The sequence below is a fragment of the Pseudonocardia sp. 2-7 genome, assembly GCF_056341085.1.
Genome location: NZ_CP094507.1, coordinates 4,150,179 through 4,264,100, shown reverse-complemented (window position 1 = coordinate 4,264,100; position 113,922 = coordinate 4,150,179). Strand labels below are relative to the sequence as shown.

Genomic DNA, 113,922 nt, shown 5'->3' with positions numbered 1-113,922 from the left:
CACCGGCGGCGACGCCACCCCGGGGGTCGACGCGGGATCGCAGCGCTCCGACGTCATCATGCTCGGCACCCTGGCTCCGGACGGGGAGCACGGCAGCGTCGTGTCCATCCCGCGCGACTCCTGGGTCGAGATCCCGGGCCGCGGCACGAACAAGATCAACGCCGCGTACGCGTTCGGTGGTGCACCGCTGCTCATCGAGACCGTCGAGAACCTGACCGGGGTGCGGGTCGACCACTTCGGCGTCATCGACTTCGCCGGGTTCACCTCGCTGGTCGACTCGGTCGGCGGGATCGACGTGACGGTCGCGCGGGCGACGAGCAACGCCGGGGTCGACTTCACCGCGGGGGAGAACCACCTCGACGGGGGCGAGGCCCTGGCCTACGTCCGGCAGCGCTACGGCCTGCCGAACGGCGACATCGACCGTGCGGCGCGCCAGCAGAACGCGATCAGGGCGCTGCTGGAGAAGGTCCAGGAGAAGGCGAGCACGGACCCGGCCGCGCTCTACGCTTTCGCCACCAGCGTCGGCGATGCGGTGAGCGTCGACGACTCGTTGTCGAACACGGGGCTGGTGCAGCTGGCGCTGGAGAACCGGAACCTGCGCGGGTCGGGGGTGGCCTTCGTGACGGCGCCGGTCGCCGGTCTGGGTCGGGAGGGCGCGCAGTCGGTCGTCTATCTCGACGACGGGCGTGCCGCGGATCTGTGGGATGCGGTGCGCAACGGATCGGTGGCGCAGTACGCGGACCTCAATCCGACCGAGGCACTCGGCGGGACCCCGTCCTAGCGCGCACGGCCCGGACGAGGCCCACCGGCCCTTCACCGCGCCACCGGCGCACCGCCTCGCCGAGCACTCGGTGCAGGGTCCCCCCGGCGATACGCCGTCGCAGTGCGGCACGGGCGCGGGCCGCGGTCACCAGGGCCAGGACCGGCACGGACCGGCGTGCGATGAGCAGCGCCCGTTCCTGGTGGATGGGTACCGCCCGCCAGCGCCGCTTGTACGGCTCGTCCCCGCGGAGCAGGTCCAGCGACGCGAGGTCCCGCTCGGCCACCACGTCGATCCCGCGCCGGATGGTGAGCGCCGCGACGTCGACGTCGGCGCGCAGGGCCGGATCGGCCCCGACGAGGTAGGTGTGCACGGATCGGCCGCCGAGCAGGAGAAGCTCGGCCGCTACCGGACGCCCGTCGCGGTGGTACAGGTCGATCTGGGCGGCGCCGGCTCGGGCGAGTCCGGGTACGGCGTCGGTGAGCAGCCCGCGGAAGCGGTGCGCGTGGTGCTCCGGGTTGATCGCACGCCCGGCCCACTGGCGGTGGTGGAGCTCGAGGAGGGTGTCCACGGCGCCGGGAAGGTCCTCGGCCGGTGCGGCAACGCAGGTGATGCCGGACCGTTCCGCGGTACGCAGCCGGCGGCGCAGGTACTTCGGGGCGGGACCGGCGGCGAGCATGTCGTCGACGGTCCGGTGGGGGATCTCCGGGCACACCGAGGCGGGGGTGCGGACCGTCCGTCCCGGCCACACCGCGGCGAGCACGGACGCGACGCTTCCCTCCCGGATCTCGGGTAGGTCCATCACGTGCCAGTCGCGCACGGCGAGCAGTGCGTCGGCGAGGTACGGCACGGCCGGCCCGCGGTGGGCGTCGTCGGCGAGGAACTCCGTGACGTCGGACAGACCGCGGCCCACGGGAGCGAGCCGCCGTACACCGCCCCGCCGTTCGGTGAAGACCGCGGCGCCCGCGACGAGCAGACCGTCGCGCCGCACCGTGACCAGGCAGGGTTCGCCGGCCGGGCCGTAGTGCTGCCACCACGCCCTCAGCCAGGCACTGCGCTGGAACGGGGTGGCGGTGGCGCAGCGGTCGACGAGGTCGTCCCACTCGGCGGCGACGGAGTCGAGCCCGTCGAGCCCGGTGAGATGGCCGATGACCCACCGGGGAGCGGCGCCGCGTGCGGCCGTGGGTCGCGACGGGCCGGTCACGGCACCGCCAGGACGGGGGCGTTGCCGGCCGGGTGGTGGCGCGGACGCCGGGACCGGATGCCCAGGTGCACCCGGTTCCCGTACGCGCTGGGTGTGTCGGTCACGGTCGTCCGTCCGTCGGCGCAGGGTTACGCCGACGACCTCGTCGAGTGGGTGGAAACTGTTACTTCGTCCGTTTCGGGACCGGTCAGGCCCAGACCTTCCAGGGCGCCTCGCCGCGCGCCCACAGGCTGTTGAGGTACTCGAAGTCCTTGAAGGTGTCCATCGCCGACCAGAAGTCCTCGTGGCGGTGCACGTTGAGCTGCCCGTCGCGGGCCAGGCGCTGCAGCGGCTCGTGCTCGAGCCACACGCCGTCGTCGCCGGGCTCGCCGAGGTAAGTGCCGAGGAACTCGCGGCGGAAGGCGAAGTACCCGCCGGAGACGAAGCCGGTCACCTGGGTGGGCTTCTCGTTGAACTCCACGACCCGCTCGCCCTCGACGTTCATCTCGCCGAACTTCGACGTCGGGTGCACCCCGGTGACGGTGCCGATCTTCCCGGACTGCTCGTGCTCCTTGGCCAGGGCGGTGATGTCGACGGTGCCGACGCCGTCGCCGTAGGTGAGGAAGAAGTTCTCGGTGTCGACGTACTGGGCGATCTTCCGGACGCGCGAGCCGGTGGCGGCCTCCAGGCCCGTCTCGGCGAAGGTGATCTCCCAGTCCTCGTCGACGCCGTTGTGGAAGTCGATCCGGTGCCGGTCGGACATGGACAGGGTGAAGTCCGCCGAGCGGGCCCGGTAGTCGAGGAAGTACTCCTTGATCGCCCAGCTCTTGTACCCCAGGCACAGGATGAAGCGCCGGAAGCCGTGCTCCCGGTAGGTCTTCATGATGTGCCAGACGATCGGCCGGTCACCGATCTCGACCATCGCCTTGGGCAGGCTCTCCGATGCCTCGCGGATGCGGGTGCCCTTGCCTCCGCAGAGGATGACGACGGGGGTCTGGGGGTCCATGGGGGGCCTTCCGTTCCTTCGTGGGGAGCGTGGTGGGGCGACGGCGTCGTAGTGGTGCAACCGAACACCACTACCGCACTGTTATCGCCCGCGGGCTGTTCGTCGTCTCACATCGGACGGAACCGGACAGCGGGGATCGGACCGGTCACGACCCGTCCGCAGGTCATCCGGGAACCGCTGTGGACCGGACTGTCGGCCCGTCGTTTCCGTTTCGGAAACGACGGGCCGACCGCCGGACGTCAGGAGCGGGCGTCGACGAGGTCGAAGACCCGGATCCGGCCCGCCGGGCGGGCCGCACACGTCAGCGGCCGGTCCACCTCCACGAACCGTTCCCGCACCTGCACCACGCAGTCCGGGTGGTGGAACGCGACCCGCCAGGACGTGTGCCCGGGGGGTCTCCCGTCGGAGTCGACGTCCGCGACGCCCAGGTCGTCCACCCCGGTCGCGCCGGTGACGGCACGCGCGTGGTGCTGGGCGGCCTGCACGGCGGGCGGCAGCGCGGAGCGCCCCCGCAGCAGACCGGGGACGACGAGCCCGCGGCCGTACTCCCGCACGACGGCGGGCCCGTCGGCCGGGGTCACGCCGCCGTAGGTCAGGCCGTGGGGGAGCAGCACCAGGGCGGGGGCGAACCGGCAGCCGCCGATGTGGCTGCACTCCCAGGTGCCCTCGGGGTCGTCGGCGACGAGCGCGGCGGCGAGCGGCCGACCGCGGACGGCGCAGCAGGCGTCGTGCCGGCCGTGCGCGCAGACCAGCACCAGCGGGTCGGGGTGCGGTTCGCCGTCGGCGTGGACGGCGGCGGCCAGCTCGGCGGGGGAGGACCAGATGCCGGTGCGGACGTCCTCGTGCCCGGGCCGGGCGTCGACGCGGAACCAGCGCCGCCCCGGTCCGACGGCGTCGCGGTCCCGGCGCCCGGGCCGGCGCACGAGCACGACCCGCGCGCCCACCTCCCCGGCCCAGGCCCCGAGCGCCGCCGGGACGGCGGGGTCGAGCCCGGCCAGGGCCTGACGCGGCCACGGCCCGGGGTGCTCGACGAGGAACCAGTGCCGCGCGGGCGGCGCCGTGCCCTCCGCCGGGTCACCGGCCGTCTCGGCGAGCTCGGCGCAGCGCTGGTACTCCCGGGCCGCGGTCACGCCGAGGCCGGGACGAGCACGCCCTCGCGCAGCAGCCGCCGGACGAGGACGATCTGGTCGTCGGCGTCCAGCCCGGGCAGGTCCCCGACGGTGTGCGTTCCGCCGCCGAGCAGGGCCGCCAGAGCGGGTGCGACGACGGCGGGCAGCGTCAGCGTCTTCTCCGCCAGTTCCAGCACGACCCGATCATCACCCGGGACGAGGCGGTGGTGCACCCCGAGACGCCGGCGCACGGTGTCCCCGGGCGCGAGATCGCGGGCGAACGCGGCGGCGGCGACCGGCCGGACCGGCTCCGGGCGCCCGCCGGACCACACCCGGCCCCGGACCCGGCGCGACACGTCCGCGGCGGGGACGCCGGCGACCGCGTCGGTCAGGGCGGCGCGCACGGCCTCGAGGTGCGGGGCGAGCTGCCCCGGGTCGGCCAGGTCGACGCCCAGCGGGAGGCTCGCGCGCAGCCGCTCGTCCGAGGCGACCAGCGCCAGCAGCGACTCCACCAGCGCGTACCGGGTCACCACGTGCACCCCGATCGTCAGGTGCGCCGAGACGTCCCCGAGCGCGGTCGCGGAGTGCAGCCAGCCGCGGGGGAGGTAGAGCACGTCACCGGGTTCGAGGACCCGGTCGATCACGGGCTCGTCGTCGCGGGCGCGGGCGGCGACGGCGTCGCCGTGGTCGCTCCAGGGCTGGCTGCGCAGCGGGTCGGTGTGGACCGGTGCGTGGACGCGCCAGTGCTTCTGCCCGGCCAGCTGCAGCACGAACACGTCGTGCACGTCGTAGTGGGCGGAGAAGCCCTGCGACTGGGGCGGGGTGATGTAGGCGTTCGCCTGCACGGGGTGGCCGAGGTCCTCGGCGAGCGCGGTGCAGAAGTCGATGACGCCGGGCCAGACGCGGTGCAGCGCCTGCAGGACGACGGTGCTGCCGTCGCCGAACAGCGCGGCGACCCTGTCGTCGCGGACCTGGTCGCCGATCTCGGCGCCCACCCCGCCCGGGCCGGTGAAGTCACCCGAGCCGACGACGGACCCGTTGCGGGCCAGCCGCAGGAACGGGGTGCGCAGCCCGCGGCGGGACAGCAGCTCGTCGACGCCGTCGAGGTCGAGCAGGTCGCGGAACGCGCCGGTGTCCGCGCCGGCGCGCAGCAGCGCGCTGGTGCCCCAGTGCCGGGCGCCGAACGTGTCGGTGTCCGAGCCGACCAGCCGCGCGAGGGCGCCGTTCCCGGACGCCGCACGCGCGCCGGCCGGCGCCGGGGTGCCCGCGGGGGGCGATCCGGCACCGGCCGTCGGCTCGCTCAGCTCAGTTCGCACCGCTGTCGGCGCCACCGTCGGCGCCGCCGTCGTGCTGGCCGGGGGTGCCCTGGCCGGCGCCGGAGTCCGCGGGGCCCTCGGCGCCGGAGTCCGCGCCGCCGTCGGCGCCGCCGTCGTGCTGGCCGGGGGTGCCCTGGCCGGCGCCGGAGTCGGCCGGGCCCTCGGCGCCGGAGTCCGCGCCGCCGTCGGCGCCGCCGTCGTGCTGGCCGGGGGTGCCCTGGCCGGCGCCGGAGTCCGCGGGGCCCTCGGGGCCGGAGCCGCTCGAGGTGGTGATGTCGTCGTCGTTCAGAGCCATGGTGGTCTCCTGGGTCGGTCGGGACGGTCGGGGAGCGGCTACCCCACCGGGAGCCAGGCCATGCACGTGCTCGCCCCGGAGAACGACGACGGCGGGGGCGGTCACCGGTGTGGTGTCCGCCCCCGCCGTCGCGGAGGACCTGGGGTCGGGTGGTCAGTAGGCGCCCCCGCCGCGGGTGACCGCACCGGCGGTGCGGGCGAGGATCGACAGGTCGAGCATCGGGGACCAGCGCTGCACGTACTCGGCGTCGAGGCGGATGGACTCGTCCCAGCTCAGGTCGCTGCGGCCGGACACCTGCCACAGGCCGGTCAGGCCGGGCTTGACGGCGAGGCGGCGTGCGGCCAGCGGGCAGTAGGCGTCGACCTCGCGGCGCAGGGCGGGGCGGGGGCCGACGAGGTGCATGGTCCCGGCTACGACGTTGAACAGCTGGGGCAGCTCGTCGAGGGAGTAGCGGCGGAGGACGCAGCCGACGCGGGTGACGCGCGGGTCGTCGCACATCTTGAACAGCGGGCCGGCGCCCTCGTTGCGGGCGGCGAGCGCGGCGAGGCGGGCCTCGGCGTCGACGACCATGGACCGGAACTTGAGCATCCCGAAGTCGCTGCCGTCGCGTCCGACGCGGGTCTGGCGGAAGAACACCGGGCCGCCGTCGAGCTTCACGGCGATCGCGACGGCGAGCATGACCGGGGCGAGCAGCAGGATCAGCAGCAGGGCGACGACGGCGTTGAGCACCGTGTAGGCGCGGCCGGCGGTGCGGCGCGGTGCGGCGGCCGGAACCGCGGTGACGACGGCGAGCTCGACGGTCCGGGTGGCCTCGTCGACGGCGGCGGCCGCGGCCTCGGTGGCCCGGGTGGCCTCGCCGACCGGGTCGGCCGTGGTGCGGGCCTGCCGGATGGTGGTGCGGTGCGCCGGTGCGGTCATCGCGTCGATCCCCCTGTGCGATCCGGGCCCTTCGGCCCTGTTCTCGATCAGGTTGTCGAGATCGAATACCCCCTCATTAACGATCTCGGAGGCAGATCGACAATCTTGACTACGCGCCGTGACCGCCGGTCAGCAGCGGGCGTCGACGAGGTCGAACACCCGGATCCGCCCGGCCCGTCTCGCGGCGCAGGTCAGCGGCCGGTCGACCGGAACGGCCCGCTCCCGCACCACACGCTCCGGCGCGGGTGAAGGTGACCTGCCGGCGGGAGCACCGTTGGCGGTCACCTCGCCGACGCGGAGGTTGACCAGACCGATCGCGCCGGTGGCGAGCGGCGCGCGGTGCTGGGTGACCTGGACCGCGGGCGGCGGCGAGGAACGGCCGCGCAGCTTCCCGTGGACGACGAGCCCCGCGCGTGGTGGCGGACGATCGTGCACGCCTCGCACGGGTCGAGGCCGCCGTAGGTGAGTCAGTGGGGGAGCACCACGGAGGGGGCGGAGCGGTAGCCGCCGATGTGGCTGCACCCCCAGGTGTCGTCGGGGTCGTCGGCGACGCGCGCGGCGGTTAGCGAGTGGCGGCGCGGCAGGCGTCTTGGCGCCCTTGGGGGCAGACGAGGGTGACGCCGGCGTCGTGGCGCTCGCCCTCGGCCGGGACGGCGGCGACGGCATCGGTCAGCGTGGCGCGCACGGCGTCGAGGTGCGGGGCGAGCTGCGCGGGTCGGCGAGGTCGAGGCCGAACGGCAGGCCGGTGCGCAGGCGCTCATCAGAAGCGATGAGGTTCAGGATCGATCCCGCCAGGGCGTAACGGGTGACGACGTGTACGCCGATTGTCAGATGTGCCAATACGTCCCCGAGTGCCGTCGCCGAGTGGAGCCACCCGCGCGGCAGGTGCATCACGTCGCCCGGCTCGAGGCCGCGGTCGATGACCGACTCGTCGTCCCGGGCGCGCGCCGCGACGGCGTCGCCGTGCTGCGCCCACGGCTGGGACCGCAGCGGGTCAACGTGGACGGGCTCGTGAACGCGCCAGTGCTTGCGCCCGGCGAGCTGCAGGACGACGACGTCGTGCACGTCGTCGTGCGCGGAAAAGTCCCGCGACTGCGGGGGAGTGATGTAGGCGCTGGCCAGCACGGGGTGGCCGAGGTCCTCGGCGAGCGCGATGTAGAAGTCGACGACCGCGGGCCACGTGCGGTGCAGGGCCTGCAGAACGACCGAGTTCCCGTCGGCGAACAGCGCGGCGACGCGGTCGTCGCGCACCTGGTCGGCGATCTCCGTCCGGACACCAGCGGGGCCGGTGAAGTCTGTGGAGTCGATCACTGACCCGTTACGCGCGAGCCTCAGCAGCGGAGTCCGCAGTCCCCTGCAGGACAACAGCTCGTCGACCCCGTCGAGACCGAGCAGATCGGCGAACCTTTTGCAATCGGCTGTTGCATGGAACAGTGGCGCAGTGCCCCAGCGCTCCCCAGCAAAGGCATCCGCGTCCGAGCCGACGAGTCGCGCCAGTGCCCACGTGCGCGCCCATGCAGGTGAGGCCCCGACGCCGACTGGCGCCGGAGCCCTCGTACCTGTGGCCCCGGCGACGGTCGTCGGCTCAGCGAACTCACTTCGCACCGCTATCGGCGCCACCGTCCTGCTGTCCCGGGGTGCCGCCGCCGGCCCCCGAGTCCGCCGGCCCCTCGGCCGAGCCGTCGGCCCCGCCGTCGGATTGGCCGGGGGTGCCCTGCCCCGCTCCGGAGTCGGCCGGGCCCTCGGCGCGCGAGTCGGCGCCCCCGTCGTGCTGGCCCGGGGTGCCCTGGCCTGCGCTGGAGTCAGCGGGGCCTTCGGGGCCGGTGGAGCCCGAGGTGGTGATGTCTTCGTCGTTCAGGGCCATCGACGCTCCTCTCTCGATCACATTCCGAGCAACACCCGACTGCCCGGACGCCGCGCTCGGCATCCTCGGCGTCCGGACGACCGCCATCGCGGTGCGTCCGCGGCAAAGCAAGTCGTGCCGCGCGCACCTCGCTCAGGTTTGCCAACGACCGCATGGCGTCGTCGTTGCCGCTCTCGATCTGAGTTCACCAGTCCCTATTTCGACTCAGTCAACGTCTTGTGTGCTGATCGTTCAGTACGGATCAATCGCCGCAACGAGACGGGAGAATCAGGATGTCTGTGACGGACCAGCGAGCATCGCCACCTTCCCCACGGGCTCCTAGACAGGTGCTTCGCGGGATTCTCACCCGATGGCCGGTCGTAGTGATCGCGGTAGTGCTCACCGTCGCTGCAGCCGTCAGCATATGGTTCGTCAGACCGGCTCAGTACACCGCGACCATCCAACTATATGTGTCAGCTCAAGCCGTGGAGAATGCCCAGGCCGCGTACCAGGGCGCGCAGTTATCCGAACAGCGGGTCTCATCGTACGTGGAGTTGGTCAATAGTCCCAGGGTCCTGAACGAGGTGGCGCAGAGCGCTGGTGTACGGACCGATCTGGAGACGCTGTCCAACCAGATTTCTGCATCGACTGCGTCGAACTCGGTCATTATCGACGTAGAAGCTACCGCGACTTCACCGCAGGCGGCCGCTACCATTGCTGACGCAGTGGGAGAAGTGTTTCCCCGCGTGGTGGAGAGCTTGGAGCGTCCCACCAGTCCGACTGGCGTCGCGCCCGTTCTCGTACGAATGGTTCAGCCAGCGGAGCTGCCTCTTGAACCGTCAAGCCTCGGGCTGACCGCAGTGTCGCTGCTGGCACTTGTGCTAGGTCTCATTCTCGGATGCGGTGGCGCCGCTCTGCTCAACTCGCTGGACACCACGATAGCGCAGGGAAGCGAGCTGGCCGAAGTTGCGTCTGCGCCACTCCTCGGAACGCTAACTCGTTCCGGATCTGCAACGAGTGCACCGCTGGTGGTTCACCACGATCCACAATCGATCAACTCCGAAGAGTATCGGCAGCTTCGGACAGCTCTTGGTTTTGTCGACGTGGACAAGCACCACAAACTGCTGGCGTTCACAAGTCCTAACGCCGGCGAGGGTAAGACGACGCTCGTAGCCAATCTCGCCGTTGCCCTCGCCTCGTCCGGTCGGCGTGTGCTGGCTATCGAGGCGGATCTACGGCGCCCGAAACTGGCCGATCTCCTGGGGCTGACAGGCGAGGTTGGCCTGACCACGGTGCTGTCCGGACGAGCACGGCTCGGAGCGGCGATTCAGCAGTGGGGTGGCGGGGGGTTCGATCTTCTAGCCAGCGGTCCTCTGCCACCGAACCCGAGCGAGTTGCTCGGATCTCGGAACATGGCGTCGATTCTGGACGATGTGACCCAGCGGTATGACTACGTACTCATCGACCTGCCACCGACGCTCCCCGTCGCCGACGCGGCGGCGCTAGCAGCCAGGTGCGATGGAACTATTGTCGTGGGTCGCTATAGAAGCACCACATCGATTCAAGTGTCCGAAGCAATTCGGATCCTGCGAGCAGGTGCCTCACCCATTCTGGGCGTCGTGATGACGATGGCGCCCAGTCGCGGGTCCAAGAAGTATGCATCCTACAGTTCCTATGAACCCTCGCAGACTGCCGGTGGTCGCCCCTTGGACGAACAGAGTGCCGCGTCCCGGCCGTTGCGTGCCAGCGACATTTCAGCGGCTGAGCCGACGCGACGGATTGATGTACCGGGCGGCCGATCCCGCGATGGAGTTTGACGACAGCTTCGCCTGTAATCGTCGAAATGCGAGTTGAGACCTCAGAGGTAGGATCTTCAAGTGACTGTACTTCTAGTTGCGAGTGGTGGCGGCCATCTCAAGCAACTCCACACATTGAAACCTCGATTACCATTTAACCAAGATTTTGTGTGGGCTACACCCCGAAACTCGTTGAGTAGTTCCTTGCTTGAGCAAGAAGAAGCGATCTGGCTGCGGTACAACGGACCACGTTCAGTTCTTGGGGTCTTACGCAACTCGGTCCGTCTGCTGCGTCACGTGAAGCGACTGCGAAATCTTCAAGCTGTAGTGACCACAGGCGCGAATCATGGTCTGGCTGCCTATCCGTTGGCCCTCCTGTTACGGGTACCGTTCTACTTCATCGAGACAGCAGCCCGAGTCGATGCGCCGTCGCTTACTGGGAAGATTGCGCAGCGCCTGCCGCGAGCCCGGTGCTTCATGCAGTACCCGCATCGAGAGGATGAGAATTGGTCGTATGCGGGATCAGTCTTCGAATCCTTTCGTCCAAGTCCGAAGGTTGAGCCGGATGCATCGGCGAATGCTGTCGTTTCCGTAGGCGCGATGGAGGACGTAGGATTCAGGCGGATGATCGAGCAATGCCATGAGTCCATTCCCGACCACTATGAGGTGACCTGGCAGGTGGGTCCAACCGAGGTCGCGGACCTGGACATCGAAGCAGTCGAGTTCATGTCTGCGGATTCTCAGGCCAATGCAATCGACAGAGCATCTGTCGTTCTCTCCCACGCCGGAGTCGGATCGATCGTCACGATCCTGCAGGCGGGTAAGGTCCCAGTTCTTTTTCCCCGCTACGAAGAGCTCGGTGAACATGTCGACAATCATCAGCACCAGATTGCGAGACATCTCGAAGGTCTGGGTCTGGCTGTAGTGGTGTGGCGCGACCAGCGGTTGACCCAGGAAATCATCGATGACGCTGCCAGTCGCAGGGTCGAGCTGGACTCGCTGCGTGCGCCAAAACTGCTTCTCAGATAGTTCGCAGCCCCGTAAGTCAGTTGTATCGAGGTATCTGTATCGAGGTGATGTGCGATGACCAGGGCCGATGCGATTCCCGATAGTCCTGGTGCTGCTGTCAAGCGCAGCGCGAACGTGGCGATGTGGACGTTCGTCAGTCGCGCGACTGGACTGGTCAAGGTCGGCGTCATAGCGGCGGTTCTCGGTCCCACGTTCTTCGGGAACATCTACCAGTCCACCAACATGCTGCCGAACATCACGTTCGAGCTCTTAATAGGGCCCTTGTTCGCGTCGCTACTCGTGCCGGCCATCGTTTCGTACGCCGACAACGGCGACAAGAACGCGGTCCTGCGTATCGTGGGTGGATTTCTCGGCATCGTACTCCTGGTGTTCTCGGTACTCTGCGTTGTGGTCGCTCTGTTGGCGCCGCATATCATCACGTTGTTGACGGTAGGGGTGCAGGACGGATCGGTGGTGGCATCGCAGCGTCACGTCGGGGTGGTCTTCATCGCCCTGTTCATTCCGCAGCTGGTCTTCTACGCACTGATCGGGTGCTCTGTCGCGATCCAGCAAGCTCACGGTTCGTTCTCGCTGGCTGCCGCAGCCCCCAGTATTGAAAACATCGGTATCGCAGCAGTACTACTGAGCTACGCCCTCGTCTTCGGAGTGTCGACCGATGTGGGCAATGTGCGTCTCGGGGAGATTCTTTGGCTGGGTGTGGGAACAACCAGCGCTGTCCTGCTGCACGCAGCCGTTCAATGGTTCGGGGCTCTACGTGTCGGTGTCCGGCTGATTCCGAACTGGGGGGTGCGCGACCCCGAGGTTCGACAGATCTTGAAGCTTGCGGTCCCGACCGGTGGCCTCGCTGCGGCGAACTCCGTACGGACATTTGCGATTCTGGCGTTCGCTTCCAGTGTTCCCGGTGGCGTCGTCGCATTCCAACTGGCGTACAACTTCTACACGCTGCTCGACGCTCTCGTGGGCCGGCCTATCGCTCAGACATTCCTGCCACTTCTTTCGCGCCTCCACGCCGGAGGTGACAGAAAGCAATTTCGCACACAGGTTCTCGGGGCCGTAAGGTTATGCACCTTTGTGGGACTTCCAGTTGCAACCGCCTATTTTGCGATGGCAGACCCCATCGCGCGTGTGGTGAGCTTCGGCGAGATGGCAGATCAGCGCGGATTCTCGTTGACAGCGGAGGGGCTCTCTGGGCTGGCTGCTGGAAGCCTGGCGACAGCTGTACTGGTAATCCTTCTCCATGCGTCGTACGCGCGTCGGATCGCTTATGTTCCAACGGTTGCAATGGCGTCCAGAGCGCTGTTGTTCTTGGCGGTGATGTGGTGGTGGAGCCACGTCGAAGGTCCACCGTCATTGTTCGTGCTGGGTCTGGCTATTTCGATTACGGATGTGTTCGCCAGCTTGGTGATCTACGTTGCGCTTGCAGCGGGGCGAGGCAAGCTCTCGTTCCGACCCGTCTGGGACGGCCTCTACTTCATTTTTACCGCGGTGGCCTGCTTCGCGGTGGGGCGGTTCTTCTCCCAGTTCAATCCCTTTGGCTCATCGTGGTGGACTGGTGTCACTCAGGTAGTCGTCGGCGGAACCCTGTCTTTAATCGTGTACGGTCTCTTGCATCGTGCTGTGCCGTCCGTAGCATTCAGTTCCATTATCGGAGAGTTCCGCTCGAAGAAGAATTCATGATTACTGTACCCGACTATTCTGAGATGCACGATTCGGGAGTGGGGTGAGTTCTCAGTGAGGAGTAATTCAGTAGGACGCGGGTTGGTTCTACTGGTGGGCGCATTGGCCATAATGCTCGGCGCGATTGTGGCTGTGTCTCCCGTCGCTGCAGTTGGTCTTATTCTATTCGCCGCGATTCAGGTCAGCATTGTGACTCACCGCGCATCCGCCGCGTACATCTATGCTGCAATTTTTCCGCTGACCGTCGGGATCGATCGTGGTGCCGCACTAGCAGTTCTGCGTCCGAACGAGGCCCTCCTTCTCGTGCTCTGGATCGCGCTCATCATCTCATTCCTAGCGAAGGGTGAACTGCCTCGCCCCATGGGCGGGATCCAGAAGGCGGACGTTGCGTTCTTTGCGCTCGCGGTGATGGGTTCCTTCTACAGTCTGGGCGGGATGTACTTCAGGGGAGTCGCGATCTCTTCGGACGACGTCGTGTATTCGGTCGTACTCTGGAAGCTGTTCGCTGTCTACCTCCTGGGTCGAGTGGCTCTGAGGGAGCGCACAGAGTTCGTTTGCACTGCGAAGATTATTGTCGGGGTGGCGCTCATCGTCAGCCTGGTCGGCTTTGCGCAGGTGTCCGGTGTCGGCAGCGTGGTGTCGATTCTGTCGAGTGTGTGGTCGGACGCAGACCCGTTGTCTGATGGAGCATCGGAACTTCGCGCGTCGTCCACCATCGGCGCGCCCATTCCTTTCGCAGACTTCATGGCAGTGAGCTCGATTCTGGCGTTTACCTTCTCGTCCTTCTACGGATCGAGGTTGGGAAAGCTGTTCGCTCGCGGTGCAGCCGTGCTTTTCGCCGTCGGCTGCCTAGCTTCGGGGCAGGTGTCGGGAGTGTTGGCTTTGGCACTGATGATTCTTGCTTTGGGGGCTTTCACGGGTCAGTTCTTGCGATACCTGGCTATCTTGATGGGCGTTGGGCTGGTTGCGTCTTTTGCCTTAGGTTCGGTGATCAGCGCCCGGATCGACCAGATCGACACACGAACTGGTCTGCCGGCAGCGTGGACCGGAACGAACGGGCGGTTGGCCAACCTTGAGAACTTTGTCCTGCCGCGTATCGCCGAAGGTAGCAATCTGCTGTTCGGAGTGAGGACGTCGTCGAGGATCGCGGCCACTGAGACTTGGCGTGAATGGATCTACATCGAAAGTGGATACGCATTGCTCGTCTGGGTCGGTGGAGTACCGATGTTGCTGGTCTTTGCCGCGCTTCTATGGGAGCTGGCGCGTTGCTCGAACGTCCTGCTGCATCGGGAGGGATTGAGCAGGGCATTCGGCCAAGCTTGTGCGACAGTCGTAACCCTGTTGGGCATCCTCATGATCTTCGATCCACATTTGACTTATCGTGGTTCGTCAGATCTTATCGGGATCGTCTTGGCGATGAGTGTGTCATGTGCTGCGTCAATGGCTGGCTTGAAGGATCAGTCGGAAGAGGAGACAAGTTCGGTGAACTTCGGATTGAGCTTGGCTGATGCCGGTCACGCCTCTGGGACTCGGTAGTGCGGCTGAACAGGCGCAAGGCTATTCTTCTCGGCATGGCGGGAGCACTCGGAATCGGTGTTTCCGGAGGTGCGTTCTGGGCGTCGCCGGCGAGCGTCGACCACCGGACGTTCGGTATCAACGTGGCGGGCGCCGAGTTCGGGTCGGACGAGAATGTTCCGGGCATGTTGAACGAAGATTACCGCTATCCGTCGGACGACTACATTGCGGCATTGTCGGAGCGCGGATACAGGTTGTTTCGGATCCCGTTCCGATGGGAGCGGGTTCAGCAAGGTCTTGGTGGACCGCTCAACAGAGAGAATGTAGACGAAGTTGCGCGCGTTCTTTCGGCTTGCGAGTCAAATGGCACGAAAGTTATTCTGGACTTGCATAACTACGGTCGCTACGTGCAGGATGGGGGTGAAAAGCTAAGGCTGGGTGACGGAGTTTCGGTCGACAATTTCATGCAGTTTTGGCGGACTTTCTCGGCCGAGTTCGACGTCTTTGATTCGGTATTGGGGTGGGGCTTGATGAACGAGCCACACGGCTTGTCCGAGGAGAACGCGAACTCGGACTCCAGTCATAGTCATGATGAAGGCGCTAGAATCTGGCGCAACTATTCGCAGGCCGCGGTAGATTCCATACGTGCAGCAGGCTCTCGGCGGGCAATCTTCGTCTCCGGATACCACTGGGCTAACTTGTCCGGATGGAATCGGTTCAATCCGAAGCCATGGATCAGTGATGCTATGGATGGTGTGATTTACGAAGCACACTACTACTTCACTCCGACGAACTCGGGAAAGTTCGAATCGGTGCAACTGGCGGATCTGGATTCCGTCGATCGAGGGTACGTTGACCTGGCCGACCGTGTGCGGCGTGAGATCGAAGATTTTCGAGTATGGCTGAGCGATAACAAGTGCTTAGGCTACATTGGGGAATGTGGTTGGCCGGCGGACGGGGTCGATGCTGAGCTGTGGGCGAGTATAGGAGAACTGGCGTTGGACCGCTTTGCGGCTTCAGGAATAGGCGCCGCGTATTGGGCTACCGGTTCGTTATGGAGCGAAAGGTATCGCTTGCAGCCATATTCCAAGACGATTCCATTGGATGCGGGTCCGCAGGCTCGCGTGGTCGAGAAGCACCTCTAGTGCGTTCGCCTACTATGATCTGAGGTCGATTCTGCTGCAACGAGATGGCTTCCTGAAGGCGCACTTGTCGCTCCGGTGGACCCGCGGTGAGCATGGATCCAGTCCTGCCGGCGTGCCCAGCGTCGAGGATGGATACGATCAGAACCTCGACAATGGGGCGCATGGTGATCGGGCTCGACAGAACATCTGCGCCAGTCGCTCGAGATCCGTGGTCGTTGACTGCCGCTGCGAAGTGGATGTCGTCGACGGACTACTGGCTGCTGCTCGTGTTCGCTGCGGGGAACGCCGGGCGCGGATGCTTTAGTTCTGCCATCAGATCCGTCGGTTAGGGTGTCAGTTCCTGCGTGCGCTGGGGGCAGGCACTCCGGTGATGCGAGAGCCGCGTAGGGCAGGGCCGCTGCGAGAGCGGTAATCGGCCCGATGCGGCCGGCAATGAGCCTTTGCCAACCTGATCATCCGTTGGCGATCATGAGGGTCTGAACTGCGGCGACGAGCTCGGCGGCCCGGGTCGGGCAGGATCTGATCTTGCGCAGAACCTTCCAGTTCTTCAGCTCGGCGTTGACCCGCTCACCCGGCCCGCGTCGGCGGGCGTGTGCGGCGTTGACCTCCCTCTGGTTGCGCGACAGGCGCCGGTAGCGCCCGGTGTCCGGGTCGATGCGCCGACGCCGCTGCGGCACGGCCACCATCGGACCGGCGCCTTGGTAGGCGGTGTCGGCGACCGCGGGGATCTCATGCGCGGTCAGCGCCTCGATGATCCCGTGGTCGCGGGCGGCTCCCATGTCGTGCCGCGCGCCAGGCAGCGGCGGGGAGATCCACACCAGCCTGCCGACCGGGTCGGCGATGACCTGCACGTTCAGCCCGTGGGCCTTGTGCTTGCCGCTGTAGTAGGGGCGGTCTCGGCCGGACGCCATGCCGACCCGGTCGATCCGCAGCAGGCTGCCGTCGACGATCACGAACGCCTTGCGTGAGGCGACCTCGATCGCCTGCTCCAGCGTCGGGGCCATCGCCGCGAGCAGGGCGAGCGCTTCGCGCACGTAGCGGTAGACCGTTGACGTGCCGATCTCGAACCCGCAGGCCAGGTCGGCATAGGTCTCGCCCTTGCGCAGATAGGCCACCACCAGCAGGGCCTGGCGGCCGGCGGAGAGCTTGCGCCAGCGTGTAGCCCGCTGGTTGCGGTGCGCGCGCAGCGCGTCGGCGAGCAGGCCGAGCGCGCGGCTGGACACGGTCATCCCGGACGGGTAAGACAACACTCTGAAGCTCCTGGTCAGGCGGATTGATCTAGGCAATCGCCCGTCTACCAGGAGCTTCACCCTTTCGAGGTCACGCCACGCCGCACGCCAGCTGACCTGCTCGTCCATCAGGTTGGCAAAGGCTCAATGAGATGAACGATCCGGACGTCGAGCTCGTTGCGGGCCCGCACCGCCGAGCCGATGCGACGACTATCGAGCGTCCGTGCTCCTCACCAGGGAGCCGCCCTGCTTCTCGAGCTCGAGCTCGGCGTCCACCATGATCTTGGCGAGTTTGGGCGGGAGAACCTTGGGCTTCCATCTAAGGATCCTCTCGGCCTTACTCGCGTCACCGATGAGCGCGTCGACCTCGGTGGGGCGAAGGTAGGACTTGTCGAACTTGACGTAGTCCTGCCAGTCGAGGTTGACGTGGTCGAAGCAGAACTGTGCGAAGTCACGCACGGTGTAGGCCGTACCGGTGGCGAGCACGTAGTCGGTGGGCTCATCGGCCTGCAGCATCCGCCACATACCTTCCACGTACTCCGGTGCGTAGCCCCAGTCGCGTACCGCGTCGAGGTTACCGAGATAGACATCCTTATCGATACCAAGCGCGATACGGGCGGCAGCGCGGGCGATCTTGCGGGTCACGAAGGTCTCGCCGCGGCGGGGGGACTCGTGGTTGAACAGAATCCCGTTCACCGAGAAGAGGTTATGGCCCTCGCGGTAGTTCCGGGCGATCCAGTATCCGTAGAGCTTAGCCGCGCCGTATGGGGAGCGCGGGTAGAACAGCGTGTCCTCGTTCTGCGGCGGGGGGGTCGCACCGAACATCTCGGAGGACGAGGCCTGGTAGAAGCGGCAGTCCACCCCTACCATGCGGATGGCCTCGAGGAGCCGGGTCGTACCCACGCCGGTCGTGTTGCCGGTGTACTCGGGCTCGTCGAACGAGACGCGCACGTGGGATTGAGCGCCCAGGTGGTAGACCTCGTCGGGGTGGATCTTGTCGAGTAGCGTCACCAGGCGAGAAGAATCCGTGAGGTCGCCGTAGTGCAGGAACAAACGGGCCTCGGGGTCGTGCGGATCCTGGTATAGGTGGTCGATGCGGCCGGTGTTGAACGTCGACGCGCGGCGGATGAGGCCGTGGACCTCGTAACCCTTGGACAGCAGTAGTTCGGCGAGGTAGGAGCCGTCCTGCCCGGTGATGCCGGTGATGAGAGCACGCTTGGCACGGGTGTCTGGTGCGGTCGACGCCTCTGTCATCAGTCTTCCCCCAGGGAGCGGTGGTGGGTGGCCTTCCGCTGCGTCGTCGCAGGAGTGGCCGATCGGTGCCGGAACGATAGCGTCTCGCTAAGTTGCTGCCGAGTCCGCGCGGGGCGCGGAAGCGGTCCGGTTCGCTAGCGGTGTCGTGCCGCGCTGTCGGGGTGTTACCCGTCGCCCGGATGCCGCGCCAGCTACCGTGGGCCCGGTACGCGTCGAGCCCGGCCGTCGCATCGACGACGTCGCGAAAGGCTCGGAGCCGGCCGGGAAAGTCTTCCGGCCGCCAGGCGTCGAGACCTGCCGCCGGGCCGGCCGGTGGCTGGTACAGCGCGTAGCGGATGGCGCTGAGCGCGCCGGAGTTGACGAACGACCTGTCGCGCGTGAACTGGGCCCGCCACTCGCCGAGGATCTCCGAACCCGGGAGCAGACCGGTCGGGAGCGTCGGTCAGTCGGCGCCCGGCGGAGGCGAGTACAGGGCCTCCTTGATCTCCTGTTGATCCTGCGTGAGTCCCGCCGCGCCGAGGTCGGGTCGGCACCGGACCGGTCGTTGATCAGGCCGTCGCAGAGACATCGCGGAGCCGGATCGAGGCCACAGGTCGCTTCGCAGCCGAGGGGAACCTCGCCGTCCACCGGGCCGGCGTGGGGAGTGCCAGCGCGAACCGGATGGACGGCTCGATCTTGCCCGTGACCGCGCAGTGGGCGGGCGTCACGCCTGTAGCAGGCTCCATCCTTGCCGAGTCGACCGTGGCTCGGATCCCCTCAGGCAGATCCGCAGGCATCTCCGTGGCCGTGCAGCGCGCCGCGAAGCCGCCGTCGACGTTCGTCCCGACCGCAGTGCACCCGGTGACGGCCAGCAGGCACAGACCGAGAAGCAGAGCGGTCGCCCGCCGTGAACCTGTCGATCGGGAAGCCGTCACGAACGCTGCCGTGCGGCGAGACCCTCTACCCAGTCGACGTACTCGGCGAGCGCCGTCGCCGAGGAACACATTTCCTGCGCATAGCCGGGACCGCGGCCGCCTGCCTCACGCCCCGCGTCCCCGGCCATCCGCGTGATGCCCTCCAGCAACTGGACGGGTGCATCGGGCTCGACGACGACGCCGGCCCCGGAGGCGCGCACCTCCCTGGCCGCCGGGCTGTCGGTGTAGGTGGCGGCGACGACGGGGCGACCGGTCGCGAAATAGCTGGTGAGCTTGCTCGGCACGCACATCTCGCGGACCGTTCCCCGCTCGTTGAGCACCAGGACGTCAGCGGCAGCGAGGGCGGTGACGAAGTCCCCCTCGGGCAAGGGATCGACGAAGCGGATGCGGTTGCACCCGGCAGCAGACTCCTGCAGATGTGAACGCTGATTGCCGTCGCCCAGGAGCACGAACTCGACGGGAAGGTCGTCACTCTCGGCGTGCCGGGCGGCAGCGATCACGTTCTCCAGCCCCTGCTTTGCCCCCATGTTCCCGGCATGCAGCGCGACGGTGCGGCCCGTGGGCCAGTCGAGGCGATCGCGTAGCGCGTCGGTATCGCCCGCGGCGCCTGGCCGGATATGGGTCCAGTTGCGGATGATCGTCGTGCGATCGGCGGGGATCCCGTAGCGCTCGAGAGCCGGACGGAACGCCTCGTGGACGGCGACGATACCGTCGGCATGCGACAGGAGCGCCCTCTCCAGTCGGGCGACCGCAGCGCCGGCGCGCCCGCCCAGGACGCCCGCCTCGGCCACCGCGGATCCGTAGAGGTCCTGCACGATTACTCCGAGGGCGGGGCGGCGTCGGTGCGCGACGCGGTGGCGGACGGCCGCTGCCACCGTTAGGAGCGCAGGGCTGACCGCCAGCACGACGTCAGGAGTGCGGTGGGAGACAGCGGCAGCGGCGGCGGCGAACCGGGCCTCCATCAGGATCCGCCCGACGCCCGTCGGATCGACCGGAACGGGATGGCGGACTCGGGTAACCCGCACCGCGCCGTCCCACTCCTCATGCCGTCGGGAGTGCCCGTATCCGTCGTGGACGGTCCATTGCGGATAGTGGGGGAGCCCGGTCACCACGTGGACGGAGTGACCGGCGGCAGCAAGAGCGCGCGCGGTGTCCCGCGTGTAGGGAGCGATTCCGGTGTGCTCCGGCGCGTAGTTGAGTCCGAGCACGAGGATGTCGAGGCTCATGTGGCAACTCCCTGGACGGTCCGGTCAGGCAGGACGGGCCCCGTGAGGCTCGTTGCTCCGGTTCTCAATGTTCGATTGCTATGGCCGTCGTTGCGCATCCGCGCGCTGTTATCCCACCATCGTGGTCGCAGCGGTGCCGGGCGGTCGGCGTCCATCGATGACACTGGAGGCTGGCAGCCCCGATCGCCACAGCCGAGATCGGTCAGCCCTCGAGACGGGCCTCGGTGCGGTGGTCGACGAACCAGCGGTAGGTGGCCGCGATGCCGTCGCGCAGGTCGATGGTGGGCTTCCAGCCGAGGTCGGTGATGCGGCTGGTGTCGAGGAGCTTGCGGGGGGTGCCGTCGGGCTTGGTGGTGTCCTGCACGATCTCGCCGGTGAAGCCGACGACGTCGGCGACGATGCCAGCGAGTTCGCGGATGGTGATGTCGGTGCCGACGCCGACGTTGATGGTCTGCGGGTCGTCGTAGTGGTCGAGCAGGTGGATGATCGCGCGGCCGAGGTCGTCGGCGTGGAGGAACTCGCGGCGCGGGGTGCCGGTGCCCCACAGCACGACCTCGCGGGCGTCGGTCTGCACTGCCTCGTGGAAGCGGCGGATCAGCGCGGGCAGGACGTGGCTGTGGTCGGGGTGAAAGTTGTCGCCGGGACCGTAGAGGTTGGTAGGCATGGCGGAGATCCAGGGCAGGCCGTCCTGGCGGCGGACGGACTGGACGGCCATGATGCCGGCGATCTTGGCGACGGCGTAGGCGTCGTTGGTGGGTTCGAGGGCGCCGGTGAGCAGGGAGTCCTCGCGGATGGGCTGCTCGGCGAACTTGGGGTAGATGCAGGAGGAGCCCAGGAACAGCAGGCGCCCGACGCCGGCGGCGCGGGCGGCGTCGGTGACGTTGGTCTGGATCTGGAGGTTCTCCGACAGGAAGTCGGCGGGGTAGGTGTTGTTGGCGACGATGCCGCCGACCTTGGCCGCGGCGAGGACGAGGGCGTCGGGGCGCTGTTCGAGCAGGTGGTCGAACACGGCGGTGCGGTCGCGCAGGTCGACCTCGCTGCTGGTGGCGCCGACGACGTCGGTGAACCCGGCGCTCTCGGCGGCGCGCACGACCGCGGAGCCGGCCAAGCCGCGCCTGCCTGCGACGTAGAGACGTGCGGTGCGTTCCAGCATGGTGTGGGTCCTCCGGGAGAGGTGCGTGCCCGGGCTCACCGGGATCCGTTGATGGGGTCGATCGTGCCGTCCGTCGCGTTTCGCGGCGTGGGGGATCTCATGAGACACCAGTGACGGCCGGCTGCAATCCGAGGCTCGAGGGTGCCGCCGTGCGTGATCGGGCTCGCACCGTCGATCCCGAAGCGGCAATGTTCCCCGGACTCGTGTAACACAACTGCGCGGGGATTATCGACATGCCGTCGTCTCGAGGCTGCGATCGACATGGGTGCCGACCGGCTGTAACGCTCCGTGGTCTTTCGCCGCTGTACCGCGCGAGATCGACATCAGCGCGGAGGCCGATGTGACCCCACCTCACCCCGATGAGACGCCTGACTCGAGTGACGAACCCGGCCTCGACCAACCCGAGGGAGCTCCGGAACCAGCGGCCGTCGAGGGCCCTGACGCCGAGCCGGAGCGGAAGGAGGTTACTCCGCCCTCGGCGACGCCAATGGAGCGGCCGTGGAACTCGGTGCGGTGGTGGACTCAGAGCAGGGTCGGCATGGCGAGCCTGGTCATTGCAGCCCTCAGCCTCGTCGTCGCGTTGCTGGCGTTCGTGAACGACCGGGGGCTCTTGCCAGGTGCGGGCGATGCCGGCGCGCCACCCACGACGGCTACGGCGGCGCCGCCGGCTGCGCGATTGTTCGACGACTTCTCGGGGGCGGACATCGACCCGGCGAAGTGGACCGTCGAGGACCCCTCCGGCTACTTCGCCGTTGTCGACGGGACGTTGCAGGCGCAGGTCCGCCGGGCCTCGTCGGAGCAGACAGCCGGGACCCTCACAGCCTATGCGGGGGAAGACATCCGTGAGGTCGACTTCGACGTGCGTCTGGTCGACGGCACCGGACCGAGCGAGGGCGGTCTCTACGTCATCCTCGTCGGTCAGAACGGTGAGCAGCGCCGCGTCGTCTTCGGACCCGGCAACACCCTGACCGCACCGCAGGGGTTCGCGGTGGAGAGCTGTGCGGATCCGAGCTGCGACGATGTCGAGTACGTAGCGGACGGGACACTGAGCCTTTGCCAACCTGATCACGCGCTGGCGATCATGAGGGTCTGAACTGCGGCGATGAGCCTGTCGGCGGTGTTCGGGCTGGACCGGATCTTGCGCAGGACTCGCCAGTTCTTCAGCTCGGCGTTGACCCGCTCGCCCGGTCCGCGACGGTGGGCGTGGGCGGTGTTCACGTCCTTCTGGTGTCGCGACAGCTTCCGGAATCGGCCGGTGTCGGGGTCCTTACGTCGACGCCGCTGCGGCACGGCGACCGTAGGACCGGCGCCTTGGTAGGCGGTGTCGGCCGCGGCGGGGATCTCATGCTCGGCCAGGGCGTCGATGATCCCGTGCTCGCGGGCTGCGCCCATGTCGTGCCGCGCGCCCGGCATCGGCGGGGAGATCCACACCAGGCGGCCGACCGGGTCCGCGATGACCTGCACGTTCAGTCCGTGGGCTTTGTGCTTTCCAGAGTAGAACGCCCGGTCGTAGCCCGATGCCATCCCGACCCGGTCGATGCGCAACAGGGTGCCGTCGAGGATCACGAACGCCTTCCGTTTCGCGACCTCGATGGCTTGTTCCAGGGTGGGGGCCTTCGCGGCGAGCAGCTCGATCCCCTCCTGGATGTAGCGGTAGACCGTGGAGGTGCCGACCCCGAACCCGCAGGCCAACTCGGCGTAGGTGTCGTTCTTGCGCAGGTGCGCGACCACCAGCAGCGCCTGGCGGCCGGCGGCGAGCTTGCGCCACCGGGTTCCACGGGCGGCGCGGTGTCCGCGCAGGAGATCGGCGAGCAGGTTGAGCGCGCGGCTGGACACGGTCATCCCAGACGGGTAGGACAACACCTTGAAGCTCCTGGTGGGACGTGTTGATCTAGTCAATCGCCCGTCTACCAGGAGCTTCACCCATTCGAGGCCACGACACGCCGCAGTCCGCTGACCAGCACGTCCACCGAGGTTGGCAAAGGCTCACTAACTGTGGGCCGCAGCTACGCGGTCGCGCTGTCGGTGGAGTCCGACGCGGTCGTGATCGATGTGCCTGACTCACGGTCCCCGGTGCGGATCGATGCCATGACGCCGATCCGCGAGGTCCGGTTCTACGCCACTACCAACGTCGGCGCGTCGCTCAGAGTCCAGGTCGACAACGTGCGGTTCGGCGAATAGCCGTGGACGAGGGCGGTACCGACTGTCCGTGCGCCAGCGGTGTGGCGATGGCTCTGGCCCCTCCCGACACCGATCCCCGGCCGGTTCTGGTGGCGCTGGGCGGCGCGGCGGGGCGACCACGTCGAGCAGCACGCAGGAGTCCGCCCAGAACAGCAGTGGGGCGGGCACCGACCACACGGCCGGGCCGGTGGTCGGGCCCCCGGCCGTAGTGACCATCGGGAGCGCCGGCACCGGCGGGGTGCGCACCGCCGACGAGGGCCGCCAGCCCGCCGAGGGGATCGTCCACAGTGCCCGCCGCCGCCACCCGGTCGATCGCCCCGGCGAGGACGGTCAGCCGCTCGCCGACCAGCGTGCGGATCGCTGTGGGTTGTTTTCGATCCCTCCGTTCGGCCGCCACGGTTCCAGGTCGACGGTCTCGACGACGTCGCCGCCCGACTCCAGGTGGACGACGACGTCGTCGTGGCCGGGTCCTCGGCGCGGGCCCGCAGGTCCGCGGGCAGTTCCCCGCCCGGCGCCGGCGCGAGTGCGGCGGCGTTGGGCTGGACGGACATCGTGATCGCGTGGGCCGGGTCGGCCACACTGGTCGGTGCGGGGCCGCACGCGGTAACGATTGCCCCGGTGAGCGCCACGAGGGCGCCGGTCAGGAGTCTCATCTCCCCCTCCTTCGCAGGACCGCCGGTCGACGGCCCCTGCTCGATGTCTAGGGAGACGACGGAACTCCGTCGCACACCACGACGGGAGGCGCCGCGGTCGGGCACAGGATCAGCCGAGTCGATCCGGGCCAGGAGTCGTTCGTCGCTGCGCGATGGGTGTCGGCGACAGTGGGGCACCTGCGATGATCATCAGAAGTGTCGCGTCCTGTGTTCCTCCCGGCTTTCCAGCACCGAAGTGTGATGGCGGGAGGACTGTCCGTCCTGGCCATCCGGTGGCTATTCCAGAGATGCGGGTTCGCTCCCGGCTTCGTCGGTGATGCGGGGAAACGCGGAGATCTCGCTGACTGAGACTTAGGTCGGCCCGTCAGGATCTGACGCGCCGCACCGCTTTACGCCACGGTTCATCGGGTGCACCACTTCATCAATAGTGATGAAGTGCTGTCCACGATGATTGTTGGATCGGGTTTGGACGCCCCCGGTCTACCAGTCGAACGTCGTGCGGATCCCTCTCGCCAGGGCGACCGGTGGCTCGCGATCGTCCAGTTCAGGAGGTGTCCACGGCTCTGGTGGACAGTCGTCGATTGATGATGGTGCAGATGAGCTGTGATCTGCATACTCCGATCTTGCCGTTTGCCCGCCTTGGGCGACGGGGAGCGTTCTGCTGGAAGGAATGGCGTGGGGTACTTGGTGCTGATCTATTTCGTAGGAATGCTCGTTGCGATGTCTGTCTTCCGTGTCCGAGCCGGCCTAGGGTTCTGGCACGGACTCGCACTGTTCGGTCCGGGCGGGGTTGGCCTCGAGTGGCTGGCTATCAACACCGGGAAGGCGATGGTGTGGCCGGTTACGGCCGCCGTGTGGTTGGCCACGGATCGGCCGGAACCCGCGATCGTCTTCAACGATAAGGCTGTCGCCCGACGCGCGGCCGAACAGCAGAACTGACCACGTCACTCATCGAACCGGATCGGAGATCCAGCTATGGCACAGTGCCCGACCTGCCGCGGAAACCGTCGATGCCCTGAGTGCGACGGCCGCGGCTTGACCGGAGGCATCCTTCCTGTGAACTGCAAGACCTGCCGGGGCAAGAAGGACTGCTTCGCATGCAACGGTACGGGGCGGCGTTGACATGGCCACCTGGGAAGAGCTTCGGCGGTACATCGCGTCGAACTACCAGGTCGACACCGATAAGCAGACCTTCCTCGCCCTGGACTTCACGATCGCCAACGGCAGGTCCCAGCGCGTGCTCGTAAGCCACATCGTCTCGACGTCCGGGCAGGAATGGGTCCACATCGAGTCGCCCATCGGCGAACTGCGCAACACGAACCTGACGTCTCTGTTCGACAGAGTTGAGCACCAGGTGTGCGGGTCCCTGTCGAAGGTCGGTGAGTTGGTGACCCTCCGCCATTCCAACTTGCTCGCGGATCTCAGCGTCGAAGAGTTCGAGGTTCCGCTGCATCTCATCTGCACCTCGGCGGATGCACTGGAAGGCGCTGTGAGCCTGCAGGACAAGTACTGACCCCTGGGTGTGCCGGCATCCACGCCGGCACACCCAGGTGCAACACGGTCGCACTGCTGGGAGAGGTGCAGTAGATCGTGGAGTCGGGTGCGACATGACATGGTCAGCGGCCGGTACCGGACCCGCAGCGTCTTCGTCGAGTGTGGCGGGAGCGGTCCTAGTTCGCGTCTGCGCTCCGGACGAGTGCGCTGCCTGCCTTCTCCAGCCCCGGCTCCGCGTCCACCATGATGCGCGCCAGCACCTGCGGCTTCCACCCCAGGATCTTCTCCGCCTTCGACGCGTCCCCGATGAGCCCGTCGACCTCGGTCGGGCGTAGGTAGGACTCGTCGAACCGCGCGTAGTCCTACCAGTTGAGGTTCACGTGGTCGAAGCAGAACCGGGCGAAGTCGCGGACGTTTTAGGTCGTGCCGGTGGCCAGCATGTAGGCGGTGGGCTCGTCGGCTTGCAGCATCCGCCACATGCCCTCGACGCACTCCGGGCGTAGCCCCAGTCGCGGACGGCGTCGAGGCTGCCGAGGTAGACGTCCTTTCGATGCCGAGGGAGATCCGTGCCGGGGCGCGAGCGATCCTGCGGGTCACGAAGGTCTCGCCGCGGCGGGGACTCGTGGTTGAACAGGGATTCCGTTGACGGCGTAGAGGCCGTGGCCCCCGAGGCAGTTGCGGGCGATTTAGTAGCCGTAGAGCTTCGCGGCGCCGTAGGGGGAGCGCGGGTAGAACAGGGTGTCCTCGTTCTACGGCGGGGAATCGCGCCAAGCATCTCCAAGCTGCTGGCGTGGTAGGGCGGCAGTCGACGCCGACCACGCAGATGACATCGAGGAGCCGCGTCGTCCCGACGCCGGTGGTGTTGCCGATGTACTCCGGCTCGTCGAAGGACATGCGCACGTGGGACCGGACGCCCAGGTAGTAGACCTCGTCGGGGTGGATTTTCTCGATCAGCGTCACCGGCCGGGAGGCGTCGGTGAGGTCGCCGTAGTGCACGAACAGCCGCGCGTTCGGGTCGTGCGGGTCCTGGTAGAGGTGGCCATCAGCCGGTGTTGAACGTCGACGCACGCCGGATCAGCTCGTCGACCTGACAGCCCTCGGGACGAACATCGCGCAGATCACCGACCTGGTCATGACGCTGTTCGGCCCCTGACCGCGGGGCCGCCGTCTCGTCAACTCCGATGAACCGCCGAACGGCCGATAACGGGCTGGTCCGTCCGGAGCGATCCAGCGGAGGACAGGGCCGCGTCGACGGCCCGCCGGACCCGAGGAGACCGCACGATGACGTCGCACCGCCGCCCACGCGTTCCCTCTCCCGCGCCCTGCTGGCCGGGTTAGTGCCGGCGACGACGGCCGCCGCGCTCTGCGTCGCGTCCGTCGCCTCCGCCGAGCCGGTGGTCGCGATAGCGGCCCCGGCTCCGACGGGTCCCGGCGCGGTCGCGCGGGAGTTCCCGGCGCCGCCCGTGCCGGTGGTGGTGCCGGACGCGCCGCTCGCGTCGTTCGTGGCGGACGAGCCGGAGCCGGTGCTCTACACCTGCGACCCGACCGCGGACCCGGAGTTCGAGGACCCGGCCCACCCGCACTACATCACCAACAAGAACTGCCCCGACCTGATCGCAGCCAAGGAGCAGGCGCAGCGGGAGTACCTGGAGCAGCTGCAGACAGAGGAGCACGAGGTGAGTGGGGACGGACTGGAGTCCGCCTGCTCGGACCCCACCAGCAGCTACTACGGGACCGCGGCCTGCGGGGCCGACCTGGACGGCGACGGGATCATGGACGGATTCACCGGCTGACCGCTCGCCGCTGCCCGGTGTCCGCCCAGCTCAACGGGTATTGTTCGAACGTATGGTCGAGTAGAGTCGACTGTGTGGATGACGTCTGGCAGGCCGGTGACGAGGAGCTCCTCCTCGCGGTCGCCGACGTCCAGGAGCGGATCAACCGCGAGTCCGCCTCACTCGTCGCGCTGGTCGCCGAGATCGCCACCCGCGGACTGGCCGGGGACAGGGGATTCCGCGACACCGCGGACCTGCTGCGCACCGTGCAGAACGTCTCGCGCGCCACCGCCCGCGCCCGGGTCGACGCGGCACGGGCGCTGTCCCCGCTGTACCTGATCACGGGGGAGCGGGTGGACGCGGAGCTGCCCGAGCTGGCCGCGGCGTTCGCCGAGGGCGCGGTCGGCGCCGAGCATGTGCGGGTGGTCCAGCGCGTGCTGACGATGCTGCCGCCGCACCTGCACGAGCACCGACCGGTGCTGGAGGCCGACCTCGTCCACCACGCCCGCACCCTGGATCCCGACGCCGTCGAGAAGCTCGGCCGGCGCGCGATCGCGCTGCTGGACCCCGACGGGCCGCGCCCGCGGGAGCCGAAGTCGTCGCGCAACCGGTTCGTGCTGCGCCCACAGGGCGCCGGGTACGAGGCCCGGGGCTGGCTCGACACCGAGTCCGCGGCGATGCTGCGCACCGCGCTGTCCCCGCTGACCGCGCCGGTCCCGCCGGACGGGCCCGGCGGGGCCCGTGACGAGCGCTCGTCCGCCGAACGCACCGGCGACGGTCTGGTGGAGCTCGCGCGGCGGATGCTCGCCGTCGGGGACCTCGGTGTGGAGAACGGTCAGCCGGTCACCCTGACCGTCACCGTCCCGCTCGACACGCTCACCAGCGGCACCGGGTCCGGGCTGCTCGGTTTCGGGGCCGGTGGGTTGTCCGCCGCCGTCGCCGCCGGGGACGCACTGCGCCTGGCCTGCGACGCGCGGGTCGTCCCGGTCGTGCTCGGCACGGCCGGGGAGCCGCTGTTCGTCGGGCGGGAGGCCCGGCTCGCGACCCGCGGGCAGCGCCGCGCCCTCGCCCAGCGCGACCGCGGGTGCGCGCATCCCGGCTGCGAGGCGCCGCCGCAGTGGTGCGTCGCCCACCACGTCCGGCACTGGGCCGACGGGGGCACCACCGATCTGGACAACCTGGTTCTGCTCTGCGGGCACCACCACCGGTTGGTCCACCACGGGGACTGGAGCATCACGATGGACGGTGGGTTCCCGGTCTTCCACCCACCGCCCTGGGTGCCGGGCGGCCCGCGATGCAACCCGTTGCACCGGCCCGACCTGATCGGGAGGTCGATCGACGGCGATGGCCCGCCGCGGGACCACCCCGCCGGCGCGCCGCCGTTGTCGACGGTGGCGAGAACAGCCGCCGTGTCGTGAGGTCCACGCCACATGTCGTCATCAATCGTGCTGATCTCCGCGGTCCGCGGCCGATCGGCGGAAATGGACGGCCCGTCGCACACGACTGAACGGAGGACGGACCGTCGGGGGAGGGCCCACCATGACCACGCTGGCCGAGCGTGCTGCCGCGCCGCACACTGGGGCGATGGCACGCCCGCCGCAGACCATCACGCAGCCGGGACCGGACGACCGGTTCCGGGTGCTGATCGTGTGCACGGGCAACATCTGCCGCTCGCCCGCTGCGGAGCTTCTGCTGCGTCACCTGCTGGTGGGGCGCCTCGGCGGCCGGGAGGCGGCCCGGGTCGAGGTGTCGAGCGCCGGGGTCGCCGCTGTCGTCGGGGCCGGGATGAACCCGCAGTCGCGGGCCCAGCTCGCGCCCTGGGGGCTCGACGGTGACCGCGCCGAGGGCTTCCGGGCCCGCCCGCTCGACGATGCCGCGGTCGACGGGGTCGACCTCGTCCTCGGCGCCAACGTCCGCCACCGCTCCGCGGTGCTCGAGCGTCACCCGCACCTGCTGGACCGCACGTTCGCGCTGCGCGAGTTCGCCCGGCTCGCCGCGGCCGCCGACACCACCCTCCTCCCGCCGGACCTGGTCAAACGCGGCCGGGCGCTGGTCGATCTCGCCCGCGCCACCCGCGGCACCATCCCCCCGGCCGACGACACCGTGCCCGACCCGATGGGCGGACCGGACGCCGCGCACCGCGATGCCGTGCACCGCGTCTTCGCCGCCGTGCGCGGGATCGTCGACGAGCTCGCACCCCGCACGGCGGTTCGGCGCTAGGCTGATCATCGTCTCCCCGCCACGAAGTCCCCGCCGCCGGAAGCCGATGACCGCCCTGCTGCTCGCCGCTGCGCTCGCGCTGCTGCTGTCCTGCTCCGCCGGACCGGCCGACGACGGCCCCGCGCGCCCCTTCCCCTTCGGTGCCTTCACCGGATCCGACGCCGAGGGCGTCGCGCGGCTCGCGGAGTTCGAACAGTGGCTCGGCCGCCCCGTCGACGTGGGGCACACCTACCTGCCGGGCGAGGGGTGGGACGACCTCGACGGCCCCGCCTACATCCTCGACCCGTGGGCGCAGTGGCAGCGGGAGAATCCCGGCCGGCTCTTCGTGCTCAACGTGCCGATGGCCGCCCCCAACGAGGCCGACCTGCCCGACGACGAGGTCGCGGACATCCTGCGCCGCGGCGCGGCAGGCGAGTTCGACCACCACTTCCGTACGCTCGGTGAGCGTCTCGTGGAGCGGGGACTGCAGCGCGCGATCATCGTGCCCGGCTGGGAGATGAACGGCGAGACCTACTCCCATCGCTGCCGGCCGGACCCGCAGGCGTGGAAGGCGTACTTCCGCAACGTCGTCAGCACCCTCCGGGCGGTGCCCGGCCAGCAGTTCCGCTTCGACTTCACCGTCAACCGCGGCCGTGACGACATCGACTGGACCGACTGCTATCCCGGCGACGACGTCGTCGACATCATCGGGATGGACTCCTACGACCAGGGCCCGGGCCGCAGGTTCGACGACTTCGTCTCCCAGCCCCTGGGGCTGGCGGAGCACGCCGCGTTCGCGGCCGCCCGCGGCAAGCCCGTCTCCTTCCCGGAGTGGGGCCTGTTCCGCCACGGCGACGACCCGCAGTACTTCCGGCGCATGCACGACTGGATGGCGAGGCAGGAGACCGTCTACAGCACGATGACCGACTACTGCCCGCACGGCGTGTTCTGGTGTGGCGAGAACCCGCGGTCCGCGCCGGTGGTCAGGGAGCTCTACGGGCGTTGACACGGGCGGTCCGCCCGGTCAGCTCGGCGAGCCCGGCCCAGGTGCGGGTGATGTCGAACCCGCGCGCCCACTCCGCCGCGGCCAGGCCCTCACGGCCTGCGAGCCCGGGGTCGAGGAGCCGGTCGGCCACCGCCTCCGCCAGCTCACCGGGGGCGTTCGCAGCGACGAGGGCACCCACCGCGTGCGGCACGAGCTCGGTCAGGCCGGGCACGTCGGAGGCCACGAGCGAGCGGCCCGCCGCCAGGGCCTCGATGGCGGACAGCGACAGCCCCTCCCAGCGGGAGGGCAGCACGACGACGTCCGCCGCGGCGTAGAAGCGGGAGATCTCCGCCGTCGGGCCGAACCGCTCGACGCCGGGCGTCCCGTTCGCTGCGGCGCCGATCTGCGCGTCGTCGCCGCCACCGACCAGCACCAGCCGGGCGTCCGGCACCCGCTCCCGCACCGCACCCCACGCGGCGAGCAGGACGTCCTGCCCCTTCTGGCGGGTCAGCCGCCCGGGACAGACCGCGATCGGCGCGGCGTGGGGCAGACCCAGGGCTCTACGGGCGTCGCGCCGCCCGGCCGGGCCGGCCGGGCGGAATCGGCCCAGGTCCACGCCGTTGCGCACGACCGTGATCGGGCCGGGCACACCGGCCGCGCGGCCCTGCGCCGCCTCGCCCTCGCCGCAGGCCACCACGCAGGCGCTCCAGCGCGTCGCCGACCGCTCCCAGAGCAGAGCGGCCCTGGCCTGGAGGCCGTCCGCGGCCAGCCAGGACCATCCGTGCGGCTGGTAGAGCGTCGGAACGGCGCCGCGCACCGCCAGCCGCCCGGCGAGCCCGGCCTTCGCCGAGTGCAGGTGCAGCACGTCCGGCGCGATCTCCGCGACCAGCCGCCCCAGCGAGTGCACCTCGCGAGGCACCGAGAGGCCGGGGGACCGGCCCGCCTCCCAGACGGCGTGCGGCACCCCGGCGGCGGCCACGTCATGGCCGAGCAGACCGTCCGACGGGCAGGCGACGCGAACGTCCCATCCCCGTCCGAGCTGGTCCACTGCAGCGCCCAGGACGTAGCTGTGCACCCCGGCCACGGTGGGCTGGGCGACGTGCAGGACCCTCACGTCGTCGGGGCCCCGGATCCGGGGGGCCGTCGGTCCAGCAGGGTCCGTGCCGCGGAGCCGGCACCGTCGGCGCGCAGCGCCCGGACGGTCGCACCCAGGCGTGCGTGCAGCTCCGGGGCGCGGTCGCGGACGCGGTCGCGCAGCGCGGCCCGAGCACGTACCGCCACGACGTGGGCGGTGCCGGCCGGGGAGCGGCGCCGGGACAGCAGCACCCGCCGGTGCGGGACGTCCACGGTCTGCCACCGCCGCTTGTAGGACTCGGCGCCCCGCAGCATGTCGAGGGCCACCCGCTCGCGCTGCTCCACCACGTCGAGGCTACGGGACAGGGTCATCGCCGCCCCGTCGCCTCCGTCCCGCAGGGTGGGCGAGATGCCCAGGAGGTACGCGTACACCGCGCGCGGGCCGACGAGCAGCAGCATGGCGGCCACGTCGACACCGTCGACGCGGTACAGGTCCAGGTGCGCGGCGCCCGCCGGCACCAGGACGTCGAGGGCCTCGGTCAGCATGGCGGCGTAGCGGGGGGTGAGGTGTTCGGGGTTGCCGCCGCGCCCCTCCCACTGCCGGGCGTGCAGGTCGAGGAGCGTCGCGACCCCGGCCGCGGTGGTGACGGTGGTGCCCGGACCGGCCGGGACGTACTCCACACCGGTGGCCCGGACCTTGCGGATGCGGGTACGCAGGCGCTTGCGCGATCGTCCCTCGGTACCGGCGAGCAGTGCCTCCACCGAGCCGAACGGCACCTCCAGGCACACCGAGGACGCCACCGACACCGCCCCGCGCCAGTGCCCGGCCACCGCCGCGGCGACCCCGTCCCCGCGCACCTCGGGCAGCTCCACCACCTGCCAGCCCGGTTCGAGCAGCACCGACCGGGCGAGGTGGCGCACGGCCTCGGGCCGCACCGACTCGTCCACCAGGAACTCGGTGATGTCCGAGAGCCCGCCACCGACCGGGCCGAGGACTCGGACGCCGGCGACCCGGCGCACCGTCAGGGCGGCGCCGGCGACCAGGCGTCCGTCGCGGCGCACCGTCACCACGTGCAGGGAGGCGCCGTGGCCGTAGTGGTCCCACCACGCCTGCAGCCACCCCGAACGCTGGAACGGGGTCGCGGTCGCGCAGCGGTCCGCGAGGTCGTCCCACTCGGCGGCGAGCGCCCGGAACTCCCCGGCGTCCCGCACCGAGGCGACGGCCCAGCCGCCCCCGATCCCGACGGCCGCAGTCACCGCCGGACCGCCGTCGACGACGGGTTCGCGCCGTTGCGCCGGGCCGGCAGCTGCGGCGCCGCCGGTGCCGGGGCGGGCTGTGGCGGCGCGTCCGGAACGGGGCCGGTCCACCGGGGCGCCCGGCTCGCGGCAGCGAACAGGCCCAGACCGGCGAGCAGCGCACCCGCGGCACCGCCGACCAGTGCGAGCAGCGCCGGCGAGGCGGAGACCGGCTCCACCGGTTCCACGGCCGGCGCGAACACGGCCAGCGTCACGCTGGTCTCGACGCTGCGCTCGTTGCCGTAGGCGACGAGGCTGCCGGCGAGGGCGTTCGCGATCGCCGTCGCCTCCCTGGGGTCACCGGAGAGCCCGGCGATCTCCACCAGGGGGGCGTCGGGGGAGGTCTGTACCTCGGCCCGGCGCAGGAGCTGCTCGACCGGGGTGCGCAGCTCCGCCGCGGCGGTCGCGGCGACGGCGGGCTCCCCGGCGATCCGTCCGAACGCCTGGGCGAAGCTGGTCGCGCGCTGCTGGCCGTCGGCGTCCTGCGCGGTCACCGCCACGTAGGCGGCCGTGCGGAACGTCGGACCGCTCACCAGCCCGTACACCGCCCCGCCGCCCGCCCCGGCCAGGACCGCGAGCGCCACGACGACCGCGCGCAGCGCCGCACGCCGCCGGTACCAGGGTGGCCCCGTGGCGGGGGAGGGCGGCGTCGCCGCGAACCGGCTGGTCTCCGCGGTCGGATCGTCCACCGGGCCCGACCCGTTCCCGGAGACGCCCGTGCCGGGATGTGATCCGCCGGACGTGCTGGGCTCGCTCATGACAGGGCCTTTCGTGGTGTCGGTTCGCGGTCGGTGAGCCGTAGGTAGAGGGCGTGGAGCTCCGCGGCGACCCGGGACACGTCGAACCGGTCCAGGCCCGCGGCCGGACGACGGTCCGGCGGCCGGTCGAGCAGCGTCGCGACCGCGGTGGCGACGGCGTCGCCGTCGGGAGCGACGCGAACGTGGCGAGGGTCGGCGAGCTCGTCGAGGACGGGCCCGGAGGCGTAGGCGACGGGCAGCCCGGACGCCGCGGCCTCGAGCAGCGCCAGACCGAAGGTCTCCTCCGGGGAGGGCGACGCGAGCACGTCCATCGCGCTCAGGTGGGCGGCGACGTCGTCGACCTCACCGGTGAAGACGACCCGGTCCGCCACACCCGCCTCACGGGCGCGCCGCTCCAGCGCCGCCCGCTCGCCGCCCCGTCCGACGACCAGGGCGGTGACACCGGGCAGCCGTGGGAGCGCGTCGAGCAACACATCGACCCGCTTCGGCGCTTCCAGCCGCCCGACCACACCGACGACCGGACGGTCGGCGGGCAGGGCGTACCGGCGACGCACGCGTTCGCGGTCGGAGCTGTCGAAGCGGTGGCCCTCCACGTCGGTCCCGTTGCGCAGCACGGTGATCCGCTGATCCGGAATCCCCCACTCGCGGAGCCGCCCGGCGACGTCGGCGGACACGGCGACCGTCGCGCGCCCCAGCCTCTCGGTGGCCACGTAGAGCCCGCGCACCCCCGGCCGGTCCACCGGGCGGCCCTCGATGAGCTCGCCGTTCAGGGAGTGTTCGGTCGCCACGATCGTGCGCACACCGGCGAGCCGGGCGGCGAGCCGGCCGTACACGCAGGCGCGGTAGAGATGGGTGTGGACCACGTCGAAACGGCCCCGCCGGATGAGCCGGGCCAGCACCAGCACGGCGGCCACGTCGGTGTTTCCCGACATCGGGACGAGGTGGACCGGGACACCGTCCGCGCGCAGTCCGTCGGCGACGACCCCCGGGTTGCAGAGTGCGACGACCTCGGTCTCGACCTGTCGGTGGCGCAGCAGGAGCCGCAGCTGCTGTTCCGCACCACCCGCGTCGAGACCGGTGATGACGTGCAGAACCCTCATACGAACGTCGCCTCCCCGTCCGGGACCCGCATCTGGCTGCGGACGTCCTTCGCGCGCAGCCGCACCCCGCCGTCGCGCTCCCCGACGAAGGTGCGCGGCAGCGCGTGGCGGCCGGCCCGCTCGTGCGGCGCGATCCCGACGGCGTGGGCGTAGCCGGCGGACCGCACGGCCTCGATCTCGCGGCGCTCGACGTGTCCGTACGGGTAGGCGAAACCGGTGACCGGCCGCCCGACGAGGTCGCTCAGCTCGGCGCGGCTGCGCTCGATCTCGTCGCGCAGGTCGCCGACGCCGGTGGTCGGGAGCGAGACGTGGGAGACCCCGTGGGAGGCGATCTCCATTCCCTCCGCCGCCGCGGCGCGGACCTCGTCGGCAGTCATCAGCTGCTTCACCGGTCCCGGTACGTCCCACTGGTTGGTCCCGCCGAGGCGTCCGCTGAGCACGTAGACGGTGGCGGTGAAGCCGTGACGGCGCAGGACCGGTACGGCCCGGTGCAGGAAGTCCCGGTAGCCGTCGTCGAAGGTGAGACCGACCAGGTCGCGGGCGGGCCCGTGCCGGCGGGCCTCCAGGAGCTCGGACACCGCCACCCCACGCAGCCGGCGGGCTGCGAGCCAGGCCATCTGCCGAGCGAACCGGTCGGGGGTCACGGTCACCTGGTACGGGTCCTCGGCGTAGTGGTCCACCGAGTGGTACATCCAGATCCAGGGCCAGCGGGTGGCGGTCACGACGCGCTCCCCGTTCCGAGCACGGCACGCACCGACGGCAGCCCGCCGGTCGCCATCGCCACGGCGGCGAAGACGACCATCATGGCCGTTCCCCCCACCGGCACCGCCACGATGCCGGGCAGGCCCCGGACCAGCGACGCGATCCCGACACCGATCGCTGCCGTCACCGCGGCGGCGGGCAGCAGCCGGAGCAGGATGACACCGATCGCCCGCGGGTCGATCGCCTGCGCCCTCGAGCGGCGGGCGAGCAGGAGTCCCACCGCGGTCACCGAGATCCCGGCCGCGTTGCCCGCTGCGATGCCGGGAGCACCCCAGACGCTCGCGCCGATGCCGGCCACGACCGCGGTCACCACGAGCCCGACCCCCATCGTGGCGGCCGGCAGGAACGTCGACCGTCCGGTGAACAGCGCCCGGCAGACCAGTTCGACCAGAGCCTGACCGAGCAGACCGAAGACGTAGATCCGCAGGATCGCGGCGGTGTCCGCGGTGTCGGCCGCGGTGAACGCGCCCCGCTCGAACAGCAGCTGCACCACCTGCGGGGCGAAGACGAACAGGAAGGTGGTCGACAGCAGCACCACGGCGCCGACGATGCGGACGTCGGCCTCCAGCCGGCGCCGCGCGTCGCCGGCGTCACCGGCGACCAGACTGCGGGCGAGCAGCGGGAAGGTGACCACGGCGATGATGAGGGCGAGTGTCGAGGGCAGCTGGCCGATCTTCTGTGCGTAGTTGAGGTGGGAGATGGTCCCCTCCGCGAGGGTCGACCCGACGAACCGCTCGACGTAGACCTGGGCCTGGCGGGTCAGCGTGTAGACGGCGATCGGTAGGAAGGCCCCGACGCTGATCAGCGAGGACTTCACCAGGACGGCCCGCGGGACCGGGATGCGCCGCAGGTAGGACGGCAGCTGCACCGCGACCATCAGCACGGCTCCCGCCGTCACCCCGATGGCCGCGGACAGCACGCCGAGCCGCTCGTGGAACAGCACGATCGAGCCGACGATCCCCACGTTGAACGCCAGCGAGATGGCCGCGGGCGGCCCGAACACGAGGTGGGCCCGCAGGGCACCCGCGGCGAAGCCGGCCAGACCGATGAACACGAGGCTGGCGGCGACGACGCGCATCGCCTGCACCCCGAGCTCCGGCTGGGCCAGGCCGGGGGCCAGTGCGCCGACCAGCCACGGTGCCGTCACCGCGACGATCCCGGCGACGACGACGAGCCCGAGTGCGAGGCGGGGGAGGGCGTAGGAGACCACGCCCGCGACCGCCGCCCGCGGATCCGATGTCGGGGCCCCGGGCTCGGCGCCCGCCAGTGCGCGGGTGAAGGCCGGTACCAGGAGCAGCGCCATCGCACCGTCGATGAGCAGCGGCACGGCGGACTCGGCGATCGTCCACGCGACGAGGAACGCGTCGGTGGTGCCGTCCGCGCCGAAGTACGACGCCAGCATCAGGTCGCGCACGACGCCGCCCAGCGACCCGAGCGCGATGAGCACCGCCGACACGGCGGTCGCCGTGAGGACCATGCGCGACTCCCCGGAGCCGCGCCCGCTCCGGGTCCCCGGGCGACCGGTGACGCCGGGCGCGCCGGATCCCGGGCGGTTGCGCAGGCCGTAGGAGGCGGCGAGCCCGACGACCACGCCGACCAGGACGCTGGTGGGCCCGCCGGTGTCGGCGTACAGGAACTCGATCGCCTGCCACAGCACCATGCCGAGCACGGCGAGCCCCACCGCCCGCTCGGTGGGCGTCGTGCTGCGCCGGACCCGCTGCAGGGTGCCCAGTGCCACCGTCGCGAGCAGGCCGACCAGGGCGGTCGCGCCCAGCAGCCCCTGCTCGGAGAGCACGAGCAGGTACTGGTTGTGCGGGGACAGCAGCTCCTGCTTGACGTAGCCGGCCCCCGGCTGGTCGGTGTCGCTGCTCGAGTTCAGCCCCAGCGGCGCGTGCCCGTCACGCAGCTCGGGGAAACTGCGCAGCCCGGCCCCGGTGACGGGGTGCTCCGACCAGATGGAGGTCGCGGTGTCCCAGAGGTGGTAGCGGTCGCCGACCGAGGAGTCGGGGGAGCCGACGGAGGACACGGCGCTGCCCAGCCGGGTGCCGATCTCGCCGCCGCCCAGCCCGAACCCGCCGACGAGCACGACGGCCAGGGCCGTCACGACACCGGCCGCCCGGAGCAGCCCGGCCGGTCCGAGGTGGGCGAGCAGCAGCACCAGCACCACGGCGCTGGCGAGCCAGCTGCCGCGGCTCAGGGAGAAGGCGAGCGGGACCAGGAGCGCGACGGCCAGGCCGGTCAGAACGATCCGGTGACGACGATCGGTCAGTGCGACGGCGCCCGCGACGCACACGGCGAGGGCGAAGCTCACCACGGCCGACATGGCCATGATCTCCTGGGCGCCGAAGGTGCCGACGGCACGCACGGTCTCGCCGCCGATGGAGGCGCCGGTCCCGCTCAGGTACTGGACGACACCCACGGCGCCCTGTACGAGTCCGGACACGACGAAGGCGCCCGCGACGACGGCGATCCGCTGCGGGGTCCGGACGACCGCGGCCACGGCGGCCGGCACGAGCACGAACACCTGTAGGTAGCGAACCAGCCCCGACAGCGCCGCACCGGTGTCGGTGGCCACGAGAGCCGACACGGTGGCGGCCGCGGCCAGTGCGCCGAGCACGACGGCGGCGGGCCGGGGCAGGTCGAACCGGCCGGCGACCAGGCCGGCGACGACGACCGTCACCAGGGCCAGCGACGCGAGGTCCGCGGCGGTGACCGAGGACCCACCGGCCTCGACGTGCGGCCATGGCAGGTTGACGAGGAGCACGATCGCCGCGACCGACCAGGTCGACCATCCGACCCCGGGACGCGCCCGGCCCGGGGACGACGGCATCGTCGCCGTCGGCGGTGGCTCGGCCACCGGTGTCGTGGCGGCTCCTCCACGCATCAGCGGGACAGTCCTCTCTGGCCGGTTGCGGACCGGTGTCAGGCGACCGGCTGGGGTCCGGCCGCCAGCAGGCGCGCGCCGCCCCCGGCCTGCGGGTCCACGACGTGGGTCGCCGTGCGGACCGCGGTCCGTCGGTTGCGCAGGCCGCTGAGCCGGTACGCCGTGGCGAGCCCGGCCTTGGCGACGAGCCCCGGACCGGCGGTCGCCCGGGATCGCGGCCGCCATCCGAGGTCGGAGCGGAGGACACCGTTGCCGAAGTTGACCAGGTAGGCCCGCCGGCTCGGAGCGGTCCAGTGCTCGGTGGTCAGCGAGACGTTGACGACGTCGTCGTTGACGATGCGGTGCGGCGCGTTGAGCGGCCAGTGCAGCATGTCGCCCGCCTCGAGGTCGTGGACGCGGGCGTAGTCGTCGAACCACGGTTCGTAGGAGATGCCCTCCTCCGAGACGCGACGCACGACGTCCTCGATCTCGGGCTCGCGCAGGAAGGGGGCGGTGGGCGGGTAGATCCAGATGCGCTTGCGGCCGCGCAGCTGCCAGAGGGTCTGGCAGGGCACGTCGGTGTGGTAGTGGACCTGGGCGCCGGGGGAGGAGACGAGGACACCGATCCGGTGCTTGGACGTCCGCAGCCCCGGGACGCCCTCCTCGATCTCGGCGTAGATCCCGGCCACCAGCTCGGCGAACCGCGGGTCGACCTCCTGCAGGCCCATCATGTTGATCCACAGGCGGCCGCCGCGGACCGCCTCGAGCACCTCGGCCCCGGTCCGTCCGCCGCGGGTGCACGCCGACCAGGTGTTGGCGGCGACCGCGTCCGCCGTATTGATCTGCAGATGGCTCGTGGGGAGGTGCTCGACGAGGTCCGCGAGTGACTCGTCGGAGAAGAGGTCGAGTTCGGACAGTCCGTGGCGCAGTCGCAGCGGCTGTGTCCCCCACAGCTCGGCGGCCCGTCCGTCGAAGTCCTCGAAGATCATCGCTGCTCCCGCTTCCGCGCCGGCCGTCGATCGCACTACGTCACAACGGTCGCCCACGATCGGACCGGCGTTACGCCGTTCAGCGGGATGCTTGGTCACACAACTCACCGTGAGCGAGATAATCAGGAGAGTTGTGAGCCGTCCGAGCGAAACGCAAAGGGTGTGGCCGACGACTTCCTCGACGCCAGATCACTCAGAGAAGTCGAGGTCGATCGCTCGTGAGCATCACCGAGAGGCCTGTCGACCCTAGCGTCGCGGCGCCGGAGGCGAACCCCGTGGAGCGCGAGATGCTCCGTCCGGCCCAGGTCGGTCGGCCGTCCGCAGTCGGCCGTATCCGTGCGTGGATGGTCGTCGGTCCCCTCGACGCCGTCTCGCTCCTGTCGCCGATCGTGTGGCACGGCGCGCAGGTCAAGGCGACGGTCGCGATGGCGGCCATCGCCTTGTATCTGCTGGTCGGAGGACGCCGTTACCGCGCCCGGCTGCACCTGAGCGTCCTCGACGAGCTGCCGGCGGTGCTCGGGAAGCTGCTGATCGCCACGGCGATCGTCGCGACCCTGATCGCCCCGCGCTACGACTCCGCCGACGTGGTGTCCACGTTCCTCCTGAACTCGGCCGTGGTGATCGGCCTCGTCGTCCTCGGCCGGATCACCGTGACGACGGTCATCCGGTGGTCGCGGGCGGTGGGCCGGACGCGGCACCGCACCGTGGTGGTCGGCGCGGGCAGTGTGGCGGCGGACCTGTGCCGTGTGCTCGGCGCCGAGCCCCGCTACGGCCTGGACGTCGTCGGGTTCGTCGACGACGGTGGGCGCGGTCCCGCCGGCTCGTGGGTGCCGCGCCTCGGTGACGTGGACGATCTGGAGCAGGTCGTCCGAGAACAGCGGATCAGCGTGGTGCTCGTCGCGGACGGCGACATCTCCGAGAGCCATCTGGTGGAGGCGGTGCGCCGGCCCGCATGCGTGTCGTGCGACCTGCTGGTGGTGCCGCGGCTGCACCACTTCCAGACCCGGACGGTGTTGCCCGACCACATCGGGTCGATCCCGATCATGCGGGTGCTGGCCCCGCCGGTCAACGGGCCCGGCCGGTGGATCAAGCGCGCCTTCGACATCGCGGTCGCCGCCGTCACGCTGGTGGTGCTGTCGCCGGTCCTGGCCCTGTGCGCGCTCGCGGTCCGGCTGGAGGGCGGTCCGGGTGTGATCTTCCGGCAGCCGCGGGTCGGCCGTAACGGACGCACCTTCGACTGCCTGAAGTTCCGCTCCATGCGCCCGGTCGACGACCGCGAGTCCGCGACGCAGTGGTCGATCGCGGCGGACGACCGGGTGGGGCCCGTCGGCAGGCTGCTGCGCCGCACCTCCCTCGACGAGCTCCCACAGCTGTGGAACATCCTGCGCGGTGACATGAGCCTGGTCGGGCCGCGACCCGAGCGACCGCACTTCGTGTCCCGGTTCTCGGGTGAGTACGACCGGTACGCCTACCGGCACCGTGTCGAGGTCGGGCTCACGGGGCTGGCCCAGGTGAACGGGTTGCGCGGGGACACCTCGATCTCCGACCGCGCCCGCTACGACAACTACTACATCGAGAACTGGTCGCTCTGGCTCGACTTCAAGATCATGGTGCGGACGTTCGCCGAGGTGCTCTTCGCCCGGGGTCGCTGACCCCCTGTCGGGTGGTCGTTCCTGTGCCACACAGCAGGATGCGGCGGGCCGGAGCACGGTGTCGCGCATGACGTCGCGCCGTATCACGCTCGCCGCCGGACTCCTCCTTCTGCTCTGCGCCGGCTGCGGCGGTGGCGGCAGCACGCCCGCCGCGCTGTCCACGGCGCCGGCCGCCGCGCCCGCCACCACGTCCGCGCAGGCCGCGGGCCCGGAGTCGAGCCGGCCCGATGCCGCGCGCGTCGACCGCTGCACCTCGGGGTCGCTCCGGGCGAGCCTCGGCACCACCCTCGGCGACAACCAGAAGGACACCACCATCGTGTGGCGCAACACCTCCGACGCGCCCTGCACGATGACCGGGTTCGGCGGCGTCGACCTGCGCGGCCCCGACGACCCGCAGTTCGGGCCGTCCTACTCGCTGCCCCGGGCGGGGGAGGAGTCCACCGCGGTCGTCGTCAAGCCGGGCGGGACCGCGCACACCGTGATCACCTGGCTGCCCGGGGACAGCTGGACGCCGACCGACATCGTCGTGACCGCGCCGGACGAGACGACGTCGACGACGCTGAAGTGGGACCAGGGCCCGGTCTCCCGTCAGGACGGCGCGACCCGCCCCGGCACCTACGTCCACCCGGTGGCGCCCGGCTCCGTCTGAGCCCGTCTCGGTCACCCCGTGCCGCGGGTGGCACACACCCCGTCACGGCCGGAGTCGTGTGCGCCACCCGCGCGGGGGTACCCGATAACGGTCGATCAGCTCTGGCCGATGATGCCGGGCGTGGAGATTCACCAGACCCCGCTCCCCGGATCGGCTCTCATCGACCTGAAGCGACTCGAGGACGACCGCGGCTTCTTCGCCCGTGCCTTCTGCGAGCAGGAGTTCCGCGACGCCGGGCTGGACCCGACGATCACCCAGTGCAACCTCTCGTACAACCACGAGGCGGGCACCCTGCGCGGCTTCCACTACCAGCTGGAGCCCAACGCCGAGGTCAAGGTCATCCGCTGCGTCCGCGGCGCGATCTTCGACGTGATCGTCGACCTGCGCCCGGACTCCGACACCTACCTGCAGTGGTTCGGTGCCGAGCTGTCCCAGGACAACTACCGGGCGATGTACGTGCCGCGGAACTTCGCGCACGCCTACCTCACCCTCACCCCCGACGCGACGACGATCTACCAGGTCTCGACGCCCTACACCCCGGGCGCCGAGCGCGGCCTGCGCTGGAACGACCCGGCCCTGGACGTCGAGTGGCCGCACGCGGTCGACCACGTCTCGGACAAGGACGCGAACTGGCCGCTGCTGGCCGACAACGCCGACTTCCCGTCGGTCACCGGAGCCCGCTGATGCTGATCCTCGACACCGCCCTCGCGAAGCGCGCCGCCGAGAACCGCCCGATCCGGGTCGGCCTGGTCGGCGCCGGGTTCATGGGCCGCGGCCTGGTCAACCAGATCATGAACTCCACCCCCGGGATGGACGTCGTCGCGATCGCCAACCGCACCGTCGCCACCGCCGTGCGCGCCTACACCGAGGCCGGGCTGGAGCCGGTCGAGGTGTCGACGACCGCGCAGGTCGAGGCGATGGTCGCGAAGGGCGTCCCGGCCGTGCTCGGCGACGCGTTCGCGCTGCTCGCCGCGGAGAACATCGACGTGCTCGTCGACGTCACCGGCGCCGTCGAGTTCGGCGCCCGGGTCACCGTCGCCGCGATCGAGCGCGGGCTGCCCGTCGTCACGATGAACGCCGAGCTCGACGGCACCGTCGGCCCGCTGCTCGCGCACCGCGCCCGCGCCGCCGGGGTCGTCCTGACCGGTGCCGACGGCGACCAGCCCGGCGTCCAGGCCAACCTGCTGCGCTTCGTGCGCGGCATCGGGGTCACCCCGCTCGTCGCCGGCAACATCAAGGGCCTGCAGGACGAGTACCGCACCCCCACCACGCAGCAGGCGTTCGCCGAGAAGTGGGGGCAGGACCCCTACATGGTCACCAGCTTCGCCGACGGCACCAAGGTGTCGTTCGAGCAGGCGATCGTGGCCAACGCGTTCGGCTTCACCGTCGGGAAGCGCGGTATGTACGGGCGCGACCACGCCGGGCACGTCGACGAGCTGACCCAGACCTACGACGTCGACGAGCTGCGCGAGCTGGGCGGCGTCGTCGACTACGTGGTCGGCGCCAAGCCGGGCCCGGGCATCTACGTGCTCGGCACCCACGACGACCCGAAGCAGCGCCACTACCTGAACCTGTACAAGCTCGGCGAGGGCCCGCTGTACAGCTTCTACACCCCGTACCACCTGTGCCACTTCGAGGTCCCGAACACCATCGTGCGGGCCGTCGACTTCGCCGACGCCGCGCTGAGCCCGCCCGCCGGGCAGCGGGTCGACGTCGTCGCCACCGCCAAGCAGGACCTGAAGGCAGGACACACGGTCGACGGGCTGGGCGGCTACGACACCTACGGCGTCGCGGAGTCCTCGCCGGTCACGCGCGCGGAGCGGCTGCTGCCGATGGGCGTGGCCGAGGGGTGCACGCTGGTGCGCGACGTCGCGAAGGACGCCGTGCTCACCTACGACGACGTCACCCTGCCCCCGGGCCGGCTCGTCGACGCGCTCCGCGAGGAGCAGGAGAAGCTGTTCGCCTGAGCGGCCCGCAGGCCGCGGCGCCGGGTCAGTAGGCGCCGCGGCTGCGGAGCACCGCGCCGACGGTCTTCCACAGGATCAGCAGGTCCAGTGCGGGGGTCCAGTTCTCGACGTAGCGCAGGTCGAGACGGACCGACTCCTCCCACGTCAGCGAGCTGCGTCCGCTGACCTGCCACAGGCCGGTCATGCCGGGCTTGACGAGCAGGCGGCGGCGCGCGTCGTCGGCGTAGGTGGCGACCTCACGGGGCAGCGGCGGGCGCGGCCCGACCAGGCTCATCGATCCGCCGAGCACGTTGAGGAGCTGCGGCAGCTCGTCGAGCGAGTACTTCCGCAGGAACGCCCCGACCCGGGTGACGCGCGGGTCGCGACGCATCTTGAACAGCGGGCCGTCGCCGTGGTCGTTGGCCAGCGACGCCAGCCGCGCCTCGGCATCGACGCACATCGACCGGAACTTCAGCATCCCGAAGGTGCGCCCGTGCGTGCCGACGCGCTCCTGGCGGAAGAACACCGGGCCGCCGTCGCCGAGCTTCACCGCGGCCGCCAGGACCAGGAACAACGGCCCCACCAGAAGCATCAGCAGCGCGGCGACCGCGCGGTCCGCGACGTACTTCACGATCTTCGACGCGCCGGAGAACCGCGGCTCGGACAGCCGCAGCAGCGGCATCCCGTCGACCGGCGTGATGTGCATGCGCGGCCCGGCGATCTCCATGAGGCCCGGGTCGACGGCGAGCTCGGTCTCGGAGCCCTCGAGGTCCCAGGCGAGGCGGTGCAGCCGCGTCGGGCCCCAGCCGGGCGAGCGGCAGATCGCGACGACCCGGTGCCCGCCGTCGCGGGCCAGACCGGTCACCGCGTCGAGGTCGCCCAGCACGGGGACGCCGTCGACGACGTAGCCGCCGCCGGTGCCGGTGCCGGTCGGGGTGCACACCCCGGTGACCCGCCAGCCGAAGTACGGGTCGCGACGGGTGCGGCGGATCAGGTCCGCCACGCACGCCTCCTCGCCGACCGCCAGCACCGGGGCCAGACCCCGGCCCCGGCCGCGCTGCACGTGCAGCATCTTGCGCAGCGCGAACCGCACCCCCAGCAGGGCGACTCCGGTGCCCGGGACGAGCAGGAAGACCCACTCCCGCGACGAGTCGACCATCAGCGCCAGACCGCCCAGGGCCAGCACGACGTCGGTGAGGACCACGGCCCGCCCGAGACGGACGAACTCCGCGGACCCGGTCCCCAGCACCCGGCCGTCCCAGGCCCGCGAGACCGGCAGGGCCACCGCCAGCAGGCCGGCGGCGATCAGACCCGAGCCGATGCGCGCCCGGTCGGCCGCCTCGAGGCCGGTCAGCCCGACCAGCACCGCGACCGCGGTCAGGAGCGCGACCGTCGCGAGGTCACCGAGGACCACGAGTGCGGTGAACCGGCGCTGCCACCGCGGGGTGCCGGGCAACGGGTCACGCCCGCCCCCGGCCGGTGTGGCGACCCGCGGACTCGGGACGGACCGCTCGGACAGGCGGGAGACGTCGTGGTGGGTGCTCACAGGACTACGTGCTCCTCGGGGCGGGAAGAAAAGGGCCACGGACCGCTGGGGTCGGCGTCGTCGCCCGCTCGGTGCCCGGAGTGCACCGTTCGCTGCTCCTGCTTTCGACAGGCGGACGCCTACCGTTAGCGACCGCTCCCTCACCCGCGCGCAAGTTGCGCCGTTCGTCGTAATCCATGCGAGGGGTTGTCATCAGGAGTGACGATCGCGGCGTCTCATCAGAATTGAGTAACGCCGACGCCGCCGGATGCGACAGGTGATCGAACGATCATCCTGCGTGAGGAGGCAACGGGTGCCGTTGCGCCGCTTCGACCGGACGTCCTGGCCCGAGCACGGCCCGCACCGGGACCTGCTCGACCTGCTCGACGACGTCCACGTGCACCACGGCTGCCCGTCGGAGCGTGTGCTCGCGCGCAGGCTGCGGACCTCGACGACGCGGGTCCGCGACGTCGTCCGGGGGCGGGCCCTGCCCGGCGACGCCATCGGGATCCGGGACCTGACCGCCGCGCTCACCGCGCAGGACCGGATCGACCCGGTGACGGCGGACCGGGCCGAGACGCTCACGGTCGCGGCCCGTCGGGAGCGCGACGGTGCCGGGCCCTGGCCCGCCGGGCGCCGGACGGGCCGGCCGCTCTGGTCGCCTCCGGGCGTCGCTCCGGCGGCCGGTCCCGCGACGACGGGCACCCGCCGGACCGCGGTCGCCGCGCTCCTGCTCGTGCTCACCGCGGCGGTCGCGACGGCCGTCGTGCTGTCGGGGCACCTGCCCTTCTGACTCCGAGGGCCCCACCCGTCATCAGAACTGGGGACCTCGCCGGAGTTCGCGATGGATCATCAGAATCGATGACCCGACACATCGCGTAGCGGAGAACTAGGCCGTTCGGCCCAGCGAGACACGGCCGAAAAGATCACCGGCGACGGGGTTTCCCCTGCTCGCCGCACCTCTCGATCACGACGCGGTCACGGCGGGTCCACATCGGGCGGTGCGGGCGGCCCAGCCCGGCCGCCACGCGTCGTAACGGGGTGTCGGGAAGCGTCGATGGACGCTCCACACGGGAACGATCACGCCCTCAGGGCCGGCCGGGACACGCGCCGAGCCCTCCCTCCGGCGTGCCCATCGCACGTTCCCGACCGAGATCTGGGAGGTACGCCGGTGACCGCGAGCGTCGCGTCCGGCACCCCGCAGAACCGGGCGCCCGCCGTGGGGGCCCGGTCGCTGCACGACTTCAGCCGCATCTCCGGCGAGGTCACCGAGCCGCCGCCGGCAGGCGAGACGTACCGGGTGCGGTACCGCAACCTGCACGACGGCCAGGGCCGTCGCTGGGCGGGCACCCTGGCCATCATCGGCGCGAACGTCGCCTTCGAGGTGCTGTTCGTGGTCTGGCTGCTCCAGCCCTCCCACCATCCCGACGTCGACGAGCGCTGGTGGATCCAGGCCGCGAACGTCTTCGTCATCGGCTCCATCGCGCTGGTCGAGACGATGCGGCTGGTCAACGTGTTCTCGCTGTCGCTGGCCTCGGTGCTCGCCCGCGACCCGGTCCCGGTCCGGCCGGACCCGGCGCTGCGCGTCGCGTTCCTGACCACGATCGTCCCCGGCTCGGAGCCGATCGAGATGGTCCGCGCGACGCTGGAGGCCGCGCGGCGGATCCGGCACGAGGGCACCTTCGACGTCTGGCTGCTCGACGAGGGCGACGACCGCGAGGTCCGGCGGATGTGCGCCGAGATCGGTGTCCGGCACTTCTCCCGCAAGGGCGTCGCCGCCTACAACGAGCCGTCGGGTTTCTTCACGGCGCGCACCAAGCACGGCAACTACAACGCGTGGGTGCACGCGGAGGGCCACCGCTACGACGTGTTCCTGTCCGTCGACCCCGACCACGTGCCGCTCGCGAACTACGCCGAGCGGATGCTCGGCTACTTCCGCGACCCCGACGTCGCGTTCGTCGTCGGGCCGCAGTGCTACGCCAACTGCGACAACTTCGTCACCACCGCCGCGGAGTCCCAGCAGTTCCCGTTCCACTCGCTGATCCAGCGGGCCGCGAACGCCTACGGCATCCCGATGCTCGTCGGCACCAACAACGCCGTCCGGATCGACGCGCTGCTCGCCGTCGGCGGGCTGCACGACTCGATCACCGAGGACATGGCGACCGGGCTGGCGCTGCACGCGCGGCGCAACCCGTGGACCGGGCAGCGGTGGCGCTCGGTGTACACACCGGACGTCGTCGCGGTGGGGGAGGGGCCGTCGTCGTGGACGGACTTCTTCTCCCAGCAGCTGCGCTGGTCGCGCGGCACCTTCGTGATCCTGCAGGGCATCTTCCTGAAGCGGCTGCGCCGGCTGTCCCCGCCGCGGGCGCTGCACTACCTGCTGATCACCGCGTTCTACCCGTCGATGGCGATCGGCTGGATCCTCGGCGCCGTCAACGCCTCGCTCTACCTGGCGTTCGGGGTGTCGGGCATCGTCGTCCCGCCCGCGCTGTGGCTCGCGCTCTACGTCGACGCGACCGCGTTCCAGCTGTGGGTCTACATCCGCAACCGCCGCTACAACGTCAGCCCCTACGAGCACGAGAACTCGACCGGGCTGACGGGGATGGCGATGTCGGTGCTCTCCGCGCCGATCTATGCGTCCTCGCTGGTCGCGACGGTGCTCCGGCGCCCGGCGACGTTCGTCGTCACCCCGAAGGCGGAGGCGGCGAGCCCGGACCGCGTCGTCACCTTCGCCCGGCACCTGCGCTGGTCGGGGTTCCTGGCGGCGGCGATCGCGGCGTCGTTCGCGTTCGGCTACGCCAACCTCGACGTCCTCATGTGGCCGGCGCTCGCGCTGGTCGTCTCCCTGGTCCCGATGGCGATCTGGCTGGGTGGCCTGCTGCGCACCCGTGGCCGGATCGCGTCCGCGGCCGAGCTCGTCGAGCTCGTGCCCGTGATCCCCGAACCCCGTGACGAGAAGATCGGAGCCGTGGCGTGAGGCGCCTGCTCTCCCGGGCGGCGCGCGCCGTCCTCGGCCGCCGCAGGCTGATCGCGATGATCGGCGTGCCCACCGTGCTGCTGGCGGTGAACGCCCCGCCCGCGTTCGCCTGGATCGCCGAGGTGCGCCACGAGGCGTGGCTGCACAGCGCCGAGTACACCGCCGCGAACGGCCGCTGGGACGTCGTCGAGCTGCCCGCGGACGTCCGGATCAACGCCATCCACGCCGCGATGCTGCCGACCGGCAAGGTCCTGCTCGTCGCCGGCTCGGGCAACGACCAGAAGCAGTTCGACGCCGGCACCTTCCGCACCCTGGTCTACGACCCGGCCACCGGCGACGCGACGGAGATCGACACCCCGTCGGACCTGTTCTGCGGCGGCCACACCTTCCTGCCCGACGGGAAGCTCCTCGTCGCCGGCGGCACCCAGCGCTACGAGGTCCTCGACGGCTTCGTCACCCGCGCCGCCGGCGCGATGCGGATCCGCAACGAGAACCCCGACCGCGAGCTGCACCTGGACTCCGGCACCGTGTTCCGCGACCCCGACGGACGCGAGTACACCCTCACCAGCCCGGCCCACGTCATGGCCGCGACCAAGACCGGCGAGGGCGACGGGACCGTCGTCACCGCCAGCGAGACCATCGGCTTCGTCGAGTCCACCGAGGAGGGCGCCGCCGGGGTCACCGACCGGCCCGCCCAGTACACGATCCCGTCGCTGGCCCCCGGGGACGCCGCGAACGTGTACGGCATGGGCGACAGGATGACCCTGGACAAGCAGGACTTCCAGGGCATCGCCGACTCCTACGAGTTCGATCCGTTCGCCGAGAAGTACGTGCGCGTCGGGGACATGACCCAGAAGCGCTGGTACCCCACGCTCACCGGGCTGCCCGACGGCCAGGTGCTCGCGATCTCCGGTCTCGACGGCACCGGGCAGATCCTGCCCGGCCAGAACGAGGTCTACGACCCGGCGACGAAGCGCTGGACCGACCGGCCCGACCTGTTCCGCTACTTCCCGACCTACCCGGCGATCTTCCAGACCCGGCAGGAGGGACGGCTGTTCTACTCCGGCTCCAACGCCGGCTACGGCCCGGCCGACGCCGGACGCGTCCCCGGGTTCTGGAACCTGGCGGACAACTCGTTCGCCCCCGTCCCGGGGCTGCGCGAGCCGGAGCTGATGGAGACCTCCGGGTCGTCCTGGGCCGGGCCGGTGCAGGACCAGCGGATGGTCGTCGTCGGGGGCGGCGGGGTCGGCGAGTCCCCGGTGTCCTCGGCGCGGATCGACACCATCGACCTGCGCGCGCCGGCGCCCGCGTTCACCCCCGGCCCGGACCTGCGCACCCGCACCCGCTACCCGAGCGTCGTGCAGCTGCCCACCGACGACCTGCTGATCACCGGCGGCTCCGCGGACTACCGCGGCAAGGGCGCGAGCGACATCCTGCAGGCCAACCTGTACCACCCGGGCACGAACACGCTCTCGGCCGTCGCCGACCCCGCGGTGGGCCGCGACTACCACGCCGAGGCGCTGCTGCTGCCCAACGGCCAGGTGCTCACCGCGGGCGGGAACTCGCTGTTCAAGAACGTGGACAACACCAAGCCCGCCCCGTTCGAGCAGCGGCTGGAGATCTACACCCCGCCGTACCTGTTCCACGGGCCGCAGCCGGTGATCGCGAAGGCCCCGGGCGAGGCCACGCTCGGCAGCACCATGACCGTGACCAGCCCGGACGCGGACCGGGTCGCGCAGGCCCGGCTGATCCGGCCCAGCGCGGTCACCCACGCGACCGACGTGGACCAGCGCTCGGTGCGCCTCGACATCGCCCGCAACCCGGACGGCTCGCTCGGCCTGGCCGTGCCCGCCGAGCCGACCCTGGTGCCGCCCGGCTGGTACATGCTCTTCCTCGTCGACGACGCCGGGGTGCCGTCCGTGGCGTCATGGGTGCACCTCAGGTGACACACTCCAGCATCGTGCGCTCGCTGCTGGCAGTCTCCTCCGGTGCCCTGGCCGCCGCCCTGACGCTCGTCTCGTGCGGTGCGGGCGCGCCCACCGCGCCCGCACCGGGCGACCCGGCGTCCGCCCCGCCGAGCGCGACAGGGCTGTTCGTGGACCCGCGCAGCGCCGCGGCCGACCAGGTCGTCCGGTGGCGCGACGAGGGCCGCGACGCCGACGCCGACCAGATCGAGAAGATCGCCTCGCAGCCGTTCCCGCACTGGGTGAGCGGCGACGTCGCCGCGGCCCAGGCCGACACGAAGGACTACGTCGACCGGGCCACCGCGGCCGGTGCGCGCCCGCTGCTGGTCGCCTACAACATCCCGCACCGCGACTGCGGCAGCTTCTCCGGCGGTGGCGCCCCGGACGGCGGCTACTACCGGAACTGGGTCACCGAGATCGTCCGCGGGCTGGGCGGCACGACGGCCACGGTCGTCCTGGAGCCCGACGCGGTGCCGCACGAGCTGTCCGGCTGCGTCGACGGCGACCTGCGCGACGAGCGCTACCAGCTGCTGTCCGAGGCGGTCGCGGCGTTCAAGACCGCGGGTGCCCGGGTCTACGTCGACGCGGGCAACCCCGGCTTCATCAGCGACGTCGACGCCCTCGCCGGCGCGCTGGAGCGCTCCGGGGTCCGGGCCGCCGACGGGTTCGCCCTCAACGTCGCGAACTTCTACCCCACCCCCGAGGTCGTCGCGTTCGGGCGGCAGCTCTCCGACCGCCTCGGCGGGGCGCACTTCGTCGTCGACACCAGCCGCAACGGCCAGGGGGTCGCCGACGAGGCGTCGCTGGGCGGGGTGCCCGCGTTCTGCAACCCGCCCGGTCGCGGGCTCGGGGCGGACCCGACCACCGAGACCGGCGACGACCGCGTCGACGCACTGCTGTGGGTCAAGCGCCCCGGCGAGTCCGACGGGGCCTGCCGTCCGGGGGAGCCGGCCGCCGGGCAGTGGTACCCCGAGTACGCCCTCGGGCTCGCGCAGCGCCAGGCCGGCTGACCCGCCCGGCGCGGCCGCTCAGTGCCGGCCGCGCCGGACCAGCTCCCGCGCCGTGCGCACGACGATCTGCGCGTCGAGCCAGAGCGACCAGTTCGCGATGTAGTAGTTGTCGTGCCGGACCCGGTCGGCGATGGAGGTGTCGCCGCGCAGCCCGGAGATCTGGGCGAGCCCGGTGAGCCCGACCGGGACGCGGTGGCGGGCGGTGTAGCGCTCGTGCTCGGCGGAGAAACGTTCGACGAACGACGGCCGCTCCGGGCGCGGCCCGACCAGGCTCATGTCCCCGCGCAGGATGTTCCAGAGCTGGGGCAGCTCGTCGAGCGAGGTGCGGCGGATGAGCCTGCCGACCGGGCCGACCCGGGAGTCGCCCGCGATGGACCACCGGGTCTGCTGCTCGCGCTCGTCGGCCGGGCGCATGCTGCGGAACTTCAGGACGGTGAAGGGCCGGTTGTCCAGGCCGATGCGTTCCTGACGGAAGATGACCGGCCGCCCGCTCTCGACGAGCACGGCGAGGGCGACCGCGACCAGCAGCGGTGAGGCCAGCGCCAGGGCCAGCGCGGACACCACGACGTCGCCCAGGCGCTTGAGCCGCCAGGACAGCCGGTTCCTCGGGTCCGCGGGCAGCCGCAGCAGCGGGATGCTGCGCAGCCGTTCGACGCCGGAGTGGTCGTGCACCAGCTCCGAGAGCCACGGCAGCAGCAGGACGCCGAGCCCGTCGCGGCGGGCCTCGATCGCCGCGTCGAGGACGGCGGCGTCGTCGACGCCGTGGCAGGCGAACACGACGACGCGCACCCGGTGCCGGGCGGCGGCGTCCCGGATCCGCGCGGACAGCGCCGCCCGCTCGCGCGCCACCAGGAGGTCGAGGTCCTCGGAGAGGACGTGGCCGAGTGGGCGCAGGCCGTACTCGGGGTGGGCGCGCATGGTCTCGTCGAGCTCCACCGCCCGCGATCCGGTGCCGACGATCAGCGTGGGCTCGCCGACGGCCCACCGGACCCGCAGCAGCCGGGCGGCGAACAGCACCGCGGCGCGCAGGGGCAGGGCGACGAGGGTGGCCAGCAACACGACCTCGACCGGCCCGGCGACGTCGATGCGGGTGTCCAGGTTCTGCTGCAGGGCCATCGCCCCGGCCAGCACGAGCCCCATCGTCACGACGAGGGCGGCCAGCTCGCGGGGCAGGTCGTCGAACCAGGACAGACGCAGCCGGGAGCGGTGCAGACGCGCCGCCGAGCGCACCGCGAGCAGCAGCGCGGAGGCGGCGACGACGCCGTCGTGCCCGGTCGGCGCGACCACGACCGCGGCGGTCCCGACGGCGACGACGTCGGTCAGCACCAGCACCGTCCGGACGAGGCTGACCCGGGCGGCCAGCCTGCGCACCGGCGCGGGGGCGGAGGAGGTGTCGGCCCGGGCGGGTGGTCCGACCGGGCCGGGGCCCCGGGGCGTGACCGGCCGCCGGAGCAGGGGCCGGTGATGGGTACGGGGTGTGGCGCGTGCGGGGCGACGGGCCTGCGTCGGTCCGGCGCTCACGGTCGGCCGGCCGCGCGGAAGGTGTACTGCGATAAGAAGATCCACATGATGCGCCGCCCGTTCGTGCGACGGAGCGTTGCGGTGGATGGTGCGAGCGATGTCACGATGAGTAACCACCAATCGCGAGGTGCGGGCCGGAACGGCGCACGGCATTAACCCATTCAGAGGTATTGCCTGAGAACTGGCCGCACACGTGGCGAGGTCGTCGTGCACGCTACGTGCGTTACAGCAGCGAACGTGGGATTCGCATCACTCGTTTGCCCTGGTTGTCTTCTCAAGAAGACGAGCGCTGCGTGACGACAAGTGCCACAACGGAACCCGGGTCGATGCCGTCGATCGACCACGGAGAGTCAGGACCCGGACACGCCGTCGGTGGTGACCACGAGGCCCGCCGTCGCTGTCACCGCGGCGAGGACGGCGGCGCCGTACCGGGCTACGACCTGAACTGATCCGCGACGGCCATGACGTACTCGCCGTAGCCCGAGCCCGCCTGCTGCGCCCCGAGGGCGTGGCAGGCGGCGGCGTCGATGAAGCCCATCCGCAGGGCGACCTCCTCGACGCAGGCGATACGGATGCCCTGGCGGTTCTCCAGGACGCGGACGTACTGGCCGGCCTCCATCAGGGACTCGTGGGTGCCGGTGTCGAGCCAGGCGAAGCCGCGTCCGAGGTCCTGCAGGCGGGCGCGGCCCTGTTCGAGGTAGGCGCGGTTGACGTCGGTGATCTCGAGCTCGCCGCGGGCCGAGGGGGTGATGCGCGCGGCGATGTCGACGACGCGGTCGTCGTAGAAGTAGAGGCCGGTGATGGCGCGGTCCGAGCGGGGGTGCTCGGGCTTCTCCTCGATCGAGAGCAGGGTGCCGTCGGGGGCGGCCTCGCCCACGCCGTAGCGCCGCGGGTCGCGCACCGGGTAGCCGAACAGCACGCAGCCCGCGTCGCCGGAGGCGACCTCGGCGGCGCGGCGGCGCAGCAGGTCGCCGAACCCGGCGCCGTGGAAGATGTTGTCGCCCAGCACGAGCGCCGACGGCCCGCCGCGGACGTGGTCGGCGCCGATGACGAACGCCTCGGCCAGGCCGTTGGGGTGCTCCTGGGCGGCGTAGGTGATCTGCAGGCCGAGCCGGCCGCCGTTGCCGAGCAGGCGCTGGAACCCGGGCAGGTCGTGCGGGGTGGAGATGAGCAGGATCTCCCGGATCCCGGCCAGCATCAGCGTGGTCAGCGGGTGGTAGATCATCGGCTTGTCGTAGACCGGCAGCAGCTGCTTGGACACCGCCGCGGTCAGCGGGAACAGCCGGCTGCCGGTGCCACCGGCCAGGATGACGCCCTTCACCGGACGGTCCCGAGGTGGGCGCCGAGCCCGTCGCGCCACGGCGGCATCGTCACCCCGGCGCGGGTCGCGCGGGACAGGTCGAGCACCGAGTTCGCCGGCCGGCGCGCCAGGTGCGGCCTGTCCGCGCCGTACTCGGCGGTCGACACCGGGCGGACGTCGCCGGGGTCGCGGCCGCAGCGGGCGAACACCTCCCGGGCCAGTCCGTGCCAGCTGACCGGCTCGCCGTCGCCGGTCACGTGGAAGGTGCCGTGCCGCCCGGACCCGGCCAGCACGAGCAGCGCCGCGGCCAGGTCGGGGGCGAACGTCGGCCGCCCCACCTGGTCGTCGACGACGGCGGGACAGACCCCGTCGCGGGCCAGCCGCGCCATGGTGGCGACGAAGTTGCCGCCGTCGCCGACGACCCAGCTGGTCCGCACGATCACGTGCCGCTCCGGCAGCGCCGCCCGCACCGCCAGCTCCCCGGCTGCCTTCGACGCGCCGTACACCCCGAGCGGGGACGGCGGGGCGTCCTCGGGCACCGGGCCGGGCGCGGTGCCGTCGAAGACGTACTCGGTGGAGACGTGGACCAGCAGGCAACCGTGCTCGCGGGCCGCCGCGGCCAGGTGCGCGGGGCCCGCCGCGTTCGCCCGCCACGCCGCGCCCGGTTCGGTCTCCGCACGGTCGACGGCGGTGTAGGCAACCGCGTTGACCAGCACGTCGACGCCGGTGAAGTCGTACGCGGCGACGGCGGCGGCGTCGCCGATGTCCAGCGCCGCACGGTCGAGTGCCACCGCGCCGGGCAGTGCGGCGACCAGCGCCCGCCCGAGCTGCCCGTTCGCCCCCAGCACGCACGCGCGCACGCGCCCACCTCCCGATCGTCGGGGCCGACTCTGACACGCTGGCGGGGCCGGACAGTGAGCGGGGAGGGCACGTGCGCATCGTGGTGACCGGCGGGGCCGGGTTCATCGGGTCCTGTTTCGTCCGGGAGGTGCTGGGCGGGGAGCACCCCGAGCTGGCCGGGGCCGGGGTGACCGTGCTCGACGCGTTCACCTACGCCGGCCGGACCGAGAACCTCGCGCCCGTCGCCGACGACCCGCGGCTGACGGTCGAGCGCGGCGACATCCGTGACCCCCGGCGCGTCACCGAGGTGCTCGACGGCGGTGCCGACCTGCTCGTGCACTTCGCCGCCGAGACCCACGTGGACCGCTCCATCACCGGCGCCGCGGACTTCGTGACGACCAACGTCGTCGGCACCCAGGTCCTGCTGCAGGCCGCGCTCGACGCGGACGTCGGCCGGTTCGTGCACGTCTCCACCGACGAGGTGTACGGCTCGATCGCGTCGGGCTCGTGGCCCGAGACCCACCCGCTGGAGCCGAACTCGCCCTACAGCGCGGCGAAGGCGGGCAGCGACCTGCTGGCGCGCAGCTACCACCGCACCCACGGCCTGGACGTCGTCATCACGCGCTGCTCGAACAACTACGGGCCGTACCAGTTCCCGGAGAAGGTGGTCCCGCTGTTCACCACCCGGCTGCTCGACGGCGGCACCGTCCCGCTCTACGGCGACGGTCTCAACGTCCGTGACTGGCTGCACGTCTCCGACCACTGCCGCGGGATCGCCCTGGTCGCCACGGCGGGCCGCGCCGGGGAGGTGTACAACATCGGCGGCGGCACCGAGCTGACCAACCTGGACCTGACCCGCGCGCTGCTCGCCGCCGTCGGCGTGGGGGAGGACCGCATCGAGCGGGTCGCCGACCGCAAGGGGCACGACCGCCGCTACTCCGTGGACTGGTCGAAGATCCGCGACGAGCTCGGTTACACCCCCCGGGTGCCCTTCGACGAGGGCCTGGCCGCCACCGTGGCCTGGTACCGCGACCACCGGAGCTGGTGGGCGTGAAGGCGACCCCGCTGTCGATCGAGGGCGCCTGGCTGTTCGAGCCGACCACCTTCGCCGACCACCGCGGCTCGTTCACCGCGCCCTTCCAGGGACCGGCGTTCCGCGACGCGCTCGGGTTCGACCTGACCGTCGCCCAGACCAACCAGTCGGTGTCGGCGCGCGGGGTCGTGCGCGGCGTGCACTACGCCGACGTGCCGCCCGGGCAGGCCAAGTACCTGTACGTGGCCGCCGGCGCCGTCCGCGACGTCGTGGTGGACCTGCGGGTCGGGTCGCCGACGTTCGGGCGGGCCGAGGCCGTCGACCTCGACGCCGCCTCGATGCGGGCGGTCTACCTGTCCGAGGGGCTCGGGCACGCCTTCCAGGCGCTCGCCGACACCACCGTCGTCGGGTACCTGTGCTCGACGTCGTACACCCCGGCGGCCGAGCACGGGATCAGCCCGCTGGACCCGGCCCTCGCGCTGCCCTGGGCCGAGGGGGTCGAGCCGGTGCTGTCCGACAAGGACCGCGGCGCGCCGACCCTGGACGAGGCCCTCGCCGCGGGCGCCCTGCCGACCTGGGAGAGCTGCCGCGCCCGCCTGGCGGAGCTGCGCGGGTAGCGGCTCAGTTCCCGGCCCACCCGGACCGCACCGCGAAGTAGGCCCGGACGAACGGGTCCCGCGCCGCCCCTTCCGCGACGAGCGCCGCGCGGTGCTGCGCGACCCCGCGCGTCTGGGCGTCGATCTCCGGCGGCAGGACGTCACCGGCGAGGTCGGTGAGCCCCAGCAGCGCGAGCAGCAGGCCGTCGTGCCCGCCCGGCGCCGTCTCGGTGACCAGCAGCGACGCCAGCCGGGTGCGCAGCGCCCGGGCCGGCTCCGGGTCCTGCTCGGTGAGCAGCACCCGGCGGAACAGCCCGAACCGGCGGTACTCCTGCGCGGCGAGGACCCCGTCGGCGACCAGCTGCCCCACGGCGCCGCCCGCCGAGCCCGCCGGGGTCCGCGCGAGGTGTGCCGCGGTGGCGGCGACGGCGTGCGAGCCGGTGTCGGTGCCGTCCCGGGTCACCGCGGCCAGCGCCGCGGCCAGCGCGGGGTGGTCGGGCTCCCCGCCCGACGGCGTCACGGTGTCGCCGCCGTCGGGACCGTCCCCGCCGTCGAGGTGCAGTGCGCCGGCGTCGACCAGGTCGCGCACCAGCGCGACGGGCAGGACCCGCCCGTCGAACCGGTCACCGATCCGGCCGGTCGAGCGGTCGAGCCCCAGCAGGAGCAGTTCCTCGGCCAGCAGCAGGGTCCGCACGGCCGAGGACGTTAGTGCCGGCGCGACACCTCGGCGTCACCGGGACGCACACTGCCCGACGTCTGCGACGGCCCGTCCGGGGCGGCAGCTAACCTCCGGCCATGTCGGAGAACACCACCCCGCTGAAGCTGTCGGTCATCGGGTGCGGCTACCTCGGAGCCGTGCACGCGGCCTCGATGGCGGAGCTGGGCCACGAGGTCGTCGGTATCGAGGTCGACGTCGCGAAGGCGGAGTCGCTGGCCGCGGGCCGGGTCCCGTTCTTCGAGCCGGGCTTCGAGGAGCTGCTGCGCCGGTCGCTGGACTCGGGGCGGCTGTCGTTCTCCTCGGACATGGCCGACGCCCGGGGCGCCGCGGTGCACTTCGTGTGCGTCGGCACCCCGCAGCGGCGCGGCGAGTACGCCGCGGACCTGACCTACGTCGAGGCGGCGACGGCGTCGCTGATCGAGGTGCTGGGGCCTGGCGAGCTGGTCGTCGGCAAGTCCACGGTGCCGGTGGGCACGGCCGCCCGGCTGGCCGAGCAGGTCGCCGCCCGCGTGCCGGGTGCCGCGCTGGCGTGGAACCCCGAGTTCCTGCGCGAGGGCTACGCGGTGCAGGACACCCTGCACCCGGACCGGCTCGTCTACGGCGTCCCGTCGCTGTCCGGCGCGGACACCGCGGTGGACGCGGAGAAGGTCCTGGACACCGTCTACGCGCGGATCGTCGCCGACGGCACGCCGAAGGTCGTCACCGACTACGCCACCGCGGAGATGGTCAAGACCGCCGCGAACTCCTTCCTCGCCACCAAGATCTCCTTCATCAACGCGATGGCCGAGCTGTGCGAGGCCACCGGCGCCGACGTGAAGCAGCTCGCCGACGCGATCGGCCACGACGACCGGATCGGCCGCAAGTTCCTCAACGCCGGGCTCGGCTTCGGCGGCGGCTGCCTGCCCAAGGACATCCGGGCGTTCATGGCTCGCGCCGGCGAGCTGGGCGCCGATCAGGCGCTGACGTTCCTGCGCGAGGTCGACAACATCAACATGCGGCGCCGGATCCGGATGGTGGAGCTCGCCCGCCAGGTGTGCGACGACTCCCTGCTCGGCAAGCGGATCGCGGTGCTGGGCGCGGCGTTCAAGCCCGACTCCGACGACATCCGCGACTCCCCGGCGCTGAACGTGGCCGCGCAGCTGCAGCTGCAGGGCGCGAACGTCCGGGTGACCGACCCGCAGGCGCTGCCCAACGTGCGGCGGCACTGGTCGCAGCTGGACTGCGTCGACACCCCGGAGGAGGCCGCCGAGGGCGCCGACGCCGTCCTGCTGCTGACCGAGTGGAAGCAGTACCGCGAGCTCGACCCGGGCTCGTTCGGGAAGGTCGTGAAGACCCGCCGGGTGCTCGACGGCCGCAACGCCCTGGACCGCGAGGCGTGGGAGTCCGCGGGCTGGACCTACCGCGCGCTGGGCAGGCGCAACGTCTGAGGCCGGCCCGCCGCGCGGGCTCCGGGGCCCGCTGTGCGGTAGAACGCAGGCGTGACCTCGCACCCCGTCCTCGCCGGATCGGACCGCGCGGCGTTCGGCTCGCTGCAGCGCGCCTCCACGCCCCGCGCCGAGCGCTACCGCATCGGCAAGGGGCTGCGGAAGGTCGCGCCCCGGTCCGGGCTCGCCGAGTGGTCCGCGCAGCTGCGCCGGGCCGACCCGGTCGACGTCGTCGAGGCGCAGAACGCCGGGCGTGTGCACGAGCTCGTCCCGCTGCGGATCCAGCGGATGACCGCATCCCCGCACGCGTTCCTGCGCGGCGCCGCCGCCCTGCACGCCGCGGACTTCGCGGTGCTGCCCGAGACCGGCGTGCACCCCGTCATCTGCGGCGACGCCCACTTGGGCAACTTCGGCTTCTACGCCTCGCCCGAGCGTGACCTGGTCTTCGACCTCAACGACTTCGACGAGGCCCACCCCGGCGCCTGGGAGTGGGACCTGCGACGCCTGGTGTCCTCCACCTGGGTGGCCGGCCGGGACTCCGGCGCGACCGAGGAGCAGTGCGGCGAGGCCGTAGCCCGCTGTGTGACCTCCTACGCCGAGCACCTGCGCCACCTCGCCGACGAGCCGCTGCTCGCCCGCTCGTTCGACATCATGGACATCGACACCCTGCGCTCGGACGCCGACCACAAGACCTCGCGCCGGGTCATCGACAAGGCCGCCGAACGGGCGCGCCGGCGCACCAGCGACCGCGCGCTGCCCCGGTTCGTGACCGAGGAGGGCGGGGCGCGGCGGATCGTCACCGAGCCGCCGCTGATCACCCACCCCGACGACGAGCACACCGCGCGCATCCTGGCCGCCCTCGACGAGTACCTCGCGACGCTGCCGCCGCACTGGAGCCGGATCCTCGGCGGGTACCACGCCGTCGACGTCGCCCACAAGGTCGTCGGGGTCGGCTCGGTCGGGCTGCGCGCCTACCTCGTGCTCTGCGAGGGCTCCAGCCCCGACGACGTGCTGTTCCTGCAGCTCAAGCAGGCGCGCCGGTCGGTCGTCGCGCCGTTCGTGCACGGCGGCGAGGCCTGGCACGCCCACCAGGGCCAGCGGGTCGTGGAGTACCAGCAGGCCCTGCAGACCGTCTCCGACCCGCTCCTGGGCTGGACGACGATCAACGGCCGCCAGTACTACGTCCGCCAGTTCCGTGACATGAAGGGCGCGATCGTCCCGGACACCCTCGACGCCCCCGCGCTGGCCGACTACGCCGACGTCTGCGGCAGGCTGCTCGCCAAGGGGCACGCCCGCACCTCGGGGGCGTCGATGATCGCCGGCTACCTGGGGAAGGGCGGGAAGGTGGCCGCGGCGCTCGCGGCGTTCGCCAGGGCCTACGCCGACCAGACCGAAGCCGATCATGACGCGCTGGTCCGCGCGGTGCGGTCCGGGCGGCTGTCGGATCGGACACCTGAGCAGGTGCCGGGCACAGCGATCGGCTAGGTTCTGGCCCCGTGACCGTCGTCGAAACCCTGCTGGTCTTCGTGGTCGCGCCGGCCGTCCTGTACTTCGCGATCTGGGGCTGGATCGCGGTGCGGAACCGGAGCAACCGCCCCCGCTACAACGCGGGTGACCCCTGGCCGTACGAGCCGCTGTTCTGGATCGCCGAGCCGTCCGCCGCGGGGCACCACGCCGCGCACGCCGGACACGGCGACACCGCCCCGTCCGAGGGCGGCGACATCCGAGGAGGTACCGGTGGCAAGTGGTGACCTCGCCGTCTTCACCGGCAACGAGGAGGACCTGCCCGAGGGGTCGGTCGTCACGAACTCCGGTCGCCTGTCGGTGGCCGAGAACTTCGTCGAGCCGTCCGCGGCCGCGCACCCGTTCACCCCGGTGCAGCTGACCCGTCTGGACGAGGCCCTGTACCTGGCCAGCCGCGAGACCGGCCTGCGGTTCGCGCTGTACCTGGGCGACCTGGGTGCCGACGCGCGGGCCACCGCGGTCGATCTGCACGGACGCGTCGACGACCACGAGGACGCGGTGCTCGTCGCCGTGAGCCCCGAGCAGCGGCTGCTGGAGATCGTGACCGGCGCCGACGCGAAGGTCCGGCTCCCGGACCGCGGCGCCAAGCTCGCTCTCATGAGCATGGTCGCGTCCTTCAAGGAGGGCGATCTGTTCGGTGGAATCCTGTCCGGGCTGAGGATGCTGGCGGACCAGGCCGGCAGTCGTCCCTGAGCTGGGGATTCCCGTCCGGTGGACACCACGGGTGGACACCCGGGTGCGTCCGTGGACAGCGCCGCTCCCGCGTGTCCGTCACACGGGGGCGACCGCGATCGGCGCAACGGCTCTAAGGTGTCCCCCATGGTGCGCAGCGGGAGGACCGAGCGGTGACCGGCCCCACCGGCAGCCCGATCCTGATCGTCGACGACCACGAGCTGGTCGGGTCCGCCCTCGCCCTCAACCTGCGCGCCGAGGGCGAGGACGCCACCTTCCAGCCGGTCCGCTCCGCCGCCGCGGTGCTGGAGCACGCCCGGCGCGTCACACCCGGGCTGATCGTGCTCGACCTCGACCTGGGGCGTGACCCGGAGGGCAACCGCATCGACGGCGTCCGGCTCGTCGGCCCCCTCTGCGAGGCGGGCTGGCGGGTGGTGGTGCTGTCCGGCAGCTCCGACGCCGGCCGGGTCGGCGCCGCCCTGGACGCGGGTGGGTTCGTGTTCGTCCCCAAGAACGCGCCGTTCCCGGCGCTGCTCAGCGCCATCCGTGAGGCCCACGCCGGGCGCTCGATCATGCCGCCGGGCCGCCGCGAGCAGTTGATCCGGCTGCACCGCGACCGGGAGCACGAGCGTCGCGACCTGCACGAGAAGCTGGGCAGGCTGACCCAGCGCGAGCGCGAGGTCCTCGCCCTGCTGGCGGGCGGCAAGCGTGCACAGTCGGTGGCCGACCACTTCGTCGTCTCCCTGGCGACGGTCCGGACGCAGATCCGCGCGGTGCTGACCAAGCTGGAGGTCGGTTCCCAGCTGGAGGCCGTCGCCCTCTACCGCAAGGCCGCGGGTATCTGACCGTTCGGCCCACAACACGGCCCACCGAACGTCACCGAGAATGACGAGTCCTATTATCGCTTTCTCATCAGTCCGGCGACATCTCGGAGCGGAGGGGACGTGGCGTCCGGTTTCCTCGGCGTGCTCCTGGGCCCGCAGCGGCGGGCCCGGTTCCTGGTGGGACATCTGACCGACATGCTGGTCGTCGCGGTCCTGGCCGTCCTCGTGGTCGCCGTGAGCCGCCCCGCGGTCGTCGACGGCCGGGTCGACCTCTCCGACGCGACGGCGGTGCTCACCCTCGTCGCCGCCGCGGTCGGCTCGGCGGCGGCGATCGTCGCGCTGGTGACGGGGCGGCTGTCCGGGGACCCCCGTCCGTCGTGGTTCGGGGCGGCCCTCCTGCTCTACGGCGTCGTGCTCCTCCCGCTGTCCGCGCTGGTCCTGCCGCAGTACCCGGCGGGCACCCCGCGGCTGGCGGTGCTGACCATGTTCGTGATCAGCCTGTGCATCCTGGTCGCGGCACTGCGGCCGCCACGGGCGCTCGGGGCCTGGGGCGGCTGGGCGCTGGCCGCGCTCGCCCTCGTCATCGGCGGGGTCATCGCCTCGCAGGCGGAGAGCCCGTTCACCCGGATGCTGGCGACCTCGCCCCTCTACTCGATCGTGGTGCAGAGCGGCTGGGCGCTGGTCGCGGTGCTGTTCCTGCTCGACGGCTACTGGCGCCCGAGCCGGATCCGGGCCCGGATGGGGCTCGGCCTGCTGATCGTCGCGGTGTCCCAGCTGTACCGGGCGATCGTGCCCGGCCGGGAGCCGACGGCCGGCCTGGTCTACCCGTCGCTGCGGGTGCTCGGGATGGCCGTGGTGCTCACCGCGCTGCTGACCATGGCACTGCGGGCGGTGACCCGGATGCAGGACGACTACGACCAGCTCCAGGACACCCTCGGCGAGGCGTCGGCGCTGCTCGAACGGGCCACCGGCCAGACCGCCGAGCGCGACCACGAGCTGCGCAACGGCCTGGCGGGCCTGGCCGGGGCCGCGCAGCTGCTGACGACCCGCCCCGGCGACGACCCCCAGGTCGCCCGGATGCGGGAGGCGGTGCTGGCCGAGCTGAACCGGCTCCGCCAGATGCTGCAGACGCCGATCACCGTCGAGGACACGGTGACCGACCCGATGGTCGACGAACGCGACGCCGCCCTGCTCGACTACGGCCCGGCCTACGCCCCGGTCGTCCCGTCGCCGGGCGGGGACACCGCCGAGCACGACGTCGGGGAGGCCCTGCGCACCCTGGTGGACCTGCGCGACGGCCGCTGCATCACCCTCGACACCCAGGACGACCTGCCCCCGGTCGCCGCGCCCGAGTCGCTCACCCGCCAGGTCGTGACGAACCTGCTGGCCAACTGCGACCGGCACGCGCCCCGGACCCCGGTGGTGGTGCGGGCCCGCCTCGCCGACGAACCGGGCCTGGTCGCGGTCGAGGTCCGCGACCACGGCCCCGGCCTGCCCGACGGGCAGGAGCAGCTCGAGATCGTCCGCGGGCGGCACGACGAGGCCGCCGGCGGCTCCGGGCTCGGGCTGCACATCAGCGCCCAGCTCGCTCGGGAGCACGGCGGCACCCTGGTGCTCCGTACGGTGGACGAACCCCGCGGCTGTCTTGCCGTACTCACACTTCCGGTGGCCCGCTGATCGGGTGGCGACGTGTCCACGACCAGCCGTTCCGTCCACGGACGGTCTTTTCGTCGCCGCGAGCCATTCCCACGCGCCCCACGCGATCTCATACTGGGTGACGCAACGGCACGGTGCGATGACGCGATGGTCGTCCGCGCTGCCGTTCGCCGGCACGAAGGAGGTCACCATGGCGCACGAGAACGACGGCACCGACCGCAGGACCCCCGCCACCCCCGCGGCCGCGGTCCTGACACCGCCGACGGGCCTGGAGCCCGTCCCGGCGCTGCCCCGGCCGCGCACACCGTCCGAGCCGCGGACCCCGGCCGGTCCGCCCGCGCCCGTGGTCCCGCAGGTGGGACTGTGCACCTGCGGTCACCCGGAGGACCTGCACGACCACTACCGCCCGGGCACCGACTGCGGCAGCTGCGGACCGCGTGTCTGCGCGGGCTACCGCCCGGCCGACGAACCGGCGTCGACGAACCCGCTGCGGCGGTGGCTGCGCCGCCGCTGACCACACCCCGTCACACGAACGGCGCCCCGGGAGCACGGCTCCCGGGGCGCCGTCGTGCGTGGGTCAGGGCTGCTGGACCGCGGTGGTCCGCTCCGGGGCAGGGGTGGCCTGGCCGTCGAACTCACGGGCGGCCAGCGCGCGCACGATCCCGGCGCGCCCCTCGGACACGAGCCGGCGCAGCGACGCCGGCTTGGACTGGTCGGCGAGCCAGGCGTCCGCCGCCGCGACGGTCGGCTCCGCGACCGCCCAGGACGGGAACAGCCCGACGACGACGTTCTGCGCCAGCTCCGAGGTCCGGCGCGCCCACACGCCGTCGATCTCGTCGAAGTAGCGCTGGACGTAGCCGTCGAGCAGCCCGGGGCTCACCGTCGACAGTGCGGGGTGGGAGAACCCGGAGATCGCCGACTCGTTGATCGCGTTCGGCAGGGAGTCGTCGTGCACGGCGCGCTGCCACGCCCGCTCCTTGGCCTCCGCGGTCGGGATCAGCGCGCGGGCCCGCTCGGCCTGCCGCGCCCCGGTGGAGGTGGCGTCACGCTCGGCCTCCTCGGCGATCTCGGTCTCGCCGGCCTTCCCGTGCGCGACGAGCGCGTGCAGCAGCCGCCAGCGCAGGTCGGCGTCGACGGTCAGCCCCTTCGGCACGTCGACGTCGAGCAGCCAGCCCTTCATCCGGTCCAGGGTGTTCTCCGGCAGCACCGAGGCGGTCAGCGCGTTGACCACGGCCAGCTGGACGTCCGACCCGGGCGGGGCGGTGTCCAGGCGGAACCGCAGCGCGTCGGTCAGCAGCGGCCAGCCGCGGCCCTGCGCCCACTCCGGGGTGCAGTACGACGCCGTCGCGGTCTGGGCCTGCAGCAGCAGCCGCGCCGCGACGCCGATCTCGGACTCGGTGTCGAACCCGCCGGCGACCAGCGTGACGAAGTCACGGGCCTTCAGCTCGGCCTCACGGGTCATCTCCCACGCCGAGGACCAGCACAGCGTGCGCGGCAGCGACTCGGCGATGTCGCCGATCCGGTCCACCAGGGTCGCGAGCGAGCCCGGGTCCAGGCGCAGCGCGCAGTAGGTGAGGTCGTCGTCGTTGACCAGGACGAGCTTGCCGCGGGACAGCCCGACCAGCTCCGGGACGGCCGTGCGCTCGCCGGAGATGTCGAGCTCGACGCGGTGGGTGCGGACGAGCTTGCCGGTCTCCGGGTCATCGTCGTAGACGCCGACGGCGATCCGGTGCGTGCGCAGCTCACCGGCACCCGGCCGGGCACCGCCCTGCACGACGTCGAACGAGGTGAACGTCCCGGCCTCGTCGACCTGGAACGACGGGCGCAGCAGGTTCAGGCCGGTGGTGCGCAGCCACTGCGCCCCCCAGTCCGACAGGTCCCGGCCGGACGCCTTCTCCAGCGAGCCCAGCAGGTCGTCGAAGGTGGCGTTGCCCCACGCGTGGGCGGCGAAGTAGTCGCGCAGCCCGGCCAGGAACGGCTCCAGCCCGACGTAGGCGACGAGCTGCTTGAGCACCGACGCGCCCTTGGCGTAGGTGATGCCGTCGAAGTTGACCTCGACGGCCTGCAGGTCCGGGATGTCCGCGGCGATCGGGTGCGTCGAGGGCAGCTGGTCCTGCCGGTAGGCCCAGGACTTCTCGAGGTTCGCGAACGTCGTCCAGGCGCCCGTGTACTCGGTCGCCTCGGCCTGGCACAGCACCGACGCCCAGGTCGCGAACGACTCGTTGAGCCACAGGTCGTCCCACCAGCGCATGGTCACGAGGTCGCCGAACCACATGTGCGCCATCTCGTGCAGGATCGTCTCGGCGCGCCGCTCGTAGAGCGTGCGGGTCACCCGCGACCGGAAGACGTAGTCCTCCAGGAACGTGATCGCGCCGGCGTTCTCCATCGCGCCCGCGTTGAACTCGGGCACGAACAGCTGGTCGTACTTGCCGAACGGGTAGGTCACGCCGAAGTTGCGGTGGTAGAAGTCGAAGCCCTGCCGGGTCTCGGTGAAGATCCGCTCGTGGTCCATGTGCGGGGCCAGCGAGGCGCGGCAGAAGATTCCCAGCGGGATCTCGGCGTGCTCGTCGCGGTAGGTGTCGTGCCAGCTCGCGTACGGCCCGGCGATCAGCGCGACCAGGTAGGTCGAGAGGATCTCGGTCCGCTCGAAGCGGTGCACGCCGCCCTCGACCGTCGCCGGGGAGTTGGAGATGACCTTCCAGTCCTCCGGCGCGGTCACGGTGAGGGTGTAGCGGGCCTTGAGGTCGGGCTGGTCGAAGCAGGGGAACAGCCGCTTGCAGTCGGCCGTCTCGAACTGCGAGTACAGGTAGACGGCCTGGTCGACGGGGTCGACGAAGCGGTGCAGGCCCTCACCGGTGTTGGTGTAGAGCCCGGTCGCGACGATCGTCAGCTCGTTCTCCGCGGCGAGACCGGGCAGCGCGAGGCCGTCCTCCTCGGTCCACACGGCGGCATCGAGCTCGGTGCCGTTCAGCGTCGCCGAGGTGATGCCGTCGCCCACCCACTCGATCCACGTGCTCCCGCCGGGCTCGGCGGCGGTGAAGCGCACCGTGGTCGTCACCGCGAACGTCCGCTCGGAGGGGGCTCCGGCGCCGTCGGTCAGGTCGATCGTGACGTCGTAGGTGGAGACGTCGAGCAGCGCCGCGCGCTCCTCGGCCTGGGCACGGGTGAGGTTGGGCGGGGTCACGTCGTTCGGGGTCCTCTCGGGGGAGTGGTGTCGTCGGCATCCAATCACGGTGCCCGGGGCGCGGCCCGTGGAATCCGCGGCCGGTGCCCGGCGTTGCGCCGGGTATGACGACTCCTGCTGCCGACGGCCGTGCCCGCATCGACATCTGGTTCGACCCGCTGTGCCCCTGGGCGTGGCTGACCTCCCGCTGGGTGCTCGAGGTGGAGAAGGTGCGCGACGTCGACGTCACCTGGCACGTCATGAGCCTGTCCGTGCTGAACGAGGGCCGTGAGCTGCCCGAGCAGTATGTCGAGCTCATGTCGAAGGGCTGGGGCCCGGTGCGCGTGTGCATCGCCGCCGCCGAGCTGAAGGGCCCGGAGATCCTGGCGCCGCTCTACACCGCGCTCGGCGAGCGCATCCACAACCAGGGCAACAAGGACTTCGACGACGTCATCGCGGGCGCGCTGAAGGAGCTCGGCCTGCCGGAGTCGCTGGCCGAGGCCGCGCACTCCACCGAGTACGACGAGAAGCTGCGCGCCAGCCACCACGAGGGCATGGACCCGGTGGGCCTCGACGTGGGCACCCCGACCATCCACGTCGACGGCGTGGCGTTCTTCGGGCCGGTCATCTCCCGGGTCCCGAAGGGCGAGGACGCCGGCCGCCTGTTCGACGGCGCCCGGCTGCTGGCCGAGAACCCGCACTTCTTCGAGCTCAAGCGCACCCGCACCGAGGACCCGTCCTTCGACTACTGAGCCGGTGACGGCGTGATCGCCGCGATCGAGGGGGCCGGTGCCGGATGGGGCACCGGCCCCTCGCCCGTGACGGTCACCCGGCGGCGCCGCTCGCGATCGCGAACGGGATCGCCCGTTCGGCCGTGGCGGGCGCCGCGGGGGCGCACAGTGCCCGGCCGTGGACACCTGGTTCTCGCGGCGGACGACGTCGGTGCTCGGAGCGGTGGCGCTGGTCGCCGGGACGCTCGTGGGCGGGCAGCTCGCGGTCGGCGCCGTGCTGGACCTGGGCGCGCTCGCCGACGCGGTGCCCCGGACGGCGCTGAGCCCGTACTCCGACGGCGCGTTCACCGTGCGGGCCGCGGCGGTGGACAGCCGGGTCGACATCGCCGGGGCGGAGGACGGGTCCTACGTGCTCGGCCACACCCCGGCGGGCAGCGACGTGGTCCTCGACCTCGACCTGCTCTCCGGCGACACCGCGCGCCCGTGGTGGGTGCAGCCCGCGACCGGGACGACGCTGGAGCTGGCCCAGCTCGCGAGCTCGGGGATCGCCCGGTTCCCGGCCCCGCAGGGCCCGGGCGGCAGCCGCGACTGGGTCCTGGTCGTCGACGACGTCGCCGCCGGGTACGGCGCGCCCGACGCGGACGCCGTCGCACGGGCGGTGGGGGAGCGGGTGCGGTCCGCGGTGGCACGGGCGGGGTCCGGCCGGGGCTCCGCGGCGGAGGGTTCCGGTTCGGACGGCTCGGCCGGGGGACCGGGCCCGGCGGGCCCCTCCGGCGGGTCCGGCGACGGCGAGGGTTCCGGCGACGGCCGGGGCGCGGGTGACACGGCGGACGGTGGGGGCCGGGACGGCACGGGCAGCGGAGCCGACGACGCCCCGGACAGCGCCGGGCCGGACAGCGGCGCGGACGGCGACGCCTCGGACGACGACGGCTCGGACGGCGACGGTCCGACCGGCGGGGACGGCGGCACCGGTGGCGGGGGCGACGACGGCTCCCGCAGCGGCTCCCCGTCGGGCTCCGGCGGTTCCGGCCACCCCTCCGGCGGCAGCGCAGGTGACGGCCCGGCCTCGGGATCGGAGCCGGAGGACCGCGACTTCCGCGGGTCCGGCGGCGACGGCGCCCCGTCCGGCGGGAACGGTGGATCGTCCGATGGCGACGACTCCGCCGAGGGCGGCAGCGGCGGGTCCGGCAGCGACGAGGGCCGCGGCGACAAGGGCGACAAGGGCGACGAGGGCGACAAGGGCGACAAGGGGGACAGGGACCGCGGGGACGAGCCGGACGAGGACCGCGGGAACGGGAGCGGCGGGGGCGACGCCGACGCCCCGGCCCCCGCCCCGGAGCCGGAGGCGAAGAAGGAGCCGGCGCCGTCGTCGTCGGCGAAGGCGGCCGACGGCACCTGGGACGAGCTGGCGCAGTGCGAGTCCTCCGGCGACTGGTCCATCTCGACCGGGAACGGCTACCACGGTGGTCTGCAGTTCGACAAGGGCACCTGGAGCGACTTCGGCGGCACGGCCTACGCCCCCACCGCCGACGGCGCCACGAAGGAGCAGCAGATCGAGATCGCGACCAAGGTCCGCGACGCCCGCGGCGGTTACGGATCGTGGCCGGCATGTGCCAACAAGTTGGGCCTTCCGAGGTGATCGATGGTCCTGTGGTGTGGCGTACGGTCGCTGGCTGCGCGACCGGTGGTCGCGTAGGGTCCGTGGTCCCTCTCCCGGTCGTTCGCAGCACCTGCCCTGCCGACGGCGGCCCGGCCTCGATTCCCTACCCTTGGACCTCATGAGTTCGCCCATCCCCGACGCCCACCGGATCGGGAACCGCTACCGGCTCGACGAGCGGATCGGTGCCGGTGCGATGGGTGCCGTGTGGCGGGGGACGGACGAGCTGCTGAACCGCACGGTGGCCGTCAAGGAACTGCTCGCGGCGGCCCTGCCGTCCGACGAGCAGCTGGAGGAGTCCCGCCAGCGGATCCTGCGCGAGGGCCGGATCGGCGCCCGCCTGCAGCACGCGCACGTGATCAGCATGTTCGACGTCGTCGTCCACGACGACCGTCCGTGGCTGGTCATGGAGTACCTGCCGTCGCGCTCGCTGGCCGCGGTGCTCGCCGAGAAGGGGCCGATCCCGCCGCGGGAGGCCGCCGCGATCGGCCGTCAGGTCGCCGACGGGCTGGCCGCCGCGCACACCGCGGGCGTCGTGCACCGGGACATCAAGCCGGGCAACGTCCTGATCGCCGAGGACGGCCGGGCCAAGATCACCGACTTCGGCGTGTCCCGCGCCGTCGACGACGTGCAGCTCACCCGTACCGGCGTCATCGCCGGCACCCCGGCCTTCCTGGCTCCGGAGGTCGCCCGCGGCCAGGAGCCGACGGCCGCCTCGGACGTCTTCGCGCTCGGCGCGATGCTCTACGCCTCGGTCGAGGGCGAGCCGCCGTTCGGCCTCGACGACAACGCCTACGCCCTGCTGCACAAGGTCGCCACCGGCGCGATCACCCCGCCGCAGGAGGCGGGCCCGCTGACCGCGCTGCTGATGCGCCTGCTCGCCAACGACCCCGCCGAGCGGCCCAGCTCCGCCCAGGCCCGCGAGGCGCTCGCCCGGATCGCCGCGGGCCAGTCCGTCGCCGGTCTCGCGACGCCGTCGACGGCGACCGCGGTGATGGACACCGGCGACGGCGCGGGCGCGCCCGACGGGCTCGAGGCGCAGGGCGGCGGGACCGTGGTCGACGCGCCGGCCGTGCCCGCACCGCAGGTCATCCCCGGTCCCGGCGGGCGTGGCGGCCGACGGGGCGGTGCCACCCGCTCCCGGGACGGGCGGGGTCGTCGCACCCCGGTCGTGCTGGGCGCGGTGGCCGTGCTGCTCGTCGTCGGTGGCGGTGTCGCGTTCGGCGTCTACTCGACCAGCCGGCAGCAGGACGCCCCGCCGGTGATCGCCGCCCCGACGACGAGCGGGTCGCCGACGCCGAGCGCGGCCCCGACGACCACGCCCGCGCCGACGACCACCCCGACGCCGACACCGACCACCGCGACCGGCGAGGTCCAGGATCCGGTGTCGTTCGTGCAGAACTACTACCGGATGCTGCCCGGCGACATCGACGGCGCGTTCGCGATGCTCAGCCCGCAGGCGCAGGCCCAGAGCCAGGGCATCCAGGGTTTCCGGACCTTCTACAGCACCGTGCGGAACGTCTACGCCGAGAACCTGCGCAACGCCGGCCCGAACACGGTCACCGCGACCGTCGTGTTCATGCGCAACGACGGCACGACGACCCGGGAGAACTACCGGTTCGTCGTCGGCACCGACAGCGAGGGCCAGGAGATCCTGCAGTCGTTCAGCACGGCCTGACCGTCCCGACCGGTCAGCCGGGGCGCAGCGACGTCACGACGTCCGTGGTCGCGGCGACGATCTGCCGTTGTGCGGTCGCCCGGTCCACGCCCGGTTCGCCGTCGCCGGTCTGCGGGCCGTAGTCCCCGAAGTAGGCGTGCACCCCTCCGTCGACGACGACGAAGCGGGTCCCCGCGGGCAGCTGCGCCCAGGAGTCCGCGATCGCGTCCGGGGTGGCCAGCGCGTCGCGGGAGCCGGACACCGACAGGGCCGCGACCGGCGCCCCCGACACGTCGGCGGCCGGGTAGGACGCCCACAGCACCAGCCCACGCACCCCGGGCACGTCCAGTGCCCGCGCGGCCGCCACGCCGCCGAGGGAGTGCCCGCCGACCGCCCAGGTACGGACCTCGGGCGCCGAACCGACCGCCCGGCCGACGGCTCCCGGATCGGTCGGTGCGACGCCCAGGGGCGGTGCGGTCACGATCACGCGCACCCCCTGCTCGGCCAGCGGGCGCAGCAGCGCCAGGTAGGCCCGCGGGTCGACCAGCGCCCCGGGGACGAACACCAGGCCCCGGCCGGACGGCGCGGTCGGGCGCAGCTCCCACGTCGTCGCGGTGTGCACCACCGCGACCCGGTCCGACGGCGTGGTCGCGGCGAGCGCGGTCTCGTCGGCCGCGTAGGGACGCAGCCACAGCACGGCGGCGACCAGCGCGACCAGCAGCACCGCACCGGCGGCCCGCCCGGTCGTCCGCAGCCGTCCGGGCCGGGCCGGGCGCCCCGAGCGCACCACCAGGACCAGCCCCACCAGGGCGACGACGGCGAGCAGCACCGGGTAGGCCGGGTGCCCGGCGAGCAGCACCGGGCCCGCGACGACGACGATCCCCACCACGACGACCACGGCCACGATCCCGACCAGCGCCCGCACCGCGACCGCCCACCCGGGCCGGGGCGCCCGGTCAGCCACGGGCCACCGTCGCGGTCACGAACTCCACGATGCGGGCGTTCGCCGCGGCCCGGGTGTGCCGGTCGTGCACCTCGTGGCCCTCGTCGGGGATGCGCAGCAGCTCCACCGGCGCACCGCGCGCGGTCAGTGCCGCGTGGATCGCGAGTGCCTGCGCCAGCGGGACGTTCGTGTCGTGCTCGCCGTGCACGACCAGCAGCGGTGCGGCGATGCGGTCCGCGGCGCGCAGCGGGGACAGCTCCTCCAGCAGCGCGCGGTCCCGCTGCGGGTGTCCGTACTCGGTGGTCGCGGGCCCGCTGATCCACGGCTCGGAGTCGGCGTAGAAGGCGGTCATGTCGGACATGCCGCACACGTCGACACCGGCCGCGAACAGCTCCGGGAACCGGGTCAGCGCGGCCAGGGTGAGGAACCCGCCGTAGGACCGGCCGCCGACGACGATCCGGCGCGGGTCGACATCGGGCACCCCCGCCAGCAGCCGGGTCGCGGACCGCACGTCGGCGATCGAGCCCGGCCGCAGCGGGCCGTCGTCGAGCCGGGCGAAGGCCCGCCCGCGCCCGGACGACCCGCGCACGTTCGGCGTGAGCACGGTGACCCCGGCGGCGACCAGGCCGTGCAGCAGCGGCGCCCAGCCGGGCCGCTCCTCGGACTCGGGCCCGCCGTGCAGCCACACGAACCCCACCCCCGTCGGCGACGACGGCCGGTGCAGCCATCCGGCCAGCCGCAGCCCGTCCTCGGCCGGGAAGCCGACCGCCTCCGGGCGCGGGGGCCGCGGCGTCACCGGGGTGCCGCCGAGCAGCGGTGTGGCCGGGCGCGCGTCGAGCGGCATCCGCACCACGTACGGCGCCACCCCCGGCGCGTGCCCCGCCACCAGCAGTGACACGCCGTCGCGGGCGAAGGCCACCCCGGTGACGACGTCGCACGGCGCGGGCAGCCGCTCCGGCCTGCCGCCGCGCAGGTCGGCGATCTCGACCTGGCTGCGCCCCCCGACGTTCCACACCAGCGCGGCCCGCGGACCGGCCGGGTCCAGTGCCACGACCTCCAGGTCGGCGCCGGGCCGGACGGCGACCGGGCGGGCGGGGGACAAGCGGTGCTCGCCCGCGGGGCCGAGCGCGACGGCGAGCAGCGCGGTGTGCTCGCGGTCGGCGTCGGTGTGCACCCAGAGCGTGCCGGGGGCGCTGCCGAAGCGGGCGGCCGCGGTGAGCGCCCCGCCGGGCCCGCCGATGACCCGGTCCCGCGTGCCGCGGTGCAGGTCGACCAGCTCCAGGGCGCGCTCCCCGCGGCGGCCGGTGCGCAGCACGACCCGTCGTCCGTCGGCCGACACCGCCTGGACGACGGCCGACTGCCCGGACCCGAGCACGGTGGAGGAGCCGTCCCGCACGTCGACCAGGCAGGCGGTGCCGTCGCCCGGTTCGGCGCCGCGCGGGGTCGCGTCGGACAGCACGGTGACGCCCAGCGACCGCCCGCTGGGCGCCCACGCGCCCAGCACGACGGCGGTGGCGTGGGTCGCGATCCCGACGGCGGGCCCGCCGTCGGGGTCCAGCAGCGCCACCCGGGTGCGGTCGCCGCCGCACGGGGCGACCTGCACCGCGATCCGGCTGCCGTCGGGGGACCAGGACAGCGCGGTCACGTCGGCGTGCGGGCCGGGGGCCTCCAGTACCCGCGCCCCGTCCGGGTCGACCGGTCCGTCCGCCGGCAGCGCCGCGACGTGCACCCGCGGGCGCCCGGTGCGGTCGGAGATCCAGGCGATTCGGGTGCCGTCGGGGGACACCGCGGGCGAGTGGTGCCCGGGTTCGGCCCCGGCGACGGCACGGTCGGGGGCGGTCTGGGGGATCTGCACGGTCTGCCCGGCCTCCACCGATCACATCCCCCGTTCCTGCTGTCGTGTCCTGCGGTTCCGCGCGGCCGGACGCCGAAACTACCCGGTGGGTCCGTACCGGCTTCCACCTCACGTGCGCCGGGGCCCCGCCCGCAAGACCCACTGCGTTTCGCCGGTGGTGACAAGCGCTACGGCGAACGAGGGATTTGTTCGTGTGTAACACGAACAAATCCTGGACCTGGATCGCTACCGGGAGCATGCTCGCCGGAGCCGCCCCCACACCTCCAGGAGCAGACGATGGCCGTCCCCGCCCCGACCCCCGCCGACAAGTTCTCCTTCGGACTGTGGACCGTCGGCTGGACCGCGGCCGACCCGTTCGGCTCGCCCACCCGCCCCGAGCTCGACGTCGTCGAGGCCGTCGAGGAGCTCGCCGAGCGCGGCGCGTGGGGCCTCACCTTCCACGACGACGACCTGTTCGGCTTCGCGCCGGACCCGGCCCACCGGGATCGGCAGATCGCACGCCTGCGCACGGCCTGCGAGGCGACCGGGATGACCGTTCCGATGATCACCACGAACCTGTTCTCGCACCCGGTGTTCAAGGACGGCGGGTTCACCTCCAACGACCGGACCGTGCGGCGCCTCGCGCTGCGCAAGGTGCTGCACAACGTCGAGCTGGCCGCGGAGCTCGGTGCCCGCACCTTCGTGCTGTGGGGCGGACGGGAGGGCTCGGAGTACGACTCCGCCAAGGACGTCCGCGCCGCCCTGGACCGCTACCGCGAGGCCATGGACCTGCTCTGCGGGCACGTCCTGGAGCAGGGGTACGACATCCGGTTCGCGATCGAGCCCAAGCCCAACGAGCCCCGCGGGGACATCCTGCTGCCCACCGTCGGGCACGCGCTGGCCTTCGTCGAGCGCCTCGCCCACCCCGAGCTCGTCGGCGTCAACCCCGAGGTCGGGCACGAGCAGATGGCCGGGCTCAACATGACCCACGGCGTCGCCCAGGCGCTGTGGGCCGGGAAGCTGTTCCACATCGACCTGAACGGACAGCGCGGCATCAAGTACGACCAGGACCTGGTGTTCGGCCACGGTGACCTGCTGAACGCGTTCTCGCTGGTCGACCTGCTCGAGTCCGCGGGCTACGACGGGCCGCGGCACTTCGACTACAAGCCCTCGCGCACCGAGGACCGGCGCGGGGTGTGGGACAGCGCCGCGGCGAACATGCGCACCTACCTGCTGCTGCGCGAGCGGGCGGCCGCGTTCCGGGCCGACCCCGAGGTCGTCGCCGCGCTCGCCGAGGCCGGGGTGCCCGCACTGTCCGAGCCGACGCTGGGGGCCGGGGAGACCGTGGCCGACCTGCTGGCCGACCCGGCGCTGGACGCCGCCGACCCGGACGCGCTGGGCCGTCGCGGCTACGGCTTCGTCCGGCTCCACCAGCTCGCGTGTGAGCACCTCACCGGGGCACGCTGACCCCGTGCACGACCGATCTCCCCGTCCGCAGGCCCCACCCGCGCGTCCACCGGCGGTGCGCCGGCACAACCTCGGCCTGCTGCTGGGGGCGCTGCGGGCGGCGCCGTCGTCGCGGGCGTCGCTCGCCTCGGCGACCGGGCTGACCCGCGGCACCGTCGCGGGGCTGCTGGACCCGCTGGTCGCCGCGGGCGTGCTCGCGGAGGGGGAGCCGGACCGCAGCGGGGTCGGGCGGCCCGGGACGCCGCTGGCGTTCGCCGGTACCGGGCCCGTCGTACTGGCCGTGTCGGTCGAGGTCGACGGCGTCGACGCGCTGGTCACCGGTCTGGACGGGCAGGTGGTGCACCGGTCGCGCCGGCGCCGCGACCACCGCGGCCTCGACCCGGATGCGGTGTTCGGACGGGCCGCGCGGACCGCGGCGAACCTGGCCGCGCGCACCGGCCGCACGGTCGCCGGGGCCGGGATCGCCGTCCCCGGACCGGTGCGCGGCTCGGACCACGCGGCGGTGCTGCTGCGGGCCCCGAACCTGCCCCGGCTCGACGGCTGCCGCCCCGCCGAGCACGCCGGTGCGCTCGGTGAGGTGCCGCTGCTCGTCGGCAACGAGGCCTCGCTCGGGGCGCTCGCGCACCTGGGGCAGGCCGACGACTTCGTCTACGTCTCCGCCGACGTGGGGATCGGTGGCGGGATCGTCGTCGACGGGCGGGTGCTGCCCGGCGCCCGCGGCGTCGCCGGGGAGATCGGGCACGTCGTGATCGAGCGCGACGGGCGGCGCTGCGGCTGCGGCGGCACCGGCTGCGTCGAGGTCTACGCGGGCCTGCCCGCCCTGCTCGGCGACGCGGGCGCCGCCGACGTCGCGGCGCTGCGGACCGCCGCCCGCGCGGGGGACCCGGCCGCGACGGGGGCGCTGGCCCGGGCCGGCGCCGCGCTCGGGACGGCGCTGACGTCGGTGCTCCACGTCGTCGACGTCGGCACCGTCGTCCTCGGCGGCAGCTACGCCGAGCTGGGCAGCTGGCTGGTCCCCGCGGTGCACGCGGAGCTGGTGCGCCGCGGGGTCGCGACCGGGCCGGACGTCGCCGTGCTCGTGTCCCCGCACGGCCGGGCGGCCACCGTCACCGGGACCGCCCGCGCCGTCGCCGACCGGGTGCTGGGCGAGCCGGACCTGCTGCTCGCCGGCTGAGCCCGCCTCAGGCCAGCACCCAGGTGTCCTTCGCCCCGCCGCCGCGCGAGGAGTTCACGATCATCCCGCCGGGCGGGGCGACCCGCGACAGCGCCGCGGGCAGCACGTCGACCTCGGGCACCCCGCCGGCGCCGTGGGACTGCACCGCGAAGACCCGCAGGTCGACGGCCTGGGGCCGGAGGGCGCCGTCGGTGAAGGTGGGATGGGTGGAGATCCCGACGAGGTCCTGGGCGACCCAGCCGGCCGGGGTGTCCCGGATCGCCGCGGCCACCCGGTCCAGCTCGGCGCGCCCGGCGTGCGGGCCGATCACGATCCCGGCGCCGCCGTAGCCGTCGACGGGCTTGAGCACCAGCCGGTCGAGCCGGTCCAGGACCTGCTCACGGGCGAGCGGGTCGACGCAGGGCAGCGTCGGCACCGAGGCCAGCACCGGCTTCTCGCCGAGGTAGTAGCGGATCATCTCCGGCACGTAGGCGTAGACGAGCTTGTCGTCGGCGACGCCGTTGCCGGGCGCGTTGCGCAGCGCGACCCGCCCGCGGGCCATCGCCGCCCACAGCGCGCGGCCGAGCGGCCGGTGGTCGGCGCCGCGGGCGGTCGCGAGCTCGTTCTCGTCCATCCGACGGTAGAGGGTGGTGATCCGGCGCCGCCGCCCGCCGCCGACGAGGAACAGCGCGCCGTCGGTGACCTGCAGCCGGGCCGGGGTCACCAGCGGGACGTCCATCGCCTCGGCGAGCAGCCGGTGCTCGAAGAACGCCGGGTCCACCTCGCCCGCGGTCAGCAGCGCGGCCTCCCCGTCGGGTCCGTCGGGGTCGCCGGCCGCGAGCGCCGCCCGCAGCCGGTCCGGCACGTCGTCGAGGTGGCGCACCTCCGAGGGTGACTCCAGGTCGGGCAGCACGCTGCGGATCAGGCGCCGGCTCATCATCGAGAAGCCGATGCCCGAGGGGACACGCAGGTTGTCCTCCAGCACGACCCAGCCGTCGGCGTCGTCGCGGACCAGGTCGATGCCGCCGACGGCGATCCGCACCGCGTCCGGCGGCACCAGCGCGCCGGCGCGGGTGCGGCCGGGCGCCTGCTCGACCACCGACGCCGGGACGACCCGGTCGCGCACGATCTCGCGGCGGCCGTAGACGTCGCGGACGAAGCACTCCAGGGCCCGGATCCGCTGCTCCAGCCCGGAGGCCAGGTGCGCCCAGTCCTGCGACTCGATGATCCGCGGCACCAGGTCCAGCGGGAACAGCCGCTCGCCGTCGTCGCCCGGCTCGATGCCGGGCACCGGGAAGGTGACCCCGCGGGCGCGCTGCTCGGTGCGCAGGGCGTTCTCCGCCGCGGCCAGCCCGCGCGGGCCGAGCCGCTCCAGCGACCGGAACAGCCAGCCGTAGCCGGGCCGGACGGCGCCGGTCGCGTCGACGGCCTCGTCGTAGCGGGGTGGGACGTAGCCGTGCAGCAGCTCCGGCGCGGACGGCACGGTCTCCGCGGGCGCGGACGGCGGCCGCTCGCCGTACGTGCGGGCCAGCAGGTCGTCGACGACGTCGGTCAGCGACCCGCGACGCCCGAACGCGCGCCGCTGCGCCGCCGCGCCCGACCCGCGGGCCAGGACGCCCTCGGCCAGCTCGGCGACCTGCTCGTGGTCGCCGACCTCCTCCAGCCACGGCCGCAGCTCCTCGACCAGCGCGCGCAGCTGTACCGACGGGGAGCTCAGCGTCGGGGGACCGCCGGGGGCCCGGCCGATCTCGACGAGGTCGCCCTCCAGCCCGGACCGCGCGGCCCGCCACCCGGCCGCACGCAGCAGCTCGTGCCGGGCGCGGGGCAGCGGCCTGCCCGCCTCGGTGTCGGCGCGGGCACGAGCGACCAGGGCGCGGAACAGCCCCGCCACCAGCACGACGTCGTCGACGTCGGGGCAGGCGTCGCACAGCCGCAGCTCGACGGTCGGCAGGTGCGCGCTGGGTCGGACGTCGAAGTAGAGCATCCCGGCGTCGCTGATCGTCCCGGACGCGATGAGCTCGTCGATCATCGTGTCGTACTCGGCGGCGGTGGTGACGTCGCCGGGCGGCCCGGCGGTGGGCCAGCGCTGCCAGATCATGCTGCGGTAGCTGGCGTAACCGGTGTCGTGGCCGCGCCAGTACGGCGAGCTGGCGGTGATGGCGAGCAGGGTCGGCAGGGCGGGGGAGACCCGGCGCGAGACCTGCACGGCGGTGTCGCGGTCGGGGACGTCGACGTGCACCTGCACCCCGCAGATGTGCTGCTCGCGCACCAGCATCTGGTACTCGTGCTGCATCCGCTCGTACCGTGCTCCGGCGGAGATGTCGTCGCCGGACAGGTCGACCAGCGGCACCGTCCCGGCCGCGACCACACCCAGCCCCAGCGGTTCGGCCGCCTCACGCAGCCGGGTACGCAGGCGTCGCACGTGGGTGCGCAGCTCGTCCAGCGACGGCGTCGCGGGCGAGTTGGTCTCGACCAGCGACCGTTGCAGCTCGGGGAAGAACTCCGCCCCGTCCAGGTGCTCCAGCAACCGTTCCGCGTCGGGCGCGGCCCGGCGGTCGGCCAGGCCGACCACGTGGAACTCCTCCTCGACCCCCACCAGCGGCACGTTCCCCACGGCCGGTGACGCTAGGTGTCCGCTGTTACGTCCGTGTGTCCCACGGCGATCGCGCCCGACGCCACTCCGTCCGCTGGTCCGTACGGCGGTATCCGAACGTCTGTCCGGACCAGTTCCCACCTGCTGTTCTCGCTAGCGTGTCCGGATCCGCCGACCCCACGGAGCCGCCCATGACCGCCGGTCGCCGCGCGCGGGCCCTGGTCGCGCTCGTCCAGGTGCTCGGGCTCGCCGTGTGGTTCTCCGCGTCCGCGGTACTGCCCGAGCTGCGCGCCGAGTGGGACCTGTCCGCGACGGCCGGGGTGTGGCTGACGACGTCGGTGCAGCTCGGCTTCGCGGCCGGCGCGGTCGTCTCGGCGGTCCTGACCCTCGCCGACCGGGTCCCGCCGCAGCGGCTGCTCGCGGGCGGTGCGGCCGCGGCGGCGTCCTGCACGCTGCTGCTCGCCGCCGTCATCGACGGTCCGGTGGCCGCGCTGGTGCTGCGGACCCTGACCGGGATGTGCCTCGCGCTCGTCTACCCGATCGGCATGAAGATCATGACCTCCTGGTCGGACCGGTCGCGCCGGGCCCGCGACCTCGGGGTGCTGGTCGGGGCACTGACCGTCGGGTCAGCGCTGCCGCACCTGATCGGCGGGCTGCCGGGGCTGCCGTGGCGCGGGGTGCTCGCCGGCGCCGCGCTGTGCGGTGTCGTGGCCGCCGCGCTGGCCCGCTGGTGCCTGCGCCCCGGCCCGGCGCTCGCCCCGGCCCCGCCCCCGGACACCGGCTACGCGCTCCGGCTCCTCCGCGAGCCCGGACCGCGGCTGGTCGTGCTCGGCTACCTCGGGCACATGTGGGAGCTGTACGCGCTGTGGACCTGGCTGGGCGCCGCACTCGCCGGCGGGGACCCCGGCCCGTCGGAGCACCTGCTGGTGTTCGTGGCGGCGGGGCTGGGCGGCGCCGCCGGCTGCGTGCTGGGCGGCCGCGCCGCGGACCGCTACGGCCGCGTCCCGGTGATCGCGACGTCGTTGCTGGTCAGCGGGGTCTGCTGTGCGGTCTCCCCGGTCGTGCTCGGCGCCGCGCCCCTGCTGGTGGGCGCGTTCTGCGTGCTGTGGGGCGCGGCCGCCGTCGCCGACTCCGCGGTCCTGACGACGGCGACGATCGAGGTCGCCGACCCCCGCTACACCGGCACCGCCCTGACCGTGCAGACCGCACTGGGCTTCCTGCTCACCGTCGCCGGGATCGCGACGGTCCCGGTGGTCGCGGCGGCGGTCGGATGGCAGACGGCGCTCGTCGTGCTCGCCGTCGGGCCGGCGCTGGGCCTGCCCGCGGTGCTCGCACTGCGTCGGTACCTGCCCACCGCGCTCCCGGCCCCGTCCCCCGCGGCCCCGTTCCTCTCGGCCGCCCCCGCGGACGCTCCGACCGTCGAGCTCCCACGGATCGCGATGGACGACCGTCCGACGGCGCCGCTGTCCCGCGTCGTGGACGGGCCGCCGACCGTGGAGCTGTACCGCCTGCGCCGGGGGGCGGGTCCGGACCCCTCCGGCTTCGCCGACCGCCTCGCGCGGGTGCTGTCCGACCGGTCCCGGGCTGCCGCCCCGCCGCCCACGGCCCCACCGGCCGCCGCCCCGCCGCCCGCGGCCCCACCGGCCGCAGCCCTGTCGAACGCCGCCACGCCGACAGCCGCCCCACCGGGCTCCGGCGCTGCCGCGGCTCCGCGGCGGCGGGCTCGACCGGGCGGATGACCGTGCCGCGACGCGCGGACGGTCTTCGCGTTGACCACCGTCGACGAAGCCGTGCGGCAGACCGGTGCACCTGACCACTCCCGACGGACCACCGCGGCGGCTGCCGGTGGGGGATCCGGGAATTCGCTTACCGGGTAAGCGAATTCCCGGAAGGAACCGTCGCCCCGCGGCATCGGGGGACACCGAAGCAGGACGATCTGCACCATCGCTCGCGGCTTGCGCGGTCGATGCGGTGTGGTCGACAGACCCTCTGTGTACGGAATCGCTTACCCGGTAAGCGAATTCGCAGAGAGAGAGAGCACTCGCCGCTTGGCATCTGCGACACCGACGCACGACGATCTGCGCCATCACTCGTGGCTTGCGCGGTCGACACACGGGGGTCGACAGACCCTTGGTGCGTGGATTCACTCACCGGGTAAGCGACTTCGCAGAGGGAGCCCTCGGAACCACGGCGTCGGAGGTCCGGGCGATCCGCAGCAGGTCCGCGTGCTGTGCCGCCGCCTCGTCGGGCGACAGGGGATCGCCGTGCCCCGGGACGAACACCCGTGTCCCGGTGGCGGCGGGTGCTGCGCCGACCTCGAGCAGCAGCCCCACGGCGGCCGCCCAGTCGCGGCGGTAGGAGTCCGGCCCGAACGACGGCGGTGCCCCGTTCTCCAGCAGGTCCCCGGCGAAGAGCACGCCCGCGTCCGGGACGTGCACCACCAGGTCGTGTCCGGTGTGCCCGGGGCCGGGGTGCACGAGCTGCACGACGCGTCCGCCCAGGTCGAGCGGGTGCACGGAGGCCGGGCGGGCGCAGACCGGGTGGTCGGGGAGGACCGGGACCGTGGCGGCGAGCGCATCGGCCGTCGCGGTGGCGGAGCTGCCGGATGCCCCGGAGCTGCCGGTGCTCCCGGCGTCGCGGTAGTGCCGGGTCCAGTGGGCGCGCTGGGCGGCGGCCGTCGCCAGGAGCGCGCCCGCGCAGCCGGCCTGGGCGTACACCGGGGCGCCCGGGAACGCGGCGGTGCCGAAGCAGTGGTCGAAGTGGGCGTGGGTGAGTGCCACGACGACGGGCAGGGCGGTCACCGCGCGCACCGCGGCGGCGAGCTCGGCGCCCTGGGCGGTGTCGCCGCGGGTGTCGATGACCAGGGCGGCGGACGTGCCGAGCACGAGGCCGGTGGTCAGGTCGAGCTCGTCGTGGCGGCGGGCGAGTACCCCGTCGGCGAGCTCGAGCCAGCGTCCGTCCGACCGCTGCCCGTCCGACCGCTGCCCGTCCGACCGCTGCCCGTCCGACCGCTGCCCGTCCATCCGGTGATCCTCGCGCTCAGACCGCGATCGCGGTGGACCGGCCCAGGGCGTCGGTCCCCGGGCCGAGCAGCTCCGCGGTCCCGCGGGCCACGCGCTCCGCGGTCCAGGCGCAGGCCAGCGCGTCGAGGACGTCGTCGAGCCGGGCGGCGGTGGGCAGGTCACCGAGCGACGCGGCGGAGGGGACCCACTCCGACAGCGCCGCGACCCGCTGGCCCGCCCCGCGCGCGGTCTTCTTCGACGCGAACGCACGCGACGGTGCCATGGTGCGGAACGTCAGCTCCGGGTGCGCCTCGACCACCGACGACGGCAGCCGCACCTGCTGGAACTCGCGGATCTTCCCGACGATGTACCAGGTCTGCAGGCTGATCTTCTTCCCCGTGACGGCCTGGGCGGCGGCGCAGGCCTCGTCGTAGGAGCCCGCGTCGAGCACCGGGGCGGGCGGGGTCGGGAACAGCGAGGACCGCGCCCGGCCCAGTCGCGCCGACGCGAGGATCTCGGCCTCGCGGCGCTGCGCACCGGCCGGGACCGACAGCGGGATGTCGACCCCGACGGCGTCGCACCCGGCCGTCGCGGCGAGCACCGACGCCGCGTCGGGGACCACCGTCCACGTCACCTCACGTGTCCGTCCGCTGCCGGAGAGCACGCACACCACCCAGCCACCCGGGACCCCGTCCACGCCGCTGATCCGCATGGGGGAGGATCGTGCCCCGTGCGCGTCTACCTGGGCAGTGACCACGCCGGTTTCGAGGTCAAGGGCAAGCTCGTCGAGTACCTGACCGAGCAGGGGATCGAGGCGATCGACGTCGGGGCACCGACCTACGACGCCCTCGACGACTACCCCGCCTGGTGCATCGAGACCGCGCGGCGCGTGGTCGAGGACCCGGAGTCCCTCGGCATCGTGCTGGGCGGATCCGGCAACGGCGAGCAGATCGCCGCCAACAAGGTGCAGGGCATCCGCGCCGCGCTGGCGTGGAACGAGGCCACCGCGAAGCTCGCCCGCGAGCACAACGACGCCCAGGTCATCGGTGTCGGCGCGCGGCAGCACAGCTTCGACGAGGTCGTCGCGATCGTCGACGCCTTCCTGGCCACCCCGTTCTCCGGCGACGCGCGCCACCAGCGGCGCATCGACCAGGTCCTCGACTACGAGCGGACCGGCGAGATCGCGCTCCCCGCGTCCTGACCCGGAGCCGGGATGCCCGAGGGACACACGCTGCACCGGCTGGCGCGGCTGCACCGGAAGCTGTTCGTGCGCCGGCCGGTCGGCGTGTCCAGCCCGCAGGGCCGTTTCGGAGCCTCTGCGGCGCTGCTCGACGGCGAGGTGATGACCGGGGCCGAGGCCCACGGCAAGCACCTGTTCCACCGCTACGGCCGCGACCGCGTCGTGCACGTCCACCTCGGGCTGTACGGCACGTTCGTCGAACAGCCGCTGCCCGCACCGGAACCGGTCGGGCAGCTGCGGATGCGCCTGGTCGGGCAGACCCACTACGCCGACCTGCGCGGCCCGACCGCCTGTGAGCTCCTCACCTCGGCCGAGGCCCGCGCCCTACGGGCCCGGCTGGGTGCGGACCCGCTGCGTCCCGACGCCGACCCGGACACGGTCTGGGCCCGCATCTCGGCCTCGCGCAGCCCGCTCGCGACGCTGCTGATGGACCAGAAGGTGCTCGCCGGCGTCGGGAACGTCTACCGCGCGGAGGTGCTGTTCCGGCACGGCCTGGACCCGCAGCTCCCGGGCCGGTCGCTGGACCGGGAGACGTGGGACGCGATGTGGGCCGACCTCGTCGCGCTCATGCGCGACGGCGTGCGGACCGGCCGTATCGACACCGTGCGTCCCGAGCACGACCCACGCCGGCGCGGTCGGGCCGGACGGAAGGACCGGCACGGCGGCGAGGTCTACGTCTACCGCCGCACCGGGATGGAGTGCCTCGTCTGCGGGACGCCGGTACGGCACGCCGAGCACCAGAACCGCAACCTGTTCTGGTGCCCGGCCTGCCAACCGTCGCGGGTCTAGGGTCGGCCCCGTGGAGCAGAAGCCGATCGAGTGCTGGATGACCGACATGGACGGTGTCCTCGTCCGCGAGGGCAGCATCGTCCCGGGTGCGGACACGCTGCTGTCGCGGCTGCGGGACAAGGGCGTGCCGTTCCTGGTCCTGACCAACAACAGCATCCACACCCCCCGCGACCTGCGCTACCGGCTGCAGGCCACCGGCCTCGACGTGCCGGAGGAGTCGATCTGGACCTCGGCGCTCGCCACCGCCGCGTTCCTCGGCGAGCAGCGCCCGCAGGGCAGCGCCTACGTGATCGGCGAGGCCGGGCTGACCACCGCGCTGCACGACATCGGCTACGTCATCACCGACCGCAACCCCGACTACGTCGTGCTCGGCGAGACCCGCACCTACAGCTTCTCCTCGATCGCGACCGCGATGCGTCTGGTGGAGCAGGGCTCCCGGTTCGTGGCCACCAACCCCGACGCGACCGGCCCGTCCCCGGAGGGCATCCTCCCCGCGACCGGCTCGGTCGCCGCGATGATCTCCAAGGCGACCGGGGTCGACCCGTACTTCGTCGGCAAGCCGAACCCGCTGATGATGCGGGCCGCGCTCAACCGGCTCGGCGCGCACTCGGAGTCCACGGTCATGATCGGCGACCGGATGGACACCGACATCCTCGCCGGGCTGGAGGCCGGGATGCGCACGGTCCTGGTGCTCTCGGGCATCACCAAGGAGCACGAGATCGACCGGTTCCCGTTCCGCCCGACGCGGGTCGTCTCCTCGGTCGCGGACCTGGTCGACGACGTCTGACCCGCCCCGGACCTGCGGGGTTGCGAACTACACCGATGTGGTTCACCCTCGAACACATGTACGGAGAACTGGTGTCCTGGCAGCGGTGCGCCGGCTGCGGCGCGGAGGCCGAGCTCCCCGGTGACGAGACGGCGGGCGTCGCCGTCCCGTGCCCGGACTGCCCCGGCTCGATGACCGAGGAGTTCAGCTGGGACGCGGTCGCGGCCTGAGCGGCCCGCTCAGACCTTGAACCCCAGCGCGCTGGGGTCGCCCCGGCGCAGCGCCGCGACGTGCTCGACGACCGTGGTCAGCGAGTGCAGGTCGTGGCCGTTGCGCATGGCCGAGACCAGCGCGCGCTCGGCGGCCTCGATGCCCTCGGCGGTGTCGACGACCTCGGCGAGCCGGTCCGGCGCGGCGATCAGCAGGCCGTCGTCGTCGCCGCACACCAGGTCGCCCGGGCTCACGACGAGCCCGCCGAACGACACCATCTCGTCGACGGTGCCCGGGTCGTTCGTGCTGCCCGAGGCCGGGCAGGTCCCGCGGGCGAACACCGGCAGCCCGATCCCGCGCAGCCCGCGGACGTCGCGGACCAGCCCGTCGACGACGATCCCGGCCAGCCCGCGCCGCTTCGCCTCGGTCGCGAACAGCTCACCGGACACGGCGCGGTGACCACCCGCCCCGGCGACCACGAGCACCGAGCCGGGGCGGGCCGCGGACAGCGCGGCGAACATCGGCAGGTGGTCGTCCACACAGGACACCGTCACCGCGGGCCCGGCCATCGACACGTCCGGCACCAGGGCCCGGATAGCGGGGTCCACCACGGGAAGCGACTTGTCGGCGTCGCAGATGGAGGACACCTGCAGCTCGCGCAGACGGTCCAGGAGGTCGGTCATGGACGTCATCCTGTCGCACCGTCCGCCGTTGCGCGCCGTCGAGCGTCCGCGGCGCGCGCGGCGATCTCCGAGCGGCGCACCTTCCCGGCGTCGTCGCGCAGCGGGTGGTCGACGACGTCGATGCTCCGTGGCTGTTTCGCCCTGCTCAGACGCCCGTCGAGGAACTCGCGAAGATCGTTCTCGATGCCCGGTTCGGCCTGCACGACGGCGTGCACGACGTGCCCGTAGTCGGCGTCCGGCAACCCGACGACGACGGCGTCCCGCACCCCGGGGTGCGCGGTCAGCGCCGCCTCGACCTCCGCCGGGTACACGTTCGCGCCGCCGACGAGGATCATGTCCGCGCGTCGGTCGGCCAGATAGAGGTAGCCGTCGGCGTCCAGCGAGCCCATGTCGCCGAGTGACTCCCAGCCGTCGCGCTCGCGGGCGGAGGCGCCCAGGTAGTGGTACGTCGGCGCCCCGCCCGACCGCATCCAGATCTCACCGGTGACACCGGGGCCGAGCTCGCGGCCGTCGTCGTCGCGGACGGTGATCTCGCCGCGGGTGACCCGCCCGACCGACCCCGGGTGGGCCAGCCAGTCGTGGCCGTCGATCGCGGTGCCGGCCTGCGACTCGGTGCCGGAGTAGATCTCGAACACCGTCTCCGCGCCGACCCGGTCGATCCAGCCGCGCTTGACCTCCGGCGGGCAGGGCGCGCCGACGTGCAGCACGGTCCGCAGGGTCGCGGTGTCGCAGGCGGCCCAGTCGGCGTCGGGCAGGCGCAGCATCCGGCTCATCATGGTCGGCACCGCGTAGAGCCAGGTGACGCCGTACGCGGGGATCATCGCGAGCGCGCGGGCGGCGTCGAACCGGCCCATGAGCACGACGTGGTGGCCCTGGAGCAACGCCATCAGCGTGAACATGAAGGGCGCGTTGTGGTGCAGCGGCGCGGTGCAGCCGAAGACGCCGTCGCGGTCGATGCGCAGCCCGTCGGCGCGGGCCAGGACCTGTTCGACGCAGGCGGCCTGACCGGCGACGATCACCTTCGGGGTACCGGTCGACCCGCCCGAGGTGGGGGCCTTCCAGCTGGGTCCGACGACGTCGGGGAGCGGGCCGTCGTCGTAGGAGCCGGCGTCGACCGGGGTGTCGACGACGAGTGCCGGCGCGGCGACGGCGAGCACCGCGTCGCGCTCGACGGCGGGCAGCCGGGCCGACAGCGGCTGGGGCACCGCGCCGACCTTCCACGCCGCGACCGAGCTCTCGAGGTGCGCGGCGGTGTTCGGCAGCGCGATCGACACCAGGTCCCCGCGCCGCACCCCGCGGTCGGCGAACGCCCTGGCCAGACGGTTGGTGCGGGCGTCGAACTCCGCGCGGGTGCGCACCACACCGGGGCCGTCCGCGGTGTCCTCGGTGACCAGCGGGCGGTCCGGGTCGGCGGCGACGAGCGCCCGCAGCCGGGCGGCGAGCGCGGTCGCGCCGGCGGGCACCTCGGGCTCGGGGAAGCGGGGCTCGCGGAGTCGTGCGGTCATGCGGTCCTCCCGGTGGTGCCGGTGACGGCGGTGTCGAGACGCTCGTCGTCGGGGACCGGTCCGCGGGCCAGCACGTACCGGGCCGCCAGCAGCGAGACGAGCACGATCACCAGCGAGTACCCCACGACGGGCACGATCGACCCGGTCGCGGCCAGCAGCGACTGCCCGACGAGCGGGGCGGTGCCGCCGAACAGCGTGCCCGCCAGCGCGTAGGACAGGGAGATCGCGGTGTAGCGCATCCGCGCGGGGAACGCCTCGGCCAGCATCCCGGCGAGGATCGCGTAGTACATCGTGTGCGGCAGCGTCGCGAGCGCCATGCCGAGCGCGGCCAGCCCGAAGCTGCCGGTGGAGATCAGCCAGAACATCACCGGGAACAGCGGAAGCTCGATCAGCAGCAGGGCGGTGACGACCTTCCGCGGGTTCCACCAGGTCGCCATGAACGCCCCGAGCGGCTGGGTGAAGAACTGCACGGTCGAGCTGATCAGCACGACGTTGAGGAACACCTGGCGGTCGAAGCCGAGGTCGTTGACCGCCCAGGACAGCGCGAACGTGTTCTTGAAGTACGCGGCCGCCGCCACCAGTGCGCACGCGCCCACCGAGACGACCACCAGCATCGTCCGCTCCCGCAGCAGCTCCGCGAGCGGGAACCGCGCCGTCGTGCCGCGCGACCGCATCGCGACCAGCGCCGGGCTCTCCTCGATCCGCAGCCGGATCACCAGCCCGACGACGACGAGCGCCGCCGACACGAGGAACGGCACGCGCCAGCCCCAGGACAGGAAGGCGTCCTCCGGCAGCATCGCGACGAGCGCGAACGAGCCGGTGGCGAGCATCTGCCCCGCCGGGCTGCCCTGCTGGGCGAAGGCGCCGTAGAGGATCCGGCGGTTCTTCGACGCGTGCTCCGAGGCGATCAGCACCGCGCCGCCCCACTCCCCGCCGACGGCGAGCCCCTGCACGAGCCGGGCCACGACCAGCAGCACCGGGGCGAGGACGCCGATGTCGTCGTAGACGGGCAGCAGCCCGATCGCGAGCGTCGAGACGCCCATCAGCAGCATCGTCGCGACCAGCGCGGTCTTGCGGCCGAGCCGGTCACCGAGGTGGCCGAAGACGATCCCGCCGATCGGCCGGGCGAGGAACCCGACCCAGAACGTGGCGAACGAGGCCAGCACGCCGGCGGCGGGGGAGGCGTTCGGGAAGAACAGCGGCCCCAGCACCAGCGCGGCGGCGGTGCCGTAGATGTAGAAGTCGTACCACTCGATGGTGGTGCCGACGAACGAGGCGATCCCCGCCTTGCGGCGCATCGACGGTGTGCTCGTGCTCAACCCGGTGCCCCCTTGCACTCGTCGTGGAGCGACGGCCGCGACCACGCCGTCGTGACCACCGCCACGCAACGGTAGAACAGCATTGGGACGCCATCGGGACGCTCTCGCTTCCGTTCCTGTCGTCGGATCGACATGATCGGAGGGTGGAGCTACGGCAGCTGGAGTCGTTCGTCGTCGTCGCCGAGGAGCTGCACTTCGGCCGGGCCGCGGCCCGCCTGCAGGTCTCGGGGCCGCCGCTGTCCCAGCAGATCCGCAGGCTCGAACGCGAGGTCGGCGCCACGCTGTTCGACCGGCACACCCGCGCCGTCGCCCTCACCCCGGCGGGGGCGGCGTTCCTGCCCCGGGCCCGCCGTGCCCTCGCCGCCGCGGACGAGGCCGTCGAGGCGGCGCGCGAGGCCGCCGCCGGCGGCACCGGCTCGGTCCGCCTCGGGTTCGCCGGACCCAGCTCCAACGCCTGGCTGTACCGGACCGCCCGCCGCTTCCGCGCGCACCGGCCGCAGGCCCGGCTGGTGCTGGTCACCGGCCGGTTCTCCGGCGAGCTGGCCGAGGACCTGCGCACCGACCGGGTCGACGCCGCGCTGATCCGCACCCCGGTCGACGACGACGGCCTCGTCGTCCACGAGATCGACCGGCACCGGCTCGTCGCCGCGCTGCCCGAGGAGCACCCGCTCGCCGGGCGGGACGTGATCGACCTGGCGGAGCTGGCCCACGACCCGTTCGTCACCTACCCGGCCCGGCGGATGGCGGTCATGCGCACGTCGGTCGACGCGGCCTGCCTGCACGCCGGATTCCTGCCGCGCGTCGAGCAGGAGGCCCCCGAGACGCACACCCTGCTGTCCCTGGTCGGGGCCGGTGTCGGGGTGGGGCTGGCGCTGGACGCGACGGCAGAGCTGCGCACGCCGGGGGTGGTGATGGTGCCGCTGACCGACCCGCCGGAGGTGCCGCTGGCGCTGGCGTGGAAGGCCGGTGCGGTGAACCCGGTGCTGGCGGGGCTGCTGGAGGCGGCCGGTGTGGGTGGGGCGGTCGTGCGGGGGGTCGGGTCGGTCTGACCCCTGCCCTCCCGCCCCACCCGCTCAGCCGGTGGCCCCGGCCCGGTGCGGTGTCCGCACGGTCAGCCCGGTCACCCGGGCCGGCTCGCCCACCTTCACCGGAATCCCCTCCTGTCGGGCCGCCACGTCGTGGCGGCATGATGGACGGTGCCGCCTCACGTCGCGTCAGGTGCAAGCCCCGGACGCCACGGTCCCGCCGCGACACGCCGGGTCCCGCGACACGCCGGTCACGGATTCACCCCCGCGAGTGGTCGCCCCCCGCCCACGGTCCGGTCGGTCGATCACCCTTCGCATCGGCCGCCCCGGACGTGGGGACGGAGGGTGTCCGGCGTCCTGGGAGAACCGGTTCCGTCCGTTTCACACCACACTTTTGGTACCCGTGGTGACCGGGTCACCCGTTGGTGTCGCTGCCGTATCCCCGCCGGTGAGCGGCTGCCTACTGTCCGCTTGCCGCGACGCACAGGCGTCCCGGTGGTGCTCACGGGAATCGTGAGACACGTCCGTCCCACCGGACACGATCGGGGAGAAAGACATGCGCAGGAAGCTTGCGGTCACCGGCGTCGCCGTCATCGCCACCATGGTCGCCTTCAGCCCGCTGGCGTCGGCTGCGCCCGCGCCGAAGGACGACGACGGTGACTCCTTCGTCCAGGACGTCGGCAACACCCGGGGCGACCAGTTCGGCCTGGTGAACCTCGACGACGTCAACGTCCTCAACAACGCCAACATCTGCCCGGGCGTCAACGCGGCCCTCGGCAACGTCCTCGGGATCCTCGGCGGCGGGGCGGCGCAGAACCGCGACAACCCGACGTCCTGCGACTGACCCCCGACGACGACCTCCGCCCCCTGCCTCCCGCCGCCACGGGACGCAGGGGGCGGTTCCGTCCTGCCCGACGCCGGCCGGGACTCAGTGGAAGACGTAGTCCGACGGCTCGACGCGGCGGGTGCGCTCGTCGTACTCGCGCATGTAGCCGGGCCAGTTGGTGACGATGCGCCCGGTGTCGTCGCGGTACCAGGAGTCGCAGCGGGTCCACGCGGTGCCGGGGAAGCGGGCCTGGACCTCCTCGTCGTAGGCCTGCTCGACCTCGGGGCGGACCTCCACGCCGGACGCGCCGCGGCGGGCCGCCTCCTGCAGGGCCTCGCGGACGTAGCGGACCTGGTGCTCCAGGTACCGGATGATCGAGCCGCCGGAGGTGTTGGTGTTCGGGCCGTAGAGCACGAACAGCGAGGGGAACCCGGGGACGGTCATGCCGAGGTAGGCGTGCGCGCCGTCGGACCACTCGGTGCGCAGCGACCGTCCGCCGGGGCCGCTGATCTCCATCGGGAACATGAAGTCGGTCGCCGCGAACCCGGTGCCCCAGATGATCGTGTCGACCTCGTGCAGCGTGCCGTCCTCGGTGCGCACCCCGGTCGGCTCGACGGCGGCGATGCGCGACGTCTCGACCGCGACGTTGGGCCGCTGCAGCGCGGGGAGCCAGTGCGAGCTGAACAGGATGCGCTTGCAGCCGAAGGTGTAGTCCGGCCAGACCTTGCGGCGGACCTCGGGGTCGCGCAGCTGGGCCCGCATGAACAGCGTCGCGTAGAGCCGCCCCAGCCTGCCCCAGGTGGCGGGGTGGCGGATCATCAGTGTCAGCGCCTCGCAGTACTCGGTGATGAACCGGCGCCGAGCGGCCTGCAGGCCGGGCACCCGCGCGATCGCGGCCCGCCACCACGCCGGGAACCTCCGGTTCCGTCGCGGCAGGAACCAGTTCCCGGACCGCTGGAACACCGTCATGTGCCCCACCTCGGGGGCGATCGCCGGCACGAACTGCACGGCGCTGGCTCCGGTCCCGATCACGGCGACGCGACGTCCGCGCAGGTCGTGGTCGTGGTCCCAGCGCGCGGAGTGGAACATCGTCCCGGCGAACGAGTCGACGCCGGGCAGGTCGGGGGACACCGGCCGGTTCAGCTGACCGGTTGCGACGATCAGCACGTCGGGGGTCCAGGTGCGGCCGTCGTCGGCGGTGACCGTCCAGGGTCCGTCGGCCTCGTCGCGCCGGGCGTCGACGATCCGCACACCGGTCTGCACGAGCTCGTCGACCCCGAACTCGGCGGCGACACCCCGCAGGTAGGCGAGGATCTCGGGCTGCGGTGAGCAGAGCCGCGACCAGTCGGTGCGCTGGGCGAACGAGTACGAGTACAGATGGCTCGGCACGTCGCAGGCGGCGCCCGGGTAGGTGTTGTGCAGCCACGTACCGCCGATGCCGTCGGCGGCGTCGACGATCGTGACGTCGCGGATGCCGTGGGCCCGCAGCTCGATCGCGGCGGCGATGCCGCCGAACCCGGCGCCGACCACGAGAACGCTCGGTGCGTGCACGGGACCTCCCTGTCTCCGGAATGCAGCAGCGATCACCGTAGCGATGCGGCCCGGGGCCCCGGGTGCCCGTCCCGGCCCGTGCGGGCCGTCTCCGACCTCACACGACCGGGCCGTGCGACCCGGCCCGCGAGGGAGCACAGTGGAGGGTGAACGGCCGACACCGGGCCGGCCGGGAACGGAGCACAGTGATGAGCACCGTCGTCGTCGGCGTGGACGGATCGGACGCGGCCCTGGACGCCGTCGCATGGGCGGCCCGCGAGGCCGCCGCCCGGCACGCCGACCTGCTGCTCGTGCAGGCCTTCGACGTGGCCGGACTGTACGCGGACGCCGCCGTCGCCCCCCTGCTCGACGACGTCGAGGAGTCGATCCGCGAGGAGTCCCGAGCGACCCTCGACGCGGCCCGGCACGCCGCCGCGCAGGCCGCACCCGAGGTCGCGGTCGACGTCGCCGAGGACCGTCGGGCGCCGTCGACGGCACTGGTCGAGCGGTCCGCCACGGCGGAGCTGCTGGTGCTCGGGTCCGCCGGGCGCGGGGCGATGGGCACCGCGCTGGGGTCGGTGACCCTCGCCGTGGCCTCGCACGCGGGCTGCCCGGTCGTCGTCGTCCGCGGCACGTCGTCCGACGGGCCGGTCCTGGTCGGGATCGACGGCGGCCCGCTGTCCGACGTCGCGCTGGAGCACGCCTTCGCCGCGGCCGCCGAGCACGGCACCGGGCTGGTCGCCCTGCACGCCTGGCACGACGGCCGGTCCCCGGCCCTGCGCGCGACCGGTGCGTTCGACCGGCTGCGCGAGGCCGAGGAGCGGGCGCTGGCCGAGCGGCTCGCCGGCTGGTCGGAACGCTATCCCGACGTCGCCGTCGAGCGGGTGATCGAGCGCGCCGAGCCGGGACGGGTGCTGGCCCAGCGCAGCGGGGCGGCGCGGCTGGTCGTCGTCGCCACCCGGGGGCGGGGCGGGTTCACCGGGCTGCTGCTCGGCTCGACCGGGCTCGCGCTGGTCCAGCGCGCGGACTGCCCGGTGATGCTGGTCGGGCCCGCCGCGACGGCCTGAGCGGCTACGACCGGAGCGCGGGGTCCAGCGCGGCGGTGAGCGCGGCGACCGTGACGTCGCCGCGGTACTGCTCGCCGTTGACGAACAGGGTCGGCGTGCCGCGCACGCCCGAGCGCACCGCCGCGTTGAACCCGGCCTCGACGCGGTCCTCCGCCAGCCGCGTCGCCGGCCAGACGACCCGGTCCGGCCGCACCCCCGCGGCGACGGCGTGCTCCCGCAGGTCGTCCTGGCGCAGCCGCGGCGGACCGGGGGCGAACAGGGTGTCGTGCATCTCCCAGAACCGGCCGTCGAACCCGGCCATCTCGGCGGCGAGGGCGGCCGCGATGGCGTGCGGGTGCACCTCGTGCAGCGGGAAGTGCCGGAACGCGAACCGCAGCCGCCCCTCGAAGCGGTCGCGGACCTCCTCCAGCACCGGTGCGGCGTCGCGGCAGTAGGGGCATTCGAAGTCGCCGTACTCCACCAGCGTCAGCTCGGCCTCGGGCGGGCCCAGGACGTGGTCGTACGGTCCGACGGGTGGATCCAGGCTGATGACGGTCTCCTCGTTGCGTCCCGCGACGGGCGGGGCAGGATCAGCACATGGCGGTGATGACCTTAGCCGAGCGCGGCGACCTCTCCGATGCCGCGCGGCGGTTCCTCGGGACCGAGTCCGGATCGGCGGTCCTGCTGGTCGGGGCGGCCGTCGTCGCGCTGCTGTGGGCCAACCTCGGCGGCGGGTACGAGACGTTCTGGCACACCCCGCTGGCCGTGTCGTTCGGGGAGTCCGCGCTCGACCTGGACCTGCGGCACTGGGTCAACGACGGCCTGATGGTGCTGTTCTTCCTCTCCGTCGGGCTCGAGATCGCCCGCGAGACGACGCTGGGCGAGCTGCGCGGGTTCCGCGCCCTCGCCGCACCGGCCGCGGCCGCGCTCGGCGGACTCGTCGTGCCCGCGCTGTTCTTCCTCGCGCTCAACGCCGGCGGCGAGGCGGCGGGCGCCTGGGGGATCGCGATCTCCACCGACACCGCGGTGATGCTGGGTGTGCTCGCGCTGCTCGGGCCGCGCTGCCCCGACCAGCTGCGGGTGTTCCTGCTGGCTCTGGCCATCGTCGACGACATCGGCGCGGTGCTGGCGATCGCGCTGTTCTACACCGACGAGGTCGACCTGCTCGCGCTGCTCGTCGCCGTGGTGCTGCTCGCCGGGCTGCTCGCGCTGCGCTGGGTGCGGTTCTGGCGGACGCCGTTCTACGCCGTCGTCGGGATCCTGTGCTGGGTCGCGGTGCTGCGGTCGGGGGTGCACCCGAGTGTCGTCGGCGTCGCGCTCGGGCTGCTGGTCAACGCCTACGCGCCGCGTCGCACCGAGATGGTCGAGGCCGTCCGGATCGGGAAGAACTTCCTGCTCGACCCCACCCCGGAGCGGGCCCGCACCGCCCGCGCGGTCGCGGTCGCCGCCGTCTCCCCGAACGAGCGGCTCCAGCAGGCGATCCAGCCGTGGAGCAGCTACGTCATCGTGCCGCTGTTCGTGCTCGCCAACGCCGGGGTGGTGCTCTCCGGCGAGACCCTGTCCGCGGCGGCCACCTCCCTGCTGACCTGGGGAATCGTGCTCGGTCTCGTGGTGGGCAAGCCGATCGGTGTCGCCGTCGGGACCTGGGTCGCGCTGCGCACCGGGATCGGGCGGGTGCCGGACACGCTGCGCTGGGGACAGCTGCTCGGCGGTTCGGCGCTGTCGGGCATCGGGTTCACCGTCGCCCTGTTCGTCACCGAGCTCGCGCTCACCGACGAGCTGCTCGTCGCCGAAGCCAAGATCGGGATCCTGGCCGGGTCGGTGCTGGCCGCGCTGTCGGGCTGGCTGGTGTTCCGGCTGGCGGGGGAGCGGGGCGGGCAGTGCGCGCCCAGCGGCCTGCCGACGCTGCCGCCGCGGCCGTGGCGGCCGGCGGACTGACCTGCGTGGTTCCACGGAGGCCCGGCGACGACGTCCGGGGCAGGGTGGCGGGACCCGAGGGGAAGGAGACCCCCGTGCACAGCGCTCTGCGCGCGATCCCGGTGGGACTGGTCGCCGGGCTCTGCGCGACCGTCGTCGCCTGGTACCTGATCGGTGACGTCAGCCCGGCATCCGACCTCGCCGACGGGATCCGGGCGTACGACCCGCCCGCGTTGCCGTGGCCCGTCGGGGTGCTCGCCGCGGCGGGGCTGGTCTGCTGCGTCGCCGCGGTCGTCCGCCGGTGGGCCCTGGCCTCGCCGGTCGTGCTGTGCGTCCTGGCCGGCCTGCTGGTCGGGTGGGCCGGACGCGTCATGACGGCGGCGTCGATCGGCGCGAACATCGGTGGCGGCCTGATGCTGCTGATCGGGCTGCCGCTGTCCGGGATCCTGGTCCTCGCCGCGGTCGTGACCGCGCTCGTGATCGCCCGGAGGTCTCAGAGGGACGCGAGGATGTCGAAACCCGACCCGTCGGCGACGGCCATGTAGATCCGCTGCTCGGCCCGGCCGTCGCGTACGGTCACCGGTCCGCGCGGGCCGACGTAGTGGCACCGTCCGGCGGCCTCGGACAACCGGACCGCGTCGGTGGTGCCGACCCGGTTCGCCAGAGCGGCGAGGACCCCGACGCCCTCGTAGCAGGACTCGCCGGGCGCGCACGGCAGCGGTGCGCCGGGGCCGAACCGGCGGGCGTAGCGGGCGCCGAAGGCCAGGCTCTCCGCGGTCGGGAGGGCCTCGAAGTAGCCGGCGGCGGTGAACACGTCCTGCGACGCCCCGGCCCCGGCGCAGGCCAGCATGCTCTCGTCCATCAACGGGGAGAACCGGGCGTACCGGCTCTCCAGCCCGCGCCGGGCGAACTCGTGGTGGAACGCGACGGCGTCGGAGCCGACGAGCAGCGTCAGGACCCCGTCGACGTCGAGGTCGGCCAGGTCGTCCAGCACCGCCCGGTGGTCCGAGGTGCCGAGCGGCACGAAACGGGTGTGGTCCAGCGTCGGCCCGCCGGACCCGTCGAGCGCGGCCCGGGTCCGCGCGATCGACCGGTGCGGCCAGCGGTAGTCGTTGCCGATCACCGCCCAGCGCCGGACGCCGATCTCCTGGGCCATCCACCGCAGCGCCGGGGTGAGCTGGATGTCCGGTGTCTCACCGATCGGGACGACACCCGGCGTGGTCTCACCGCCCTCGTAGAGCGCGGTGAACACGTACGGCACCAGTCCGCGCAGCGCCGACGCGAGCCGCACCCGCACCGGGGAGATGTGCCAGCCGACGACGGCGTCGATCGCCCCGGTCCGCGCCGCCTGCGCGACCGCCGTCGCCACCTGGTCCGGCGCCCCGGACCCGTCGAGGATCCGCAGGTGGACGGGGCGGTCGAGGACCCCGCCCACCGCGTTCAGTTCCTCGACGGCCAGCCGGGCGCACAGGATGCACGACGGCCCGTAGATGCCGTCGGAGCCGGCCGAGGGCACGACGAGGCCGACGGTGAACGACGGTCTCGCAGTCGACGGCATCGGACGCACCCCCACGGACGCTTCGACGACCGGAACGCCGGCGCGGGGCGGGGTGTTCCCGCCGTCACACCGCGCGGTCCCACGGTCCTTCGGCCCTGAGCGGACCGGCGCCGCCCCACGAGGATCGACGGCGAGGAGGTGGCCGACGATGACGACCCGACGGACGGTCCCGGTGGTGCTGGCGGTCGCGGCGATGATGACGGTGCTCGCCGCACGGATGGCCCGCCGGACCGGGGCGTCCCCGGCCGAGGCGCGCGTGCCGCGGCCCGGCGACACCCTGCTGCCCCGTGCCGACCTGCAGTACGACCGCGCCCGCACCCTCGCCGCGCCGCCCGCCGAGGTGTGGCCGGTCGCGCTGCCCGACGGCACGCCGGGCACCCGGCTGCACCTGCGTGAACGCTACGAGACCGGGGGTCTCGTGGAGCGGGCGGCGGTCCGGCTGACCGGCGTGGTCAGCGCGGTCATGACGTGGCGGATGCTCGGACGGCTCGCGGTGCTCGTGACCGGGGCGCCCGCGCACCCGTCCGGGTGGTCGGGGCCCGGCGTGCCGCTCGGCTCCCGCCGGCCGGCCCGATGCCTGGCAGGGTGGTCGGCCCAGAGGCGCTGAGCCGACCGGACCCGGAAAGGACCTCGATGTCGCAGCCGCACCCCTCCGACTCCAGCCGGATCGCCGCGATCCTCGCGCACCTCTCGGCGCCGATCGCCGCGATCCTCAGCGCCGGGCTGCTGAGCCTGGTCGGCCCGCTGCTGGTCTGGCTGGTCAAGAAGGACGACCCGTTCGCGCGCCGGGCCGCCGCCGGGGCGTTCAACTTCAACCTGTCGTTCTGGGTGCTGTTCATCCTCTGCTGGATCCTGATCTTCACCGTGGTCGGGATCGTGGTGGCGCTGCCGCTGATGCTCGTGCTGTTCGTGGTGTCCGCGTGGTGCCACATCAAGGGCGCGGTGCGGGCGTCGAACGACCGGCCCTACCACTACCCGTTCCAGCTGCGCGTGCTGTCCTGAGCGGGGTGGCCCTCAGCCGGCGTCGGCGGGGGTGAACGTCTCCCGGTGGATCAGGCGGGGGGCGATGCGGCGCCGCTTGAACGCCCTGACCCCGGCCTCGACCATCCCCGGCGGCCCGCAGAGCCAGCCCGACCAGCCCCGGGCCGATCCGACGTCGTCCAGGAACAGGTCGGTCGGGAGTCCGGTGCGGTGGAACGTGCCGTCGGGCGGGCTCTCGTGGGAGAGCACCGGAACGACGTTGACGTTCGGGTGGGCCTCGGACAGACGGGCCAGGAGGTCCAGGTCGTAGAGATCGGCCGCACCGCGGACCCCGTGGTACAGGAGGATCTCGCGGCCCGGTCGGCCGGCGAGCGCGGTCCTCACGATGCCCAGCAGGGGGGCCAGCCCCGTGCCGCCCCCGATCAGCACCATCGGCTCGCCGCCGTCGTCCTCCGGGTCGAGGAAGAAGTCGCCCAGGGGCCCGGCGGCCCGTACCCGGTCGCCGACGGCGAGCCCGTCGAAGATCCAGCGGTCGGTGGCCGTGCCCCCGGGGACGAGCCGTACGTGCAGCTCCAGGACCTGGTCGTCGTCGGCGACGTTCGCCAGCGAGTACTGCCGACGAGCACCCGAGCCCGGGACCGTGAGCTCCACGTACTGGCCCGCGTGGAAGGCGAGCGGGTCGGCCAGACCCAGCCGCACCCGGCGGGTGTCCCGCGCCATGTCCTCGATGTCGACGACGACGGCGTCCAGATCGCGCAGGGGGTGGGTCCGACGCCCCGCGCTCCCGCCGCCCGGCCCCGACGGTGCGACCTCCGCGTCCGAGCGGAGCCGGGCCTGGCAGGCGAGCGCCAGACCGGCGGACCGCTCGTCCTCGGTCAACGTGCTGAGCGGCGAGTCCCGGTGGTCGACCTCGCCGCTCAGCACGCGCACCTTGCAGGTGCCGCAGGTGCCCTGGTTGCACGAGTTCGGCATCCATGCCCCGGCGCGGAGGAACGCGTCGAGGACCGACTGGTCCGGCCCGCACGTCACCCTCCGCCCGGCGACGGTCGCCGTGAAGGCCATGCCCTCACACCTCCCACACGGTGTGCAGGGTGGTCGGACCGCGGAATCCCCAGCCCCAGAACTCGACGTCGGAGGACGTGTCGCGTTCCAGGTTCGGGATGGCCTCGAGCAGCTCCTCGAGCGCGATGCGCATGACGTGGTTGGCGTAGTAGATCCCGGCGCAGGCGTGGTTGCCCGCCCCGAAGGCCAGGTGCGGGAGCGGGGGCCGGTCGATGTCGAACCGGGTCGGCGCCTCGTACCGGTCGTGGTCGTGGTTGGCGGAGCCGTAGGAGAGGATGACCGGGGTGCCGGCCGGGAGGTCCACGCCCGCGACCGTCACGGGCCGGGTCGAGATGCGTGCGGTGGCCGACCAGATCGGCGACGTCCAGCGCATCCCCTCCGAGACCGCTCGCGGGATCAACGCGGGGTCGTCGACGACCCGCTCCATCTGCTCGGGCTCGCCGAACAGCCCGACGAGGGTGGACGCGATCCCGTGTCCGGGCTCCTGCATCGCGCCGAGCAGGTACACGTAGACGGTCGGATAGATGTACTCGCGGTCGCGGGTGCGCCCGGGAGGCATGCCGTCGTGCAGCCAGCGCGAGATCGCGCTGTCGTCGGGGTGGGTGATCCAGTGGTCGATCAGCGGGTCGACCACGGCCTGGATCTCGGCCTTCGCCCGGTCGCCCTCGACGAAGCCCTCCGGGTTGGCGAACTCACCGCTCTCGGTCATGGCCGCGTTCGTGAACGAGCGGTTGAGCTTCGCGAACCAGTCGCGCAGGACGTCGGACTCCACGTCGCGGAGCCCGAGGAGGTCACCGAGGGACCGCACACTGACCGGCTCGCAGTACTGCGCGACCAGCTCGGCGCGGCCGTCGTTCTCGAAGCTCTCCAGGTAGCGGCGGGCGATGGGACGGACGAGGTCCTCGACGTAGCGGTCGACCTCGACCGGCTGCAACGCGGGCTCGACCATCCCGCGCAGGTCGGCGTGGACGTCCCCGTTGACCCCGATGATCGCCGGGTGGCCGAAGGTGCGCCCGCCCGCCGGGGTGATGACGGCCTCGAAGGCGGCGCTCGTGGCCACCTCGCGGCAGACCTCCTCGGTGGACGCCACGTAGGAGCCCAGTACCGGGACGTAGGCGAGTGGTGCCTCGGCACGCAGACGCGTGTAGGTCGCGTACGGGTTCCGCTCGAGGTCGGACATCGTCACGTCGTCCAGCCACGAGAGGTCCGGGGTGCGGGCGTCGTTCACCGCCGTCATGGGGGTGGCTCCTTCACTGCGTCGGTTCGGGACGGCGAGAAGGTAGGCGGGGTCGTCGGGGGCTGACGACACCGATCGCGCGGTTTCGGTACCGATCGCGCGAGGAGTTCGAACGTGATCGGTGTCGGATACGATCGAGGGCATGGCCGCACACAGGGGTGCGCCACCTCGGGACTGGGACCAGGTGTCGCAGAGCGTCGCTGACGTGTACTTCCCGCACGAGCTGACGCCCATCGGTCCCGGGAGCAGGCCTCGCCTCACCCTGCAGACACTCGATCTCGGCCCGGTTCTCCTCGGCTACGTCGGCTGGGGAGCCGACATCGCCATCGACTGCGACTATCCCGGGGCGTACGAGGTCAACATCCCGTTGACCGGTCACTTCGTCAGCCAGACCCGTCGCGGATCGATGACCTCCGTCTCCGGCCAGGCGGCGGTCTTCCGGGCCGACAGCGCGTGCCGGATCACGCACTGGGACGCGACGTGCACCGTGCTGGGGGTCAAGTTCGACCGCACCTGGCTCGATCGCGAGGCGGAACGCGTACTGGGCAGCAACCCCGTCCGGGTCGCCGGCGTCCTGCCCGACCAGCTCGATCTCGACCGGGGCGGAGGTGAGGACTGGCGGAGACTCGTCAGCAGTCTCGCCAGCCACCTTCGTCGCCCGTCACTGTTCGCCGGCTCTCCCGTGGTCTCCGAGCAGCTGGCCGGCGCGGTGGCCGCGGGATTCCTGCTGACGAGCTGCCCCGACCTGGGCACCGGGTCGCCCGCGCGGCCGCGCACGGTGTCCCGGGTCGTGGACGCGGTCCGTGACGACCCGGCCCGGCCCTGGACCGTGGCGGACATGGCGGTCCTCGGGAGCACCACCGTGCGACGGCTGCAGGAGGGCTTCCAGGAGTGGATCGGATGCTCCCCGATGGAGCACCTCACGACCGTCCGCCTGCAACGGGCGAAGGCGGACCTGGAGAGCCGGACGTCGACCTCGGTCAGCGATGTCGCGGCGAACTGGGGGTTCTCGAGTCCGAGCCGGTTCGCAGCCGCATTCCGCCGTCGCTACGGCCTGTCGCCCTCGGAGTTCCGTCGGTACCACCGCCACGGCGGCTCCCACTGAGCACGTCGCCGCTGCGGGGGACGGCCGGACCACGGCTCGGTGCGGGCGCCGGCCGGGACCACCGGCCGTTGCCGGACGCTGTCGGATGCCGCTGTCGACCGCTTCCGGACCGCCGCGCACGGTGACGTCTCCGCTGGTCGGGGTGGCGGGATTTGAACCCACGGCCCCTCGCTCCCAAAGCGAGTGCGCTACCAAGCTGCGCCACACCCCGTCGACCGCAGTCTAACTACGCTTTATACCCCGCCGCGCAGCGCTCCATGCCTGAGGTGATCGAGCACCCACGATCGGGTGAGACGTGAACGCGGCCACTGCGAGGTCCGTAGAGACGGGCAAGAACGACGAACCTCGTGAAACTCTCGGAAAGGACCCACCCCGATGCGTCGCACACTGCCCCGTCTCGCCGCCGTCACCGCCGCGACCGCCCTCGGCTTCGCCGCGACCGCGGGCGTCGCCTTCGCCCAGCAGGCGGACGTGCCCGAGCCGGACTCGTTCACCAGCATGTACACCGTGATGGCCACCCCGGACACCATCATCAACAACGACGGCGCGTCGGTCCCCGGCCAGCCGGGTGCCACCGGAGAGTTCAACTTCCGGATCAACTCCGACGACGAGGTCATCTGCTACGACATCACGCTGCGTGGCGTGACCGGCGAGTACCAGAGCCCGGCCGCGACCGCGACGCACATCCACGAGGCGGCCGCCGGCCAGCCCGGCCCGCCGCGGATCTCCTTCCCGAACCCCCAGGGTGACGGCGACGTCCGCACCTCGTCCGGCTGCATGCAGGGCCCCTTCACCACCGGGCTCGAGGGTGACAACGGCCAGGACACCGGCACCGGCTTCTCGCTCAAGCAGATCGAGGCGAACCCGGCCGGGTTCACCGGCGACACGCACACCGCCGAGTTCGCCGCGGGCACCGTCCGTGGTCAGCTGCAGGAGGTCCCGATGGGCGGCGTCGAGACCGGCGCCGGTGGCGCGTCCGACTCCACCGCCCTGTACGCGATCGGTGCCGCCGGCGTCGCCGCGGCCGCCGGTGCGGGCGTCGTGATGGTCCGCCGGGGTCGTGCGCAGAGCTGAACCCGCGCGTGACCGACGCCCGGGAGCCCTGCTGCTCCCGGGCGTCGTCGCGTTGCTCCTCCTCCTCGCAGGCTGCGCCGCGCCGGCCGCACCCGCCGCGCCCGAGCGCCCGGCAGGCCCGGTCACGCAGGAGCCGGTCGTCGCCGAGCCGGGGGAGGCCGCGGTGCCGACCTCGGTGCGGATCCCGGCCATCGGGGTCGACGAGCCGGGTCTGGTGCGTCTCGGCGTCGCCGCGGACAACACCGCCGAGGTCCCGCAGGACTTCGACCGTGTCGGCTGGTTCGACCGCGGCGGCAATCCCGGACCGACTGTCCTGATGGGACACGTCGACTCGCGCAGCGGGCCCGCGGTCTTCTTCGACCTGCGCGACCTCGGACCGGGTGACGTCGTCGAGGTCGGTCGCAGCGACGGCACGACCCTGCGCTACGCGATCGAGCGGACCCAGCAGGTTCCGAAGGACGCGTTCCCGACCTTCGAGGTGTTCGGCGCGGCGTCCCCGGACCTGCTGCGCCTGGTGACCTGCGCGGGCGACTTCGACCGCGGCGAGCGCAGCTACGTCGACAACTTCGTCGTGCACGCCCGCATGCTCTGACCGTTGCCCGACGCGCCGTGCGGTCCGGTTCCGCCCGTTGTGCCCGGTCCGGCGCGACACTGATCGGGTGACGGTGCCGAGACAGCGCGACGCGCGTGCAGCGGGCGGGACGCCGCGGCGCCGTCCGGCGTCGCGGCTCGCCCGGCTGCGTTCCGTACCGCCGCTGCACCTCGTGCTCGGCGCGACGGGGGCCCTGCTGGCCGTCGGTGTGGTGATGGTGCTGTCGGCGTCGGCGGGCGGGCGGACCGTCGCCGACGGGATGGTGCTCACCGTCTTCGTCCGCCACCTGATCTTCCTGCTGCTCGGGATCGGCGCGTTCGCACTCGGGATGTGGGTGTCACCGGCCCGGTTGCGACGGTGGACACCGTGGCTGCTGTTCGCCTGTCTCACCGCGCTGGTGCTGGTGCTGGTCCCCGGCATCGGCGAGGTCCGCGGCGGTGCCCGCCGGTGGATCTCGGTCGCCGGGTTCACCGTGCAGCCGGGCGAGGCGGCGAAGGTCGTGCTCCTGCTGTGGGGCGCGCACGTGCTCGCGTTGCGCGGGCGCGCCGTGCGCCACGGCCGCTACGCCGTCCTCCCCCTGGTGCCGGTCGCCCTGCTGGCCGGGGCACTGCTCATGCTGCAACCCGCGCTCAGCACGACGGTGGCGCTCGGCGTCATCGTGCTGTCGCTGCTGTTCTTCGCCGGTGCGCCGCTGGTGTTGCTCGCGGGCCTGTCCGGCGGGGCGCTGCTCGGCGTCGCCGTCCTGGGGCTCACCGCGGACTACCGCCGCGACCGGATCAGCACCTTCCTGGGCGCCGGCGACGAGCTCGGCGCCGGCTACCAGTCCCGCCAGGCGCTGCTGTCCCTCGCCGACGGCGGCCTGTTCGGCACCGGCCTCGGCCAGGGGCGCGCGAAGTGGGACTACCTGCCCAACGCCGCGAACGACTTCATCTTCGCCGTCATCGGCGAGGAGCTCGGGCTGGTCGGCGGGCTCGCCGTGTTGGCGCTGTACCTGCTGCTCGCCTGGGTGGGGCTGCGCGTCGCCGCGCGCACCCGGGACCCGTTCCTGCGGCTGGTGACGGCGGCGACGGTGACCTGGGTCGTCGTGCAGGCCGCGATGAACGTCGGCTACGTCGTCGGCCTGCTGCCGGTGACCGGCCAGCAGCTCCCGCTGGTGTCCGCGGGCGGGACGGCGCTGGTCAGCACCCTGTTCCTGCTCGGGCTGGTCGCCAACGCCGCCCGCCGGGTCAGGTAGCCAGGCTGCCGCGCAGCACCGTGGACCCGGCGACGTCGACGACCCGGAACTCCTCCGCGTCGGCCCGCAGCACCGAGGAGTTGAGGTTGCAGACCATCGGCGACGCGCCGGTCCCGATGAACTCGCCCGCGCTCACCTCACGCCCGTCCTCGGCCTCGACGACGACGCGGTAGGTCGCACCGGAGCGGAACCCGGCGCCGTCGAGCACGATCTCCACGCCCCAGGTGTGCGGGATCGCGACCGCCGTGGCCTGCACCGTGGGATCCATCGCCTGGACCGCGACCGGCTCGCGGGGGATCCCGTCGTGGTCGCCGACCAGATACCCGGCGACGCCGCCGACGAGCAGCGCGGCCGCGGCCGCCGCCGCGACCGGAGCCCACCGGTTCCGTGTCCGGGCCCCGGCCGATGCCGGGCGCTCGGCCCGCGCCGCCGCCACGATCCGGTCGCCCAGATCCGGCGGGGGAGCGGGAGTGTGGTCGAGCCGGTCGGGGTCGACACGGCCCAGCGCGGGCAGCACACTCGCGACCTCGGCCAGCTCCTCGCGGCACGCCGGGCAGCCCTGCAGATGGGCCTCGAGGGTCGCCAGCTCGTGGCCCTCCAACCGGCCCATCGCATGGTCGCCCAACGACTCCCGCATCGCCCGGTGCTCGTCTGGAGTCACGGTTCCACCCCCATCTCGTCCATCGCCAGTCGCAACGCCTTCAGCCCGTAGAAGACCCGGCTGCGGATCGTCCCGACGGGCACCCCCGCCTCCGCGGCGATCTCGGCGTGTGGACGCCCCCGCAGGTATGCCTCGACGATCGCCTGCCGGTGCTCCGGACGGAGCCGCCGCAACGCCTCCTCGACCAGCCAACCGTCGACGAGGGCGTCGTCGGCAGGGCCGATGTAGTCGTTCCCGGTCTCGGGCTCGTCGGTGAGCCCGCGGCGCCAGGGCCGCGCCGCGACCCTACGGATCTCGTCGATGACCACGTTGCGGGCGATGGCGAACAGCCACACCCGCAGACTGGCGACCGACGGGTCGTACGAGTCGGCACGACGCCAGGCGCGCAGGAAGACCTCCTGCACGGACTCCTGGGCTGCACCCTCGTCGCCCAGCTGGCGCAGGGCATAGCGGTAGAGCTCGGCTCCGTGCGCGGTGTACGCGGCGCGGAGCCCCGGCTCGGAGTCGAGCCCGGGTTCGGTGGCGCGCGCGTCGACGGCGCGCAACCTGCGGTGGGGCGCCTTCATCGGTGTCTGCGAACCTCCTGAACGTCCCTGTCCCCGGTGTGTACGCACCCGGGGGCGGGGGTGTTCACAGGGGCGGAGTGGGATACGCTGCGGGGGTCCTGATCGACGAGATCGGGGCATGCGGGCGTAGCTCAATGGTAGAGCCCCAGTCTTCCAAACTGGCTACGCGGGTTCGATTCCCGTCGCCCGCTCCACCACGTGACCAGCGGGTTCGCTGTCTGCGGCAAGATCGACAGACAGACTCGTGACACGGAGCATGACACGAACGCTCCTAGCGTTGGTGTCATGGCTCGTCTCCAGCCCAAGCCCGCCGGGCGCCAGAAGGGCAGCATCGATTTGCTCCCGAGCGGCGCGCTGCGCGTGCGCGTCTACGCCGGCCAGGACCCGATCACGAAGCGCCGGCACAACCTCGTCGAGGTCGTCCCGGCCGGGCCGGACGCCGAGAAGCAGGCGTACGCGGTCCGCGACCGGATGCTGCGGGAGATCGAGGAACGGCGGAGCCCGCGCACCAGCGCGACCGTCGCGCACCTGCTGGAGAAGCACCTGGAGCAGTTCTCCGGGGCGCCGAACACGCTGCAGCTCTACCGCGGCTACGTGAAGAACCATATCGAGCCTCTCGTCGGCCGACTCAAGGTCGGTGAGCTGGACGCGGAGATCCTGGACTCGTTCTACGCCGAGCTGCGCCGCTGCCGGATCCACTGCACCGGGTCGGGGCTGATCGACCACCGGACGACGAAGCGCCACGAGTGCGACGATCGGTGCGGACCGCACCGCTGCAAGCCGCTGTCGGACACGGTGGTCCGGCACATTCACTTCGTCCTGTCCGGCGCGTACAAGCGCGCCGTGCGGTGGCGGTGGGTGTCGGTGAACCCGATGACCCAGGCGGAGCCGCCGCCGATGCCGAAGCCGAACCCACGTCCGCCGAGCGCGGAGCAGGCGGCGCGGATCCTGAACAAGGCGTGGGAGGACCCGGATTGGGCCGCGCTGTTGTGGCTCGCGATGACGTCGGGTGCGCGCCGCGGGGAGTTGTGCGCGGTGCGGTGGTCGTGGATCAGCTTCGAGCCGGGGCGGGAGACGCTCTGGTTGCAACGAGGAATCCGCAAGAGCGATGCCGGGTGGGTCGAGGGGGACCTGAAGACTCACCAGCAGCGGCGGATCGCGTTGGACGCCGAGACTGTCGGCGTGCTCAGGGAGTTGTGGGGGCGGTGCGTTGAGCGGGCGAAGGCGCTCGGGATCGAACTAAACGGGCTCTTCCGGAAATGGAGTGCAGGTGAGGGCGTGATCGACCGCGCGGGTGGGGTCGTGTCGCTGCGGTGAGGCGGGCCCCGAGAAGTTGATGATGACGGTTCCTACGCCAACATCAGCAACGATCCCGGGGACCCGATGTCGCAGCCTACGTGCCCGCCTGCCCAGATCGTGGCCGACACGATCATCCGTACCGTCGAGCTCGGGGTGCGGATCACCGACGCCGCCCTGGCCGGGGAGACCACGGTGCTGTGGTGCGACCTGCTCACCGACGGGCCCGGCGCCTGCCCGGGGTGCGGACTGACCGGGATCTACCGCGACAGCACCGAGCGCCGCGTCAGCGACGTCCCGGTGGTCGGCCATCCGCTGCAACTGCGGGTCCGGGTGCCGCGCTACCGGTGTGTCCACGATGACTGCGCCCGCGAGATCTTCGCCCACGACTCGACCCGCCTGGCCCGTCCCGGTGCGTCCACGACCCGGCGCTGCGCGGAGTACGTGTTGCGCCGCTTGGCGATCGACAAGGCGACGGTCGCCGCGGTCGCCCGTGAGCTGGGCCGCAGCTGGGACACCGTGAACAGCGTCGCGGTCGCCGCGACCGAGCAGCTGCTGCGCTCCGCCGGGCCGGCCCGCCTGGACGGGGTGCGGGTGATCGGGGTCGACGAGCACAAGTGGGCGCACGTGTTCGGCGCCGACGGAGACGGGTTCGTCACCGTGATCACCGACCTCACCGATGTCGTCGCAGGCCACGGCCGTGCGCGGCTGCTCGACCTGGTCCCGGGCCGCTCGGCGGCGGCCCTGAAGACCTGGCTCGACGCCCGCGACCCGGCCTTCCGCGACGGGGTCCGGGTCGTGGCGATGGACGGTTTCGGCGGCTACAAGAACGCCGCCACCGACGCGTTGCCCGATGCGGTCACGGTGATGGACCCGTTCCACGTCGTCGCCCTGGCCGGGCACAAGCTCGACCTGTGTCGCCAACGTGTCCAGCACGACACCCTCGGCCACCGAGGCCGCACCGGTGACCCGCTCTACCGGGCACGGCGGACCCTGCGGACCCGCCTCGGACTGCTCACCGACCGCCAACGCACCCGGCTTGAGGCGGTCTTCGCCGCCGACGAGCACGTCGCGGTCGAGGTCACCTGGTGGGCCTACCAGCAGATCATCGCCGCCTACGCCGACCAGGACCGCCGACGCGGCAAAGCATTGCTCAGCGGCGTGATCTACCGGCTACGCACCGGGCTACCGCCCGGGCTCGACGAGCTCACCACACTCGGCCGAACCTTGCACCGGCGCCGCGTCGACATCCTGGCCTACTTCTCCCATCGCGCCTCGAACGGCCCCACCGAGGCCATCAACGGCCGACTCGAAGCCCTCCGCCGCAACGCCATGGGCTTCCGCAACCTGATCAATTATCGGATCCGGTCGCTACTGCACTGCGGAGCGCTCGCACTCTAAATCCGGAAGAGCCACTAAACGAAGATGCCTACGTGTTCGGCGGCGCGATAGATGGGTCGACGTTCGCGACGCCAGATAGCGTGACGCAGCGGTATGACCGGATGGTCAAGATGCTGGGCATTAGTACAACGTTCCACAAGCTACGGCACTACTCTGCAACCGAGCTGATCGTCGCTGGCGTAGATCCGCGTACCGTCGCAGGACGACTCGGACACGGCGGAGGAGGCACGACGACTCTAAAGACGTACACCGCCTGGGTGTCCGAGGCGGACCAGCGTGCGGCTATAGGAATTAGCTCGCGAATGCCGCCGAGGCCCACGCAATAGGCGGGCGGGCGAGGCAGTTCGCTCCCCTTTTGGAGGGCTCTAGTTCTAATCCACTGAATGCTGCCCCAGGGGATTGCGCGCCGTGCGGGCAATCCCCCGGGGCCGTGAGTCGCCTCTATCAAAGGCGCGTCACATGCGGTAGATCAGCGCGTTTCGAATGTTGGTCGAGAACTCGGCGAACATCCCCTTCGCGAACATGCGGTTCCCTCGCTTTGTCAGGGGGGCCTTCTGTCACCAGTTGTCTTTGCCTGAACCGGTCACGACCAGGTACAGGTCGCGGCCGCGGTTCTCGAGCGTGAAGTTCACTCGCTTGTTTGCTCCCTCGAAGTGTCCGGGGCGAGACTTGAAGGCGAAGTGTCGAGAGCCTACTTCGACGACCTCGATGTTGCCGAGTCCCTTTCCGACTAGGTCGCACCGCTTTCCAACGTAGAGCGATTTTCCGCAGTTTCCTGGCGAGGGGAAGACGGTATCGAAGTGCGAGTTGACGAACGAGTACACTTCATTTGCCGAGCGTGTCGTCGTTGCGATCCTGTACTCAAACGTGTATCCGTACGCCATCGCTGGTGATGCTGCCAGTACTAGTCCCAGTGATGTTAGCATTGCAATGAGGGAGCTGGCGATTGTGAGTCGCACTGCTGTTCGTTTCTGTCTGCCGGTCCGTGATGTGTTTCGGGCTGCGGACTTCTCGGTTTGGGTTGTCACGGCGGAGGTCTCGGTGTGGAGCGATGAGGTGTTACGGCACTCGTCAAAGTGGTCGACGAGTAGCATTTGGCCCTGCTGGTCTCGCGTTGCTGGACGGGGGTGTGCGTCGCGTCCGCGTGGTCGAGGGTGGTCGCGCTACGGTGAGCTTCGTGGGTGAGATTCTAACCGTTGCTACGGCTGTTCCGACCAGGCAGGATGCCGAGGCGCTTGCGAACTCTGTTGTGTCTGCCGGGTTGGCTGCTGGCGGTCAAATCATAGGCCCTGTAGGTGCTGTGTTCTGGCACGATGGCGAATTCGGCGCAGGAACGGAATGGATACTATCACTTAGGACCAGCGCTGCTCGCTACGACGAGCTGGAGGCGCACCTCATCGAGCACCACGAGTGGCAGAACCCCGAGGTGACCGCGGTGCCGCTGGCGCGGGCGTCAGCGGCGTACGTCGAGTGGGTTGAGCGCGTCACTGCGAAGTAGTTCCCGCACGGCGGGGACGTCGCCGTGGTGCTGTCCGAGTCGGCCGGCGACCTCGTTGAGTCGCTGCCGCGGCCGGACCGAGGCGACGTTGCCCATGACCCGCAGGCTGGACGTGACGGTGTCGACGGCCTGCTCGACCTCGCCGGCGTCGAGGTAGCTCTCGGCGAGCCAGGAGGAGTACAGCGCCTTGTCGCGTGCGTGCGCGTCGCTGTAGCGGGACAGCGCGCCCTCCAGGACCGGGACGGCGCGCAGCGGGCGGTGTAGCTCGGCCCAGCAGCGGCCGCTCATGATGGCCAGCTCGTCGCTGTCGATCCAGGCGGCATAGTCCGGCGTGCGCCCACCCGCGACCGCGTGTGCCTCCTCGGCGAGGCCGAGGCAGCGGGCGGTGGTTTCGGCGTCGCCGTCGAGGGCGAAGGTCCAGGCAGCGCGGGAGTAGAGCAGGGCTCGGACACCGGGGTCGACGCCGTCCTGACCGGCGGCCTGGACGGACTTCTCGGAGGTCGCGCGGGCGGGCCGGTCGAGGGAGATGAGCTGGTATGCGTGGAACGCGAGGGCGTTTCCGGCGAGGCCGGGGTCGTCCGCTTCCAGCGCGGCGGCGTGGCTGCGGCGGAAGTGGTCGCGGGCAAGGTCGTGCCAGCCGGCGTCGAATGCTGCCCATCCGGCCTGCTGGGACTGCTCGGCGTGCACGGCCAGGAGAGCGCGGTGGACGGTGTCGCGGGCAGTGCCGCTCTGCAGGATCCGCGCGGACAGCTCGGCTTCGGCGTTGTAGAGCCGGTAGGTGTCGGCGCCGCCGAGGGATTCGTCGAGGCGTCGGAGGCTGGTGAGGCGGTCGGTGAGGTCGGTGGCGACCTCGATCGTCGCGGTGTTGGTGCTCGCGTTGCCGAGCACGCTGCCGAGTAGTCCGGAGAGTGCGAGCGATCCGCTCGCCCGGAGGAAGTCGCGTCGCAGCACTGAGCCTTTGCCAACCTGATCACGCGCTGGCGATCATGAGGGTCTGAACTGCGGCGATGAGCCTGTCGGCGGTGTTCGGGCTGGACCGGATCTTGCGCAGGACTCGCCAGTTCTTCAGCTCGGCGTTGACCGCTCGCCCGGTCCGCGACGGTGGGCGTGGGCGGTGTTCACGTCCTTCTGGTGTCGCGACAGCTTCCGGAATCGGCCGGTGTCGGGGTCCTTACGTCGACGCCGCTGCGGCACGGCGACCGTAGGACCGGCGCCTTGGTAGGCGGTGTCGGCCGCGGCGGGGATCTCATGCTCGGCCAGGGCGTCGATGATCCCGTGCTCGCGGGCTGCGCCCATGTCGTGCCGCGCGCCCGGCATCGGCGGGGAGATCCACACCAGGCGGCCGACCGGGTCCGCGATGACCTGCACGTTCAGTCCGTGGGCTTTGTGCTTTCCAGAGTAGAACGCCCGGTCGTAGCCCGATGCCATCCCGACCCGGTCGATGCGCAACAGGGTGCCGTCGAGGATCACGAACGCCTTCCGTTTCGCGACCTCGATGGCTTGTTCCAGGGTGGGGGCCTTCGCGGCGAGCAGCTCGATCCCCTCCTGGATGTAGCGGTAGACCGTGGAGGTGCCGACCCCGAACCCGCAGGCCAACTCGGCGTAGGTGTCGTTCTTGCGCAGGTGCGCGACCACCAGCAGCGCCTGGCGGCCGGCGGCGAGCTTGCGCCACCGGGTTCCACGGGCGGCGCGGTGTCCGCGCAGGAGATCGGCGAGCAGGTTGAGCGCGCGGCTGGACACGGTCATCCCAGACGGGTAGGACAACACCTTGAAGCTCCTGGTGGGACGTGTTGATCTAGTCAATCGCCCGTCTACCAGGAGCTTCACCCATTCGAGGCCACGACACGCCGCAGTCCGCTGACCAGCACGTCCACCGAGGTTGGCAAAGGCTCACTGAACTGTCACCGTCCCAGGCATCTGTGTCCCGATCGGACGTTGTCGACGCTACGGAGACGGTCTCGGCAGGAGCAGGGCATCCACCCGGCATATCCGTGGTGGGGCGTGTGACGGTGGGCGCACGCCGGATTGCCGGGAGCGGTGCGCCGAGCTGGTCGAGCAGGCGTCGGTAGACGGCTTGGGGGCGTTGGACGGCGCCGGTCTCCCAGCGGCCGACGAGCCGGACGTCGAGTTTCGTGCCGCGTTCTTCCTTGGTCTCGAACGCGACGCGCACGATGTGGTCGACGAGGTCCTGCTGCGACCACCGCTGGATCTCATCGCGCCATCGGCGGAGCTGGTCGCCCCAGGGCTCGTCGCTGTCGGTCGGATCCACGCCGGCGGCCACCCCCGATCGCTCGCCGATCCCAGTCTGCCGGGCGAATGCCCGGCAGTTCCAGGCTTCTGACCTGCTTTGTTCCGGCGCCGACGACGATCGTCGACGCCATGAACAGCAGTGCACCACAGTCTCGCGATCCCCGGGCCGAGTTCGAGGAACTGCGCGAGTTGGCGGGGGAGATCCTGGCTCGTGTCGATCGGCTCAGGATTCGCCGGCGTCGGGCCCTAGCCGACGCTCGATGGCGTCGATCCGGTGAACCAGGGCGGTCACGTCCGCCCTGAGCGCGTCCAGCTCGGCGAGGACGGGATCGTCCGCGTCGGGGTCGGCGACCTGGTCGCCGTCGAGGATCCGGGTGATGTGGTCGCTGGGCCAGCCGAGCGCCTCGGAGATCGTGGCCAGGGTGCGCGGGCTGCGCCGTCGTGGCTGCAGGTTGTGCTGCAGCTCCCGGACAGTCATCAGCGCGACGCCGGCGCGGGTGGCGAGTTCGGTCTGCGTCATGTCGAGCTCGACGAGCCGTGCCTTGATCGCTTCGGCGACGGCGTCCCAGTCCTTGGCCACGCGCACCTTCCGTCAGTGCTCCAGCAGGCGCGGACCTGCTGATTTCGCTGCTGAGACTAGCGGTCGCGGCCCGGCGTGATCCAGCAACCTGCACGTTCAGATACGATGACTAGGATTAGCGGCTAATATTGGTGCTAATGTTGGTGCATGACGAGTTCGGGAGATGGAGGCAGGCGATGAGCAAGCAGGAGCCGGTAGCCGTGGCGGCGGCGCCGCGGTTCTACAGCGTCGCGCAGGTCGCGGCGATGTTCGGGATGTCGACGATGACGGTCTACCGGGCGATCGCGGCGGGGGAGTTCCCCGCCGTCCGCGTCCGGGGGCGGCTGATCATCCCGGCGAAGGCGATCGAGGCGATCGCGGATCTGGCGATGGCCGAGCAGACCGTTGTCGACGCGTCGGGTTGGGTGCCCGTGCCGCGGCGGAGCGCCGAGTGATGGGCGGCGTGGGAGTGGTGCTGCTCGTCCTGATCGCGGGTGCGGTGATCTGCGCGAAGGCGCGGTCGGCTGCGGGTGCGGCGGTGTTCACGCTGATCGCGGCGGTGGTGTTCGTCGCGACGCCGGTGGGGCAGGGGGTGCCGGGGGCGGTCGAGACGTTCATGTCGGCCTTCGACCAGGCCGCGACGCCTGCGTTGAACCGGACGCCTGCGGAGCACGCCTCGACCGAGGGGAGCGGGTCGTGAGCGGCGCCGCCGGTCGGCCCAAGTTTTGCCCGGCCTCACTCGAATTAAAGGGTCGCTGCGCGATCGCCTTCGGCGACGGCCTGCGGCCGCCCTTGAGTTCGAGCCTCGGAGGCCGTGCGCGCCTGACGGCGCGGTGGCGGGGCAGGCGCCGCCACCTGGGGGCTGGACCGACCGGCCCACCTCAACCCTTCTGGAGGCCAGCGTGGACACGAGTGTGATGAGCAGCAGCGTCGAGCTGGGGGACGACCTGGTCGACATCGACGGCCTGGTGTGCCCGGGGTGCTGGGGCCCGGTGGTCGACGCCCCGCCATCGGGGTGGCCGGCCAGCGCGGGCCGGGTGCCGGAGTTCAGCCACCCGGACGGGTCGGTGCTCTGCCCCGACGCTCACGGGCGGGTCGGGGAGCCGGTCGAGGCCGGGGGGCTGCGCTACGGCCTGACCGAGACGGGCGCGTCGGCGTCGCTCGACGAGGCGAGCGGGTGGGCGCGGTGACCGGGCGGACGGCGCCCGAGTGGCAGGTCCCGGCACGCGTCGTGCAGGCGGACGAGATCGACCGTCGGCTGCTGCGGCCGGCGGGCCGCACGAACCTGCTGCAGGTCGTTGTCGACCACGACTCGCCGTCGGTGGGCCGGTGCCCGGGGTGCGGGTGGGCGTCGACGACGCGCCGACGGGACTGCCCGTCGCGGGTGATCGCCGTGGCCCTGCTGGAGAACAAGCCGCTGCCGGTCCGGTTGGCCCACCTGGCCGACGTCGTCCCGGGCGCACGGGCCGGTCGGGACAGCTCCACGGACCGGGACGCACGACGGGAGTCCGAGGACGCGATGCCGGGGCTGTTCGACGCGCCGGCGCGGATCCCGGAACCGAGGAGGCACGAGTGATCAGCACATCCATCCACGAAGTGGGACGGCCCGGCGACGGGAACTTGGCGGAACACGACCGCCGGGCCGCTCTCACCACGCATCAGAAGACGGCAGGTGAGGAGTCGATGGTAGAGCGCAACGAGCAGGGCTGGCGCGCCCGTGCGGCGTGCCGAGCGGTGGACCCGGAGACGTTCTTCCCGGCGGCGAAGGCTGGCGTCGCACGGGACCGGCAGGTGGCCCGGGCGAAGCGGGTGTGCCGCCGCTGCCCGGTGCAGGCCTCGTGCCTGCGGTGGGCGATGGACGCGCTGCCGCACGGGATCGCCGGCGGCATGACCGAGGACGAGCGACGCCGGTCCCGCCGTGCAGCGGTGCGGCGGGCGAAGCGGGCCGAGGTACGGGCCGCCGAGCAGCGGCCGGAGCGGCACCGGTCGGACCGGGCCGAGGTGATCGCGGCCGGACGCGCGGCGATCGCCGACGGGATGCCGCGCGAGGAGATCGCCCGCTCGATGGGCGTCACCCGCCGCACGGTGGACCGGTGGGCCGCCATGACCCCGCCGAGCACAGGCGGTGGTCGCTGATGTCGTCGTTCGACGCGTCACCCAAGCAGCAGGCCGCCGGCCGGATGCGGGAGATGGTCCGCCGGGTCGCCGTCGAGGCGTTCGACGCGCGAGAGGTCGAGGTCCCGATCCCGGGGTTCACGGTGCTCACCGACCACGCGCTCACCGATCCGCTCGCCGGGGTGCGCGCGGCGTTGTTCCTGCGCAACGTCGCCGAGGGGCAGCTCTACGACTACGCCCGCGCCGCCCGGGCCGCAGGCCGGTCCTGGGACGAGATCGGCGACGCGCTCGATCTCCCGGAGGCCGAGTACCGGTCACGGGGCGAGGAAGCGTTCGTGTGGCTGGTCGAGGG

108 protein-coding genes, 2 tRNA genes and 2 pseudogenes (2 of these 112 running past the window's edge) are annotated in these 113,922 nt (G+C 72.3%); 63 read left to right on the top strand and 49 right to left on the bottom strand.

All coding sequences use genetic code 11. The features are described from left to right. A protein-coding gene (locus tag MTO91_RS20510; protein WP_476652376.1) for an LCP family protein crosses the window boundary here: on the top strand, positions 1-781 show its 3' portion. Its footprint begins 287 nt before the window's first position; 781 of the gene's 1,068 nt are visible here — the last part of the coding sequence; its start codon lies off the left edge, out of view; it ends in the stop codon at positions 779-781. Here MTO91_RS20510 and MTO91_RS20505 read toward each other — a convergent pair. From MTO91_RS20505 to MTO91_RS20465, 9 genes are all read right to left on the bottom strand, one after another. Next, a complete protein-coding gene (locus tag MTO91_RS20505; RefSeq protein ID WP_476652374.1) occupies positions 744-1,964 on the bottom strand; it encodes a GNAT family N-acetyltransferase in 1,221 nt (406 codons plus the stop codon). The two genes, MTO91_RS20510 and MTO91_RS20505, sit on opposite strands and share 38 nt — an antisense overlap. A 187-nt stretch (positions 1,965-2,151) precedes the next feature. Continuing rightward, positions 2,152-2,949 carry a glucose-1-phosphate cytidylyltransferase gene (locus tag MTO91_RS20500; RefSeq protein WP_476652372.1) on the bottom strand — a complete coding sequence of 266 codons (798 nt, stop codon included), beginning with the start codon at positions 2,947-2,949 and terminating at the stop codon, positions 2,152-2,154. Between the two features lie 239 nt (positions 2,950-3,188). After that, positions 3,189-4,079 carry a sucrase ferredoxin gene (locus MTO91_RS20495; RefSeq protein ID WP_476652371.1) on the bottom strand — a complete coding sequence of 297 codons (891 nt, stop codon included), beginning with the start codon at positions 4,077-4,079 and terminating at the stop codon, positions 3,189-3,191. Further along, on the bottom strand, positions 4,076-5,374 hold the full coding sequence (locus tag MTO91_RS20490; protein ID WP_476652370.1) for a cupin domain-containing protein: 1,299 nt from the start codon (positions 5,372-5,374) through the stop codon (positions 4,076-4,078). The genes MTO91_RS20495 and MTO91_RS20490 overlap by 4 nt, the downstream gene beginning before the upstream one ends. Continuing rightward, positions 5,364-5,669 (bottom strand): hypothetical protein, encoded by a 306-nt coding sequence (locus MTO91_RS20485; RefSeq protein WP_179762003.1) that lies wholly within the window; start codon positions 5,667-5,669, stop codon positions 5,364-5,366. Before MTO91_RS20485 ends, MTO91_RS20490 begins: the two co-directional genes overlap by 11 nt. Before the next feature lie 153 nt (positions 5,670-5,822). Continuing rightward, the gene (locus MTO91_RS20480) at positions 5,823-6,587 is read right to left on the bottom strand and encodes a sugar transferase (RefSeq protein ID WP_476652369.1); all 765 of its coding nucleotides are present in this window, start codon (positions 6,585-6,587) and stop codon (positions 5,823-5,825) included. Positions 6,588-6,716: 129 nt separating this feature from the next. Then, positions 6,717-7,022 carry a hypothetical protein gene (locus MTO91_RS20475; RefSeq protein WP_476652367.1) on the bottom strand — a complete coding sequence of 102 codons (306 nt, stop codon included), beginning with the start codon at positions 7,020-7,022 and terminating at the stop codon, positions 6,717-6,719. A 234-nt stretch (positions 7,023-7,256) separates the two neighbouring features. After that, positions 7,257-7,898: a JmjC domain-containing protein gene (locus tag MTO91_RS20470; protein WP_476652365.1), complete on the bottom strand. Its 642-nt coding sequence runs from the start codon at positions 7,896-7,898 to the stop codon at positions 7,257-7,259. Between the two features lie 283 nt (positions 7,899-8,181). Further along, complete coding sequence (locus MTO91_RS20465) at positions 8,182-8,451, bottom strand: hypothetical protein (protein WP_476652363.1); 270 nt, start codon at positions 8,449-8,451, stop codon at positions 8,182-8,184. A gap of 272 nt (positions 8,452-8,723) precedes the next feature. On the opposite strand from MTO91_RS20465, the gene MTO91_RS20460 reads away from it, so the two are divergent. From MTO91_RS20460 to MTO91_RS20440, 5 genes are all read left to right on the top strand, one after another. Then, on the top strand, positions 8,724-10,247 hold the full coding sequence (locus MTO91_RS20460; protein WP_476652362.1) for a tyrosine-protein kinase domain-containing protein: 1,524 nt from the start codon (positions 8,724-8,726) through the stop codon (positions 10,245-10,247). A 276-nt stretch (positions 10,248-10,523) separates the two neighbouring features. Continuing rightward, on the top strand, positions 10,524-11,255 hold the full coding sequence (locus MTO91_RS20455) for a glycosyltransferase (protein ID WP_476652361.1): 732 nt from the start codon (positions 10,524-10,526) through the stop codon (positions 11,253-11,255). A gap of 54 nt (positions 11,256-11,309) precedes the next feature. Then, complete coding sequence (murJ, locus tag MTO91_RS20450; RefSeq protein WP_476652360.1) at positions 11,310-12,932, top strand: murein biosynthesis integral membrane protein MurJ; 1,623 nt, start codon at positions 11,310-11,312, stop codon at positions 12,930-12,932. A 93-nt stretch (positions 12,933-13,025) separates the two neighbouring features. Next, the gene (locus MTO91_RS20445; protein WP_476652358.1) at positions 13,026-14,468 is read left to right on the top strand and encodes a hypothetical protein; all 1,443 of its coding nucleotides are present in this window, start codon (positions 13,026-13,028) and stop codon (positions 14,466-14,468) included. A gap of 35 nt (positions 14,469-14,503) precedes the next feature. Continuing rightward, positions 14,504-15,592: a glycoside hydrolase family 5 protein gene (locus MTO91_RS20440; protein ID WP_476652356.1), complete on the top strand. Its 1,089-nt coding sequence runs from the start codon at positions 14,504-14,506 to the stop codon at positions 15,590-15,592. Between the two features lie 452 nt (positions 15,593-16,044). Here MTO91_RS20440 and MTO91_RS20435 read toward each other — a convergent pair whose 3' ends face one another. The 4 genes from MTO91_RS20435 to MTO91_RS20420 all read right to left on the bottom strand — a co-directional run bounded on the left by MTO91_RS20435 (position 16,045) and on the right by MTO91_RS20420 (position 21,368). Further along, positions 16,045-16,842, bottom strand: a complete 798-nt coding sequence (locus MTO91_RS20435) for a transposase family protein (RefSeq protein ID WP_476654817.1) — start codon at positions 16,840-16,842, stop codon at positions 16,045-16,047. Positions 16,843-17,031: 189 nt separating this feature from the next. Further along, positions 17,032-18,075 carry a GDP-mannose 4,6-dehydratase gene (gmd, locus tag MTO91_RS20430; RefSeq protein WP_476652355.1) on the bottom strand — a complete coding sequence of 348 codons (1,044 nt, stop codon included), beginning with the start codon at positions 18,073-18,075 and terminating at the stop codon, positions 17,032-17,034. Positions 18,076-18,985: 910 nt separating this feature from the next. Further along, positions 18,986-20,215, bottom strand: coding sequence for a glycosyltransferase (locus tag MTO91_RS20425; protein WP_476652354.1), 1,230 nt, complete (start codon positions 20,213-20,215; stop codon positions 18,986-18,988). Between the two features lie 202 nt (positions 20,216-20,417). After that, the gene (locus tag MTO91_RS20420; protein WP_476652353.1) at positions 20,418-21,368 is read right to left on the bottom strand and encodes a GDP-L-fucose synthase family protein; all 951 of its coding nucleotides are present in this window, start codon (positions 21,366-21,368) and stop codon (positions 20,418-20,420) included. A gap of 538 nt (positions 21,369-21,906) precedes the next feature. Between MTO91_RS20420 and MTO91_RS20415 the strand changes: the two genes are divergently transcribed. Further along, complete coding sequence (locus tag MTO91_RS20415; RefSeq protein WP_476652351.1) at positions 21,907-22,461, top strand: hypothetical protein; 555 nt, start codon at positions 21,907-21,909, stop codon at positions 22,459-22,461. On the opposite strand, the gene MTO91_RS20410 is transcribed toward MTO91_RS20415, so the two are convergent. Further along, positions 22,434-23,231 carry a transposase family protein gene (locus MTO91_RS20410; RefSeq protein ID WP_379674574.1) on the bottom strand — a complete coding sequence of 266 codons (798 nt, stop codon included), beginning with the start codon at positions 23,229-23,231 and terminating at the stop codon, positions 22,434-22,436. The genes MTO91_RS20415 and MTO91_RS20410 overlap by 28 nt on opposite strands. Positions 23,232-23,363: 132 nt before the next feature. On the opposite strand from MTO91_RS20410, the gene MTO91_RS20405 reads away from it, so the two are divergent. From MTO91_RS20405 to MTO91_RS20395, 3 genes are all read left to right on the top strand, one after another. Continuing rightward, on the top strand, positions 23,364-23,549 hold the full coding sequence (locus MTO91_RS20405) for a hypothetical protein (protein WP_476652350.1): 186 nt from the start codon (positions 23,364-23,366) through the stop codon (positions 23,547-23,549). Between the two features lie 1,340 nt (positions 23,550-24,889). After that, positions 24,890-25,141: a hypothetical protein gene (locus MTO91_RS20400; protein ID WP_476652349.1), complete on the top strand. Its 252-nt coding sequence runs from the start codon at positions 24,890-24,892 to the stop codon at positions 25,139-25,141. A 184-nt stretch (positions 25,142-25,325) separates the two neighbouring features. Next, the gene (locus MTO91_RS20395; protein ID WP_476654993.1) at positions 25,326-25,715 is read left to right on the top strand and encodes a hypothetical protein; all 390 of its coding nucleotides are present in this window, start codon (positions 25,326-25,328) and stop codon (positions 25,713-25,715) included. Positions 25,716-25,872: 157 nt separating this feature from the next. Here the strand turns inward: MTO91_RS20395 and MTO91_RS20390 are convergent, their stop codons facing one another. Further along, positions 25,873-26,004, bottom strand: coding sequence for a hypothetical protein (locus MTO91_RS20390; protein WP_476654934.1), 132 nt, complete (start codon positions 26,002-26,004; stop codon positions 25,873-25,875). A gap of 559 nt (positions 26,005-26,563) precedes the next feature. Beyond that, positions 26,564-26,692: pseudogene (locus MTO91_RS20385) on the bottom strand (GDP-mannose 4,6-dehydratase); the annotation flags it as partial. Positions 26,693-27,033: 341 nt separating this feature from the next. Between MTO91_RS20385 and MTO91_RS20380 the strand changes: the two are divergent. The 4 genes from MTO91_RS20380 (at position 27,034) to MTO91_RS20365 (ending at position 30,673) form a co-directional block, all read left to right on the top strand. Then, positions 27,034-27,489, top strand: a complete 456-nt coding sequence (locus MTO91_RS20380; RefSeq protein WP_476652348.1) for a hypothetical protein — start codon at positions 27,034-27,036, stop codon at positions 27,487-27,489. Positions 27,490-27,563: 74 nt separating this feature from the next. Next, positions 27,564-28,886 carry an HNH endonuclease signature motif containing protein gene (locus MTO91_RS20375; RefSeq protein WP_476652346.1) on the top strand — a complete coding sequence of 441 codons (1,323 nt, stop codon included), beginning with the start codon at positions 27,564-27,566 and terminating at the stop codon, positions 28,884-28,886. A 166-nt stretch (positions 28,887-29,052) separates the two neighbouring features. Next, positions 29,053-29,688: an arsenate reductase/protein-tyrosine-phosphatase family protein gene (locus tag MTO91_RS20370; protein ID WP_476652345.1), complete on the top strand. Its 636-nt coding sequence runs from the start codon at positions 29,053-29,055 to the stop codon at positions 29,686-29,688. Between the two features lie 46 nt (positions 29,689-29,734). Then, entirely contained in the window at positions 29,735-30,673 is a 939-nt protein-coding gene (locus MTO91_RS20365; protein ID WP_476652344.1) for a glycoside hydrolase family 26 protein, read from the top strand. Here the strand turns inward: MTO91_RS20365 and MTO91_RS20360 are convergent. From MTO91_RS20360 to MTO91_RS20330, 7 genes are all read right to left on the bottom strand, one after another. Next, positions 30,651-31,766 carry a glycosyltransferase gene (locus MTO91_RS20360; RefSeq protein WP_476652343.1) on the bottom strand — a complete coding sequence of 372 codons (1,116 nt, stop codon included), beginning with the start codon at positions 31,764-31,766 and terminating at the stop codon, positions 30,651-30,653. The genes MTO91_RS20365 and MTO91_RS20360 overlap by 23 nt on opposite strands. Beyond that, on the bottom strand, positions 31,763-32,983 hold the full coding sequence (locus MTO91_RS20355) for a GNAT family N-acetyltransferase (protein ID WP_476652342.1): 1,221 nt from the start codon (positions 32,981-32,983) through the stop codon (positions 31,763-31,765). The genes MTO91_RS20360 and MTO91_RS20355 overlap by 4 nt, the downstream gene beginning before the upstream one ends. Continuing rightward, positions 32,980-33,711: a hypothetical protein gene (locus MTO91_RS20350; RefSeq protein ID WP_476652341.1), complete on the bottom strand. Its 732-nt coding sequence runs from the start codon at positions 33,709-33,711 to the stop codon at positions 32,980-32,982. The genes MTO91_RS20355 and MTO91_RS20350 overlap by 4 nt, the downstream gene beginning before the upstream one ends. 65 nt (positions 33,712-33,776) lie before the next feature. Further along, positions 33,777-34,880 (bottom strand): glycosyltransferase, encoded by a 1,104-nt coding sequence (locus tag MTO91_RS20345; protein WP_476652340.1) that lies wholly within the window; start codon positions 34,878-34,880, stop codon positions 33,777-33,779. After that, a complete protein-coding gene (locus MTO91_RS20340; protein ID WP_476652339.1) occupies positions 34,877-35,602 on the bottom strand; it encodes a polysaccharide deacetylase family protein in 726 nt (241 codons plus the stop codon). The genes MTO91_RS20345 and MTO91_RS20340 overlap by 4 nt, the downstream gene beginning before the upstream one ends. Continuing rightward, positions 35,599-38,526 (bottom strand): lipid II flippase MurJ, encoded by a 2,928-nt coding sequence (locus MTO91_RS20335; RefSeq protein ID WP_476652338.1) that lies wholly within the window; start codon positions 38,524-38,526, stop codon positions 35,599-35,601. The genes MTO91_RS20340 and MTO91_RS20335 overlap by 4 nt, the downstream gene beginning before the upstream one ends. Positions 38,527-38,564: 38 nt before the next feature. Next, the gene (locus MTO91_RS20330) at positions 38,565-39,494 is read right to left on the bottom strand and encodes a hypothetical protein (protein WP_346103972.1); all 930 of its coding nucleotides are present in this window, start codon (positions 39,492-39,494) and stop codon (positions 38,565-38,567) included. Between the two features lie 344 nt (positions 39,495-39,838). On the opposite strand from MTO91_RS20330, the gene MTO91_RS20325 reads away from it, so the two are divergent. From MTO91_RS20325 to MTO91_RS20310, 4 genes are all read left to right on the top strand, one after another. Beyond that, the gene (locus MTO91_RS20325; RefSeq protein WP_476652337.1) at positions 39,839-41,146 is read left to right on the top strand and encodes a sugar transferase; all 1,308 of its coding nucleotides are present in this window, start codon (positions 39,839-39,841) and stop codon (positions 41,144-41,146) included. 67 nt (positions 41,147-41,213) lie between these two features. Continuing rightward, on the top strand, positions 41,214-41,795 hold the full coding sequence (locus MTO91_RS20320) for a DUF4232 domain-containing protein (RefSeq protein WP_476652335.1): 582 nt from the start codon (positions 41,214-41,216) through the stop codon (positions 41,793-41,795). 120 nt (positions 41,796-41,915) lie between these two features. Next, on the top strand, positions 41,916-42,479 hold the full coding sequence (gene rfbC / locus MTO91_RS20315; RefSeq protein WP_345644287.1) for a dTDP-4-dehydrorhamnose 3,5-epimerase: 564 nt from the start codon (positions 41,916-41,918) through the stop codon (positions 42,477-42,479). Beyond that, complete coding sequence (locus MTO91_RS20310) at positions 42,479-43,762, top strand: NAD(P)H-dependent oxidoreductase (protein ID WP_476652334.1); 1,284 nt, start codon at positions 42,479-42,481, stop codon at positions 43,760-43,762. The genes rfbC and MTO91_RS20310 overlap by 1 nt, the downstream gene beginning before the upstream one ends. Positions 43,763-43,787: 25 nt before the next feature. On the opposite strand, the gene MTO91_RS20305 is transcribed toward MTO91_RS20310, so the two are convergent. After that, a complete protein-coding gene (locus MTO91_RS20305; protein WP_476652333.1) occupies positions 43,788-45,287 on the bottom strand; it encodes a sugar transferase in 1,500 nt (499 codons plus the stop codon). A gap of 277 nt (positions 45,288-45,564) precedes the next feature. Here MTO91_RS20305 and MTO91_RS20300 point away from each other — a divergent pair, with 277 nt between their 5' ends. The 4 genes from MTO91_RS20300 to MTO91_RS20285 all read left to right on the top strand — a co-directional run bounded on the left by MTO91_RS20300 (position 45,565) and on the right by MTO91_RS20285 (position 51,217). After that, the gene (locus MTO91_RS20300; RefSeq protein WP_476652331.1) at positions 45,565-46,059 is read left to right on the top strand and encodes a hypothetical protein; all 495 of its coding nucleotides are present in this window, start codon (positions 45,565-45,567) and stop codon (positions 46,057-46,059) included. Positions 46,060-46,437: 378 nt separating this feature from the next. Further along, positions 46,438-48,243, top strand: a complete 1,806-nt coding sequence (locus MTO91_RS20295) for a glycosyltransferase family 2 protein (protein ID WP_476652330.1) — start codon at positions 46,438-46,440, stop codon at positions 48,241-48,243. Continuing rightward, positions 48,240-50,189: a radical copper oxidase GlxA gene (gene glxA, locus MTO91_RS20290; protein ID WP_476652328.1), complete on the top strand. Its 1,950-nt coding sequence runs from the start codon at positions 48,240-48,242 to the stop codon at positions 50,187-50,189. The genes MTO91_RS20295 and glxA overlap by 4 nt, the downstream gene beginning before the upstream one ends. Beyond that, on the top strand, positions 50,186-51,217 hold the full coding sequence (locus tag MTO91_RS20285; protein WP_224401655.1) for a glycoside hydrolase family 6 protein: 1,032 nt from the start codon (positions 50,186-50,188) through the stop codon (positions 51,215-51,217). The genes glxA and MTO91_RS20285 overlap by 4 nt, the downstream gene beginning before the upstream one ends. A gap of 18 nt (positions 51,218-51,235) precedes the next feature. Here MTO91_RS20285 and MTO91_RS20280 read toward each other — a convergent pair whose 3' ends face one another. The 3 genes from MTO91_RS20280 to rfbD form a co-directional block, all read right to left on the bottom strand. Next, on the bottom strand, positions 51,236-52,588 hold the full coding sequence (locus MTO91_RS20280) for an exopolysaccharide biosynthesis polyprenyl glycosylphosphotransferase (RefSeq protein WP_476652326.1): 1,353 nt from the start codon (positions 52,586-52,588) through the stop codon (positions 51,236-51,238). Between the two features lie 583 nt (positions 52,589-53,171). Continuing rightward, positions 53,172-54,059, bottom strand: a complete 888-nt coding sequence (gene rfbA / locus MTO91_RS20275) for a glucose-1-phosphate thymidylyltransferase RfbA (RefSeq protein WP_476652325.1) — start codon at positions 54,057-54,059, stop codon at positions 53,172-53,174. Further along, entirely contained in the window at positions 54,056-54,898 is an 843-nt protein-coding gene (gene rfbD, locus MTO91_RS20270; RefSeq protein WP_476652323.1) for a dTDP-4-dehydrorhamnose reductase, read from the bottom strand. Before rfbD ends, rfbA begins: the two co-directional genes overlap by 4 nt. A gap of 71 nt (positions 54,899-54,969) precedes the next feature. Between rfbD and rfbB the strand changes: the two genes are divergently transcribed. Next, the gene (gene rfbB, locus MTO91_RS20265; RefSeq protein WP_476652321.1) at positions 54,970-55,932 is read left to right on the top strand and encodes a dTDP-glucose 4,6-dehydratase; all 963 of its coding nucleotides are present in this window, start codon (positions 54,970-54,972) and stop codon (positions 55,930-55,932) included. Then, positions 55,929-56,528 carry a dTDP-4-dehydrorhamnose 3,5-epimerase family protein gene (locus MTO91_RS20260; RefSeq protein WP_476652319.1) on the top strand — a complete coding sequence of 200 codons (600 nt, stop codon included), beginning with the start codon at positions 55,929-55,931 and terminating at the stop codon, positions 56,526-56,528. The genes rfbB and MTO91_RS20260 overlap by 4 nt, the downstream gene beginning before the upstream one ends. A 4-nt stretch (positions 56,529-56,532) precedes the next feature. Here the strand turns inward: MTO91_RS20260 and MTO91_RS20255 are convergent, their stop codons facing one another. Continuing rightward, positions 56,533-57,201, bottom strand: a complete 669-nt coding sequence (locus tag MTO91_RS20255; RefSeq protein ID WP_476652318.1) for a GPP34 family phosphoprotein — start codon at positions 57,199-57,201, stop codon at positions 56,533-56,535. A gap of 101 nt (positions 57,202-57,302) precedes the next feature. On the opposite strand from MTO91_RS20255, the gene MTO91_RS20250 reads away from it, so the two are divergent. The 7 genes from MTO91_RS20250 to MTO91_RS20220 all read left to right on the top strand — a co-directional run bounded on the left by MTO91_RS20250 (position 57,303) and on the right by MTO91_RS20220 (position 63,839). Continuing rightward, on the top strand, positions 57,303-58,652 hold the full coding sequence (locus tag MTO91_RS20250; protein ID WP_208622966.1) for a UDP-glucose dehydrogenase family protein: 1,350 nt from the start codon (positions 57,303-57,305) through the stop codon (positions 58,650-58,652). Between the two features lie 51 nt (positions 58,653-58,703). Then, complete coding sequence (locus MTO91_RS20245) at positions 58,704-60,134, top strand: DUF2252 domain-containing protein (protein WP_476652316.1); 1,431 nt, start codon at positions 58,704-58,706, stop codon at positions 60,132-60,134. 11 nt (positions 60,135-60,145) lie between these two features. Then, a complete protein-coding gene (gene ctaJ / locus MTO91_RS20240; RefSeq protein WP_476652315.1) occupies positions 60,146-60,400 on the top strand; it encodes an aa3-type cytochrome oxidase subunit CtaJ in 255 nt (84 codons plus the stop codon). Further along, a complete protein-coding gene (locus MTO91_RS20235; RefSeq protein ID WP_208819790.1) occupies positions 60,387-60,866 on the top strand; it encodes a DUF5130 family protein in 480 nt (159 codons plus the stop codon). The genes ctaJ and MTO91_RS20235 overlap by 14 nt, the downstream gene beginning before the upstream one ends. A 152-nt stretch (positions 60,867-61,018) precedes the next feature. Continuing rightward, complete coding sequence (locus MTO91_RS20230) at positions 61,019-61,690, top strand: response regulator transcription factor (protein WP_405415678.1); 672 nt, start codon at positions 61,019-61,021, stop codon at positions 61,688-61,690. A gap of 99 nt (positions 61,691-61,789) precedes the next feature. Then, positions 61,790-63,346, top strand: a complete 1,557-nt coding sequence (locus MTO91_RS20225; protein WP_476652314.1) for a sensor histidine kinase — start codon at positions 61,790-61,792, stop codon at positions 63,344-63,346. Between the two features lie 118 nt (positions 63,347-63,464). Beyond that, on the top strand, positions 63,465-63,839 hold the full coding sequence (locus tag MTO91_RS20220) for a hypothetical protein (protein WP_405415682.1): 375 nt from the start codon (positions 63,465-63,467) through the stop codon (positions 63,837-63,839). 63 nt (positions 63,840-63,902) lie between these two features. Here MTO91_RS20220 and pepN read toward each other — a convergent pair whose 3' ends face one another. Further along, the gene (gene pepN, locus MTO91_RS20215) at positions 63,903-66,509 is read right to left on the bottom strand and encodes an aminopeptidase N (protein ID WP_476652312.1); all 2,607 of its coding nucleotides are present in this window, start codon (positions 66,507-66,509) and stop codon (positions 63,903-63,905) included. Between the two features lie 104 nt (positions 66,510-66,613). On the opposite strand from pepN, the gene MTO91_RS20210 reads away from it, so the two are divergent. From MTO91_RS20210 to MTO91_RS20200, 3 genes are all read left to right on the top strand, one after another. Further along, positions 66,614-67,240: a mycothiol-dependent nitroreductase Rv2466c family protein gene (locus MTO91_RS20210; protein ID WP_073575559.1), complete on the top strand. Its 627-nt coding sequence runs from the start codon at positions 66,614-66,616 to the stop codon at positions 67,238-67,240. Between the two features lie 157 nt (positions 67,241-67,397). Beyond that, on the top strand, positions 67,398-68,858 hold the full coding sequence (locus MTO91_RS20205) for a transglycosylase family protein (protein ID WP_476652310.1): 1,461 nt from the start codon (positions 67,398-67,400) through the stop codon (positions 68,856-68,858). 139 nt (positions 68,859-68,997) lie between these two features. Beyond that, a complete protein-coding gene (locus tag MTO91_RS20200) occupies positions 68,998-70,554 on the top strand; it encodes a serine/threonine-protein kinase (protein WP_251783876.1) in 1,557 nt (518 codons plus the stop codon). Between the two features lie 13 nt (positions 70,555-70,567). Here MTO91_RS20200 and MTO91_RS20195 read toward each other — a convergent pair whose 3' ends face one another. Both MTO91_RS20195 and MTO91_RS20190 read right to left on the bottom strand, forming a co-directional pair. Beyond that, complete coding sequence (locus MTO91_RS20195) at positions 70,568-71,497, bottom strand: alpha/beta hydrolase (protein ID WP_476652309.1); 930 nt, start codon at positions 71,495-71,497, stop codon at positions 70,568-70,570. Beyond that, entirely contained in the window at positions 71,490-73,349 is a 1,860-nt protein-coding gene (locus MTO91_RS20190; protein ID WP_476652307.1) for a S9 family peptidase, read from the bottom strand. The genes MTO91_RS20195 and MTO91_RS20190 overlap by 8 nt, the downstream gene beginning before the upstream one ends. Before the next feature lie 258 nt (positions 73,350-73,607). Between MTO91_RS20190 and xylA the strand changes: the two genes are divergently transcribed. Continuing rightward, complete coding sequence (gene xylA, locus MTO91_RS20185; RefSeq protein ID WP_476652306.1) at positions 73,608-74,777, top strand: xylose isomerase; 1,170 nt, start codon at positions 73,608-73,610, stop codon at positions 74,775-74,777. A 4-nt stretch (positions 74,778-74,781) separates the two neighbouring features. Further along, a complete protein-coding gene (locus MTO91_RS20180) occupies positions 74,782-75,951 on the top strand; it encodes an ROK family protein (RefSeq protein ID WP_476652304.1) in 1,170 nt (389 codons plus the stop codon). A 7-nt stretch (positions 75,952-75,958) separates the two neighbouring features. Here the strand turns inward: MTO91_RS20180 and MTO91_RS20175 are convergent, their stop codons facing one another. After that, the gene (locus MTO91_RS20175) at positions 75,959-78,544 is read right to left on the bottom strand and encodes a glutamate--cysteine ligase (RefSeq protein WP_476652303.1); all 2,586 of its coding nucleotides are present in this window, start codon (positions 78,542-78,544) and stop codon (positions 75,959-75,961) included. A gap of 170 nt (positions 78,545-78,714) precedes the next feature. On the opposite strand from MTO91_RS20175, the gene MTO91_RS20170 reads away from it, so the two are divergent. After that, entirely contained in the window at positions 78,715-80,262 is a 1,548-nt protein-coding gene (locus MTO91_RS20170) for an MFS transporter (RefSeq protein ID WP_476652302.1), read from the top strand. Between the two features lie 408 nt (positions 80,263-80,670). On the opposite strand, the gene MTO91_RS20165 is transcribed toward MTO91_RS20170, so the two are convergent. Beyond that, positions 80,671-81,546 (bottom strand): MBL fold metallo-hydrolase, encoded by an 876-nt coding sequence (locus tag MTO91_RS20165; protein ID WP_476652300.1) that lies wholly within the window; start codon positions 81,544-81,546, stop codon positions 80,671-80,673. A gap of 16 nt (positions 81,547-81,562) precedes the next feature. After that, positions 81,563-82,237: a DUF429 domain-containing protein gene (locus MTO91_RS20160; protein WP_357440569.1), complete on the bottom strand. Its 675-nt coding sequence runs from the start codon at positions 82,235-82,237 to the stop codon at positions 81,563-81,565. A gap of 18 nt (positions 82,238-82,255) precedes the next feature. On the opposite strand from MTO91_RS20160, the gene MTO91_RS20155 reads away from it, so the two are divergent. The 4 genes from MTO91_RS20155 to MTO91_RS20140 are packed head-to-tail and all read left to right on the top strand — an operon-like array spanning position 82,256 to position 84,550. After that, on the top strand, positions 82,256-82,726 hold the full coding sequence (locus MTO91_RS20155) for a ribose-5-phosphate isomerase (protein WP_405415707.1): 471 nt from the start codon (positions 82,256-82,258) through the stop codon (positions 82,724-82,726). 12 nt (positions 82,727-82,738) lie between these two features. Further along, positions 82,739-83,554 (top strand): Fpg/Nei family DNA glycosylase, encoded by an 816-nt coding sequence (locus tag MTO91_RS20150; RefSeq protein ID WP_405415709.1) that lies wholly within the window; start codon positions 82,739-82,741, stop codon positions 83,552-83,554. 46 nt (positions 83,555-83,600) lie between these two features. Next, complete coding sequence (locus MTO91_RS20145; RefSeq protein ID WP_357440627.1) at positions 83,601-84,341, top strand: HAD-IIA family hydrolase; 741 nt, start codon at positions 83,601-83,603, stop codon at positions 84,339-84,341. A 56-nt stretch (positions 84,342-84,397) separates the two neighbouring features. Continuing rightward, positions 84,398-84,550 carry a hypothetical protein gene (locus MTO91_RS20140; protein WP_168172127.1) on the top strand — a complete coding sequence of 51 codons (153 nt, stop codon included), beginning with the start codon at positions 84,398-84,400 and terminating at the stop codon, positions 84,548-84,550. 9 nt (positions 84,551-84,559) lie between these two features. Here the strand turns inward: MTO91_RS20140 and MTO91_RS20135 are convergent, their stop codons facing one another. The 3 genes from MTO91_RS20135 to MTO91_RS20125 are packed head-to-tail and all read right to left on the bottom strand — an operon-like array spanning position 84,560 to position 88,037. Further along, positions 84,560-85,213: an RraA family protein gene (locus tag MTO91_RS20135; protein WP_476652298.1), complete on the bottom strand. Its 654-nt coding sequence runs from the start codon at positions 85,211-85,213 to the stop codon at positions 84,560-84,562. 5 nt (positions 85,214-85,218) lie between these two features. After that, the gene (locus MTO91_RS20130) at positions 85,219-86,718 is read right to left on the bottom strand and encodes an AMP-binding protein (protein ID WP_251783841.1); all 1,500 of its coding nucleotides are present in this window, start codon (positions 86,716-86,718) and stop codon (positions 85,219-85,221) included. Then, complete coding sequence (locus tag MTO91_RS20125) at positions 86,715-88,037, bottom strand: MFS transporter (protein WP_246352710.1); 1,323 nt, start codon at positions 88,035-88,037, stop codon at positions 86,715-86,717. The genes MTO91_RS20130 and MTO91_RS20125 overlap by 4 nt, the downstream gene beginning before the upstream one ends. Positions 88,038-88,180: 143 nt before the next feature. On the opposite strand from MTO91_RS20125, the gene MTO91_RS20120 reads away from it, so the two are divergent. Continuing rightward, the gene (locus tag MTO91_RS20120) at positions 88,181-89,086 is read left to right on the top strand and encodes a LysR family transcriptional regulator (protein ID WP_476652297.1); all 906 of its coding nucleotides are present in this window, start codon (positions 88,181-88,183) and stop codon (positions 89,084-89,086) included. Positions 89,087-89,618: 532 nt separating this feature from the next. Further along, positions 89,619-89,906, top strand: a complete 288-nt coding sequence (locus MTO91_RS20115) for a hypothetical protein (RefSeq protein WP_062396993.1) — start codon at positions 89,619-89,621, stop codon at positions 89,904-89,906. A gap of 84 nt (positions 89,907-89,990) precedes the next feature. Here the strand turns inward: MTO91_RS20115 and MTO91_RS20110 are convergent, their stop codons facing one another. Then, positions 89,991-91,439, bottom strand: a complete 1,449-nt coding sequence (locus MTO91_RS20110) for a flavin-containing monooxygenase (protein WP_251783817.1) — start codon at positions 91,437-91,439, stop codon at positions 89,991-89,993. 188 nt (positions 91,440-91,627) lie between these two features. Here MTO91_RS20110 and MTO91_RS20105 point away from each other — a divergent pair, with 188 nt between their 5' ends. Continuing rightward, positions 91,628-92,485 (top strand): universal stress protein, encoded by an 858-nt coding sequence (locus MTO91_RS20105; RefSeq protein WP_208824940.1) that lies wholly within the window; start codon positions 91,628-91,630, stop codon positions 92,483-92,485. A 4-nt stretch (positions 92,486-92,489) separates the two neighbouring features. Here MTO91_RS20105 and MTO91_RS20100 read toward each other — a convergent pair whose 3' ends face one another. Then, positions 92,490-92,975 carry a DsbA family protein gene (locus tag MTO91_RS20100; protein ID WP_308819459.1) on the bottom strand — a complete coding sequence of 162 codons (486 nt, stop codon included), beginning with the start codon at positions 92,973-92,975 and terminating at the stop codon, positions 92,490-92,492. An 86-nt stretch (positions 92,976-93,061) separates the two neighbouring features. Here MTO91_RS20100 and nhaA point away from each other — a divergent pair, with 86 nt between their 5' ends. Beyond that, on the top strand, positions 93,062-94,402 hold the full coding sequence (gene nhaA, locus MTO91_RS20095; protein ID WP_476652295.1) for a Na+/H+ antiporter NhaA: 1,341 nt from the start codon (positions 93,062-93,064) through the stop codon (positions 94,400-94,402). Positions 94,403-94,476: 74 nt separating this feature from the next. After that, a complete protein-coding gene (locus MTO91_RS20090) occupies positions 94,477-94,926 on the top strand; it encodes a hypothetical protein (protein WP_346107933.1) in 450 nt (149 codons plus the stop codon). On the opposite strand, the gene MTO91_RS20085 is transcribed toward MTO91_RS20090, so the two are convergent. Continuing rightward, a complete protein-coding gene (locus tag MTO91_RS20085) occupies positions 94,875-95,939 on the bottom strand; it encodes a substrate-binding domain-containing protein (RefSeq protein ID WP_476652293.1) in 1,065 nt (354 codons plus the stop codon). The two genes, MTO91_RS20090 and MTO91_RS20085, sit on opposite strands and share 52 nt — an antisense overlap. 148 nt (positions 95,940-96,087) lie before the next feature. On the opposite strand from MTO91_RS20085, the gene MTO91_RS20080 reads away from it, so the two are divergent. Continuing rightward, positions 96,088-96,546: a hypothetical protein gene (locus tag MTO91_RS20080; protein ID WP_357440603.1), complete on the top strand. Its 459-nt coding sequence runs from the start codon at positions 96,088-96,090 to the stop codon at positions 96,544-96,546. A gap of 26 nt (positions 96,547-96,572) precedes the next feature. Continuing rightward, a complete protein-coding gene (locus tag MTO91_RS20075; protein WP_357440606.1) occupies positions 96,573-96,941 on the top strand; it encodes a DUF4870 domain-containing protein in 369 nt (122 codons plus the stop codon). Positions 96,942-96,953: 12 nt separating this feature from the next. Here MTO91_RS20075 and MTO91_RS20070 read toward each other — a convergent pair whose 3' ends face one another. After that, positions 96,954-97,982, bottom strand: a complete 1,029-nt coding sequence (locus MTO91_RS20070) for a 2Fe-2S iron-sulfur cluster-binding protein (protein ID WP_476652291.1) — start codon at positions 97,980-97,982, stop codon at positions 96,954-96,956. A gap of 4 nt (positions 97,983-97,986) precedes the next feature. Continuing rightward, the gene (locus tag MTO91_RS20065) at positions 97,987-99,219 is read right to left on the bottom strand and encodes a cytochrome P450 (protein ID WP_476652289.1); all 1,233 of its coding nucleotides are present in this window, start codon (positions 99,217-99,219) and stop codon (positions 97,987-97,989) included. Positions 99,220-99,361: 142 nt separating this feature from the next. On the opposite strand from MTO91_RS20065, the gene MTO91_RS20060 reads away from it, so the two are divergent. Next, positions 99,362-100,324: an AraC family transcriptional regulator gene (locus tag MTO91_RS20060; protein WP_405415735.1), complete on the top strand. Its 963-nt coding sequence runs from the start codon at positions 99,362-99,364 to the stop codon at positions 100,322-100,324. Positions 100,325-100,458: 134 nt separating this feature from the next. Here MTO91_RS20060 and MTO91_RS20055 read toward each other — a convergent pair. Continuing rightward, a tRNA-Pro gene (locus MTO91_RS20055) sits at positions 100,459-100,535 on the bottom strand. A gap of 164 nt (positions 100,536-100,699) precedes the next feature. Here MTO91_RS20055 and MTO91_RS20050 point away from each other — a divergent pair. The 3 genes from MTO91_RS20050 (at position 100,700) to MTO91_RS20040 (ending at position 103,224) form a co-directional block, all read left to right on the top strand. Beyond that, positions 100,700-101,398, top strand: a complete 699-nt coding sequence (locus MTO91_RS20050) for a CHRD domain-containing protein (RefSeq protein WP_062396966.1) — start codon at positions 100,700-100,702, stop codon at positions 101,396-101,398. Beyond that, positions 101,385-101,990, top strand: coding sequence for a class F sortase (locus MTO91_RS20045; protein ID WP_357440618.1), 606 nt, complete (start codon positions 101,385-101,387; stop codon positions 101,988-101,990). The genes MTO91_RS20050 and MTO91_RS20045 overlap by 14 nt, the downstream gene beginning before the upstream one ends. Before the next feature lie 67 nt (positions 101,991-102,057). After that, the gene (locus MTO91_RS20040; protein ID WP_476652288.1) at positions 102,058-103,224 is read left to right on the top strand and encodes an FtsW/RodA/SpoVE family cell cycle protein; all 1,167 of its coding nucleotides are present in this window, start codon (positions 102,058-102,060) and stop codon (positions 103,222-103,224) included. On the opposite strand, the gene MTO91_RS20035 is transcribed toward MTO91_RS20040, so the two are convergent. Next, positions 103,217-103,885, bottom strand: a complete 669-nt coding sequence (locus MTO91_RS20035; RefSeq protein WP_476652286.1) for an anti-sigma factor — start codon at positions 103,883-103,885, stop codon at positions 103,217-103,219. The two genes, MTO91_RS20040 and MTO91_RS20035, sit on opposite strands and share 8 nt — an antisense overlap. After that, positions 103,882-104,451: a sigma-70 family RNA polymerase sigma factor gene (locus MTO91_RS20030; protein ID WP_476652284.1), complete on the bottom strand. Its 570-nt coding sequence runs from the start codon at positions 104,449-104,451 to the stop codon at positions 103,882-103,884. Before MTO91_RS20030 ends, MTO91_RS20035 begins: the two co-directional genes overlap by 4 nt. Positions 104,452-104,571: 120 nt before the next feature. Here MTO91_RS20030 and MTO91_RS20025 point away from each other — a divergent pair. From MTO91_RS20025 to MTO91_RS20010, 4 genes are all read left to right on the top strand, one after another. Next, positions 104,572-104,645, top strand: a tRNA-Gly gene (locus tag MTO91_RS20025). A 4-nt stretch (positions 104,646-104,649) separates the two neighbouring features. Next, positions 104,650-105,768, top strand: a complete 1,119-nt coding sequence (locus MTO91_RS20020) for a tyrosine-type recombinase/integrase (RefSeq protein ID WP_476652283.1) — start codon at positions 104,650-104,652, stop codon at positions 105,766-105,768. 99 nt (positions 105,769-105,867) lie between these two features. After that, complete coding sequence (locus MTO91_RS20015) at positions 105,868-107,148, top strand: ISL3 family transposase (protein WP_476652282.1); 1,281 nt, start codon at positions 105,868-105,870, stop codon at positions 107,146-107,148. Positions 107,149-107,180: 32 nt separating this feature from the next. Then, positions 107,181-107,474 (top strand): tyrosine-type recombinase/integrase, encoded by a 294-nt coding sequence (locus MTO91_RS20010; protein WP_476652281.1) that lies wholly within the window; start codon positions 107,181-107,183, stop codon positions 107,472-107,474. A 231-nt stretch (positions 107,475-107,705) separates the two neighbouring features. On the opposite strand, the gene MTO91_RS20005 is transcribed toward MTO91_RS20010, so the two are convergent. Next, a complete protein-coding gene (locus MTO91_RS20005; RefSeq protein ID WP_476654992.1) occupies positions 107,706-108,242 on the bottom strand; it encodes a hypothetical protein in 537 nt (178 codons plus the stop codon). On the opposite strand from MTO91_RS20005, the gene cutA reads away from it, so the two are divergent. After that, entirely contained in the window at positions 108,137-108,646 is a 510-nt protein-coding gene (gene cutA / locus MTO91_RS20000) for a divalent-cation tolerance protein CutA (RefSeq protein ID WP_476652280.1), read from the top strand. The two genes, MTO91_RS20005 and cutA, sit on opposite strands and share 106 nt — an antisense overlap. On the opposite strand, the gene MTO91_RS19995 is transcribed toward cutA, so the two are convergent. The 3 genes and pseudogenes from MTO91_RS19995 to MTO91_RS19985 form a co-directional block, all read right to left on the bottom strand. Continuing rightward, positions 108,602-109,534: a hypothetical protein gene (locus MTO91_RS19995; protein WP_476652278.1), complete on the bottom strand. Its 933-nt coding sequence runs from the start codon at positions 109,532-109,534 to the stop codon at positions 108,602-108,604. The two genes, cutA and MTO91_RS19995, sit on opposite strands and share 45 nt — an antisense overlap. An 82-nt stretch (positions 109,535-109,616) precedes the next feature. Further along, positions 109,617-110,413 (bottom strand): annotated as a pseudogene (locus MTO91_RS19990) (transposase family protein). Positions 110,414-111,119: 706 nt separating this feature from the next. Next, complete coding sequence (locus tag MTO91_RS19985; RefSeq protein ID WP_476652277.1) at positions 111,120-111,482, bottom strand: helix-turn-helix domain-containing protein; 363 nt, start codon at positions 111,480-111,482, stop codon at positions 111,120-111,122. A 170-nt stretch (positions 111,483-111,652) separates the two neighbouring features. Here MTO91_RS19985 and MTO91_RS19980 point away from each other — a divergent pair, with 170 nt between their 5' ends. The 6 genes from MTO91_RS19980 to MTO91_RS19955 all read left to right on the top strand — a co-directional run. Further along, complete coding sequence (locus MTO91_RS19980; protein ID WP_476652276.1) at positions 111,653-111,910, top strand: helix-turn-helix domain-containing protein; 258 nt, start codon at positions 111,653-111,655, stop codon at positions 111,908-111,910. 17 nt (positions 111,911-111,927) lie between these two features. Then, entirely contained in the window at positions 111,928-112,155 is a 228-nt protein-coding gene (locus MTO91_RS19975) for a hypothetical protein (RefSeq protein ID WP_476652275.1), read from the top strand. Positions 112,156-112,372: 217 nt separating this feature from the next. Further along, positions 112,373-112,645: a hypothetical protein gene (locus MTO91_RS19970; RefSeq protein WP_476652273.1), complete on the top strand. Its 273-nt coding sequence runs from the start codon at positions 112,373-112,375 to the stop codon at positions 112,643-112,645. After that, on the top strand, positions 112,642-113,031 hold the full coding sequence (locus MTO91_RS19965; RefSeq protein ID WP_476652271.1) for a hypothetical protein: 390 nt from the start codon (positions 112,642-112,644) through the stop codon (positions 113,029-113,031). The genes MTO91_RS19970 and MTO91_RS19965 overlap by 4 nt, the downstream gene beginning before the upstream one ends. A 107-nt stretch (positions 113,032-113,138) precedes the next feature. Beyond that, positions 113,139-113,591, top strand: coding sequence for a WhiB family transcriptional regulator (locus MTO91_RS19960; RefSeq protein ID WP_476652270.1), 453 nt, complete (start codon positions 113,139-113,141; stop codon positions 113,589-113,591). Further along, positions 113,591-113,922, top strand: partial view of a hypothetical protein gene (locus tag MTO91_RS19955; RefSeq protein ID WP_476652269.1) — the 5' portion only. 202 nt of this gene lie beyond the right edge of the window; only the first 332 of its 534 coding nucleotides appear in the window; it begins with the start codon at positions 113,591-113,593; its stop codon lies off the right edge, out of view. The genes MTO91_RS19960 and MTO91_RS19955 overlap by 1 nt, the downstream gene beginning before the upstream one ends.

What these genes read in the sequence shown, in the direction of transcription:
- MTO91_RS20500 (WP_476652372.1), bottom strand. Translation starts at nt 2,949, where the DNA reads ATGGACCCCCAGACCCCCGTCGTCATCCTCTGCGGAGGCAAGGGCACC.
- MTO91_RS20485 (WP_179762003.1), bottom strand. Translation starts at nt 5,669, where the DNA reads ATGGCTCTGAACGACGACGACATCACCACCTCGAGCGGCTCCGGCCCC.
- MTO91_RS20480 (WP_476652369.1), bottom strand. Translation starts at nt 6,587, where the DNA reads ATGACCGCACCGGCGCACCGCACCACCATCCGGCAGGCCCGCACCACG.
- MTO91_RS20465 (WP_476652363.1), bottom strand. Translation starts at nt 8,451, where the DNA reads ATGGCCCTGAACGACGAAGACATCACCACCTCGGGCTCCACCGGCCCC.
- MTO91_RS20460 (WP_476652362.1), top strand. Translation starts at nt 8,724, where the DNA reads ATGTCTGTGACGGACCAGCGAGCATCGCCACCTTCCCCACGGGCTCCT.
- murJ (WP_476652360.1), top strand. Translation starts at nt 11,310, where the DNA reads ATGACCAGGGCCGATGCGATTCCCGATAGTCCTGGTGCTGCTGTCAAG.
- MTO91_RS20440 (WP_476652356.1), top strand. Translation starts at nt 14,504, where the DNA reads ATGGCGGGAGCACTCGGAATCGGTGTTTCCGGAGGTGCGTTCTGGGCG.
- gmd (WP_476652355.1), bottom strand. Translation starts at nt 18,075, where the DNA reads ATGACAGAGGCGTCGACCGCACCAGACACCCGTGCCAAGCGTGCTCTC.
- MTO91_RS20425 (WP_476652354.1), bottom strand. Translation starts at nt 20,215, where the DNA reads ATGAGCCTCGACATCCTCGTGCTCGGACTCAACTACGCGCCGGAGCAC.
- MTO91_RS20420 (WP_476652353.1), bottom strand. Translation starts at nt 21,368, where the DNA reads ATGCTGGAACGCACCGCACGTCTCTACGTCGCAGGCAGGCGCGGCTTG.
- MTO91_RS20415 (WP_476652351.1), top strand. Translation starts at nt 21,907, where the DNA reads ATGGCGAGCCTGGTCATTGCAGCCCTCAGCCTCGTCGTCGCGTTGCTG.
- MTO91_RS20395 (WP_476654993.1), top strand. Translation starts at nt 25,326, where the DNA reads ATGGCCACCTGGGAAGAGCTTCGGCGGTACATCGCGTCGAACTACCAG.
- MTO91_RS20370 (WP_476652345.1), top strand. Translation starts at nt 29,053, where the DNA reads ATGGCACGCCCGCCGCAGACCATCACGCAGCCGGGACCGGACGACCGG.
- MTO91_RS20365 (WP_476652344.1), top strand. Translation starts at nt 29,735, where the DNA reads ATGACCGCCCTGCTGCTCGCCGCTGCGCTCGCGCTGCTGCTGTCCTGC.
- MTO91_RS20345 (WP_476652340.1), bottom strand. Translation starts at nt 34,880, where the DNA reads ATGAGGGTTCTGCACGTCATCACCGGTCTCGACGCGGGTGGTGCGGAA.
- MTO91_RS20335 (WP_476652338.1), bottom strand. Translation starts at nt 38,526, where the DNA reads ATGCGTGGAGGAGCCGCCACGACACCGGTGGCCGAGCCACCGCCGACG.
- MTO91_RS20330 (WP_346103972.1), bottom strand. Translation starts at nt 39,494, where the DNA reads ATGATCTTCGAGGACTTCGACGGACGGGCCGCCGAGCTGTGGGGGACA.
- MTO91_RS20325 (WP_476652337.1), top strand. Translation starts at nt 39,839, where the DNA reads ATGGTCGTCGGTCCCCTCGACGCCGTCTCGCTCCTGTCGCCGATCGTG.
- MTO91_RS20320 (WP_476652335.1), top strand. Translation starts at nt 41,214, where the DNA reads ATGACGTCGCGCCGTATCACGCTCGCCGCCGGACTCCTCCTTCTGCTC.
- MTO91_RS20310 (WP_476652334.1), top strand. Translation starts at nt 42,479, where the DNA reads ATGCTGATCCTCGACACCGCCCTCGCGAAGCGCGCCGCCGAGAACCGC.
- MTO91_RS20250 (WP_208622966.1), top strand. Translation starts at nt 57,303, where the DNA reads ATGTCGGAGAACACCACCCCGCTGAAGCTGTCGGTCATCGGGTGCGGC.
- MTO91_RS20220 (WP_405415682.1), top strand. Translation starts at nt 63,465, where the DNA reads ATGACGCGATGGTCGTCCGCGCTGCCGTTCGCCGGCACGAAGGAGGTC.
- MTO91_RS20210 (WP_073575559.1), top strand. Translation starts at nt 66,614, where the DNA reads ATGACGACTCCTGCTGCCGACGGCCGTGCCCGCATCGACATCTGGTTC.
- MTO91_RS20200 (WP_251783876.1), top strand. Translation starts at nt 68,998, where the DNA reads ATGAGTTCGCCCATCCCCGACGCCCACCGGATCGGGAACCGCTACCGG.
- xylA (WP_476652306.1), top strand. Translation starts at nt 73,608, where the DNA reads ATGGCCGTCCCCGCCCCGACCCCCGCCGACAAGTTCTCCTTCGGACTG.
- MTO91_RS20170 (WP_476652302.1), top strand. Translation starts at nt 78,715, where the DNA reads ATGACCGCCGGTCGCCGCGCGCGGGCCCTGGTCGCGCTCGTCCAGGTG.
- MTO91_RS20165 (WP_476652300.1), bottom strand. Translation starts at nt 81,546, where the DNA reads ATGGACGGGCAGCGGTCGGACGGGCAGCGGTCGGACGGGCAGCGGTCG.
- MTO91_RS20160 (WP_357440569.1), bottom strand. Translation starts at nt 82,237, where the DNA reads ATGCGGATCAGCGGCGTGGACGGGGTCCCGGGTGGCTGGGTGGTGTGC.
- MTO91_RS20150 (WP_405415709.1), top strand. Translation starts at nt 82,739, where the DNA reads ATGCCCGAGGGACACACGCTGCACCGGCTGGCGCGGCTGCACCGGAAG.
- MTO91_RS20145 (WP_357440627.1), top strand. Translation starts at nt 83,601, where the DNA reads ATGGACGGTGTCCTCGTCCGCGAGGGCAGCATCGTCCCGGGTGCGGAC.
- MTO91_RS20140 (WP_168172127.1), top strand. Translation starts at nt 84,398, where the DNA reads ATGTACGGAGAACTGGTGTCCTGGCAGCGGTGCGCCGGCTGCGGCGCG.
- MTO91_RS20135 (WP_476652298.1), bottom strand. Translation starts at nt 85,213, where the DNA reads ATGACCGACCTCCTGGACCGTCTGCGCGAGCTGCAGGTGTCCTCCATC.
- MTO91_RS20130 (WP_251783841.1), bottom strand. Translation starts at nt 86,718, where the DNA reads ATGACCGCACGACTCCGCGAGCCCCGCTTCCCCGAGCCCGAGGTGCCC.
- MTO91_RS20115 (WP_062396993.1), top strand. Translation starts at nt 89,619, where the DNA reads ATGCGCAGGAAGCTTGCGGTCACCGGCGTCGCCGTCATCGCCACCATG.
- MTO91_RS20105 (WP_208824940.1), top strand. Translation starts at nt 91,628, where the DNA reads ATGAGCACCGTCGTCGTCGGCGTGGACGGATCGGACGCGGCCCTGGAC.
- nhaA (WP_476652295.1), top strand. Translation starts at nt 93,062, where the DNA reads ATGGCGGTGATGACCTTAGCCGAGCGCGGCGACCTCTCCGATGCCGCG.
- MTO91_RS20085 (WP_476652293.1), bottom strand. Translation starts at nt 95,939, where the DNA reads ATGCCGTCGACTGCGAGACCGTCGTTCACCGTCGGCCTCGTCGTGCCC.
- MTO91_RS20080 (WP_357440603.1), top strand. Translation starts at nt 96,088, where the DNA reads ATGACGACCCGACGGACGGTCCCGGTGGTGCTGGCGGTCGCGGCGATG.
- MTO91_RS20075 (WP_357440606.1), top strand. Translation starts at nt 96,573, where the DNA reads ATGTCGCAGCCGCACCCCTCCGACTCCAGCCGGATCGCCGCGATCCTC.
- MTO91_RS20070 (WP_476652291.1), bottom strand. Translation starts at nt 97,982, where the DNA reads ATGGCCTTCACGGCGACCGTCGCCGGGCGGAGGGTGACGTGCGGGCCG.
- MTO91_RS20065 (WP_476652289.1), bottom strand. Translation starts at nt 99,219, where the DNA reads ATGACGGCGGTGAACGACGCCCGCACCCCGGACCTCTCGTGGCTGGAC.
- MTO91_RS20060 (WP_405415735.1), top strand. Translation starts at nt 99,362, where the DNA reads ATGGCCGCACACAGGGGTGCGCCACCTCGGGACTGGGACCAGGTGTCG.
- MTO91_RS20050 (WP_062396966.1), top strand. Translation starts at nt 100,700, where the DNA reads ATGCGTCGCACACTGCCCCGTCTCGCCGCCGTCACCGCCGCGACCGCC.
- MTO91_RS20030 (WP_476652284.1), bottom strand. Translation starts at nt 104,451, where the DNA reads ATGAAGGCGCCCCACCGCAGGTTGCGCGCCGTCGACGCGCGCGCCACC.
- cutA (WP_476652280.1), top strand. Translation starts at nt 108,137, where the DNA reads ATGTGTTTCGGGCTGCGGACTTCTCGGTTTGGGTTGTCACGGCGGAGG.
- MTO91_RS20005 (WP_476654992.1), bottom strand. Translation starts at nt 108,242, where the DNA reads ATGCTACTCGTCGACCACTTTGACGAGTGCCGTAACACCTCATCGCTC.
- MTO91_RS19980 (WP_476652276.1), top strand. Translation starts at nt 111,653, where the DNA reads ATGAGCAAGCAGGAGCCGGTAGCCGTGGCGGCGGCGCCGCGGTTCTAC.
- MTO91_RS19970 (WP_476652273.1), top strand. Translation starts at nt 112,373, where the DNA reads ATGAGCAGCAGCGTCGAGCTGGGGGACGACCTGGTCGACATCGACGGC.
- MTO91_RS19960 (WP_476652270.1), top strand. Translation starts at nt 113,139, where the DNA reads ATGGTAGAGCGCAACGAGCAGGGCTGGCGCGCCCGTGCGGCGTGCCGA.